The organism is Photobacterium japonica (assembly GCF_050337005.1).
GTDB classification, from domain to species: domain Bacteria; phylum Pseudomonadota; class Gammaproteobacteria; order Enterobacterales; family Vibrionaceae; genus Photobacterium; species Photobacterium japonica.
Genome location: NZ_JAKJSN010000008.1, coordinates 1 through 115,343 on the forward strand (window position 1 = coordinate 1; position 115,343 = coordinate 115,343).

81 protein-coding genes and 6 tRNA genes (1 of these 87 running past the window's edge) are annotated in these 115,343 nt (G+C 47.5%); 35 read left to right on the forward strand and 52 right to left on the reverse strand.

Features of this window, described 5'->3' with window-relative positions; translation table 11 throughout:
* From L4C36_RS01605 to L4C36_RS01635, 7 genes are all read right to left on the reverse strand, one after another.
* Positions 1-2,854: retention module-containing protein (locus L4C36_RS01605; RefSeq protein ID WP_428476040.1), on the reverse strand; the 2,854-nt coding region annotated here is incomplete at its 3' end.
* Positions 2,855-2,869: 15 nt separating this feature from the next.
* Positions 2,870-4,789 carry a bifunctional diguanylate cyclase/phosphodiesterase gene (locus tag L4C36_RS01610; RefSeq protein WP_428476041.1) on the reverse strand — a complete coding sequence of 640 codons (1,920 nt, stop codon included), beginning with the start codon at positions 4,787-4,789 and terminating at the stop codon, positions 2,870-2,872.
* Position 4,790: 1 nt separating this feature from the next.
* A complete protein-coding gene (locus L4C36_RS01615) occupies positions 4,791-5,423 on the reverse strand; it encodes a transglutaminase-like cysteine peptidase (protein WP_428476042.1) in 633 nt (210 codons plus the stop codon).
* 43 nt (positions 5,424-5,466) lie between these two features.
* Positions 5,467-6,078, reverse strand: a complete 612-nt coding sequence (locus L4C36_RS01620) for an OmpA family protein (RefSeq protein ID WP_428476043.1) — start codon at positions 6,076-6,078, stop codon at positions 5,467-5,469.
* 3 nt (positions 6,079-6,081) lie between these two features.
* Positions 6,082-7,386 carry a TolC family outer membrane protein gene (locus tag L4C36_RS01625; protein WP_428476044.1) on the reverse strand — a complete coding sequence of 435 codons (1,305 nt, stop codon included), beginning with the start codon at positions 7,384-7,386 and terminating at the stop codon, positions 6,082-6,084.
* Positions 7,387-7,428: 42 nt separating this feature from the next.
* Complete coding sequence (locus tag L4C36_RS01630) at positions 7,429-8,796, reverse strand: HlyD family type I secretion periplasmic adaptor subunit (RefSeq protein ID WP_428476045.1); 1,368 nt, start codon at positions 8,794-8,796, stop codon at positions 7,429-7,431.
* Entirely contained in the window at positions 8,786-10,918 is a 2,133-nt protein-coding gene (locus tag L4C36_RS01635) for a type I secretion system permease/ATPase (protein WP_428476046.1), read from the reverse strand. The genes L4C36_RS01630 and L4C36_RS01635 overlap by 11 nt, the downstream gene beginning before the upstream one ends.
* A gap of 639 nt (positions 10,919-11,557) precedes the next feature.
* On the opposite strand from L4C36_RS01635, the gene L4C36_RS01640 reads away from it, so the two are divergent.
* The 7 genes from L4C36_RS01640 to L4C36_RS01670 all read left to right on the forward strand — a co-directional run bounded on the left by L4C36_RS01640 (position 11,558) and on the right by L4C36_RS01670 (position 13,704).
* Positions 11,558-11,634, forward strand: a tRNA-Val gene (locus tag L4C36_RS01640).
* A 34-nt stretch (positions 11,635-11,668) separates the two neighbouring features.
* Positions 11,669-11,745, forward strand: a tRNA-Val gene (locus L4C36_RS01645).
* A 50-nt stretch (positions 11,746-11,795) separates the two neighbouring features.
* Positions 11,796-11,871: transfer RNA gene (locus L4C36_RS01650), tRNA-Val, on the forward strand.
* A gap of 9 nt (positions 11,872-11,880) precedes the next feature.
* A tRNA-Val gene (locus L4C36_RS01655) sits at positions 11,881-11,957 on the forward strand.
* A gap of 34 nt (positions 11,958-11,991) precedes the next feature.
* Positions 11,992-12,068, forward strand: a tRNA-Val gene (locus L4C36_RS01660).
* Between the two features lie 51 nt (positions 12,069-12,119).
* Positions 12,120-12,195 (forward strand) — tRNA-Val (locus L4C36_RS01665).
* A gap of 360 nt (positions 12,196-12,555) precedes the next feature.
* The gene (locus L4C36_RS01670; RefSeq protein WP_428476047.1) at positions 12,556-13,704 is read left to right on the forward strand and encodes an S-(hydroxymethyl)glutathione dehydrogenase/class III alcohol dehydrogenase; all 1,149 of its coding nucleotides are present in this window, start codon (positions 12,556-12,558) and stop codon (positions 13,702-13,704) included.
* Positions 13,705-13,761: 57 nt separating this feature from the next.
* Here the strand turns inward: L4C36_RS01670 and L4C36_RS01675 are convergent, their stop codons facing one another.
* The 6 genes from L4C36_RS01675 to L4C36_RS01700 form a co-directional block, all read right to left on the reverse strand.
* Entirely contained in the window at positions 13,762-14,259 is a 498-nt protein-coding gene (locus L4C36_RS01675) for a DUF3299 domain-containing protein (protein WP_428476048.1), read from the reverse strand.
* A gap of 20 nt (positions 14,260-14,279) precedes the next feature.
* Positions 14,280-15,539 carry an ABC transporter permease gene (locus L4C36_RS01680; protein WP_428476049.1) on the reverse strand — a complete coding sequence of 420 codons (1,260 nt, stop codon included), beginning with the start codon at positions 15,537-15,539 and terminating at the stop codon, positions 14,280-14,282.
* A complete protein-coding gene (locus tag L4C36_RS01685) occupies positions 15,536-16,252 on the reverse strand; it encodes an ABC transporter ATP-binding protein (protein ID WP_428476050.1) in 717 nt (238 codons plus the stop codon). The genes L4C36_RS01680 and L4C36_RS01685 overlap by 4 nt, the downstream gene beginning before the upstream one ends.
* A 152-nt stretch (positions 16,253-16,404) precedes the next feature.
* Positions 16,405-17,088: a zinc uptake protein ZrgA gene (gene zrgA, locus L4C36_RS01690; RefSeq protein ID WP_428476051.1), complete on the reverse strand. Its 684-nt coding sequence runs from the start codon at positions 17,086-17,088 to the stop codon at positions 16,405-16,407.
* 42 nt (positions 17,089-17,130) lie between these two features.
* On the reverse strand, positions 17,131-17,430 hold the full coding sequence (locus tag L4C36_RS01695; RefSeq protein ID WP_428476052.1) for a DUF2607 family protein: 300 nt from the start codon (positions 17,428-17,430) through the stop codon (positions 17,131-17,133).
* Between the two features lie 139 nt (positions 17,431-17,569).
* A complete protein-coding gene (locus L4C36_RS01700; protein ID WP_428476053.1) occupies positions 17,570-20,119 on the reverse strand; it encodes an Ig-like domain-containing protein in 2,550 nt (849 codons plus the stop codon).
* A 468-nt stretch (positions 20,120-20,587) separates the two neighbouring features.
* Between L4C36_RS01700 and L4C36_RS01705 the strand changes: the two genes are divergently transcribed.
* The gene (locus L4C36_RS01705; protein WP_428476054.1) at positions 20,588-21,670 is read left to right on the forward strand and encodes a TonB-dependent receptor; all 1,083 of its coding nucleotides are present in this window, start codon (positions 20,588-20,590) and stop codon (positions 21,668-21,670) included.
* A 40-nt stretch (positions 21,671-21,710) separates the two neighbouring features.
* The gene (locus tag L4C36_RS01710; RefSeq protein ID WP_428476055.1) at positions 21,711-24,863 is read left to right on the forward strand and encodes an ExeM/NucH family extracellular endonuclease; all 3,153 of its coding nucleotides are present in this window, start codon (positions 21,711-21,713) and stop codon (positions 24,861-24,863) included.
* 94 nt (positions 24,864-24,957) lie between these two features.
* On the opposite strand, the gene deoR is transcribed toward L4C36_RS01710, so the two are convergent.
* Entirely contained in the window at positions 24,958-25,734 is a 777-nt protein-coding gene (gene deoR / locus L4C36_RS01715; protein WP_428476056.1) for a DNA-binding transcriptional repressor DeoR, read from the reverse strand.
* Between the two features lie 294 nt (positions 25,735-26,028).
* On the opposite strand from deoR, the gene L4C36_RS01720 reads away from it, so the two are divergent.
* The 3 genes from L4C36_RS01720 (at position 26,029) to L4C36_RS01730 (ending at position 31,950) form a co-directional block, all read left to right on the forward strand.
* On the forward strand, positions 26,029-27,159 hold the full coding sequence (locus L4C36_RS01720; RefSeq protein ID WP_428476057.1) for an efflux RND transporter periplasmic adaptor subunit: 1,131 nt from the start codon (positions 26,029-26,031) through the stop codon (positions 27,157-27,159).
* Positions 27,159-30,476 (forward strand): efflux RND transporter permease subunit, encoded by a 3,318-nt coding sequence (locus tag L4C36_RS01725; protein WP_428476058.1) that lies wholly within the window; start codon positions 27,159-27,161, stop codon positions 30,474-30,476. The genes L4C36_RS01720 and L4C36_RS01725 overlap by 1 nt, the downstream gene beginning before the upstream one ends.
* 226 nt (positions 30,477-30,702) lie before the next feature.
* The gene (locus L4C36_RS01730; RefSeq protein ID WP_428476059.1) at positions 30,703-31,950 is read left to right on the forward strand and encodes an NADH:ubiquinone reductase (Na(+)-transporting) subunit B; all 1,248 of its coding nucleotides are present in this window, start codon (positions 30,703-30,705) and stop codon (positions 31,948-31,950) included.
* 80 nt (positions 31,951-32,030) lie between these two features.
* Here L4C36_RS01730 and L4C36_RS01735 read toward each other — a convergent pair whose 3' ends face one another.
* The 3 genes from L4C36_RS01735 to L4C36_RS01745 all read right to left on the reverse strand — a co-directional run bounded on the left by L4C36_RS01735 (position 32,031) and on the right by L4C36_RS01745 (position 37,546).
* Positions 32,031-32,900: a GNAT family N-acetyltransferase gene (locus L4C36_RS01735; protein WP_428476060.1), complete on the reverse strand. Its 870-nt coding sequence runs from the start codon at positions 32,898-32,900 to the stop codon at positions 32,031-32,033.
* A gap of 173 nt (positions 32,901-33,073) precedes the next feature.
* Positions 33,074-35,062 carry a diguanylate cyclase domain-containing protein gene (locus L4C36_RS01740; protein WP_428476061.1) on the reverse strand — a complete coding sequence of 663 codons (1,989 nt, stop codon included), beginning with the start codon at positions 35,060-35,062 and terminating at the stop codon, positions 33,074-33,076.
* Positions 35,063-35,209: 147 nt separating this feature from the next.
* Complete coding sequence (locus L4C36_RS01745) at positions 35,210-37,546, reverse strand: ATP-dependent helicase (protein WP_428476062.1); 2,337 nt, start codon at positions 37,544-37,546, stop codon at positions 35,210-35,212.
* Between the two features lie 312 nt (positions 37,547-37,858).
* Between L4C36_RS01745 and L4C36_RS01750 the strand changes: the two genes are divergently transcribed.
* Positions 37,859-38,962 (forward strand): phosphoribosylaminoimidazolesuccinocarboxamide synthase, encoded by a 1,104-nt coding sequence (locus L4C36_RS01750; protein WP_428476063.1) that lies wholly within the window; start codon positions 37,859-37,861, stop codon positions 38,960-38,962.
* A gap of 372 nt (positions 38,963-39,334) precedes the next feature.
* Entirely contained in the window at positions 39,335-39,595 is a 261-nt protein-coding gene (locus L4C36_RS01755; protein WP_428476064.1) for a DNA polymerase III subunit epsilon, read from the forward strand.
* A gap of 158 nt (positions 39,596-39,753) precedes the next feature.
* Here L4C36_RS01755 and L4C36_RS01760 read toward each other — a convergent pair whose 3' ends face one another.
* The 3 genes from L4C36_RS01760 to L4C36_RS01770 form a co-directional block, all read right to left on the reverse strand.
* Complete coding sequence (locus L4C36_RS01760) at positions 39,754-40,026, reverse strand: hypothetical protein (protein ID WP_428476065.1); 273 nt, start codon at positions 40,024-40,026, stop codon at positions 39,754-39,756.
* A gap of 115 nt (positions 40,027-40,141) precedes the next feature.
* The gene (locus L4C36_RS01765) at positions 40,142-41,215 is read right to left on the reverse strand and encodes an efflux RND transporter periplasmic adaptor subunit (RefSeq protein ID WP_428476066.1); all 1,074 of its coding nucleotides are present in this window, start codon (positions 41,213-41,215) and stop codon (positions 40,142-40,144) included.
* Between the two features lie 95 nt (positions 41,216-41,310).
* Positions 41,311-44,430 carry an efflux RND transporter permease subunit gene (locus tag L4C36_RS01770; RefSeq protein ID WP_428476067.1) on the reverse strand — a complete coding sequence of 1,040 codons (3,120 nt, stop codon included), beginning with the start codon at positions 44,428-44,430 and terminating at the stop codon, positions 41,311-41,313.
* 401 nt (positions 44,431-44,831) lie between these two features.
* On the opposite strand from L4C36_RS01770, the gene L4C36_RS01775 reads away from it, so the two are divergent.
* The 3 genes from L4C36_RS01775 (at position 44,832) to L4C36_RS01785 (ending at position 52,003) form a co-directional block, all read left to right on the forward strand.
* Complete coding sequence (locus L4C36_RS01775) at positions 44,832-48,122, forward strand: hypothetical protein (protein WP_428476068.1); 3,291 nt, start codon at positions 44,832-44,834, stop codon at positions 48,120-48,122.
* Between the two features lie 2 nt (positions 48,123-48,124).
* Positions 48,125-49,768 (forward strand): hypothetical protein, encoded by a 1,644-nt coding sequence (locus L4C36_RS01780; RefSeq protein ID WP_428476069.1) that lies wholly within the window; start codon positions 48,125-48,127, stop codon positions 49,766-49,768.
* 387 nt (positions 49,769-50,155) lie between these two features.
* The gene (locus L4C36_RS01785; RefSeq protein ID WP_428476070.1) at positions 50,156-52,003 is read left to right on the forward strand and encodes a reverse transcriptase family protein; all 1,848 of its coding nucleotides are present in this window, start codon (positions 50,156-50,158) and stop codon (positions 52,001-52,003) included.
* A 275-nt stretch (positions 52,004-52,278) separates the two neighbouring features.
* Here the strand turns inward: L4C36_RS01785 and L4C36_RS01790 are convergent, their stop codons facing one another.
* Together L4C36_RS01790 and L4C36_RS01795 are read right to left on the reverse strand one after the other, a co-directional pair.
* Complete coding sequence (locus tag L4C36_RS01790) at positions 52,279-53,256, reverse strand: hypothetical protein (RefSeq protein WP_428476071.1); 978 nt, start codon at positions 53,254-53,256, stop codon at positions 52,279-52,281.
* Between the two features lie 72 nt (positions 53,257-53,328).
* Positions 53,329-54,048, reverse strand: coding sequence for a hypothetical protein (locus L4C36_RS01795; RefSeq protein ID WP_428476072.1), 720 nt, complete (start codon positions 54,046-54,048; stop codon positions 53,329-53,331).
* A 570-nt stretch (positions 54,049-54,618) separates the two neighbouring features.
* Between L4C36_RS01795 and L4C36_RS01800 the strand changes: the two genes are divergently transcribed.
* The gene (locus L4C36_RS01800; protein ID WP_428476073.1) at positions 54,619-57,012 is read left to right on the forward strand and encodes a hybrid sensor histidine kinase/response regulator; all 2,394 of its coding nucleotides are present in this window, start codon (positions 54,619-54,621) and stop codon (positions 57,010-57,012) included.
* A gap of 94 nt (positions 57,013-57,106) precedes the next feature.
* On the opposite strand, the gene gnd is transcribed toward L4C36_RS01800, so the two are convergent.
* From gnd to L4C36_RS01835, 7 genes are all read right to left on the reverse strand, one after another.
* Complete coding sequence (gene gnd / locus L4C36_RS01805) at positions 57,107-58,555, reverse strand: decarboxylating NADP(+)-dependent phosphogluconate dehydrogenase (RefSeq protein ID WP_428476074.1); 1,449 nt, start codon at positions 58,553-58,555, stop codon at positions 57,107-57,109.
* Positions 58,556-58,564: 9 nt separating this feature from the next.
* The gene (pgl, locus tag L4C36_RS01810) at positions 58,565-59,287 is read right to left on the reverse strand and encodes a 6-phosphogluconolactonase (RefSeq protein ID WP_428476075.1); all 723 of its coding nucleotides are present in this window, start codon (positions 59,285-59,287) and stop codon (positions 58,565-58,567) included.
* Positions 59,284-60,783 (reverse strand): glucose-6-phosphate dehydrogenase, encoded by a 1,500-nt coding sequence (zwf, locus tag L4C36_RS01815; protein ID WP_428476076.1) that lies wholly within the window; start codon positions 60,781-60,783, stop codon positions 59,284-59,286. Before zwf ends, pgl begins: the two co-directional genes overlap by 4 nt.
* Before the next feature lie 214 nt (positions 60,784-60,997).
* On the reverse strand, positions 60,998-62,590 hold the full coding sequence (locus L4C36_RS01820) for an ABC transporter ATP-binding protein (RefSeq protein ID WP_428476077.1): 1,593 nt from the start codon (positions 62,588-62,590) through the stop codon (positions 60,998-61,000).
* 14 nt (positions 62,591-62,604) lie between these two features.
* The gene (locus tag L4C36_RS01825; RefSeq protein ID WP_428476078.1) at positions 62,605-63,621 is read right to left on the reverse strand and encodes an ABC transporter permease; all 1,017 of its coding nucleotides are present in this window, start codon (positions 63,619-63,621) and stop codon (positions 62,605-62,607) included.
* Between the two features lie 5 nt (positions 63,622-63,626).
* Positions 63,627-64,715, reverse strand: coding sequence for a microcin C ABC transporter permease YejB (locus L4C36_RS01830; RefSeq protein WP_428476079.1), 1,089 nt, complete (start codon positions 64,713-64,715; stop codon positions 63,627-63,629).
* A 6-nt stretch (positions 64,716-64,721) separates the two neighbouring features.
* Entirely contained in the window at positions 64,722-66,572 is a 1,851-nt protein-coding gene (locus L4C36_RS01835; protein WP_428476080.1) for an extracellular solute-binding protein, read from the reverse strand.
* A 273-nt stretch (positions 66,573-66,845) separates the two neighbouring features.
* On the opposite strand from L4C36_RS01835, the gene L4C36_RS01840 reads away from it, so the two are divergent.
* From L4C36_RS01840 to fusA, 5 genes are all read left to right on the forward strand, one after another.
* The gene (locus L4C36_RS01840; protein ID WP_428476081.1) at positions 66,846-67,178 is read left to right on the forward strand and encodes a PBPRA1643 family SWIM/SEC-C metal-binding motif protein; all 333 of its coding nucleotides are present in this window, start codon (positions 66,846-66,848) and stop codon (positions 67,176-67,178) included.
* A 126-nt stretch (positions 67,179-67,304) separates the two neighbouring features.
* Entirely contained in the window at positions 67,305-67,766 is a 462-nt protein-coding gene (locus tag L4C36_RS01845; protein ID WP_428476082.1) for an RNA methyltransferase, read from the forward strand.
* Between the two features lie 123 nt (positions 67,767-67,889).
* Entirely contained in the window at positions 67,890-68,207 is a 318-nt protein-coding gene (locus L4C36_RS01850) for a c-type cytochrome (RefSeq protein ID WP_428476171.1), read from the forward strand.
* A gap of 37 nt (positions 68,208-68,244) precedes the next feature.
* Positions 68,245-69,432 carry a PcfJ domain-containing protein gene (locus tag L4C36_RS01855; protein ID WP_428476083.1) on the forward strand — a complete coding sequence of 396 codons (1,188 nt, stop codon included), beginning with the start codon at positions 68,245-68,247 and terminating at the stop codon, positions 69,430-69,432.
* A gap of 425 nt (positions 69,433-69,857) precedes the next feature.
* Positions 69,858-71,945 (forward strand): elongation factor G, encoded by a 2,088-nt coding sequence (gene fusA / locus L4C36_RS01860; RefSeq protein WP_428476084.1) that lies wholly within the window; start codon positions 69,858-69,860, stop codon positions 71,943-71,945.
* A 687-nt stretch (positions 71,946-72,632) separates the two neighbouring features.
* Here the strand turns inward: fusA and L4C36_RS01865 are convergent.
* From L4C36_RS01865 to L4C36_RS01880, 4 genes are all read right to left on the reverse strand, one after another.
* Positions 72,633-73,811, reverse strand: a complete 1,179-nt coding sequence (locus L4C36_RS01865) for an aromatic amino acid transport family protein (RefSeq protein WP_428476085.1) — start codon at positions 73,809-73,811, stop codon at positions 72,633-72,635.
* Between the two features lie 457 nt (positions 73,812-74,268).
* A complete protein-coding gene (locus tag L4C36_RS01870) occupies positions 74,269-74,520 on the reverse strand; it encodes a hypothetical protein (protein WP_428476086.1) in 252 nt (83 codons plus the stop codon).
* Between the two features lie 181 nt (positions 74,521-74,701).
* Entirely contained in the window at positions 74,702-75,136 is a 435-nt protein-coding gene (locus L4C36_RS01875) for a DUF6691 family protein (protein ID WP_428476087.1), read from the reverse strand.
* 57 nt (positions 75,137-75,193) lie between these two features.
* On the reverse strand, positions 75,194-75,616 hold the full coding sequence (locus L4C36_RS01880) for a YeeE/YedE family protein (RefSeq protein WP_428476088.1): 423 nt from the start codon (positions 75,614-75,616) through the stop codon (positions 75,194-75,196).
* Positions 75,617-75,791: 175 nt separating this feature from the next.
* Here L4C36_RS01880 and L4C36_RS01885 point away from each other — a divergent pair, with 175 nt between their 5' ends.
* The gene (locus L4C36_RS01885) at positions 75,792-77,447 is read left to right on the forward strand and encodes an FAD-dependent oxidoreductase (protein WP_428476089.1); all 1,656 of its coding nucleotides are present in this window, start codon (positions 75,792-75,794) and stop codon (positions 77,445-77,447) included.
* A gap of 102 nt (positions 77,448-77,549) precedes the next feature.
* Here the strand turns inward: L4C36_RS01885 and L4C36_RS01890 are convergent, their stop codons facing one another.
* Both L4C36_RS01890 and L4C36_RS01895 read right to left on the reverse strand, forming a co-directional pair.
* The gene (locus L4C36_RS01890; RefSeq protein WP_428476090.1) at positions 77,550-78,443 is read right to left on the reverse strand and encodes a hypothetical protein; all 894 of its coding nucleotides are present in this window, start codon (positions 78,441-78,443) and stop codon (positions 77,550-77,552) included.
* Between the two features lie 148 nt (positions 78,444-78,591).
* The gene (locus L4C36_RS01895; RefSeq protein WP_428476091.1) at positions 78,592-78,915 is read right to left on the reverse strand and encodes a DUF805 domain-containing protein; all 324 of its coding nucleotides are present in this window, start codon (positions 78,913-78,915) and stop codon (positions 78,592-78,594) included.
* 53 nt (positions 78,916-78,968) lie between these two features.
* Between L4C36_RS01895 and L4C36_RS01900 the strand changes: the two genes are divergently transcribed.
* On the forward strand, positions 78,969-79,913 hold the full coding sequence (locus L4C36_RS01900) for an IS1595 family transposase (protein WP_428476092.1): 945 nt from the start codon (positions 78,969-78,971) through the stop codon (positions 79,911-79,913).
* A gap of 259 nt (positions 79,914-80,172) precedes the next feature.
* Entirely contained in the window at positions 80,173-80,538 is a 366-nt protein-coding gene (locus L4C36_RS01905; RefSeq protein WP_428476093.1) for a YcgJ family protein, read from the forward strand.
* A 13-nt stretch (positions 80,539-80,551) separates the two neighbouring features.
* On the opposite strand, the gene L4C36_RS01910 is transcribed toward L4C36_RS01905, so the two are convergent.
* The 9 genes from L4C36_RS01910 to L4C36_RS01950 form a co-directional block, all read right to left on the reverse strand.
* The gene (locus tag L4C36_RS01910) at positions 80,552-81,832 is read right to left on the reverse strand and encodes a hypothetical protein (protein ID WP_428476094.1); all 1,281 of its coding nucleotides are present in this window, start codon (positions 81,830-81,832) and stop codon (positions 80,552-80,554) included.
* A complete protein-coding gene (locus L4C36_RS01915) occupies positions 81,829-83,211 on the reverse strand; it encodes a DUF3131 domain-containing protein (protein ID WP_428476095.1) in 1,383 nt (460 codons plus the stop codon). The genes L4C36_RS01910 and L4C36_RS01915 overlap by 4 nt, the downstream gene beginning before the upstream one ends.
* 22 nt (positions 83,212-83,233) lie before the next feature.
* On the reverse strand, positions 83,234-84,628 hold the full coding sequence (locus tag L4C36_RS01920; RefSeq protein ID WP_428476096.1) for a DUF3131 domain-containing protein: 1,395 nt from the start codon (positions 84,626-84,628) through the stop codon (positions 83,234-83,236).
* A 24-nt stretch (positions 84,629-84,652) separates the two neighbouring features.
* Positions 84,653-85,972 carry a DUF3131 domain-containing protein gene (locus L4C36_RS01925; RefSeq protein WP_428476097.1) on the reverse strand — a complete coding sequence of 440 codons (1,320 nt, stop codon included), beginning with the start codon at positions 85,970-85,972 and terminating at the stop codon, positions 84,653-84,655.
* A complete protein-coding gene (locus L4C36_RS01930) occupies positions 85,962-87,668 on the reverse strand; it encodes a glycosyltransferase family 2 protein (protein WP_428476098.1) in 1,707 nt (568 codons plus the stop codon). The genes L4C36_RS01925 and L4C36_RS01930 overlap by 11 nt, the downstream gene beginning before the upstream one ends.
* Positions 87,669-87,942: 274 nt before the next feature.
* On the reverse strand, positions 87,943-88,395 hold the full coding sequence (locus tag L4C36_RS01935) for an ATP-binding protein (RefSeq protein ID WP_428476099.1): 453 nt from the start codon (positions 88,393-88,395) through the stop codon (positions 87,943-87,945).
* An 11-nt stretch (positions 88,396-88,406) separates the two neighbouring features.
* Positions 88,407-89,594 carry a nucleotidyltransferase family protein gene (locus L4C36_RS01940; RefSeq protein ID WP_428476100.1) on the reverse strand — a complete coding sequence of 396 codons (1,188 nt, stop codon included), beginning with the start codon at positions 89,592-89,594 and terminating at the stop codon, positions 88,407-88,409.
* A 13-nt stretch (positions 89,595-89,607) separates the two neighbouring features.
* Positions 89,608-89,940, reverse strand: a complete 333-nt coding sequence (locus tag L4C36_RS01945; RefSeq protein WP_428476101.1) for an STAS domain-containing protein — start codon at positions 89,938-89,940, stop codon at positions 89,608-89,610.
* Positions 89,892-91,151 carry a PP2C family protein-serine/threonine phosphatase gene (locus tag L4C36_RS01950; protein WP_428476102.1) on the reverse strand — a complete coding sequence of 420 codons (1,260 nt, stop codon included), beginning with the start codon at positions 91,149-91,151 and terminating at the stop codon, positions 89,892-89,894. The genes L4C36_RS01945 and L4C36_RS01950 overlap by 49 nt, the downstream gene beginning before the upstream one ends.
* Positions 91,152-91,377: 226 nt before the next feature.
* Here L4C36_RS01950 and L4C36_RS01955 point away from each other — a divergent pair, with 226 nt between their 5' ends.
* Both L4C36_RS01955 and L4C36_RS01960 read left to right on the forward strand, forming a co-directional pair.
* On the forward strand, positions 91,378-92,367 hold the full coding sequence (locus L4C36_RS01955) for a hypothetical protein (protein ID WP_428476172.1): 990 nt from the start codon (positions 91,378-91,380) through the stop codon (positions 92,365-92,367).
* A gap of 230 nt (positions 92,368-92,597) precedes the next feature.
* The gene (locus L4C36_RS01960) at positions 92,598-97,454 is read left to right on the forward strand and encodes a beta strand repeat-containing protein (RefSeq protein WP_428476103.1); all 4,857 of its coding nucleotides are present in this window, start codon (positions 92,598-92,600) and stop codon (positions 97,452-97,454) included.
* Positions 97,455-97,686: 232 nt separating this feature from the next.
* On the opposite strand, the gene L4C36_RS01965 is transcribed toward L4C36_RS01960, so the two are convergent.
* The 4 genes from L4C36_RS01965 to L4C36_RS01980 form a co-directional block, all read right to left on the reverse strand.
* Positions 97,687-97,953 carry a hypothetical protein gene (locus tag L4C36_RS01965; RefSeq protein WP_428476104.1) on the reverse strand — a complete coding sequence of 89 codons (267 nt, stop codon included), beginning with the start codon at positions 97,951-97,953 and terminating at the stop codon, positions 97,687-97,689.
* A 13-nt stretch (positions 97,954-97,966) separates the two neighbouring features.
* Complete coding sequence (locus L4C36_RS01970) at positions 97,967-99,274, reverse strand: HlyD family type I secretion periplasmic adaptor subunit (RefSeq protein WP_428476105.1); 1,308 nt, start codon at positions 99,272-99,274, stop codon at positions 97,967-97,969.
* Positions 99,267-101,027, reverse strand: a complete 1,761-nt coding sequence (locus L4C36_RS01975; RefSeq protein WP_428476106.1) for a type I secretion system permease/ATPase — start codon at positions 101,025-101,027, stop codon at positions 99,267-99,269. Before L4C36_RS01975 ends, L4C36_RS01970 begins: the two co-directional genes overlap by 8 nt.
* A 130-nt stretch (positions 101,028-101,157) precedes the next feature.
* On the reverse strand, positions 101,158-103,287 hold the full coding sequence (locus tag L4C36_RS01980) for a diguanylate cyclase (RefSeq protein WP_428476107.1): 2,130 nt from the start codon (positions 103,285-103,287) through the stop codon (positions 101,158-101,160).
* Positions 103,288-103,871: 584 nt separating this feature from the next.
* On the opposite strand from L4C36_RS01980, the gene L4C36_RS01985 reads away from it, so the two are divergent.
* Positions 103,872-105,329, forward strand: coding sequence for a DUF3131 domain-containing protein (locus L4C36_RS01985; RefSeq protein ID WP_428476108.1), 1,458 nt, complete (start codon positions 103,872-103,874; stop codon positions 105,327-105,329).
* Positions 105,330-105,665: 336 nt separating this feature from the next.
* Positions 105,666-106,397: a family 16 glycosylhydrolase gene (locus L4C36_RS01990; RefSeq protein WP_428476109.1), complete on the forward strand. Its 732-nt coding sequence runs from the start codon at positions 105,666-105,668 to the stop codon at positions 106,395-106,397.
* Here the strand turns inward: L4C36_RS01990 and L4C36_RS01995 are convergent.
* From L4C36_RS01995 to L4C36_RS02010, 4 genes are all read right to left on the reverse strand, one after another.
* Positions 106,391-106,654: a hypothetical protein gene (locus L4C36_RS01995; protein ID WP_428476110.1), complete on the reverse strand. Its 264-nt coding sequence runs from the start codon at positions 106,652-106,654 to the stop codon at positions 106,391-106,393. The two genes, L4C36_RS01990 and L4C36_RS01995, sit on opposite strands and share 7 nt — an antisense overlap.
* Positions 106,655-106,857: 203 nt before the next feature.
* A complete protein-coding gene (locus L4C36_RS02000) occupies positions 106,858-108,075 on the reverse strand; it encodes a NupC/NupG family nucleoside CNT transporter (RefSeq protein WP_428476111.1) in 1,218 nt (405 codons plus the stop codon).
* 287 nt (positions 108,076-108,362) lie between these two features.
* Positions 108,363-109,283 carry a LysR family transcriptional regulator gene (locus tag L4C36_RS02005; RefSeq protein WP_428476173.1) on the reverse strand — a complete coding sequence of 307 codons (921 nt, stop codon included), beginning with the start codon at positions 109,281-109,283 and terminating at the stop codon, positions 108,363-108,365.
* Positions 109,284-109,413: 130 nt separating this feature from the next.
* Entirely contained in the window at positions 109,414-111,042 is a 1,629-nt protein-coding gene (locus L4C36_RS02010; protein ID WP_428476112.1) for a methyl-accepting chemotaxis protein, read from the reverse strand.
* A 372-nt stretch (positions 111,043-111,414) separates the two neighbouring features.
* Here L4C36_RS02010 and L4C36_RS02015 point away from each other — a divergent pair, with 372 nt between their 5' ends.
* The 5 genes from L4C36_RS02015 to L4C36_RS02035 all read left to right on the forward strand — a co-directional run.
* Positions 111,415-112,233: a phosphate ABC transporter substrate-binding protein gene (locus L4C36_RS02015; RefSeq protein ID WP_428476113.1), complete on the forward strand. Its 819-nt coding sequence runs from the start codon at positions 111,415-111,417 to the stop codon at positions 112,231-112,233.
* A 100-nt stretch (positions 112,234-112,333) separates the two neighbouring features.
* Entirely contained in the window at positions 112,334-113,245 is a 912-nt protein-coding gene (pstC, locus tag L4C36_RS02020; protein ID WP_428476114.1) for a phosphate ABC transporter permease subunit PstC, read from the forward strand.
* 5 nt (positions 113,246-113,250) lie between these two features.
* A complete protein-coding gene (pstA, locus tag L4C36_RS02025; RefSeq protein ID WP_428476115.1) occupies positions 113,251-114,117 on the forward strand; it encodes a phosphate ABC transporter permease PstA in 867 nt (288 codons plus the stop codon).
* 19 nt (positions 114,118-114,136) lie between these two features.
* Positions 114,137-114,886 carry a phosphate ABC transporter ATP-binding protein PstB gene (pstB, locus tag L4C36_RS02030; RefSeq protein WP_428476116.1) on the forward strand — a complete coding sequence of 250 codons (750 nt, stop codon included), beginning with the start codon at positions 114,137-114,139 and terminating at the stop codon, positions 114,884-114,886.
* A 240-nt stretch (positions 114,887-115,126) separates the two neighbouring features.
* Positions 115,127-115,343 carry the 5' portion of a mechanosensitive ion channel family protein gene (locus L4C36_RS02035; RefSeq protein WP_428476117.1) on the forward strand. It continues 1,445 nt past the right edge of the window, so only the first 217 of its 1,662 coding nucleotides appear in the window; the start codon lies at positions 115,127-115,129; its stop codon lies off the right edge, out of view.

Sequence of the window (115,343 nt, forward strand, 5' to 3'; positions counted from 1 at the left end):
CCGTCACTTCACGGTCAACCAAGATTGAACCGTCTGTATCTTTAATGATCACACGGTCGCCGACTTCGGTGCCTGCGGCCAGAGTGACTTCTGCGGTCACGGTACCGTCAGCGCCCAGCTCGTCGCTGTTGTAGACGCCATCACCGTTAGTGTCGCCTAGCAGCTCTACCGATGGTGCCGGTGCAGCCTCTGAATCAACCAGCGCATTGTCGCTCACTTCTGGCGATGGGTTGCCTGCGGCATCCACCACTTGTGCGGTCACTTCAACGTTGTTACCTGTACCAACCGATACTTCAACTTGGATACCGTTATCAAGATCTGCCTGAGTGATTTCACGGTCAACGAGAATAGAACCGTCGGTGTCTTTAATGATGACACGGTCACCGACTTCGGTGCCCGCAGCCAGAGTGACTTCTGCGGTGACTGTGCCGTCAGCGCCCAGCTCGTCGCTGTTGTAGACGCCATCACCATTGGTATCACCCAGTAGCTCTACCGATGGGGCTGGTGCTGCCACATCATCCACAAGTGCATTGTCGCTCACTTCTGGCGATGGGTTGCCTGCGGCATCCACCACTTGTGCGGTCACTTCCACGTTGTTAGCCGCCCCAACCGAGACTTCAACCTGAATACCGTTATCGAGATCGGCTTGGGTAATTTCACGGTCAACCAAGATTGAGCCATCGGTGTCTTTGATGATCACGCGGTCGCCGACTTCGGTGCCTGCGGCCAATGTCACTTCTGCGGTCACGGTGCCGTCAGCGCCCAGTTCGTCGCTGTTGTAGACGCCGTCGCCGTTAGTGTCGCCTAGCAGCTCAACCGATGGTGCCGGTGCAGCCTCTGAATCAACCAGCGCATTGTCGCTCACTTCTGGCGATGGGTTACCAGCAGCATCCACGACCTGTGCGGTCACTTCCACGTTGTTACCGGTACCAACCGATACTTCAACCTGGATGCCGTTTGCTAAATCTTCAGCCGTCACTTCACGGTCAACCAAGATTGAACCGTCTGTATCTTTAATGATCACACGGTCGCCGACTTCGGTGCCTGCGGCCAGAGTGACTTCTGCGGTCACGGTACCGTCAGCGCCCAGCTCGTCGCTGTTGTAGACGCCATCACCGTTAGTGTCGCCTAGCAGCTCTACCGATGGTGCCGGTGCAGCCTCTGAATCAACCAGCGCATTGTCGCTGGCTTCTGGAGAGATATTGCCAGCGGCATCTTCCACTTGCGCCGTGACACCCACATTATTGCCGGCACCAACCGGCACCTCGACCTGAATACCATTATTCAAATCATCTTGGGTAATCACGCGATCGACAAGAATCGAGCCATTTGTGTCTTTAATAATGATACGGTCGCCGACTTCTGTGCCATCAGTAAGTGTGACTTCTGCGGTAATGGTGCCATCAACGCCAATTTCATCAAGATTGAAAATACCATCGCCGTTCGTATCGCCGACGAATTCAACGCTTGGTGCCGGGCAAACAATATCGGCATCCGGTGCAGTTTCAGACGCCAAATCAGACGTATTACCCGCCGCATCGGTAATCTGTCCTGTCACCGTCTCATTCGGGTTAACTTGAATGTCAACTTTACCCGCTGCAATTTCATCGTCCGTCAAAGGGTGTTCAACACCATTAATAACGAGCTTGTCTTTACTTGGGTCAAAGTCATCCGGCAACGTTACCGTTGCGGTTACCGTACCATCCGGACCGAGTTCGGCTTGGTTATAGATACCATCTGCACCAGGGTCTTCAAACGTAATGCTTGGCGGAGTGGCAACGGTATCGATAGTCAGTGGATCGTCTAGTTCACTGGTGGCCGTATTTCCGGCCTCATCAGTCACTGTAATGGTGACATCATAATCGCCATCTTCTAGAGGTTCAGAAGGGATAAACACCCATCCATCATCGGTTTCAACCGCTTCACCCGTGATCGTACCAGAAGGGCCAGTGAGCGTGACTTCTACATGGGTAATGTCATCGTCGATGTTGCCAAGATCTAACGTTGGCTGTGTCACATTGGTGATCTGATCGTCTTTATCACCACTGTTTGAATCTGGATTCAAAGAAACGGTAGGCACCGAGATCTCCGTGTCCACCTCATATTCGATCTCATCATTGACATCGCTATCAGCCGCCAGTTCGGCTGAGACTTCCGTATTTTCTGCTAACTGCGAGCCCGGCACCGACACCGAGAAATTCCCCTCGTCATCCACAATCGCAACATAGGTCTCATCACCTACCGTTACAATCACTTCAGTACCCGGCTTCACGCCGCCCGACACAGAACCGCTAATCGTAATATTCTCTGACGCTTCAGCCTCATTGATAATGTTGTCATCGGTAATCGGTCCGTGCAGTGTGATGGCAAAATCTGGGCCATCGTCATCGGAGTCCGTGCTTTTCAACTCAACGTCATAGCCATCGAGGAAAATATTCCCCGTGTCGTAACCCGCTTCCGCGATGGTTTGACTATTCAAACGCGTAATTTCAACAAACCCGGCATTGGTCGACGAAACCGCCATCCCCGCCGCAGGGGCTTCAAAATCTTCTGTTGGATCGGCACCCGCTAGAATGGCGTTCTGCAATTTCGCGATTTCATCATCCGATGCCAACGCTTTAGAAACAAAACCACGATCATCATCGTCACAAGTTGCACACTGCCCTGCGACACGGAACTGACCACTGGATGAATGAATTTCATATTCAGCACCGGAAAGACTCACCACCACCGACCCGGCAGGGATCAGATCACCCGACTTTACAAAAATCTGCACACCATTCGCATCAACATAAAAGACGCGACCTTCTACGTTCTCAATGACAGCTGTTTTAGAAAAAGTTTGTAATTCCATAAAAATCCATCCACCTTACTCAGTCACAGTCGTGTGTGACTTTGTGATATATCCCTGATAACCATCCACACCAAGCTCAATAAATTTCGCTTTTTGAACGTTATTTTCAATTCTTGTCGCATAAACATCGATATCGATGTTATGCGCTGATTTAATGATTGCTTCTATAAGTTCTGCACATGACTGCTGACGAGACAGCATTGACACATACAAATAATCTAATTTCACATAATGCGGCTTATACTGAACGACGACATCCAGTGATTTATAATGACGGCCAAAATTGTCCACGCCCCATTTAATACCGTGCTTATTCAGTATCGCGATAAATTCTTTTATATTGCTATCGAAATGAATAAATGCTTGTTCCGGTATTTCAAAGGTACAATTATTGAATGCATGCTTCTTTTTTTGTAATGCACTCTCAACCCAGTCTACAAACGATGCGTTTGTAAAAGTATTGACCATTAAGTTAATTGCGATATTTCTCTTATCAGTCACCGTCGCGATAATATACTCCACCACGGAACGGTCAAAGATAGCACATAATTGATGTTGCTCGATGATGTGAATAAACTCGCCAGCGTTGTGTACCGTGTCTTCGTCGCAAATTGAAATGAAAACCTCATCATGGACGATCTTTTTATCCGTCAATGACAACGTCGGAATACTGCGTAACTGATAATTTTTGTGTTCAATAGCAAACTGGATTTTTTTCAACCACGCCGATTTAGTCAAGGCAGATTGATCATCCTGAAAAATACTGTACCCCCACACCAAGCCTTTTGACGATTGAAGTGCATTATCCGCCATAGAGAGCAATTGTGTAGGAGAGGTGGCTGAATCCGTAACAGCGCCACCAATATGCACCTTAATATCGGTGAGTTCGGTATACGGTGCAAAGGTCTTCTTTACGGCAATATGTATTTGCTTCGCCAGCTTTTCAGCTTCCATCACAGACATACGCGATAAACACACCGTGAATTCTGCAGCCGAAATCCGTGATAACGCTACGACATTGGCATCACTCATCAGCGACTCTAGAGAGCAACCAATCTGCTTCACCACTTTGTCACGGGCTTCAAAGCCATACACCTGATAGATGTCATCTAAACTGTCACAAGCAATCAAGAATGCCGTACAGGTCTTGGTCTCATTCAAATACGACGAAACGTGATCAGTGAAATGACCACGATTACCTAGACCAGACACGCCATCTTGTTGCACTTGCATACGCAGGCTTTTCACCACATGCTGCTGACGCTCATACTCCGATTTCAACTTCGACGCCATCTTCTGCATGGCCTGATTCAATGTCTTTAATTCAGACACGGTGGTTTGAGAGACATGCGCTTCGAATTCATTGTTTCCAAGCTGTTCAGCATAATGCGTCAGCGCGGAAAGCGGCCGTAAAATATAGGTAATAATACGATTGATAATTAACGCGGTTGCTAAAAAGGCAGCGAAAAACCACATCGATAAATCTAATGTGCTTTTCCATAATTGGTCTTCCGCCATACTGGTATTGCTGACGACTACCAGCTCTCCCACTTGCGCCCAGCCAGACGTAATCACCACACTTTCTCTGACTTCATTGAAGCCATAAGAATCCGCAAACCATGCGGGAACATGATTTTTATCATTACTGGCTAAACGGGTAATGTAGTCATCCTCTTTATAAAGAAGGAAACTGATTTCTTTGTAATAGCCACTGTCAAACGCAGCAAAGATAGCGGCTTCCACCCCTGAATTACCATTTTCTTCATGCTGGTGAGGAATAATCAGAGACAGTGAACTGACGGTATTATTTACCGTGTTCACTTGCTGCTCGTGCAGATAGTTTTTAACCGATGTGTACTGAATATAAAATACAATGCCGTACAACACCGCAAAAACGCTTAATACGGAAATCAGAATTCTTTTGTACAAACTCATATTATTCACTCAAATTAATCAGAGGCTTTTGAAGCTCACCACGGCTATACCTATCTCGCATTTTTGTCCATTTACTCAATCTGGATGCCGTGCCTGCAAGTTGTCCTCTTCCTCGTTCTTTCATGAGCCAAAGATGATCGGCATTAAAGCTGTATATGGGCACTAAATCTTCACGCTGCGTGGCTAATTGCACCTCACCGTCTAAATTATCAAGAATCAACGGTACCGCATGTTTTTCTGGGTAGTAGGCCAGTACCATGTGAAATTGATTTATCGACGTCGCTTTAACATAAATTAGCCGCATTTTTTCATCAGAAATACCCAATTCACGTAGCGTGAAATATTTAGCTAGGCTGAAATCTTCGCAATCGCCGCCTTTTGCACCTAGAAATTCAATGGGTGTCGCCCAATAATCTTCTCGCCCCCATAATTTTTCATCATCAATAAACACTAACTGATTAAAAAACGCATTAACGGTATTAAGTTGTTGTATTTCAGGAATGGGAGCGCGTAGCAAATCATGCACGATGTTTTTCCATGCAAGAATGCGCGCCTCCGCCGTGTGCCCATAGACAGACACGGCATTGGCTAAGTCGATGCTGTCTAGCTCTCTGATCGCGCTGGCACGGTTCATTAATATGCCAGCGCAAAGAGCAACGATGATCAAGCGCCTCAATTTACACCCCGCTTCGAGGAGGCTCCATCGAATAAATATGCCACTTGAGATCAGTCGCTTCATCCATCAGCTTAAACTGCGCCGTTACGCGGCGGTTTAGTGATTCAGCCTGTAAAGTTTCATCCTTCAGCAACAGCTTTGACTCACCCAATGGCTTAATATTGATCCGGTTACTCTCCACTCCTTGTGCAATCAATGATTTGCGTACGGCTGATGCACGAGATTTCGACAAACGCTCATTGTAATCAGACGCACCAGAGGCACTGGCATGCCCTTCAAGTACAATCATAAGCTGTGGGTTTTGCAGCATTTTTTGCACAGCTCGGTTAATCTCTACCTTCTGTACCGCATCAATCAATGAAGAGTCATGCTCAAATAACACGATCAAATCATTTTTCTTGGCGTTCGACACCAATGCAGGGCAACCTTCATTATTGATTGTCGCGCCCAGTAAGGTATCCGGACACTTATCGCGTTCATTAATCACGCCATCGAAGTCATTATCTAACTGATCCGCCACTTGCTCTGCAGACGTACCTACTGGCTCGCTGGCACAGCCGGTTAATAACAAACTGCCGGTGAGCAATGAAAGTACGAGTCCCTTATTTGTCATCGCTTATTCTCCTTTTTCCCATTCTTCTGGCGTGTTGACATATAAAGCATCCAGCAACTGGCCCGTTGCATTCAACAAACGATACTGTGAATCGATGTGTTGATAATCCGCCGTCACAAACGACTTTCTTGCTTCAAACAATTCGTTTTCCGTGTTTAACACATCCAAAAGTGAACGTGAGCCAAGTTTAAACTGACGCTGATACGCTTTAAGCGTTTGATAACTTTGCTCAACATGCTGGCGGTAGAACACTTTTTGTTGATTAAGAATATCCACCGCACTCCAGGCGAGGCGCGTGCCTTCTTCTACCTGACGCACGGTGTTTTCACTGACGTTTTTCGCCTGATCTAAACGCGCAACAGACTCCGCTACTTTCGCAGTATCACGCCCACCACCAAACAGGTTGTAATTCAAACGCACCATGGCGCTGAAATCATCATCACTGCCACGCGTGCCGTCATAGTCTTCACTCAAGCGCTGTTCAACATAGACATCAATCTCTGGGTAGTAGCCCGATTTAGACGCTTTATACGCAGATTTGGCTGCATCGATATCTTTAGAAGAGGAAGACACGGTAGGATTATTTTCTTTCGCAAACGTCAATGCTTCTTCTAGGCTGGCTGGCAAAAAACGATCATCCACATCAGGCTGCACGAGATCTTTTGGCCATGCATTCACGAGGCGTAGAAATTGGTCATTCACGTCAATCAGGTTATTTCGTGCTGACAACACATTGGCTTGTGCACGGGCCACACGGCCGTTGATTTGCGAAACATCTGCCGTAGAACTCAACCCCGACTTCACTTTTTTCGTGATGTCACGTTGGTACTTTAAATGCGTTTTGAGGTTTGACTCGGCCAACACCAGCAATTTTTCTTCACGCAACACATTAAGATACGCATTCGACACACTCAATGCATAATTCTCGGCGGAATATAAAATACGGTAACGCTCCGCCTCAGCTTCTGCTTCTGTGCGGTCGATATTCGAACTCACACCGAAGCCATCAAAGATAAGCTGACGTAAACGTAAAGACACTTGGCTAGCAGTGAGGTCTTCCGTCGAACTGTACGTATCACGATCTTTCTCTCGGCGCTGATAACCCACTTCGCCAGATAAATCTAATGAAGGCAGGTAATCTGCGACAGCTTGATCAGTAAGTGCAAGACGTGAATTGTAGCTTGCAACCACTTCTTTAACTTCTGGGCTTGTTGCCAAACCTTGTGACACGGCCTCTTCTAAAGACATTGCCCATGAGGTAGGAACACATAATGCCCCTATCACTAATGATAACACCTGCTTTTTCATAATCTCTCCATGAAACTCAATCACCTAAAAAACAAAACGTGGTTAGCGCTCTCTCAATGCACTTTGTTTTGCTTTCAGCAATGGTTTTAGTAAGTAATCCATTACTGTTTTTTTACCGGTCATAATGTCTGCTTGAATTAGCATTCCCGGAATAATTTTGTATTGCTTATCCCTTGACGATAACTCGTTGGTATATGTTCTTACGTGAACAATATAGAATTCGTTGCCTTCTTCATCCTGAATGGTGTCAGCTGAAACATGCTCAACCACACCGTTCAAGCCACCGTATATTGTAAAATCATATGCGGTGAATTTAACGATGGTTTCTAAACCATGGCGAATAAATGCGATATCTTTCGGATTTATATTGGCCTCAATCAATAAAGAATCCTGACTTGGCACAATTTCAAGTAATTCCATGCCGGGTTGAATGACCCCGCCAACCGTATTGATGTTTAACGTTTTAACAATGCCGTCAACCGGTGATACCACCATGGTTCGTTTGACTCTGTCTTGAAGCCCTACAGAGGTTGCGGTGACGGCACTGAGTTTTTCGTTTAAGTCATTTAATTCAGCTTGTGCTTCATTACGAAAGACAAATGCCGCTTCTCGGTAGCGAGTAATCGCCCCCATTTGTTCCGCTTCCAATTTCGGCACAGATAACGTTAACTGACTCACTTGGCCGCGAAGATCATTTAATTGGCGTTCTAACTTTAGAATATCCACCCGAGAGACAATGCCCTCTGCCGCTAAAGGCTTACTCATCGCCAATTCTTGACGCACCAGATCAACACTACGCTTTAAGGTTGCAATTTTTGACTCAGTTTCTTTAATCGACTGCTGCTTTTCATTGACCTGAAGAGAAATCGTCTGCAATTGATTATTCAATTTTGCTAAACGGGTTTTCTTCTCACTTTCTTGACCTTGTACTATCGCCGTGTGTTCTTGAGTGAATAACGGGGAATAGGCAATCGGTGCTAACGAAACCGACACCGTTTTTTCCCACTGCTTATGTTGATTCACGGGGCTGATCTGAACACTCTCAACTTCGTGCTGCAATCGGATCACCGCCGCATTCAGGCTGGCGATTTCCCCTTCTCCCGCCACCAAATCGGAACGAAATAACGTGTCATCAATTTCTAGCAGAGGCTGCCCTTTTTCGACTGACTGCCCTTCTTTCACCAGAATGTGTTTAACGATGCCACCTTCAAGGTTCTGAATCACTTGTACTTGATCGGCCGGTATCACTTTACCGACACCGACGGTAACTTCATCCAATTGTGCAACGCTCGCCCAGATAATCGCGACGAAGACAAACGCAAATGAGCCCCAAACCAGTGCACGAGCCTGCTGAGGGACATCCAAGATAACAGCCGCAGCTGTTTGACTGTAAAAGGCATTATGCTGCATGCACCCTCCCTGGTTGGCGAACTCGTCCTTCAGACAAAGCCTCTAACACCTGTTGACGCGGCCCATCCAAGACAACACGGCCTTGGTCTAGCACAATCACACGATTGACCACGTCCAACATAGAGGTCTTATGGGTCACTAAAAGGAGAGTTTGATCATCCGCTAAGCCCAATAATTGCTGCTTCACATGATTTTCCGTGCGCGAATCCATCTGTGATGTCGGCTCATCCAACACATACAGTGACGACGTACGCAAAAATGCACGGGCTAACGCAATAGATTGTCTCTGACCACCCGACAAATAACGGCCCCCTTCGCCAACCTGACGATCAAGACCTTCTGCATCGTTACGCGTAAATTCTGTCACGCCTGCCATTTCAGCGGCGCGCTGAACGGCTGAAGCCGATATGGCGGGTTCGCCCAGCATGATATTTTCACGAATGGAGCCGTAGAATAGATTGATATCCTGTGGCACTACCCCGATTTGCTTACGAACAAAGCTGGGGTTGTACTGTGCGATATTAATGTCATCAAGCAGGATCATCCCTTTCGACGGCTGGTAGAGATTAAGCAGTAACTTTTCAACGGTCGTTTTTCCAGCACCAATGCGGCCAATAATGGCGACCTTTTCCCCTTTTGCGATGGAGAAAGAAACATTAGACAGGATATTTGGTGCATCATCGTCATAACGGAAGCTGACATTACGAAAAGCCACGTTGCCATTCAGTTGCTCAGCATGGAGATAACGACGTTGCGGCTCTTGTTCTTGCGGTGTCGCCATGATGTCGTTCAATTGCTGGTATGACGTGATCACCTGCGAATAGCGTGTCGCTAGCCCCGCCAGTTGTAACATCGGCTGTAAACAACGGCCCGAAAGCATCACAGATGCGATGATCGCCCCCATTGAAATCGCATTGTCTGCCAACAAATACACACCAAAGACAATCAATCCAACGCTGACCAACTGCTGTGCAAACCCGGCAAACGTTAGTACCGCACTGGATAGCCAGCGGGTTTTATTGCCCCATGTCGCCATGTGGCCGACAGATTGTTCCCACTTAAATTGATATTGCCCTTCGCCCCCATGCAACTTCACGGTTTCGATACCGTGTAAGCTTTCATACAAGTTGGCATTTTTCTGTGCCGACAGCTGGTTTGACTCATCTATCGTGCGATTAAGCGGGGCTTGGACTAAAAAACTGGCCAGTGCGACGATCAGCATCGCAACGATCGGTACTATCACTAAAGGGCCTGCAATCATTGTCAATACAATCAACATGAATACCGCAAAAGGCAAATCAATCAACGCCGTGATCGTACTGGACGCTAAAAAGCTACGTACCGATTCAAATTCATTCAAATGTCGACTATAAACACCCACTGACTCTGGGCGGTGCTTCAACTTCATGCCCAGAGTGCGCGCATAAATATCAGCAGACATCAATATGTCCGTTTTTTTTCCCGCCAAATCAACAAACCAGTTACGCATTAATTTGAGTATTAGGTCAAAAACAAATACGATCACCGCCCCAATCGCCAACACCCATAATGAATCGAAGGCTAAATTCGGCACCACACGATCATAAACATTCATGGTAAACAGCGGCGTCGCCAGGGCAAACAGATTAATCAATATAGAGGCGACAAAGACATCAATATAAATGCGCTTTGCACTCAATATTGGCCCCCAGAACCAATGTTCTGTCAGTGCTGGCTTGTCACTGACACGTGCTCTTTCTTCTATTACCGGTAATGCTTTTAATACGACAACATCTTGCTGAGTCATTTGGCTTAATGCCGCCACAGACATCGTTATTTGTCCGTGTGACGTTAAGCATGTCGCTTCTGTTTTATTGATCTGCGTAATGACCATGCCTTTATTGTCATTAATAACAATAAAGGGTGATGCCAATTGGATCAGAGCATCCACATTAAAAGGCACCAATTTGGCTTCCAATCCAAGATTTTTTACTGCCGGTGGAAGCTGAGAATAATGAAAGACACCATCAGGCATCGGAATACCAGATACTAATAATTCGTGTGAATATGCCAAATTAAAATACGCTGTCACTAATCGAACAGCATCCGTCAATGTTTCTGATACATGATTATCGTTTTTCATATTCACCCTCCTTATCAATAAGCGTCACTATCTTGACGCTTATATTACCTGTTTTTTTCCTTCTGTCTTGCTCCTGAACGATGTTGTTAGCGCTATTACTTACTAGCCCATGCATTTATTATACGGTCACCCAAACCATAAAATGCAACAAAGCAACACATAGGGAATATTGAATCCCTTAATGGCATTTATTAATTAGCATTAAAGTCGCTTAGCGCTATAAAACAGGTAAAAAATAGATAATGAGTATATTGACTTTAATTGTATATTTTTTTGTTAATTCACTTCGACAACTTGGTTATGAGTCAAATTTGTAGCATATTCACTTGGTTTCAATAGTCAAATAATTAACCACACACTCAATAAAAGCAAACGGGCGATATAATATGCTTCACCTATCGCCATATGTAAGACTATCCGTTCGTCTATGACTTTATGGCTGTCTTCAACAGCCATAAAAACCTCACCCTCCCCCTATGTGATTCAAATCACGTAAATTTACCCGCACATCGTTCATAAAAAAGCCTTGCCGCTCAAAGCATAAGCAAACGATGTGCAATGGGTAAAAAAAGCCTGTTCAAAGGCTTGCGCCGACGATCATCACTCGCTAATATGCTCAACGTTCCTTGAGAACACTGTACGACCGTAGCTCAGTTGGTTAGAGCACCACCTTGACATGGTGGGGGTCGGTGGTTCGAATCCACTCGGTCGTACCAAGCATCTTTCCTAACCAGTAAGATGAAAAAATTTGGGTCTATAGCTCAGTTGGTTAGAGTACTACCTTGACATGGTAGGGGTCGGCGATTCGAGTTCGCCTAGACCCACCAAATTCCAATAATTGCACGTTTCTTTGGAAACACCCCAATGCAATTATTGAGGGCGATTAGCTCAGTTGGGAGAGCACCTGCCTTACAAGCAGGGGGTCACTGGTTCGAGCCCGGTATCGCCCACCATTTTATTGTACGACCGTAGCTCAGTTGGTTAGAGCACCACCTTGACATGGTGGGGGTCGGTGGTTCGAATCCACTCGGTCGTACCAAACATCTTTCCTAACCAGTAAGATGCGCAAATTTGGGTCTATAGCTCAGTTGGTTAGAGTACTACCTTGACATGGTAGGGGTCGGCGATTCGAGTTCGCCTAGACCCACCAAATTTGATAGTCGCACCGTTTCATTAGAAACATCCCAAACGCGATTATTAAGGGCGATTAGCTCAGTTGGGAGAGCACCTGCCTTACAAGCAGGGGGTCACTGGTTCGAGCCCGGTATCGCCCACCATTTTCGTAAGAAGTAGAAAAGCCTGCTCATTGAGCAGGCTTTTTTGCGTTTGGACTATTAGCTTACTTTTACCCTTGTACACCTTTCTACCATTACCATCATCCCCTCCCCCGCTTTTTCTGTTCATCCCACGTATGACGATCAACAGTCATTTGCTTCCTTCGAAGTCAGTGTATTATTACATATAGGTAATATTCATTTTCATTTTCATGGGATTATCAAATGTCCACAATCCCCTATACTGCCCACCAACAAGGCAAGAGCGCGAGTGAGTGAACTCAACGACGCTTGTATATGCTTATGCTACCCTATTTTTTCTGCTTATTTGTCTGTCAAGACATAAGCAATAAGGACTCTCCAATGGCACTTGAAATCAAACCCGGTCAGACACACATTAAATCGAAAGCAATGGTCGCTTGGGCAGCTGGCGAACCGCTAAAAATGGAAGAAGTGGATGTACAGCTTCCTAAAGCGGGCGAAGTGCTTGTTCGCATCGTTGCGACAGGTGTTTGTCACACTGATGCTTTCACTCTATCTGGTGACGATCCTGAAGGTATCTTCCCTTCTATTCTTGGCCACGAAGGCGGCGGCATCGTTGAGATGATCGGCGAAGGCGTGACAAGCGTTGAAGTTGGCGACCACGTTATCCCGCTGTACACCGCAGAATGTGGCGAATGTAAATTCTGTAAGTCTGGCAAAACAAACCTTTGCCAAGCGGTTCGTGTAACGCAAGGCCAAGGCCTAATGCCTGACGGCACTAGCCGTTTCTCTATTAATGGCGAAACCATTTTCCATTACATGGGTTGTTCTACGTTCTCTGAGTACACGGTTCTGCCTGAAATCTCACTGGCGAAAGTCAACAAAGAAGCACCGCTTGAAGAAGTGTGTCTACTTGGCTGTGGCGTAACCACGGGTATGGGCGCAGTACTAAACACAGCGAAAGTTGAAAAAGGCGACAACGTGGCTGTATTCGGCCTCGGCGGTATCGGCCTTTCTGCCATCATTGGTGCGCGCATGGCGGGTGCAAATCGCATCATCGGTATTGATATCAACGAAAGCAAATTCGAACTTGCGAAACAATTGGGTGCGACTGACTGTATCAACCCAATGAAATTCGACAAGCCAATCCAAGATGTGATTGTTGAAATGACGGACGGTGGCGTTGAGTACTCATTTGAGTGCATCGGTAACGTTAACGTGATGCGTCAAGCACTTGAATGCTGCCACAAAGGTTGGGGCGAATCTGTTATCATCGGTGTTGCTGGTGCAGGCCAAGAGATCTCAACCCGTCCATTCCAGCTAGTAACCGGTCGTGTATGGCGTGGTTCTGCTTTCGGTGGTGTTAAAGGCCGCTCTGAACTACCAGAAATCGTTAACCGTTACATGGCGGGTGAGTTCGGTCTGCAAGAATTCATCACACACACCATGGGTCTACAAGACGTTAACGAAGCATTTGAGCTAATGCACAAAGGTGAATCTATCCGTACTGTTCTACATATGGATAAGTAAGCTTGTCGATGAGCCTTCTTCGGAAGGCTCATCACGCTAGCTATACCAACCCATCAATTACATATCATCATATTCCGCGATGCCTGTCCCTTCGATGACGTAACCCACTTCTGCCAATTCATGGCTAACGTGAACGGTTTTCAGTCTACCAATCACATAAATCACATCCCATAACGCTTGTACTGGCGCCCCTTTGGGAAATTTCACATAAATAATCTGGTTTGCTGGCGGCGGGGGCACATGGATACATGCCCCAAAGTAAGGCACCAATAAAAACTCTGTCACGACTTTATCATCACCTTCTAAAGGAATAACAAAGCCAGGAATTTTCACAGTACTCCCGTTTAACTCCGGCCTCACCTTTCCGACCGTCGATTGCTGAACCTGCTCCCCTGAGTGATCAATCATTGGCATGCCGTTCAATTCAAATTGGTTGCGCTCATTTTCTGGCACTAAATCAATCCAATCTAAAACAAGTAGATCGTCAGAGGCGTAACTGATCGTCGGAACAAGCGTGGCCATGACACACAGCAGTGATAACAGTATTTTTTTCATGTTTGTATTCATACCCATCTCTAAATTCGAATTGTCATACCATCGCTAAGCGATTGCTTGTAAGCACTCAGTGCTGGAATAAAGCCCATTGCCATACCGGCAAGTTGTACGATACCCAATAACATCCATTCGTATGATGTCATCCCTGTCAGTGCGATGTTAATACCATACTGTTGCTGGATAATGAGATGCGCAACACCCAGCACGAGGTACAATCCTGCCACGCCGACAATAATACCGGCGAAGGTTAACGCACTGGCTTCACTGATCAGCAAGGCAAAAACGTGCTTTGGCCTTGCCCCCATCGCTCTCAGGATAGCCATTTCACGCCGTCTTTCCTGTAAGCTGGTCAACAAGCTGCTGAGCATGCCAAGTAATCCGGCTATCACAACAAAAGCAGACACCACCATCAGCGCTTGTTCAGCGACAGACATCATGCCCCACAATTCATGCAATGCGACACCCGGTAAAATGGCGCTCAACGGCTCTTGTCTATAAGTGTTGATTTGTCGCTGTAAAGCAAAGGTTTGAATTTTCGATTTCAATCCCAGTAACATCGCGGTGATTTGCTTCGGCTGAAACTGATGCTGAGTCAATTGTTCCGCTGTCGGCGTGCTACCGAGATGGGCCCCTGACTCCCACCCCACATGAATGGCTTCTATGGCTTCTAACGACACATGCACCGTTTTATCGACAGGAGTACCCGTTGGCGCAAGAATGCCCACAACCTTAAAAGGCAACTGATCATGGCGGCTAAAGCCGACATCACTGATGCCGTGCGCAATAATGATCTCACTGCCAATGTGATATCCCAGCGTTTTTGCAACATCCGATCCAATCACGGTATCAAACAACCCTGCAAACGCTTCTCCTTTTGAGAACGCCAGTGGCTGTTTACGACCATATTTAAAATACGCAAAATACTGATCGTTTGTTCCCATCACCCGAAACCCTTTATGTGAGTCCCCCAGCGAAATGGGGATCGCCCACTCCACGGCGCGATGTTGACTAAACGCCTGATAGCTTTTCCAGTCGATATTATTGGTGGCGTTACCAATGCGAAAAACGGAATAAAGCAGCAAATTGACCTGCCCTGAACGGCCACCAACAATAAGATCAGTGCCTGACAGGGTATTAGCAAAGCTGGTCTTAGCTTGCGTACGAATTCGTTCCACCCCCATCAAGAGAATCACAGAAATGGCAACCGTGAGTATCGTCAACATGGCTGTGGCTTTACGGTTCATCACGCTTTTCCAAGCAAGCATCGAAATCGCTTTCATGACACCCTCTCCACGTGATTCAATCGCTGTAAATCAATAACACGATCAAACAACGGTTCTAAGGTGGGATCATGACTCACAAAAATCAGCGTTGATTGGGCAGCGTTCGCTTGTTCCATCAGCAACTGAATAAAAGCATGACGATTTTCGTGATCCAGCGCTGAAGTCGGCTCATCAGCAATGATTAAAGCTGGCGCTCCGATGAGTGCTCTCGCGGCAGCCACGCGTTGTTGCTGACCAATACTGAGTGCGACAACCGCCTTATTAAATTGCCCGTCTGGCAAGTGCAACCGTCGCAACAACTGTCTCGCCGTTTCGTCGGCGGACATAGTAAGCCGCTGTTTTCTTTGTTTTGAAAAATGGCAGGGCAAGATAACGTTCTCAACCACATTCAAATAAGGCAGTAAATTAAATTGCTGGAAAATATAGCCAATATGGTCAGCACGATATGTATCTCTTTGGCTGGCGGTCAATTGACTGATATCCGTCCCCAAAATCTCAACGACTCCGTGCTGGGCTTGATGGATACCGGTTAATAAACCGAGCAAGGTTGATTTACCGCAACCACTCGGGCCTTTAATGAACACATGCTCCCCTTGGCCAATCGTCAGTTCCGGTATGTGCAATACGGGGGAAGACGTTTGTGGCCATGAGAAAACCACCTCACGTAATGTCACCACCGTCGGCGTTATATTCACTTTTACATCACTCATTGTTCTGTCCACATTCCTGCTTGTTGAGCAGGACTACCCTGCCCAACAAACCTGTCACCTTGAAATATACCAACTTGAAACAAAGCGCCTTAAAACCAATAACTTAAAAGTCGTTCACCTTAGTAATAAGCACCTTGTAATCAAGCGCTTTACTATAACGAAATCACTGTCTTGCCTGCAGACAGCTCAGTGGCTGTTTGAGCGTTATCCGTCAGAAGGTTAACGTGAATCATTTGGGTGTCAGTAAAGTGAGTGAACCACTGGGTTTCAATGCGCTTTAGCTCGGCAATATCATCACAGTGGTAGTGATACTCAACAGTAAACGCACCATGCCCGTCATTGTGATTATCATGATACGCTTCTGTTTCATGTTCATGATGGTCGTGACTCTCGAGGTGGTCATGATCATCATGAGAGTCATGTTCTTCGTGAGACGCATGGTCTTTATGATCATCATGATCATGGTGATCATCGTGTTTAGCGTGATCATCCATCTCACCGAGTGTGTGATGCACAGCCGCCTGTTCAAGTTTGCATTGGGCGCCACGATTAAGTGTAAACAGCGTATTTGCCTGACCAAGTTGCTTCGTCGCTTGGTTGACGCGCTGTTGCTGCTTGTCAGTTTGTGGCTGATGTTCAAAACCTACAACATCGGCTCCCGGCGCGGTGATTTCAATCAGTAAATCATGGCCATCTTGAGCGATATTAAACTCAACCTGCCCGTGCACATGGGCATCATGCTGGCGAAAATGATCCTCTGCAAACGCAGAAGCAGTGAACATAGTGGCACTTAAAACAAGCCCCACAGAAAGAGCAACGTGAGATTTGGCCGTCATGAATCCAATCCTTAATAATCAATAGTCAAAATAGTAAGCGTTTTATTGATCAATAAGGAACGGTGGTGAGCGGGCAAGGTAGGCAAAATGCTGGGTTCTGGCTTTTCCCGTGAAAAAAGTAACACTGAACCCTTCAAACGAGGGGATAAGAGGTATTGCAGGCATGGCTTGAGACAGGCCATGTTGTGCTGCGGAGAATAATTCACAATGGTGGTACAGGTGATGGCTCGGGTTACTGTCGACTTGGTGACTCACCAGTGCAACATTGAACCATATCGCCAATACAATCGCACAAACCGCAATACAACGCGTCTTAATAGTGTGAGATCCACGACTTACCACAACTGAGCACTCATTCATCCTTGATATTGTTATAATATAACAATACAACACAACCGTGTCAGTGCTTTGTGAAAAATAAAACCGCCAGCACGTGGCTAGCGGTTTTATCATTTATTGAGAAATAACGGGAAGATGACCGTTATTGACCCGCATTCATGGCTTTCAACTTATCACCCACTGGGCCAGAGAAGTTGTAACCGTCGTGCTTATCCCAGTTAATAGACCATGTCATTACCCCACCGTAGTTCGGGTAATTAAACGCAGGTTTCACTGTGCCACACTTGGTGCCTTTCGTCAGACAGTCCAGTGCATCCAAAATGTTCTGCGTTGGCGCTTGACCTGAGTTTGCAGAACTTGGGCCTGATGGTAAACCAATCGCCACCTGATCATCACGGAGCGGTGCAAAACGCTGACCATTGGCCAATTCAAAGCCCTCAATCAACATCTTAGACTGTGCGACCATCATATCGACAGACCCTTCAGGTGCAGCACCCGGTAGGTATGGATTAGGCATACCACCATTGTTATACAGCTGTACGTGCAGTAGATCCAAAGTATCACGCAGCTCATCAATCAATGGAATGTAAGCCCCCCAAATGCCACTGTACGCAATCATGCCGCCTTGTACGTAGGGGTGCTCTGGCGCCATCGTCAGGTACATATCCCCGCCCATGTTCGCTTCAATTTGCTTCAGTGCTTTCGGTAAACGCGCCTGAATTTGCGTACCATGAAGCAAGTTAGAGCCGCTTTCTAGGTCGATATCTAAGCCATCAAAGCCCCACTCTTTTACAACGTCCGTCAAGCTGCTCACAAAGTTAGCTTCATCGGTGTCTGTGTTTAGCGTAATCGTGCCTTCTGCCCCGCCTAACGACAAGACAAACACTTTGCCTTCGGCTTGAAGTGCAGCCATGTCTTGCTTAAATCGCTGAGGATCAAGTGCCGGACAAGTACTATGGATATCACCGCTGTAAAGATTAAAATGCACGGTACCATCACTGCCACGATCATTTTCTGCAAACGCAATATCAATGATGTCCCATGCTTTCGACATTTCGCTCAAGTTCATCGGGCAACCGGCACCGTTAACAAAGTTGTGCCAGTAACCAATCAACTTATGCTTCACGGCAGATTGCTCAAACACTTTCACTGTCGCGCCCGCTGTCGCTGCCGTCAAACCGGTGTTGTCTGTCGCAAGGGCTGAAATACTGTAGCTACCGACGGCACCTGGCATCCATGACGCGGTGTAAGGCGCAGACGTATCTGTCGCAACCACACGGCCATTCACCAAGAATTCGACTTTCGTCACGATACCGCTCATCGATGTCGCGTCTGCGGCCATCGTAACCGCTTTACCTAAACCGACCGTCGTGCCGCTGGTTGGCGATGTCAAAGACGCAACAAGTGGCTGGTCGCTGACTTTCACCAATACACCCGCCTGCCCTTCATTGCCTTCGTTGTCGGTCGCAACCGCGCTCAGGCTCACTTCACTGTTACCGCTGGCTAGCCAGTTTGCGCTGTACGGTGCTTGTGAATCCACCCCTAGGCTCTGTCCAGCAGCAAAGAATTCCACGCCGCTGATTGAACCGTCTGCATCCGTGGCTTCTACCGCCAGCGTCACGGTTTCACCCGCTAATACCGTTGCGTTGTCCGCTGGTGTGGTGAATGTCACGACAGGACCGATGGCACAAATGCCCAGATCTGTCCATGCTTCTTGCCAGTAAGCACCGGTGTTAGGTTCATACGCCCATGCCGCATCCGATGAACACCAACCGGCGATATCACACGCGTATTTATAATTGGCATTTTGAACGATATCGCCCGCTGCGTATTTTGTGCCCGCTTTGTATTGAGGCACACCCGCACAACCGCCGCTGCCGGTTGAGCCTTCAACAGCAACCGTCACTTCTTGTGACCATACAGCCAAATTATCCGAATCAATGGCCTTCACTTTAAAGCTGTGCGAGCCTTGCGTCGCAGCCCATACCGTTTCAAACGGCGCGGTGTCATCACTGCCCACCAGCTGGTTATCGACGTAGAACTCAACGCGTGTCACGGTGCCATCAGCATCGGAAGCATTGGCCTTCAGGACAACTTGTTCACCGTCTTTAATTTGTGCGTTCGCGGTTGGGTAAGCCAAATCCACCACCGGTGGTACACCACCGTCCGCTGGGTTGACGGTGATCTTCACGTTATCTTGTGTCACCGCACCTTCGTTGTCGGTCACCACCACGGTGATGGTGTGCTGACCGGTCATCGCTTTCCATGCCAGAGTATAAGGCGCCGTATCCACAACCCCTACACTTGAACCGTTCAACAAGAACTCAACATCACGTACGCTACCGTCGCTGTCAGCAGCGGTTGCAGAAAGAGTAATACTATCGCCGTCAGTAAATTGGGCATTGTTCAAAGGAGAAGTTACGTCGATAGTCGGTGGCTGGTTTGTGTTCCCGCCGTTGTCACATTGGCCAAGTGATGACCACTCTTGCCATTGTCCGGCGTGTTGGTCAGGACGGTTGCCTGACGACCACCAGTTAGATTTATACGCTTCGCCGCCTTGCTGGACTTCTGCCCCGCCATTATAAGCGACGTTACTTTGCCATTCTGGCAATGCCGTACAATCAAACGCTAACGCAGGGTAAGCGGATGCCAAACCCAACGCTATCGCTGATGGTATAAAAATCTTACGCATAGTGAATGTCCTTACTCATAGTTACTTAAAAGGCATAGTAATGATTTCGACGTGCTTCCATCGAGAATTCACATTTCCTTCATTCATCATGCGCAATAAATCATTCAGTGCCGACAATTCACACTTAATTTTCTAAACTATTAATAGAATATCCCATTTTAATTTCACCTTGTTACGTGCTCTCTCATTACAACATGCATAACCATCACCTTTTCTCTTTACCCACCATGACAAACCATACAAAAACGTGTCATTAAATTTTCTATAAATCAGTCACTTTACACTCAAAACCATGCGTCAAAATTAACACCTGATGATTATCTTAAATCACAATTTCATCTTATTTCTCGCAAAACAATTGATAGGGATCTCATTAGCCTTGTCAGCCATTTGATCGTGACAACCATTGAATGTGAATATTTCAACAATAACAACGTAAATTGTTTTAATCATCACAAAGGTTGCATAATGGACATTGCCACACCTAAAAAAACAGCCATAGCTACACTGCTATCTGCGCTATTCATTGCACCATCGCTACACGCTGCAACGGTTTATCAAAATGACAATGGTGACCATTTAGACGTCTATGGTGAAGTCGGCATTGGTGGCCACTTCGGTGCGGACTATTCTTCTGGCGAATTTTACAAGGATAAGAGTTTCATCGATGATTCTTTTGCCACACTGGGCGCAAAAGGGAAAAACGGTGACATTCATTACCGCCTAGAACTCGACTATGAACGCGAGAACTGGAAATACGGTACAGGTGATATGAAACTGAGCATTGATAAAATGTTCTTGGGTTATGCCTTTAATCCAAACCATTACATTGAAGCCGGTATCACAGACACAGCCTTTGATGATTATGACAAATACGGTGATTTCACGCTGGATACCACAGTAGAAACCGGTGAAGCAGGCGACCAGGCGGCAACAGTAAAATATGAAGGCCGCTTTAGCGACATCAAAGTCGGCGCTTCTTACAGCTACGATGCTGAATCAAGCTCAGGCTCATCACTGGGTGATGTGATCAACGGTTACGCGGGTTACTTTGGTAAAACATTCTCTGTGGTACTAGGGCTAGAAACCCGTAATGGTGCGGCAGGGGAATCCAAATACGGTGAACAACGCCTTGTCGGCCTTGGTGCGCGCCTTGCCGTGACTCACGACCTTTCCCTTGGTTTCAATGCCTTCTATGAGCAAGAAGACATTGCTCAAGAAAAAAATGCGGTTGATGTAACCGATCCAAACAATGAAATTCACACTTACAACGATTACCAAACCTTAGATCACGAAGGGGCATTGGTGTCGGCGAAATACGTTATCTCACCGAAATGGGAAGTAACGGGTTCTGCAAACTATGAAGCCTATGAGCACTGGGATGAAAACAGTGAGTATTGGGATGGCAAAGACAATGACTGGGGCAGCAGCCGCACATGGGGCACCTTAGGCGTGAACTATAAACCTACACGTTCGTCCTTGCTGGCCATTGAAGGCAGCATCGGTGAAGCCGCGCAAGATGTGTATGCGTACGCCCGTGTTTACTTCTAACACTCACTCTCTTTTAGCATCTTAGTGATATAGGTTTTCTATGAACAATAAACTTACCTTATTATCTGCGGCAGTTGCGACTGCCCTTTCCGCCCCTGCGATGGCGGGTATCAACGATATTATTATTTCTGAATACGTTGAAGGGTCTTCTTATAATAAGGCCATCGAAATCACCAATACAGGTGATACTAATTATACCTTCGGTAGCGATATTGGCCTTTATTATTACACCGGGTCATACCTTAATCAGATTCAGCAGTCAGATAAGTCTTCCGTACTAGAAGGTATCACGGTTCCTGCACAACAAACCGTTGTTGTTATTCACCCTGATTCTAAACAACCGTTAATTGATGCCATTGAAGCCAATGGCGCCACTTTCGTCAAAGCCGGTACCTATGATGAAGTTCGCCATAATGGTATGAACTTCACGGGTGACGACTCTGTGATGCTTGCGGCAACGAGCAATACCCTAGATAACATCCACGATATCGTGGGTGTTGGCGGTTCTGACTGGGGTAAAGACCAAACTTTCCGCCGTAATATTAATGCCCAAACACCGTCTGCTGGATACGTTTCTCGCAACTGGACTGCTCTGGATAAAGACACCTTCAGCGGTCTTGGCAGCACCGAGTTTGCACCTGAACCACCACCGCCAGTGATCGGTAAACCAACCACTGTTGGAGAAATCCAAGGTGAAGGTTCACGTTCACCACTGCTTGAAGACGGTCAATACACGTCAAAAGACTATTATGAAGTGACGGGGGTGGTTAGCGCCGTCGCCACCAGTTTCGCGAAAGGTTTCTACCTTTACGCCAACGACAACAATGAACGCACCTCTGATGGCCTGTTCATTAAAACAACAGACTCCCTACCTGAAAATTTGATCGGTCAAAACGTCACTGTTACCGGTAAAGTCAAAGAAGATTACGGCCTAACCCTAGTTGATGCTGACAACTGGCACGTCACCAGTGAAGGCTCTGCACCTACTGCGGTTGATCTAGTGAAAATCGCCAGCGACGGTGATGACTTTGCGAAAACTCTAGAACGCTATGAAGGCATGCTGGTTAATCTGCCGGCCGATATGGATCCATCAACACCTGATATCAACGAAGATATGCGTGTTTCACGTAGCTTCAGCTTCGATTTTGATAGCTTCCGTAACAACATGGTATTGGCGTACAAACGCCCTAACATGCAGCCTAACCAAGAGCATGTGGCGGGTAGCCAAGCGTCATTGGATCATTCTGCGGAAAACAACAATTTCCGTTTATATGTAGAAACCGATCAGAAAGCCCCTAACGGTGAGATCCCCTACTACCCGAATTTCAAAACAGATCCACAGAACAACTACATTCGCATTAACGACAGTGTGGTGGGTCTAGAAGGTGTTGTTCACTACTCTTTCGGCAACTTCCGCCTAATTGCGACGAACATCGTTGATGGCTCGAACTTCAAGCACAACACAGATCGTACGGATGCACCTACACTGAACGACAGCACTGACGACAATGCCTTTGCCGTTCGTTTGGCGACTCAAAACGTACTGAACTACTTCAACTCCCCTTACGGCGGTGCGGATAACCAATTTGGTGATAACCGTGGTGCAGAAAGCCAGCTTGAATTTGAACAACAGCAAGCGAAACTGGTTGAAGCCATTTATGCACTGGATGCCGACGTCATCGGTTTGATGGAAATCGAAAACAATGGCTTTAACGACATCGGTGCTATCAGCCAATTCGTGAAAGCGATTAACGCCAAATACTACGAAGAAGACTACTCAGATAAAGACGAGCCGGAGTCAAACCATAACCGCTATGCATTCATTGGCTTTGATTCAAACGGTGATACCATTCTGGATGAGCTAGATTCGGTCGGTGGCGATGCCATCACATCCGGTTTGATCTACCGTCCAAGCAAATTGTCACTGGAGTCTTCTCGTATCATCGAAATGCCACGTCAGGTTGCACCTATCATCACCGATGAAAACGGCACAGCGCTGGTGGATAACAAAGGGGAAGTACGTGAAAACGGTAAGAACTATCAACGTAATTCCGTTGCGGCGACCTTTAAACTTCACAACACAGGTAAAACGCTGACCGTTGCGGTTAACCACTTCAAGTCAAAAGGTTCGACGTGTTGGGAAGATTGGCAGGGTTGGCAGAACTGGGACGACTTTGACACCGTAAAAGACGATGTGAAAGATGCTGACTTCCAGGGTTCTTGTGAAGCGTTCCGCGTTGCAGCCGCTGTCGAACTTGGTCAGCAAATGACCAAAATCGGTGGCGATCAGGTTGTGATGGGGGACTTCAACTCTTATGGCCAAGAAGATGCCATGCTTGTGCTAACGAAGATCCCATCAGATCTGCCTGAAGGTAAAACGATCCGCGCGGCACGTGATACCTTCATCGGTCACAAGCCACAGTTTGGTGCATCTGGCGCTGAGATCACCCAGTCATTCGGCTTCTTGAATGCCGTGGCCATGAAAGATGCAGAGAAGAAGCAGTCAAGCTGGAGCTACTCGTACAACGATGAAATTGGTTCATTGGACCACGTACTGGTAACGCCATCACTGAAAACGAAACTGATTGATGCCGCTGACTGGCATATCAATGCCGCGGAGTCATCACTGTTTGACTATGAAAATAGCTACAAAGATACCGTTTGGGGGAATAACCCGTTCTACGCAGAAACACCGTTCCGTTCTTCGGATCATGACTCTGCAATCATTGCACTAAGCTATGAGTACGGTGAAACTGACGGTAAACCGGTTGTACTGGCAGCGAAGAGCGGCCGTATGGAGGTGGCTTACCCTATCAACCTAGAAAACGCGAAAGCCGGTGACATTGCAACAATCCAGTTCTCTCCAACACCGGAAGACATGGACAGCGTAGCCTTACCACAAATCACGCTAGAAAAAGACGGCAAACAAACTGTCTTCTTTGATGTGAACGGTGTTGATACCGGTCGCTACAACGTGACGATGGCGCTAACTCGTCCTGCAGAAACAAAAGCCGCAAGTACTGATCTTGCAGATGCGAAAGTCGTCATGACCGTCGATGTGGTAAAACGTGATTCACTAGAGCCTGAAATCACTATTCCACCGTATGACGGCACAGGCGGTGGCGGTTCAACGGGTCTTCTTGGTTTGATCTCTCTGCTTGGCTTGGGCTTTATGCGTCGCTTGCGTAAATAACCTTCAACCAACGTCATAAACAAAAAGAGGCTGAAATCAGCCTCTTTTTTTATTCCTACTTAATAGTCATATCAAGATGCAAGGCTTCGCGTGATTATTGCGACACGCTCATTGATTCACTTTCAGGCTGTCCCACCAAAGATGCCCACTCTTCGGATAAGGGTTGATCACAAATAATCGCATCAATGGCACTGAGGCGACATACCGCCGCTTTTCTTACCACACCGATTTTGCTGCTATCGACCACTAAGATAACAGTTTGCGATTGCTTCATGGCTTGTCGCTTATAAGGAATTTCCGTAAGCGCATGACACGTGACCCCTTGCCGGCGATCGATACCCGCTGCCGACGCAAACATAATATCAATACGCAGATCATCCAGTTCATTATTCTCTGAAATTGGATAAAAGTGATTACATTGCGAATCAAACCCTCCCCCACATAATATAGGGTGGCAATTAGGCTTGTTTTTTAAGGCTAAAAATACATTTAAAGAAAAACACACACCCGTGAATGAAATATGCTCATCGATCGCATGAATTATATGCACAATCGTCGTGCCATTATCAAAAAAGACTGTATCATTATTTCTTATATAGGCCGCCGCACACTTCCCAATTTCACTTTTCTCTCGCACATGGCTTTCATGTTGCTCGTATAAGCAGTAGGTATAATCATCTTCATGCCTTTGATTATTAATGATATACCCACCAATCACACTTAATCCTGCGAGAGGTTCAATCAAATCTCGCCGTAATGTCATTTCAGAGACAGAGAGTGCTTCGGCGGCCTGTTTTAAATGGATTTTTTCTTTGCGATGTAACAACTCCACCAGTTGCCGGATCCGTTTCTCCTGCTTAGTTTCCATCATGACGCTTCCTGTTCAATTATTATTATCTTTTATTAATCTGCAAATTATACCAAGTCGGAAATGAATATTAATCAACGATATTCAGCAGTGTGACTTAGGCCATCATCTCCTTTTACTGGGTATTCTCTATCCGACGGAATGAACGAGTCAAAACAGGCTCAATCATACTCAGCACTTTTCTTTGCCAGTAATAAAAGCCCGTTATGTTTACTAATCGTTAACAATGCGCATCCGAACTGATAGAGTCTACGTTAATGATATGTAACCGATCCGTCAGCTAGGATGAGACGAACCATGAGCATAAAAAAGACCTTTTCTCGAAAACCTTGGATACTGTCAGTCTTAATACTGATTGTCATTGCACTCTGGCTGTTGAGCGGATTGGGCACCTCTTCTTCAACGGACGATAAAGAAGGGACATCCACAGAGAACGCAACCACTAATAGCAATAGCAATACCACAAGCCAAAAAGCCATTCCCTTGGCGACCGTGAAAGTGGGGCAGTTTCATACACAGCCTGTCACCCGTACCCTCTCCTTGTATGGCCGTACCGCGCCTAACCGGCAGGCCACGCTGGCAGCAGAAGTCTCTGGTACTATCGATACATTACTGGTCCAAAAAGGCCATGCTGTCAAAGCCGGACAAGCCTTGGTGAAACTGGATAAAGCTGACCGTGAGTTGCAGCTAAAACGCGCCCAAGCCTTACTAAAAGTCCGTAACCAAGAATACAAAGCAGCCCAATCATTGCGTAAACGGGGCCTGCAAGGTGAGGTGGCATTAAGTAAAACAGAAGCGGCATTGGTAGAAGCCAAAGCCGCTTTGCGTAGTGCACAAATAGCCCTTGATAACACTGTGATCTACGCACCGTTTGACGGGATTTTAGAATCGTTATATACCGAGAAAGGTGCCTATGTCGGTATTGGCGATCCGGTTATCAATATCGTGGATTTGGATCCCTTAGTCATTAGCGCTGATATTAGCGAACGCCATGTCGACAGTGTATTCAAAGGCCAAGACGCCACCGTGGAATTGGTCTCTGGTCATCAAACACAAGGGAAAGTGCGTTACCGCGCCTCGGTCGCCTCCGTGAATACCAACACCTACCCCATTGAGGTCGAGATCAGCAACCCCGACATGCGCTTCACTGCCGGTACCAGCACCAATCTGGAACTCGTTCTTGAAACCCAAGATGCGATTAAAATGACCCCTTCTATGCTCGCGCTGGATGAAGCTGGCAACCTAGGGATCAAAACCGTCGTCGATACCGACAAAGTCAAATTCATTCCGATTGCGGTGGTGAAAGTCGAACCTGACGGTGTATGGCTGGGCGGTACCCCGAATCCTGTTGATGTCATTACTGTCGGTCAAGGCTTTGTCCGCGATGGTGATAGCGTGATCCCAACACACGAAGACGGGAGCCAATAATGCATAGCTTGATCGATGCGGTCCTGAGCCGCTCTCGCACCATGCTGACGCTGTTAGTGTTAATCCTCATTGCAGGGGTGATCACCTACAAAATCATCCCCAAAGAATCTAACCCTGATATCACCATCCCAATCATTTATGTCTCCGTGTCACACCAAGGGATCAGCCCGGATGATGCCGAAAGGTTGCTGGTGCGCCCATTAGAGAGTGAGCTGCAGTCAATCGAAGGGATCAAGAAGATGACAGCCACAGCGTCAGAAGGCCACGCTTCGGTTGTCTTGGAGTTCAATGCTGGCAGCGACATTGATCTCGCCCTCACTGACGTGCGTGAAGCGGTGGATGTCGCAAAAAATAAATTACCCGAAGACAGCGATGAACCCACAGTCAATGAAATTACGTTGGCCAACGAAGTTCCCGTGCTGTCGATGGTGCTTTATGGCACCGTACCAGAGCGCACCACCATCCAAATAGCGCGTAAACTGCAAGACAAACTGGAAAGCTTTCGCCAAATATTAGAAGTTGATATCGCCGGTGATCGCCAAGATGTGGTGGAAGTCATTGTTGATCCCCTCCTGATGGAAAGCTACGGCTTAGACCAGCAAGATGTCTTCAACTTAGTGTCGCGCAATAACCGCGTGGTCGCAGCAGGCTTCGTCGATACAGGATACGGCCGCTTCTCTGTCAAAGTCCCGTCGGTGTTTGAATCACTCAAAGACATTCTTGATCTACCGATCAAAGTCGATGGTAACACCGTTGTCAGCTTTGGTGATGTGGCCACCATTCGCCGAGCGTTCCGTGATCCGAACAGCTTTGCTCGCCTCAACGGGGAAAGCGCAGTCGTATTAGAAATTAAAAAACGCGCGGGCGAAAACATCATTGAAACGGTGGAGATCGTCAAAGCCGTGATGGCCGAAGCGCAAAAGCGCGACGAATGGCCAGATAACCTGTTAGTGGAATACACCCTTGATAAATCGAAAGAGGTCAACAGTAACCTGACCGACCTGCAAAATAACATCCTGTCAGCCATCATTTTGGTGGTGGTTGTTATCCTCGCTATTTTAGGCGCACGCACCGCTTTTCTGGTAGGTATATCTATTCCCGGATCGTTCTTAACCGGACTATTGATCCTCGCCATGAGCGGGATCACCATCAACATGGTCGTCTTATTTGGCCTGATCATGGCCGTCGGCATGCTGGTGGACGGCGCCATTGTTGTCACCGAATACGCCGATCGCCGTATGCAAGAAAATATCCCGCCAGCACAAGCGTACCGTGAAGCCGCCAAGCGAATGGCCTGGCCAATCACAGCCTCAACCGCGACGACACTCGCCGCGTTTGCTCCCCTACTCTTCTGGCCAGATACCACCGGCGAATTCATGCGCTATTTGCCACTCACACTCATTGCTACATTGTCAGCGTCCCTCATTATGGCGCTCTTGTTTGTACCCGTGCTCGGCCAAGTATTAGGTAAACCCCAATACGTTAGCCCCAAAGAACAAGCACGCAAACAAGCGATAGAACAAGGCCAATTCGACCAAACGACCGGTATCACTAAGTTGTACCTCAACAGTCTGGCTATCGCGATTCGCCACCCTCTGAAAGTATTGGCCGGTGCGATTGTGTTTGCTATTGGGGTCGGTTTTGCCTATGGCAAAGCCGGTTTGGGGATGGAATTCTTCCCTGATGTCGATCCCTCTCGATTCACCGTGAATGTCCGTTCTCATGGGGATTTATCTATCTATGAAAAAGACGCCTTAATCAAACAAGTAGAACAACGCTTACTCGGCCATAAAGGGATCAAAAGTGTCTACACCCGCACAGGGGGCAGCGGCAGGATCGGCACCCTGCAATTCAGTGCTGCTGACTGGCAAGACCGTGAACCGGTCAACGCCATCATTGAAGATATGCGTGAACAGGTACGTGATCTGCCCGGCATTGAGATCGAATTTAAAACCGAAAATGCAGGCCCATCGGGGGGGAATGATCTCGAAATCGAAGTCGCAGGCACCCATCATGCCGCCATGCAAGATGCCATCTTTCAGGTGAAACAATGGCTATCAAGCCAGCCCGCCTATACGAACCTGTCAGATTCTGGGGATAAACAAGGCATCGACTGGCAAATTAATATTGATCGTGATGATGCCGCACGCTTTGGCAGCGATGCCACCTTGGTCGGCAACACCGTTCAATTTGTCACGAATGGCCTAAAAATTGGTGACTTCCTCCCGGATGACACCGATGATGACGTCGATATTTTAGTGCGCTACCCACAAGACAAACGGGACATTGGGCGCTTTGATGAACTACGGGTGAAAACTGTGTACGGCATGGTCCCCATCACTAACTTCTCCGACATTACCCCGGCACCAAAACAAAACACCATTAACCGCACCGATGGCAAACGGGTGTTAGAAATTTTTGCGGATATGTCTGAAGGCTACAACTTAAGTCTTGAACTGCCAACAGTAACAGCCGCCATTGAAGGCATGACGTTCGCCGATGGCATCGAGGTCAAGATAAAAGGCCAGAATGAGGATCAGAACAAGTCGATGGCCTTTCTGCAATATGCCTTCTTGGTCGCATTAGCCGTAATGGGCCTGATTTTAGTGACCCAGTTCAATAGCTTTTACCAAGCGTTACTGATCCTAAGTGCGGTCTTATTTTCTACCGTCGGGGTGTTCTTAGGCTTACTGATCTTCCAACGACCGTTTGGCATTGTCATGTCCGGCATTGGTGTCATTGCGCTGGCGGGGATAGTGGTGAACAACAACATCGTGTTGATCGACACCTACAACCAGTTGAGAAAGGACGGCTTAGACAAAATCAACGCCATCATGCACACAGGAGCTCAGCGCCTTCGCCCTGTCATGTTAACCACCGTGACCACGATTTTGGGATTGCTGCCCATGGTATTGAAAATGAATATCGACCTAATCAACCGCAACGTGGAATTTGGGGCACCGAGTACCCAATGGTGGTCGCAACTCGCTACCGCTATCTCTGGGGGGCTCGCCTTTGCCACCGTACTCACGTTGGTCCTCACACCGTGTTTACTGATGCTAGGCCGCGATAAATCGCCCGAGGAAAACGCAGAATCGACACCACAGCGTGCACAACCACACAGCGCTGATACACACGTCGCACACCCGTCAGCGAAAACGGTCTCGCGATCAGAAACCAGCATCGCGCAACCTGCATTGCAAACGGCATCCACACACGGTGACCCCGCTGAAATTGTTCAGCAAGAGCTCCGCAAGGCGTTCACCGCCTCATCGCCACATACCTCATTGGAGAGAGGCGAAGAGTCAGCCCATTAACGCACCAAAGTGGGACGCGAGTCGTCCCACCTTCCTCCCTCACATAAATGATCTTCTTTCTCGCTTCAATGCACCTCTCACTTCATGTGGCTATCAGCGCGGCACGAAGCGGGCTTATCGCCTATGATTAAAAAGATCTCATCGTTATTACCACTCAGCCCGTAACAATAGTGATGTATTGGCGAATTGACTCGCCGATTGATTTTGCTACCGTGAGGGCTAACCCATGAGTCTGAAGTCTGCGTTAGAAAAACTCGAACCCGCTTTTGAACCTGGCGGAAAATACCAGAAATGGCACGCGTTGTATGAAGCGGTTGCCACCTTGCTATATACCCCCGGTCAAGTGACCCAAAGCCATACCCATGTGCGCGACAGTATCGATCTTAAACGGATCATGATCATGGTGTGGCTCGCAGTATTCCCCGCGATGTTTTGGGGTATGTATAACGTTGGTCAGCAAGCCATGATGGCTCTGCATTCTATTTACTCCCCAGAACAACTGGAAGCGATTGTTGCAGAAAACTGGCGCTACAGTGCCACGCTCGCGTTAGGCGGCAGCCTGGCAGAATCCGCTGGCTGGGGCAGTAAAATGCTACTCGGTGCCATGCACTTCTTACCTATTTACCTCGTCGTATTTCTGGTAGGGGGATTCTGGGAAGTATTGTTCGCCATGGTACGAAAACATGAAATCAATGAAGGCTTTTTTGTCTCTTCAATTCTGTTTGCGCTTATCGTGCCGCCGACATTACCATTATGGCAAGCCGCTCTCGGTATCACCTTTGGTATTGTTGTCGCGAAAGAGATCTTCGGCGGAACAGGACGTAACTTCCTTAACCCCGCACTCGCAGGCCGTGCTTTTCTCTATTTTGCCTATCCGGCACAAATTTCCGGAGGTTTAGTCTGGACTGCCGCCGACGGCTACACGAGTGCAACGCCCTTAAGCCAATGGGCAGATAACGGGCAATCGGCATTAGTGCACAACACCACCGGAGAAACTCTGACTTGGATGGATGCCTTTGTGGGTAATATTCCCGGTTCGATAGGTGAAGTGTCTACCCTGTTCTTGCTCATTGGGGGTCTTATGATCATCTTCATGAAAATCGCTTCTTGGCGCATTGTCGCAGGGGTCTTGTTGGGGATGGTGTTCACAGCCAGCCTGCTCAACGCGCTGGGTTCAGACACGAACCCCATGTTCTCGATGCCTTTCTGGTGGCACTTAGTGTTGGGAGGCTTTGCATTCGGGATGCTGTTTATGGCGACCGATCCGGTCTCTGCCGCCTTTACCAACAAAGGGAAATGGGCATATGGGATATTGATTGGGGTGATGACGGTGTTTATTCGCGTGGTGAACCCCGCCTATCCGGAAGGGATCATGCTAGCGATTCTGTTTGCTAACTTGTTTGCCCCGCTGTTCGATAACCTCGTGACACGGGCCAATATTCAGCGTCGACTAAAACGCCGACCGATCAAATAACCCAAAGGTGCAACGGGCATTTTTTCATGTAATCACACCGCTTAACGCGTCGCTGTACTCTGACACGTTAGGCGGTTTCATTAGAACAGACTATCGATAAAAATCATCGGCTCTTGATAGCGGACTGCATACCCCTCATCAAGCAACTCATCAATCAGATCATCGGCCATTTCAACAAAGGCTTCGCTCAGTATGTCGCAAACGGCTTCCCCCCCTTCGGTAATGGCTAACGCAGAAAACCACAATTTTACATTCATCCCCAAGCCTGACACCTGACGATAAATGTGTTCACTGTCTTTACGCGCAATATTCACGATCAACGTCGATAATGCCGTTGCAATCCCTAAACCGCGAAAATCCGCTTTCACATACAGAGTATGCAACGCAATTTCGTAATACAGCTCGGAGGATTTGGTCGGGAAACGGTGGTCTTCTAAATATCGACTAAACGTCGCAAGGGCGATCAGTTCACCTTGGTGATACACCGTCAGTGCAATGTCATTTTCTTGCTCTGACTGACGGTGCAACGGAGAATACATAACCGTCTCTTGGGAGGCTGCTTGCGAAAGTGCAGAAAACGCCGCGTAGTCGCCATCTAACCCGTTGATATCAGGCAATGCACTCTGCAAAGGGTTGATCAGGATAGACGCATTATCTATCGACAACGTCGGCGTCAACGCAGAAAATGACAAATTAACCAGTGACGTTAACGCTAAGCTATTGAGCACAGGCGAGGCGCAATGGCCTGTCGGTGTCATCACGCCGAGCGCGTCGACACTGAACACATCGTGTCCCCCTTCAGCCGTATGCGCGTCGTACAGCCAACACGTTTGTTCATCGGCACTGCGTTGCTGAATCACGGCGAGTGCATCAGGCAGAGCGTCATACTGCCCCGTCAGTGCGAACTCACTGTCATTTTTGATAAAGATTTGATATCTAAACGCTTTCATCCGCTTCGCCGCCCCATCTTTCGTGACTTCAGTTTATCAAAATTTAACGATAACAAACGGCATATCGCGATAAGTTGTGATGTCACAGACACTCCGGGTATATAAGCCGAATGGAATTCGGCCATAATGACGAGAACATCATCAAATGCCTTTCCCGATCATGATCTCGCGATTTAACACTGCGCTCTTACAGGCATAGAGGGAATAAAGTGATAGCCATTTCGGCCTGATGATTTCACTTGATAGAGCGCTTTATCCGCCTGAATCAAGATATCATCCCAGTGATCAATCAATGCACCGGCATTGGGCACGAACATTGCCCCCATCGACACCGTCACCTGCTGCTCACCACAACTGAGCGCAAAGGGCTCGTCCGCGATCTGTTCACAAATACGTTGCAAGCACCGCTCGCTGTTTTGTTCGTTACAGACCAGCATCAGAATGAACTCTTCTCCCCCCCAGCGCACAATAAGATCATGATGTCTCACTAACGTTTTCAAGCGATCCGCAATACTGACCAACACCTCATCACCAATATGGTGACCCAGTCTGTCATTGATGCGTTTGAAGTGATCGATATCCACTACCACCACAGCCAAGCCTTGTGGATAATCATCCCGCTTCAAAGCCGCTTTCCACTGTGACAAATAACGACGGTTACTTAAACCAGTTAATGGATCGGCCACCAGCTCAATTTCCAATTTTTCGTTAGATTGCACCAACACAGACTTATCTTTATTCACCGCAGAATAACGACGATACAATAAATAAAGCAGCAAAAGGATAAAGCCCGATGTCATTCGCAGTATATTGGTACCCGCTTTTTTTTCCGCTAAAGTAGCAGTCGCCAGTGCATTTTCTGACTTTAACAATGCGATTTCATTTTCATGCACTTCTTCATCAAAGCGGCCTTGCAAATAAAATAGCTCATTATGACGAATATCGAATAAATACGCTTTCCCAGCATCGGAATACGCCTTATAAAAAGCCAATGCCTGTTGATAATTTTCAGAGCGCTCATAAATCTCAGCCAGTAACTTGTAAGTTTCAAGCAAACGGATCTCCTCATGATACGCCCTATAACCGACCATCGCTTTTCTGGCGAACTGCAGCGCCTGTGCATATTGCCCTTTGGCCAGAGAGACGTTGGCCAAACTTTCATTACAATTCGCCGTATTAACGGGATGCTGGCCATTCTCACTGTTGGCCACGGCAACACACTGCTGTGCGACATCAAACGCGCGACCATACTCACCTTCATCGACATAATAAGACGATAAATTCATGCGAGAGATCACTTTCGCACGCACTAACGGTGTACGATCAGCCAACATAACGGCACGCTCAACGTACCTTTTTCGATCAGAGCTATCCACCGCATGCGCGGAAATTTCACCTAAATTGATGTGCAATAACGATTCAATGAAGGGGTTATTCAAACCATGCTCTTGATACAATGCCAAAGCCCGTTCTGCATACGTTTTTGCTTCGCCCCATTCTTCCATATGGATGTATACCGTGGTTATATTTGAAAGAATGAGGACTAACTGCGGATAATTGCCACACTGTTGGAAGATGCGATAAGCACGCTGATATTTATTCAGTCCCTGCTTATATTTCAACGCTTCAATATCAATATTTGCTAACCATTTTAAGCTACGCGCTAACAAATGCTGATTATTTGAAGCCTCTGCCCGTATTTTCGTCATCTTTAGCTGCGCTTGAGCAAGGGCGTAATCCTTATTGTCGTAATGATTACGTGCCACTAAAAAGGCCACTTCGTCAGTGAGCCAACGCTGTTTTGTCTGCACAGCAAGATCGGATAATTGCTGTAAAATCTGCGACCGCTTACGCGCACCTTCTTTTTTATCTTGCACAATTTCATATTGTGCCAGCAGATACAGCGCCGCCTCTGTAGGATGTGTGTGTTTTTTGCTATCAGTATCCAATTGATCAGACAACGCATCCGCCAAAACAGGACTATTGATGGCCAATTGATAATATTTCAGATAGGCATTGGATGCGGTGACATAATGCTCAGATAAAGCCGGATGGCACACAGCCGTGACGCTCGGGTCTGCCCACGCTAAAGAGGCATTGATACATAACCCCAATAAAAGCAGGCAAAAACGCGTTGAAAGAGACGAAATATAACTAAACATTAGACACTTGTGTTGATGTAAATAGACACAATCCGTTGTCTTGTTATTTCCAGTCGCATTTTTAACAGACTATAAGGAATAAATACAGTCCTTGTGGGAATATTCCCACATTATTCTGCTCGGTTTTGTCTGACTTTTCAGCAACACCTATCGTCGCACACGGCTTCTCGCATTTACGGCCACAATCAAGCGGTTGACCAACACGTATTTTTTAGTTTGGCTCGCGGCACCCAGTTCACGCAAAATGCGACTGATTTCCGAATCCAGGTATTTGGCTGTTTTAGTGCGCACCATCGCCGTGATCACTTTTTCTGCCTTGTCAGGCAATGGCTGCGCCAGTGCCCATGCAAAGCTATAGACCTCATCGTCACTTTGAGCCCGCTGACGCTTCACGCTTTTTTCTGGGATCACCACATCCTGCTCACGTCCTAAACGACGGCAATATTCTTCCGCAACGGGGCTAGAGAAATATGGCAACGCCCCTTCTGTATATAATTTGGGGCCCAAGTCATTTGCTAACGCCGCCTTGGCTTCTAACACGAAGCGGCTCGCATTGGTCACCCGCCCCAGCGATTTCTCCGGCACCGTGTAATACACACTGGCTTTCTGTTTAGCACGCGTCATGGCCACGTAAGCCAGTCGGCGTTCTTCTTCAATATCCGCCCCCATCGAGCCAGACGCCTTGTTCATATAGGGGAACGCGTCTTTATCCCAGAACGGCAGGTGAACATAGTCATACTCACACCCTTTGGCACGGAAAATGGTCGTCAGCTGGACACTCTCTTGCGCGGCATTATTCTGAGCATGAGAACCACCCTGCTGATGTGCCACAGGGTTAGACTGGTGGACAGATTGGTACGTATAATATTCAAAATACTGCAACGCCTTCGCACAGTCTTGATCCATCGAATCCAATACCGTCGCAACACTGTCGAGTCGCTCTATCGCTTCTTCAATCTCACTGGCCGTTGCTTCGGTTTTCCAAATCCAACTGTCCAGCCCGCTCTCGCTGCGGTATTGCTTATAAACCAGCGCCGCTTTGAAACTGCCCTTGCGCATCAGCTGCACCAGCAAGGCTAGCCGATCAATCAATGTCTCCAGCTTCAAGCTCGCATTCGCTTTTTCAAAACGCCCGATAAACGTCAACCATGTCGCCGGATCCATGCCCGCCAACTGGTCACACAATGGCTTGAGCGTTTTATTGGGCACATAACAATGGGGAAAACACAGTAAGCTAAACAGTAAAGCCGACTTTGCAGGCGTCTCTTGCTCGTGATAGCGGCCCGTCGCTAATGTCATCACTTCAATCAGCAATTTCACTTCACGGCTATTGCCCAATACCGATGGCACCGGCATATGGTACGGCACTTTCTTACTGAGAAACGCCAATTCAAACAAGAGTGTCTGTGACCAACGACGTACCAATATCGCCACTTCCGACGCTTTACCGCCCTGATCTAAATGCGTTTGAATCGATTGAGCGATTTCACCCACTTGGCGCGCTGAACCACACTCCACAAAATCCGTGTCCGTGATCCCCTCACCCGAGGTGGTCAAGAAATCACTGAAACGTTGTTTGTTATTGGCAATCAAGTGACTCGCCGCTAACGCCAGGCTGTGACCAAAACGAAACGTTTGTGACAAGGTGTAGGTTGTCGCTGGTGCAAAGTCTTGATCGAAGTTGAGCATAAATTGTGGCGCACTGCCTCGCCACTTATAGATACATTGATCCACATCTCCCACCGCCAACAACTGGGTCTCAGGGCCTAACAATTGCTTTAATAAGCGGTACTGTGCCGTATTAATGTCTTGAAACTCATCCACCACAATCAACTTGCCGTGCTGCTGATAATGCTGACGAATCGCATCATTGCCTTCCAGCAGTTTGACCGACTCCACCAGCCAATCATCAAAAAATAGCAATTTCTGTGCTTTACGACGGGTTTCAAACGCGTCATACGCATCCAAAATAAACAGGTAATCGCGATTGATGTCGGCCAACTTGAACACTTCGTGCGGCGACAGCATGTAAGCTTTCACCAAACCAATGAAACTCAGCAGCAATTCGATGGTTTTCGGATCTTTGATCATCTGCTGGCGTTGGTAAGTTTTTTCCAACCCTGACAAGTCACGCAATACGGCTTTCACCAAAGACTTATCACTCTCACCGCTTTGATAATCGACGCGGTAGCCGGTTTCACGAATAAACCCGGTTTGATTAAGAAACTTCAGACAGAAACTGTGAAAGGTATGCACAGGCACGGCAGCGTTGACGCCAGATGCTTGCAGTTTGGCTTGAAAGTCGAGGCGAATGTCGCGGTTAAACATCAAAACCAACATGTGCTGCGCCGGGATCGTGGCCAACTTTTGCTCTATCACGCCCACGAGTGTGGTGGTTTTCCCCGTGCCCGCACCGGCAATACACAAGGCATTGCCTTGTTGATGCTGAATGAATGCCAATTGTTCCGAGGTAAAACGCGTCATAGTGAACCTGATCATCAAAGTGGAACCCGTGATTTTGCCACACTTGCTTCTCATGCGAGGAATAAAATCTCGCCACTTAACCGTAACCTGCGCCTTGTCGCTGTATTCCCGACCGCGTTTCACCGTCTATTACATGAAATTCCCACTGTGTGATGAAAAATAAAATTGCGCAAACGTTTGCTTTTCTAGCTGAAAGCCACCTTGAGTTCTGTTATTATCGCCGCAACAACGGTCCTAACACCGTACTAAGGCAGACTTTTCGCCTTAACTGACAGGGTTACCTTCGTTTAACTTTTGAAATAGGAATTCGCCATGAGCCTTGCTGATCAAGTTCTCGCTGTAAATGATGACCTGCCGATTCGTACTGACAAGCCGGTTCACAGTGGTAAAGTACGCTCCGTATACTGGTTAACCGAAGCAGACAGCCGCCGTCTGATCAAAGAAAAAGGCTATAATGTTCAGCCTGATGCCCCACTGGCTATCATGGTGATCAGCGATCGCATCTCAGCGTTTGACTGTATTTGGCGCGCCGAAGGCGGTCTGAAAGGCGTTCCAGGAAAAGGGGCAGCGTTAAATGCTATCTCTAACCATTGGTTCCAGTTGTTCCGTGACAACGGCCTTGCCGACAGCCATATCCTTGATATTCCCCATCCTTTCGTGTGGATCGTACAAAAAGCCAGACCTGTCATGGTGGAAGCCATTTGTCGCCAGTACATCACCGGTTCGATGTGGCGTGCTTACAGCCAAGGCGAGCGCGACTTCTGTGGTATCGCCCTTCCAGAAGGCTTGGAAAAAGATCAGAAACTGCCGCACCTACTGATGACGCCTTCCACCAAAGGTATCCTGAAAGGCATTCCAGGGGTGCAGGAAGTAGACGACGTGAACGTGACCCGCAGCGATCTGGAAAACAACTTTGCGGCCTTTAATTTCAGCCGTCCGGAAGACATTACCCATTACGAAACCTTGCTGCGTGAAGGCTTCAATGTGATCAGTCAAGCGCTGGGTGAATTGGATCAGATTTTTGTCGATACCAAGTTTGAGTTTGGTTATGTGACCGATGCCAATGGCAAAGAAAAGCTGATCTACATGGATGAAGTCGGCACACCGGATTCTTCCCGCATTTGGGATGGCGCGGCTTACCGTGATGGCGAAATCATCGAGAACTCAAAAGAAGGCTTCCGCCAAATGCTGCTCAATCACTTCCCCGATCCCGACATTCTGTTGAATAAAGATCGCATGGAAGAGCGCTTTGCGCTGGCGCGTGAGAACGAGCTACCGGTTGACGCCTTGATGGACATCTCTCGTGTCTATACAGGCATTGCAGAAAAAGTCACAGGACGCCCCATTCAACTGAGTGATAACCCGAAAGCAGAAATTATTGATATTTTACGCACACACTATGATTTGATCGATTAAGTGTAATCTCTTAACGAAACCTGATAAATCATTTTGATTTATCAGGTTTTTTATTCCATCACATACAACAATAAGAGCTTGTATCCCCATCCACCGCTCGCCTTCCTTCCAGATATAGACACCGCTATACATTGATATACACCTACACCGCTATACACCGACGTTCTGAATCCAACGTCAATCCATTCTCACGGGAACGAACATCGTGAAATGCTACTGATAAGATATATATAGCGCCATCATCTTGGTTTTAGACGTATCATTATAATATTGTGCTAATATGCCGCATCAGCGATATGAATGTGCCAACAAACTCATTTGTTTGACTGAGCGTAGTGAACCCTACCATGATTAACTAATGAGGATAAAAATATGAGTAAATTAACGGCCGAACAACGAAAAGCACGAGACGATGAACGTTTTTCACAGCGTGTCACTGAGCGCCGAGAAAAAGGGGAAGACGTTGTCGCTTATGCGCTAGCAACCAAAAAAGCGGTGAAGTTTTTAACGAAATCAGAACGACGTGAACTTAACGAAAGAAAAATTGCGCGTCAGGAAGAAATTAAGATTAAAGAAGAAGCCGAACTAGAAAAAATTGAAGCCTCGTTTATTGAACAAGACGACGCTGAATAACCTCATTCCTCCATCCTGCGCGTAGACAAAGGCATGGATAAATGATGCTTCTATCCTAACAATAACCCTGCTAACGCATTTTCAATATGATGTGTTATCAGGGTTATTTGTATCGGTCAGTGTGCCTTATTACGCCACCGCATCTCGAACTTCAATGATCACTCTCGATCCCATCGTGAAGCCACCAACCGATAAACCGTCCGACCCACCGCGTACCCCGCACAGGCAAACGCGCAAAAGATCAGGCTAGCAAACACATAAGCCAGCCAAACCGGTACCCCTAACCCCCATGCGAACGCAAAGGCGATCCCGTTTAGTGCCTCAACTGGCCATAAGTACACCACGCTCGGCGCCCCCATGGCGATGGTTGCAATCACTATCGCTAACACGATCAGCGCACCCACAATACCGGCGATATGTTTGTTATTCATTATTGTCCGTTTTAAAAGAAGTAAGCCATAGAAAAACGGCCAGATTCTATCTCTCAACGTACAATCACACCACTGATATCAACGCGTTAAAACGCTTTTTGCATGACTTTCTGCATTAACTGCCTTCTAATAGTTGTACCTGTTGACCGTCTATCAGTCCACTGGCACCACGCACCACCACTTCCCGGCCAATCGTAATATCGCCTTTCACAGCCACTTTCCCGCCACTGCTGTACAGCACATCAACAGGAATAGACTTCACTTTGATTTCCTCACTATCAGCATCACTCCCTTTCGCACGGTTGATCTCACTGATCACAAACAAAGCACTGCCCTGCTTGCCTGTCACAATGGCATCACGCGGAACGAGTACCCCCCCTGATTTAAAACGCGTCGGGATCGCCACTTTCACGGGCTGTCCAATCGTCATGACTTTGCCTTGCGGCAATAAACGCAATTCCATTAACCGTGAGCGTGCGTCCGCGCTGGCACTGCGGGTATCCAGTGTGGCTGTCAGTGTATCGGTACCCACCGTGACATCTAACGTCGCGGCGGCCGGTAATAACGCCGTCACTGAAATCGGTGCTTGCAAACGAATTTCCTGCTGCGCCGTATTCACCAAATGCAGCACACTCTCCCCTTGATTGATGTATTCACCTTGTGATTTGAAGACACTGTTCACCGTGCCATCAAAGGGTGCGATCAATTGGGTGCGGGCTAATTGTTCTTGAATCACATTCACTTGCAGCCGCGCATTGTCTAATTCAATACGGCGAATCGCCAAATCATGTCGCGCTTTGGCTTGATCGGTTTCAGACACATTGCGCTTTTTCGCCAACTTGTTTAATCGCGCCAACTCCACCACCAAATGATCCACATACGCTTTGGCTTTACGGGCTTCCATTTGTTCGATTTTTAACTGTAACGTCAACGCGTCCGCTTTCACTTCTGCCAGCACATCGCCTTTTTTTACTGTCTGACCAAACGTTGCCACAGCGGTTAAACGGCCGGTGGCTTCCATGCTCAAACGCGCCTCTTGCTGACTCTGTACCGTGCCACTGTACCAGCTCACTGGTGCGGCGTGTTCTGCTTCCGCGACGGCCAATACCACCGGCTTAGCGGCCAAAAGAGGGAGCGCGACCATCATCACAACACTGCCGATCGCCACGTGTACACAACGTTTTATCATCGCTGATGCGTGCTTATTTTGTATTGTTGATGTGTATACTTTTGGATCGCGTCTTCGCTTGCCTAGTTCCATGGCTCATTAATTCCTTTTTGTTCTTATACTTTCGTTGCCAACAACGTTGTGTCTTGTTGTATTTCAGGTGTACTGTTCGTTGACTTGCCGATGCGCAATAACGCGGGCAGCAAAATCAGCGTAAACAGCGTGCTGACCAACATCCCCCCCACAATGACCGCTGCAAGGCCACGATAAATCTCACTGCCTGTCGCAGGGCTCAACAAAAGCGGTAGCATGCCAAACACGCTGGTCAGGGTTGTCATAAAGATCGGACGGATCCTTCGGGTTAATGCATCTTCCACCGCAAGGGATCGTTCCATTCCTTCACGCTCATTCGTGCGAGTTTGGTGCACCAACAAAATGGCGTTGTTCACCACCAAGCCCAGTAAGATCACAAAGCCAATCATGGTGAGTAGATCCACCGGTTGATCCACCAACACATGCATAATTTGAATCGCCATTACCCCGCCAACAGTCGCCAATGGCAGCGTCAATATCACTAGCAGGGCATCGCGCAACGTGCCGAACAAGCCCCACAACAGCAGCAATAAAATACACAGCGCAAACCCAAAAATAGACAGCATATTATTGATCGCTTGTTTAAGGCTATCGGCATTGCCCGACAACTGCACCGTACCGCCATCCGGCAAAACACCTTCTATCTTTTCAATGGCTTGGTCTTGTAACTGCTCCATAGCCACTTCCAATGTCATGTCATCACTGGGCTGCACGGCCAAAACAAACGCGCGCTTCCCATCAATCCGATCAATCGACTTGGGTCCCATCACGGTTTCAACCCGTAACAGTTCTCCGAGCGGGACAATCGCCCCAGACGGCGTGGCCAGAGGAATTGCGCCTAATTCTTCCGGTGACCCTGCACCTTGCGTCATCAGCATCATGTCGAGTTGCTGATTACCGTCAAAAAAGTTACCTAAATAACGCCCCGAACCGAGTGAGCGGATCACCGATGGCAAATCCCCCCGACTCCAGCCGACTTCAGCCAGACGACGATCATCGGGGATCAACCGCAACTCAGGCGCGGTAAATTCTAATGACCCGTGTGGCCAAACCTGGGCATCCGGCATCGCTTCTTCTAAGATGACCTTCGCTTCCTTTGCGACACGAAATAACTGTGGCATATCGTTCGCTTTTAGCACCACGAGGATCTCTTTGCCTGATCCTAAATTACCGAACAAGGATCCTTGCCGCGCAAACGCCCGTACATCTGGCAAACCAACGGTAATTTCGTCCCTTACAATCGCTTCAAGTTCTTTGATACGGTTCTGATCAATGGCCCTTACTCCCATTGTGGCGCCCCCTGGCCACATGATGAAATAGTAGTTTTTCAATGCAGGCTCTTTCTCACCGTCCATATACGGCTGTAAGCGCGTGACCATGGTATTCATCACTTCTTCGCCGACGGCATTGATGCCAATCCCCGGTGCAATGGAGAACCACACATCCACCGCATCTCGCTTAACATCCGGCAAATAATCCATCTTAGGTAAACCGATACGGGTGAGTCCCAACGGCAATGCCAGTAAGGTCACAATGACGATAGCGCGTCGGACTGGTGTGGCCGTTAAGCGCATACTCCACCCAGCCAAACGCTGCCACACCGAGGCATAATGATCACGCAGCCGGGTATCCGCTAACCACCGTGAAGCGGCAACGGGTAACACCGTAACGGCGACAATAAGTGACATTGTCACGGCAACAGCAATGGTGATGGCAAGGTCTGCAAACAACTGCCCTTCTACATCATTGAGCATCAATATCGGCAGGAAAATCGCCACCGTGGTCAGGGTTGAGGCCAATAGCGCACTCCACACTTGCTGTGTGCCCTGCTCGGCAAGGCTAACCGCCTGATCACTTGCTGTATCTCGCTGGTTTGTTCCTTGCGAATTGGCTTGTTTCTCACGTAAACGGATGATGTTTTCCAGCACCACAATCGCCGCATCGAGCACCATGCCCACCGCAAAAGCCAAGCCCGCCAGTGAGATCACATTGAGTGTTCGACCCGTCAGTTTCAGCACGCAAATGGTCAACAAAATACTGATTGGGATCGACATGGCGATGATCAAGGTCGCACGAGCTTTCCGAATAAAGCACCACAGCACTGCCACGGCGAGCAATACCCCGAATAATAAGTTACCCGTCACCATATTAAGCGCCCGCACAATGAAAACGGACGCGTCGTAAGACATTTCTAAATGCACACCATTGCGCACCAAGACAGAATCATTAAGTTGCTTAATGGCTTCTTTCACCGACAACAGGGATTCCAGCGCATTGGCACTGTTTTCCTTCATCACACTGATATTAATGGCGGGGTTACCATTTTGAACTCGCAAGGTACGCGGTACGGCACGCTGCACGTTCACATCGGCTAAATCACGCAAATACACGGGCAAGCCACCCCGCCATGCGACAACCATGTCACCGAAATCATCCAACTCATAACGGCCGGCAAACCGTAACTTGTACTCTTTACGGCCGATATCTAATCGTCCAGCGGATGCATCACGCCCAGCAGAAATGCGTCCGACCAACTCGGGAATAGTGATCCCTAATTCCGCCAAACGGTACGGATCAAACCGAATTTCCACTTGGCGATCGCTTTCGCCTCGTACTTGAATGCGAGAGACACCATCGACGGCAGTCAACGCCGGTTCAATTTGGCTTTCCACAAGATCCTGATAAGCCTGAATGGGGGTGTCATTGCCGGGCAGTTGCTGTAAAAACAAGGAGGTTAATTGATCATTGTTTGAGCCACTGTGGATAAATGGCCCATCAATGTCAGACGGTAAATTGGTGGCTTGGTTAACGCGGCTGATCACCTCCAACATGGCTTTTTCCATGTCGGTGCCAATTTCAAACTCAAGGTTGATTTCAGCCCGTCCGTTTCCCGCTTCCGTGTTGATATATTTGGTGCCCGATATGCCCTGCAACACCTGTTCAAGCGGTTCGGCGACTTCCGACTCCATCTCTTCGGCTGCCGCCGCACGCCAATGCACAGTGAGCGACAAACTCGGCCGAGTGATATCCGGGAATAATTGAATTGGCAGGGTTTTGATACTGAGCAAGCCAAACAAGGCTGTCAGTGCAACGGCCACCGCAATGACGGCGGGGCGAGAAATGGCATAGCGTGTGAGAAACATAACGTCCTGTCTTGTCTTTACTCTTGTTGTACGGTTCATACAAACCGCCTCATTCACAATATACAGCCCATCCATGGCCTTCTGATTGCGGTAACAATTTCGCAACAGCTACGATAGCAAAATTCACTGCCTTTTACAGAGTCTTGTTATGTTTTGGTTACATTTTTATAACGCACACAGTGAATATACCCAAACCGGATAGTTTTTGAGTCATAAACGGCAAAATGGACCCGAGACTGCACACGCACGCCGTATTTTCACACGTCGAGATCCCCTTTTAAGGAGGGGTTTTTTCTGTGAAGTGACTGCTAATTTCGCTTTCTCACCGCCTAAAGCCATCCACTGGGTGTGGTAATCTGGTGAATGATATTTGGGTATATACGTCTAACGGGAAAGGATGAATGAAGCGGATAAGGACATCGCGATTGCGCTTTCAAGAAGGCAATTCTGATAAAGTGTATGAGGTTGATCTGGTCGAAACATCAGTAATGACGGAGGCAAAATACCTCGTCAACTTTCGTTATGGTCGATACGGCAGTCCGTTGCGGGAGGGCACGAAAACAACCGCCCCCATCCCTTTTAATCAGGCCGAAAAGATCTTTGATTCCGTCGTGATCGCGAAAGAAAATAAAGGCTACCACTCAGAAGAAAGCCTGGTACTGAGCACCTCTTCTTCTACGGCCGCTGCTGACCCTGCCGTTGGATCGGTTTCCCATTACACCGAAGCCCTGCTAGTGCGGATCAAAAATGAAAAGCATGATCCTACGCGATCCCGACAGATCTGGCGATTACCTCCCGAACCGCACCCTGAAGCCGCCACGACCATCACTGGTTTTCTACAATCTCATGGCAAACGTAACGACTGGCGTGATGACTACAGCATATTATGGGCATTAGGCCGTATCGGTTCATCGCTGGATATCAACACCGTCACCCCGTATCTCAACGATCACAACCCTGTCATGGCCAGACTTGCGCTAGAGGTGATTCTTGCCTTAACCGCGCCGGAGCAACGTCACATCACGTATCAGACACTGTGCCCGTCGCCGATGCCCTTAACGCCTGACATACTCCACCAGCGTATTACCGAATTTTGTCACACCGCCGCTCAAGAAAAGTACATAGGTGCACCTGTAGAACACCCAATCAATACCGTATTAAAACACGCCTATTTACAATCTTGGTTTAACCCTGAACTCAAGCGGACTTTAGTGACATTATTGCCAAGCATTCCGTTTTCACCCGGCGCCTTCAAAGGGTTACGTTACCTGTTAAAAATGAGTGAGTTCCGCTTAGACAGCGAGATTCAGCCACTCATCAATATCCATTTAGAAGCCTGTGCGCCCCATTTTAGTCGACAATGGACGTATCACTACAGCGCACACGGCAGGCTCGATGTCGCCAAAGAATTAGCGTCGGATAATGCCCGGTTAGCTCATTCACAACATACGCACCGCTATTTTACCGCGCGTTTCTCTCGCACATTGAAACAATTGGGGATCGCCAACAGCCCACTGTTTACTGTGATGGCCGAAAAAACGTTGCTGCACTATACCGACGAGCATGCCAAAGCCCCGCGTACGATTAACGACTACCACTATGATCGCAACTGGCAACGTCACATAACCCAAACCCGTCATTATGATGGTTATGCGCACTGTTCAGCCCTGAATACCCTGCTGCATACCCATGCGACCAACTACCGTAAAAACGCACGTGGCATTTGGCTGCATAACCCAGAGGATACGTTCACTGGGCGAGGAGAAGCCTTCCCTCACCTGTGGGATAACGCCCCTGAATCGCTGTTGCGCATTGCATGCCATACCCGCTGTCAGCCCGTTGCAAATTTCAGTGTACGAGCATTACGTGATAATACCGTGTTCTGCGAGGGCATATCGTCAGAATCACTGATCACGCTTTTACTCAAACCTTATGCCTCATTACAGCAGTTTGCCTTGCAGCAATTACGCACGCGGCAATCTGACACGCCACTGCCGGATCACATTATCAGCCAGCTGTTTTTAAGTACCTCTGACGATGTAATTGCCTTTGCCTTTGCCTTCACTGAACTGGATAAAATCCGTGATTTCAGCCGTTCGGTGCCATTACTAAGCACACTGCTGTGTATCGACCATGCGGCACTCCGTGCATGGCTTGATGACCCAACACATCGTAATACCTTCACGCTCGTGAACCCCACGGCGCTGTTAGCAACGACAATAAATTCCGTCACGGGCGTCAACGTCAACGCCAACGCCAACGCCAACGCTGACTTGAATATGGATACCGACACAGAAAGTCAACTGTCTTTGCCCCCCCTTACCGACGCCCACGGCGAATGGCTGTTTCAATGGATCATGGAACACTGTCGCGAGGCCATTCAGCGACTCGCGATTGCCCCTGTTGAGACACTGATCCACAGCCCTTCACGCGCCGTTCGCTTGTTGGGATGTCGATTATTGGATGCAATGCCGATCCGCTACAGTCAAATATCCGAATCGACGTTGCATGTCATTGACCGTTCATCGTCTAAAGCCATACAAGCCTTCAGCTTTGCCCTGTTGAAGAAACTCGCCCCTGAAGAACTCAGCGAAAAAGTCGATTACCTTATTACACTACTTCCCCAATGTGGTTCTGATAAGCAAGCCGCTATCTTGGGCGTAATAGCCACGGCTATTCATGCACATAAGCCTTCTCGCGCCCTCATTTTCCAGCACATTGTCCACCAGTTGCACACCCGTGATCATGAACAGTCATTGCAGCAACAACTCATCCCGTTTTTATCTCAGCATTTTGATACGGCGTTGGCTTCAAACAAAGCCGATGGACTCTGGCAATTAGCCACCGCCCGCTCCGCCATGGCGCAATCACTGGCGGCTGAGTATTTGGCTGCTCATGTCCAACGCACAGAGTTACAAGCTACTGACGATCCCAACCCGCAGGCCAATGATCGTCTGGTTGATCATCAAACAAAACACGCGTTTTTATCCGCGGACTTTTTATGCGCAAATCAGTGGTTTTCTCTGCTTTCCAGCCCCACGCTGTCACTGCGCAAGCTGGCAAGAACTTACTTTAGCCACCAGCCAGACACCTTTGTCGCGCAAATGGACAACATTTTGCAGGTACTCGAGAGCCCGTGGGCAGACACCCAAAGTTATGGGTTTACCTTTTGCCGTGAGCACATGACAAAAGAAGATTGGCAACCCGATCAAATCATCGCGGTGTGCGACAGCGTGGTAGACGCCGTTCAACAATACGGACGTGAACTCATTCAGACCTATTTTGACGAAGCCGATGGCCCACAGTATGTGCTGCAACTCAGTCAGCATCCTGCTGCGAACGTGGAATTATTTGTCAGCCAGTTACTGCCCCAATATGCCGCGGGCGATAGCGACATGATTGTCGCACTTCAGCCTTATTTCGTGTCGGTGTTATCACGGGTGAATTGTGGCCGCGTCGCAAAAGATAGGGTGATGGCCTTTCTTCAGGATCACGCTGACACCTCGCCGCAAACGCGAGAGATGACCTGTGCGTTACTCACACGGTTGTCTTTAACGTCCGTGCAGAAAGACAAAAGTGCATATCTGAAAATGATGCTGCATCTGGCCTCTCACCATGATGCACTCACGGCCGATTTGCCGATACACATCAGCCCGATCCCCACGTCATCACCGCGCCGGATAGAGGAATAAACATGGAAGTCGCTTACCGCTATGCAGCGTCATCACACGTCGGTTCAAACAGCAAACAGACGGACATGTCATTTGCCCCTGATCTTTCTCGTGCGCCCACATTTTTTGTCGGGGAGGTAAAAGATAAACGGCGCTTCAGAGAAGCCATTTCCTGCCTGCATGATGTGGTGATCTCTGATATGCGCTTTCAGCCGAAGAACCGCGAAGAGTATGAACGATGGCTCGCGGGCGAAGAGCCCCGCTTGCTGGCTGAATTTGCCAGCCAATCCAAACAAGTCAACGCCGAACTCGCCTCGGTCAACGCCGAGCTAAACGCGATGAATAAAGAAGCCCATACTGTAATGGCGCCTTACTATCACGCTCAGCAACAGTATTTCAAATACCTGTATAAACACGATCTTGATGCATGGTATGTGCTCGATCCCGTGATCACCATTCATCCTGATCAGGTGTTCTTTGAATGCTTCTCAGAAGACGAATCCAGTTATGGCAAACTCACCTGTCACTATGATGTGTTCGAGCATGTCAGTGATAAAGCGTATGGCACCACCAACATTGATTATTCCACCGGCTTGTATCATGAATTTCAAAAAATTCGCGACTACCGCACTACGCGACTAAAAATCGACCCTGATGGTTTCAACATCCAAACCTCAGGGGCAGCGGCGTATGACGAGAAGAAAATTGACCTGCCAGACAGTTGGGTTCGGGGATTCTTGCAAGTCAGTTCAGCCATGACCTTACCCATGGTCACGCTGCGATTACAGCCAATGGACATACATAACCTGTGCGCACAATTGAAACGCAGGAAAGAACGTGTCGGCCCCCGCGCCATGCGCTTTGAATTGGTACCCGGTCGCCCTGTTCGTGTGGTGATGGAGCCCTGGAATGAGGTGTTGCAGTTTGACCGCTCTATTTACCAAGGCGATACCCCACGCACCATTCGCGTGTGGGGACGCCGCCGTTTACTGATTCTTGAACGCTTGCTGCCAGTCGCCAATCATTTTGATGTGCATTTAATGGGCGATGGTTTGCCCTCATTTTATATTGCCAATATGGATAACCTGTCTTTCACGCTCGGGCTGTCTGGCTGGAGTGCCAACGACTGGTCAAAAGCCGGTAACTTTGACCTGCTCGCGCCGCGCGAACCGGTGGATCAATCCACCGCCCAAACCGTTTACAACGCCCTGTCAGCGCAGCACGTCGAAAGTGCACAGCGGCTGGCGACCCGTTTACAACTCGACATCAGCACCGTGAAATCGGCCTTGGCACAATACAGCCAGTTGGGGTTAGTGCTCTATGACATGGAGGGGGATGTGTATCGCCTGCGCCAACTCTACAACACCCCGATTGAGCTTAATGACATTCGTTTTAATAACGAGCGAGAGAAAAAAGCGGCCAATTTTGTGCAAGCCAACCTCGTCACTGTCGATAAGGTTGAAGCCAATACTCAGGGCACCGCCCTGTCTGGCAGTGTGCTGGATAACGCACGGGCGCATCAGGTTTTCCTCACCATCGATAAAGACCAACGTTTAACGCATGGTCAGTGTGAGTGCCATTTCTGGCATCAGAATAAATTACGGCTTGGCCCCTGTGAGCACATGCTGAGTTTACGATTACACGTCGCAGGAGCCGCGCTGAAATGAACCTAATTACGGGAGTCACTTCACTGTTCGCACACCCTCGTCTTGTATTGAATTTTGTAGCCAATAGAATTTGGATTAACGGTAGCGCGGCTAACGAACCTTGCATCGCGAATGGTGGATCACCATTCTGGTTTACAGGCTACCCACGCGTCACTGGTGAAATCTTAACTGGGCCGCACAGTCACCCATATCGCTATTGCGGTATGACTTCAAAGAAGTCAATGAGCGATATGGGTAACGTGCGGCATCGAGTTGATTACCCCAGTACTGAGAACTCTTCGAAGGAAGATGCCGCGCTACCGTTCCTCCCTCACCATACCGACAGTACGCATCCTTCTCCTGCGTTTTTATTCTGTTCTTTCTTCCTGCCACAGGAGGTACGTTGCCATGCGTAATTCAGACCCAAGCCAAAACAACAGCAGCAACAACAACAGTGTATTGCCGCCCGAACCGTCACCCAAACTGACACGCCAGCAGATCTATGATCGCATTCGTCAATCGGGCAAAGAGGAATACATCCTCAGTGAAATGATCCGTTTAGGCTTCTGGCAGAAAGATCGCGCCAAACCCAGCATTGCAGAAAAATTCATTGAAAAACGCAGCGCATTACTCAGCAAATTGCGTGAATTGGCACGCCTTGAACGCCGTTATCAGGATCCTGAAAAAGCCCTGCTTGAACTGCATAAAGAACGCAAAAAAGCGGCGCTAGATAAACGCGAACAGACCCGGATTAACCACAACCTCGCCCGCTATGAAAAAGCCTTGCACTGGCACCAGAAACAGCAAACCCACTTCACCTACTTGGGCGATGCTGGCTATGGGGATAAAGCCTTAACGGCCGGACTGAAACAGACAACCAGCGATACCGCACGACTGGCTGAACACGGCTTGCCCAAGTTCAGTCATGTGGGTGATCTCGCCGAGGCGATGGGGATTTCCACCGCAGAATTGCGTTTTCTGTGTTATCAAAAAGACGTGTCTACCGTCAGCCATTACCAACACTTTGCGCTCAGTAAAAAATCCGGTGGCACACGGCTGATTTCCGCACCAATGCCAAGAATGAAGCGCGCACAATACTGGTTACTGGATAATGTATTAACGATGCTGCCCATCCATGATGCCGCACACGGCTTCATCCAAGGCCGCAGCATTGTGAGCAACGCGAAACCGCATACCAACAAACAGGTTGTGACCAATTTTGACCTGAAAGATTTCTTCCCGAGCATCACGTATCCCCGAGTAAAAGGCGTATTTAAGCAGTCGGGATACAGCGAAGCACTCGCCACCACCTTTGCTTTACTGGCAACGAAACCGGACTCACAAGCCGTCGAAATGGACGGACGGGTTTGGCATATTACGAACGGTCAGCGCGTGTTACCGCAAGGGTCGCCTTGCAGCCCAGCCATCACGAATGTGTTGTGCCGCCGTCTTGATGCCCGCTTGCAGGGCATGGCACACAAACTGGGGTTTACCTACACCCGCTATGCCGATGACTTGACCTTTTCCAGTCACGAGACCGATAAGATCCAGTCTTTATTGTGGCGTTGTGAACGCATTGTCACTGATGAAGGTTTCACCCTGCACCCCGACAAAACCCGCGTCATGCGTAAACATCAAAAACAGGAAGTCACTGGTATCGTGGTCAATGATGGACTGTCGGTCGATCGCCCTACCCTGAAACGTTTTCGGGCAGCGCTGCGTCAAATAGAATTGGATGGCCCTGACGGGAAACACTGGGGTGCAGGCGAACTGTTCCAGAGCCTGACCGGATACGCCAACTTCGTGGCCATGGTCGCGCCAGAAAAAGGCATTCCGCTGCAAAAGCAAGTTGCTCACCTCAAACGCCAATACAATATTCCGGTCGCCAAAGGAAAGATCACCGCGCTGAATAAGCGCTTGTTCCGCCTGAAAGCTGCCAAAGGCGAAGCCCCTCGCGAGGCATGGTGGCAACCAGCAGAAAAACCAGCCCCGGTATTAGCGTTGACGCAGCAACAAATGGAAGCGCAAAAACAGCAAGCGCGTAAAGCGGCGGCGGCAAGCCAAAACAATACGCACTCAGAGCAACGCGATGCAACACCTGACCATACCAATCCTATGTTCATTTCAGGTACCGGTTTTGGTGCCAGCGCTGAAGGCCACAGTGAAAGAAACCCTGCGAGTTGGAATATCATCGGCAGCCCTATTGTGTGGCTGGTGGTTATAGTGTTGTTGCTGTTGAAAATATTCGTGTATTAAACGGAGAGGTTCAGCGGCTATACTGTCGCCGCGGATATGTGGCCTTCTTACCGCTCAGCAGGCCAATCACAACAAGGGGGTCATTGGCCTGCTGGTGTCGTAACTCATTTCTGGACAAAACCGAGTTAGAATTAATGTTCTAATGCGTCTATTTCGGATAATTGCAGGTTGGGCGAAACGAAGTTGACGACTTTGCTGTTCGAGAGCATTGGCTGCTGGCGCAGCCAAAAGAATGCTATCGCCTAGTGACCAGAGAAGGGTTCATATGTGTTATATTATTTAATACGCACAAACTTTTCTGATTCCGCTATTTCATCTTCTGTTGCATCACGTGATGGAATATCATCAGGCAGCATGATTTGTGTAAGATCTGAACACCAATTAGCAACACCACTATCTTTATAGTTGTTGGCAAACCTTGAAACATTTATATAGTTGTTAAGCTCAGTTGCTGCATAAAACAAAGCTTTATCTGGAGCTTGAAACAACGAATAACAGATATATGGTGTCGGTCTACCAAAAAAATCTAACGCTTCAATCCTTTCCTCAAGCACACGCTCAAGATGTAGAAGTGAGTCATAAAATACATGGAACTCTTGAATACCATTGACCTGAAGTAACTTATTAACCAAGCCTTGATCAACCAAACTAATGTGGTTTAAAACCAATCCTAGTTTTTTATCACCTTGAAAACGATTTTGAATATAAAAATCAGCAACAGTACTAAACGTTGAAACCAACTGAATATTTGAAATAGAGAACTGCTCCCTGTAGAGAGAGAAACCATTTGGCAGGTTTAGATACTCAGCCCCTCTGAACTCATTGATATATCTCTGAACTGTTTCACATCGCTCCTCAGAGAGTAGATCTGGAGAATCAAACATACTGAAATCTTCAGATTTCATTACCTCAGATAACAGCCATTTTCTGTTGCTGTGAAGCTTTGTTAGTAGTTCAAAACATTGCCTAGCAGCTCGCTGTTTTACCAACTGCACGGGATATACGTTAAAGATTACGTAAAAAACACCAGCAGCAACAATTGAGAGATAAATACTGGATAGCGGTCCTGTTCCTGCGAAAATGACAGCGACTACCATTGATAGCATAACTAAAATGGTAACCTTTGAGGACAATGTATGTTTTAGGGCGTTAAACTTTATCGATTCAGAAGTGTTTTTTGATGGTTCGACTCTATCTTTAAACTCTTCATACAGTCGTTTTGCTTTGTTTGCCACAATATCTAGTTTCAGCATGTTTAAATTTCAACCATAAATAATATAACAAATAAGAATAAGTATCGGCTGCGCGACACTTATTCTTATTTGTTAGCTAACCGCTTTAAGATAACTCAAAACGATCTTCCCAAACACAGACACCCTATACCCTGCATTTTTGGCAAACATTGACTGATGCCTAATTAATAAACCAGAAGAGGTTAGTAACTCTAATTCAATATCTACATTAAAACCCTCACGCCAAAATATAAAATTAGGGTTCATGGCCAGTTGATTTCTAAGGTTATTGACTACAGTGTCATTCCAAATGGCTGTTTCCTTAGACTGTAAAGCACCAGATGAAAATTCACGTTGTTCTGGAGACATTGACGCTAATACTTTAAAGAGTTTGCGTTGTTCATTACTTAACTCGCTTACTTTTCTCATTACCCATGACTTTTCATTGTCATTGGTAAATTTATACATTGAGCTAGCTGCATACAAATTGGAAATTGCCACCAGTTTTTCTTGCGAGTCTTCGTACTCTATTAAAGAAATTAGTTCTTTGAAGAGGTTTACAGCCTCACCCGTAGAAAACCAATCTAAGTTTATCGAACTTTGCTCAAGTTGGCTGTATTTCTGTTCCAACGATTTGATTGTTGCTTCTATATTTCTTGTGCGGATTTCATCAGACTTATCAAAAATTAGGTGATCAAGGGCACCACCTACAACTGGGATTGCCGACACACCAGCTCGAAAAAATGAACCTGCATTTGGTACATATTTCGAATTACTCGCTTTTTCTGCGATTTCGGTTATTTTTTCTTTCATACTGTCCCTCACCTAGGTTTGCTAACAACTTATTAGCGGGCAACTTGCCCGTTTAGTACAAAACTAGGCCGCCCGATCAGTCCGCTTACAGTTGTCAAATTTTACCATATATCTTCATAAAAACAGTGGATTAACCTTTATGGTTGCGACCTAAATGGGAGAAGTCGGGCGTCCGGTACAAAAAACGCGCACATTTTTACAATGTGCATGTCTCTGTGATTTTATTCAGTGTTAATACATAAGAAAAATTTGGCCTTAGAGAGATAATCCAAGTGCTCAGACGCTCGAAGTATCAACTCACTTTGGGGCAAAACCGAACCCACCTAAATCCCACCATTTACCAACAGTGTGGGTTTCATCTTTACGTTGTCATCTGCTCATTGATTCACAAAAGATGCCAATCTCACATATTTACAAAAATACCCTATCAAAATAGGCACTAAGCATCACCAAATGGAAATTGTTTAGTAAGTTAAAAGAGACGATATTTTATGTTCAAGGACGATCGCAATGATCACGAAGAAAACACATTCAATACAAACACTGCTCTATTGGGGAACAGGCATTATCATGTCTTTTCTTCTCATATTCTTTTATGCCGACAACCAGGTCGATAAAAAAGAAAACGCGCTTCATCTGTTGCAACTCGACATCGCCCTCTCCTCTCAGCAAATGCTCATGATGCGCCGACATGAAAAAGACTTCCTTGCCCGCCAAGATGATAAATACATTGCAAAAATGACGGATGAAGCCAACGCCATCAAAGCGCGTCTGAAGACAATCAATGACAACATGACATTGTATGGACTCGCCACCGATTTCGATTACAAAGAGACAGTATCCGCCATTGATGCGTACTTGGCGCAATTCAACCGCCTGACCGAGACCGTTTATCTTATTCATGGCGACGGCCAGAGCAAAGGCGCGATTGATGACCTAAAACAATCAACATTGGGGTTTGAGCGCGTCGCTTTTACCGCAAATGATACGTTGTTAACAAACCAGTTAATCGACTTGCAGTCTTTATTGATTTCTTTTTTCAAAGATTTTGACACCGCGCTTATCCCAAAGATAAATGCGGCTTTAGATACACTTCAACAACAAGTTAACACCCATTCTTCGAATACGCTGCTCGCCACACAGTTCACACGTTTCTCCGACCATTATTCTGCCCTCAAAAATGACTTTGAAAAACTGGGCTATAGCCATAATGAAGGGCAACTGGGGCTGTTACGTTCCACCATCCACCGTGTTGAAACGAACTTAAAAACACTCTACGACGATATGCCTACATTGATAGAAAATAAGCTGTCTACGTATATGTTCTATCACAACCTATTGGCGGGCTTGCTCGGATTGTCTATTCTTGCGGTGCTCTATTTTGTGATTCGTTCCGTCTCGAATTTGGAATCTGCACTGCTTGCTTCCAAAGAAAAAGCCACCCGCGCTAACCGTGCAAAGAGCTCTTTCTTGGCCAATATGTCGCATGAAATCCGTACCCCGCTGAATGGCATCATTGGGATGACGGAAATACTGGCGGACTCTAAGTTAACGGCTATTCAGAAAGACTATCTCACCACCATCAATTCATCATCACAGACATTGCTGATGTTAATTAACGATGTCCTTGACCTGTCTAAGATTGAATCCGGTCACTTGGAAGTAAACGCCCATACCTGCGATATTCGTGAAATCATATTCGACACCGCCGCGCTCATCGCCCCGAAAGCACAGCAAAAGAACGTTGATTTACGGATTAACATGGACGCGAATATTCCTGATTATGTACGTGCTGATGAACAGAAAATCCGCCAAGTCATGATGAATCTGGCCTCCAATGCCATCAAATTTACGCAAACCGGTTCTGTCACTTTCACACTCAATCTCGTTCAGCAAAACGATCACGGTTTTGATTTCTACTTTGCGGTCAAAGATACCGGGATCGGTATTGATAGCAGCAAGCACGACCAAGTGTTTGAAGAGTTTAAGCAAGAAAGTAATAGCACCTCAACAACGTATGGCGGCACCGGCCTTGGATTGGCGATTTCATCTAAAATGATAAAAATGATGGGGGGTGAAATTCAAATTACGTCAGAGAAAGGCCAAGGCTGTGAGTTCTATTTCACAATTCATCTTGCAGAAGATCCTGAGAGAAAAGTGCGTAAAGGTGAACCTAAGTCCGTTATCTATTGCACACCCAAACCGGATAGTTTGTTGATTCAAAATTTAAAGACGATGAACTACCCCGTCACGCTGATATCCTCATCAGAGGAAATCCGCCAACACCTAAATAGTGATAAAGCGACTAACCCGCACGCTGTGCTTATTCTTGATGTTCCCTATTTTGATGGCCAAGTTAAGACGGTCCACCAGCAATACCCTCACCTGCCGCTTCTACTATCACGCCCTAACAATGCTGAAAAAGTGGATTATGGTGACATCATTGCTGGTTACATCACGCTGCCGCTGCTGGGCAGCCGATTAGACGCGCTCATTAAATCCGCCAAAGTTCACAATGCGGACACAAAAGAGAATGATGAAGCAGCCGTAGCAAATGTACGCGAAGATTCCGCCGCGAACGGCATGGTATTGGTGGTTGAAGACAACACAGTGAATCAGAAAGTGGTTTCCATTAACCTGAAGAAACTCGGCTTCCAGTATGAAATTGCCAATAACGGTGCTGAAGCGCTGGAACTCTTCAAACAACACCATGATAAAACACGGTTAATACTCATGGATTGTATGATGCCGATTATGGATGGCTTTGAAGCGACGACTGAAATTCGTAAATTTGAGCATGAAGAAAAACTCAATGAGACGCACATTATTGCGCTCACGGCATCCATTCTCGATGACGATATTCAGCGTTGTTTTGATTCCGGTATGAATGATTACCTACCCAAGCCGTTCCGCCGGGAAGTGTTAATCGAGAAGCTGGAAAAACATGCGGTGTGTGAAAGCTAGCGTACTGTTTATATAGAGTACGCCTCTATCACAAGCATAAAAAAACGCGGGTTATAAACCCGCGTTTTTATCTGTTCAGTAAAGTAAAACGTGATTACACGTCGTACGTGGTCGATGAAATATCGCCACCTTTACCGGTCCAGTTGGTGTGGAAGAACTCACCGCGTGGCTTGTCAGTACGCTCGTACGTGTGCGCACCGAAGTAGTCACGCTGTGCTTGTAGCATGTTTGCTGGCAGGCGAGCTGTGGTGTAACCGTTCAGGAACGTCAACGCAGAAGACATACATGGCATTGGTAGACCTGTCTCGAACGACTTCGCCACCACTTTACGCCATGCTGGTAGGCATGATTGTAGAATGTCTTTGAAGTACGTATCCAGACCAAGGAAAGCAAGCTCTGGGTTGGCTTCAAATGCATCACGGATGTTGCCAAGGAACGCACTGCGGATGATACAACCGCCACGCCACATTAGCGCCACGTTGCCGTAGTTCAATGACCAATCGTTCTCTTCAGACGCTTCGCGGATCAACATGAAGCCCTGTGCGTAAGAGATGATTTTTGATGCCAACAGTGCCTGACGCAGTGCATCAACCCACTCCGCCTTGTCGCCTTCAACCGCAAGAATTGGGTTGTTGAACGCCGCTTCTGCTTCTTCACGCTGATCTTTCAGTGAAGACAGGCAACGTGCGAATACAGAGTCAGTGATCAGCGTTAGTGGGATACCGTGCTCAAGGGCGTTGATACCCGTCCACTTACCCGTGCCTTTCTGGCCCGCGGTATCAAGAATTTTCTCAACCAGAGCTTCACCGTCTTCATCTTTGTAGCCAAGGATGTCAGCGGTAATTTCAACTAGGTAGCTGTCTAGTTCCGTCTTGTTCCACTCAGCAAAGATGGCTTGCATCTCGTCAGCAGACAAACCTAGGCCTTCTTTCATGAAGTGGTACGCTTCGCTGATCAGCTGCATATCACCGTATTCGATGCCGTTGTGTACCATCTTAACGAAGTGGCCCGCACCTTCTTTACCGACCCAATCACAACACGCTTCACCTTGCTCGGTTTTCGCGGCAATGCCTTGGAAAATTGGCTTCACGTATGGCCATGCTTCAGGATCGCCACCCGGCATGATAGAAGGCCCGAAACGTGCACCTTCTTCACCACCAGACACGCCAGCACCGATAAAGCGAATACCTTTTTCGCGCAGTGATGCGAAACGACGGTTGGTATCTGGGTAATTTGTGTTACCGCCATCAATGATGATGTCGCCTTCGTCTAGCAAAGGTACAAGGTTGTCAATGAACTGATCCACGACATCGCCCGCACGTACCATTAGCATCACTTTACGTGGGCTTTCTAGCTTGCTGACAAGATCTTCCAGTGATGTTGCACCAACAATGTTCGTCCCTTTTGCCGGACCATTAAGGAACTCATCAACTTTAGCAACGGTGCGGTTATACGCGACCACTTTGAATCCATTATCGTTCATGTTCAGGATCAGGTTCTGACCCATTACCGCTAAACCGATAACACCAATATCTGCTTTCATTTTCGCTCCTTATGCCAGCTCTTTGGCTGCTTCTGAATCGAGATACCACTCCGTCACGCCTTCTTTGGCAATAACTTTTGCGGCAGGATAATTATCTGCTTCGGGTGCCTGTTCGGCGATCTGCTTCAATACAGTCGCTTTGCTTTCACCCAGCACTAAATACGTAATGCGTTTGGCGTGTGCCAATAGATGCGCCGTTTTGGAGACGCGGATCTGACGCGTTTCAGGATGCGCGGCAATCGTGGCTAATTCTGTCGAATCATACTTGGTTTGCCCTGGGAACAATGACGCCGTGTGGCCATCAGTGCCCATGCCGAGCAATACCCAATCAAACGCCGGTACACCGTGTTCAAGTGGGATCTCGGTCAACATTTCTTCCGCGAAACGCCCCACTTCCATTGCCGCAAACGCTTCACCTTGAATACGATGAATGTTTTCGGCAGGAATGTCGATATGCTTGAACAATAAGGCGTTGGCCTGACCGTAATTACTTTGGTCGTGATCCGGTGCCACACAACGTTCGTCGCCCCACCAGAAGTGCAGGTTTGACCATGTAATCGAGGTCGCATACGCTGAGTTAGCCAAGAAAGAGAACAGCTGTGAAGGCGTAGTACCGCCCGACAGCGAAATATGCACCGGACGCCCTAACTGGCTATACGTGTCTAATTCCTGAGCCAGCGCTTCAACCACCTGTTGGGCGCTGTCAAAAACGTGGTAATTCATGTGACTCATAGCTCGCAGTAATCCGTGTTCGCCAAGTTTTTACAAGGGAAGCGCCACTCGCGGTTATCGCGAGACAACAAATCGTCGGCCTCTTTCGGCCCCCATGTGCCTGCCGCGTAACCGTACAGGTGCTCAGGGTTCTCTTTGTAATCCAAGATTGGCTGAACAAATTCCCAACACGCTTTCACCGCATCAGAGCGGGCAAACAAGGTCGCATCGCCTTTCATCGAATCCAACAGCAAACGCTCATACGCGGTCAGCATGTGGGTTTCTTCCAAACTTTCGTAGTGGAAGTCCATCGACACTTCTTTGGCTTCAAAGCCAGCACCCGGCTTTTTCAAGCCAAAGCTCATCAGAATGCCTTCATCTGGCTGAATACGGATGATCAATTTGTTTTCTGGCGCATTGGCACCAAACACTGGGTGTGGGGTTTTCTTGAAGTGAATAACCACTTCGGTCACACGCGTTGGCAAACGCTTACCGGTACGCACATAGAACGGCACACCGTTCCAACGCCAGTTGTCGATAAACATTTTCAAGCCAACATACGTTTCGGTACGGGAATCTTCAGCAACACCGGGTTCTTCACGGTAACCGAGCAAGTGATTGCCGCGCACATCCGATTCGGTGTACTGGCCCAATACCAGGTTATTCTTCAGATCATTTTCAGATAACGGCTGCAAGCTTTGGAACACTTTCATGACTTCATTACGCATGGTGTTCGCGTTAATCGCCGCTGGCGGCTCCATCGCAACCATCGCCAGCACTTGCAGTAAATGGTTTTGGAACATATCCCGCATCGCGCCAGAGCCATCGTAATAACCGCCGCGTTCTTCTACACCTAAGAATTCTGCTGCCGTGATTTCAACGTAATCAATAAAGTTACGGTTCCACAGCGGTTCAAACATGCCATTGGCAAAACGGAAAACAAGCAGGTTCTGTACCGTTTCTTTGCCCAAGTAATGGTCAATACGGTAGATTTGGTGTTCTAAGAAGTGATTGTGCAGCTCGGCATCAAGCTGTTCAGCGGTCGCCAGATCGTAACCAAAGGGCTTTTCAACAATCAAACGTTTCCAGCCACGGGCTTCACTGTTTAAGCCGTAAGCGGACAAACAGGCAGGGATCACACTGTACAGGCTCGGTGGGGTGGCTAAGTAAAACGTGGTATTGCCGTTGGTTTGATAAGCCTGATCGATATCATCAAGACGCGCTTTCAATTTGGCGTAATCTTCAACATCTTTGGTATCAATCGCTTGATAGTGAAGACGCTGACAGAATTCCTCAAGGGTTTGCGGGTCAACTTTTTCGTTGGCCATCAAAGAGGCTTTGAGTTTCTGCTGGAATTCCTCATCAGAGTATTCTGTACGGCTTACCCCCAAGATAGCGAACTGCTCAGAAAGGAGTCCGTTAGCAAAAAGATGGTAAAAGGCAGGGATCAATTTGCGATGGGTCAAATCACCCGACGCGCCGAAGATGACGATACAATTATTTTCAGGCTTAACCATAATACTTACCCACTCGTCTGACTCCGTCAGCACAAGTCATTCATATATTGAGGATCGCGATGTTATCACCAAGTAGCAAAAGTAACAGTAGGTTTTATCTATAAAATTAATAGGTAAAACCTTTCTTGGTGATATTTTAGTCAATTGCAGAATTTACGTCGGCAAAATACGCCTGAAATGCTGATTTAACGCGCTTTCCATGTGGTATTACCAGCTAAACCGATGATAATGAAACTAATTGTTTAGTGTATTCCTCTTGAGGTTGTGAAAATAGCTTTTCGGTATTTCCTTGTTCCACGACACAGCCATTTTTTAGCACAACAGTATAATGACACAGTGATTTAACCACACTTAAATCATGGCTAATAAATAAGTAACTCAGTTGGTATTTGGCTTGTAAGGTTTTTAATAACGTAAGCACTTGGCATTGCACGGTACGATCCAACGATGAGGTGGGCTCATCCAGCAAGATAAACGCGGGCTTTAAGACTAACGCCCGTGCAATGGCGATACGCTGACGCTGCCCGCCGGAAAATTCATTGGGGTAACGGTGACGGGTAGCCGGATCCAACTCGACCTCGCGCATGGCTTCACAGATGCGTTGGTCGGTTTCTTCGTCTGTCAGCGTATGGTGCACCGTTAACCCTTCACCGATGATTTGTGCCACTGACATGCGGGGGTTCAACGCGGAAAACGGGTCCTGAAACACCACTTGTAACTGGCTGCGATAGGGCAACATCCCTTTGCGGTTTAACGTTGAAATATCGATGCCGTTATAGGTAATCCCCCCCTCACTCTCCAACAAGCGCAATATCGCCATGCCTGTGGTGGATTTCCCAGACCCACTTTCCCCCACCAAGCCCACACTCTGGCCTTTTTGCAGTTTGAAACTGACATCGGTGACGGCTTTGATGTGATCTTTTACCCGTTTAAGCAGCCCCCCTTTAATGGGAAACCAGACTTTTAACTGTGACACATCAAACATGGTTGGGGTATTCGCTGTCACGGGAACCGGTTCGCCGGACGGATCGGACTGAATCAGTTGTTGAGTGTAAGGGTCTTGAGGATGGTTAAAAATAGCGTCACGGGTATCCGTTTCGACCACGCGCCCCAACTGCATGACCGCGACCCGATCCGCAAGCTGCTTAACGATGCTTAAATCATGGGTGATAAATAGCATCGCCATGCCCATTTCTTGCTGAAGCTGTTTTAATAGATCCAATATCTGCGCTTGTACCGACACATCCAATGCGGTGGTGGGTTCATCGGCAATCAACAACTCAGGCTCGTTAATCAGCGCCATGGCGATCATGACCCGTTGGCGTTCTCCGCCGGAGAGCTCATGGGGATAGGCCATCATGCGTTTTTCTGCATCACGCAAGCCGACCTTTTTCAGCCATTCAACAGCCCGTTTCTCAGCGGTAGCCTGACGCATCCCGCGGTGCAGTGCTAACACTTCACACAGTTGACGCCCGACTCGGTGCAAGGGATTGAGCGACATCATCGGCTCTTGGAAAATCATGCCGATACGATTACCCCGCACTTGGCGCATGTCACGCTCACTGCAACGCATCATATCAATGGCGTCGTAATGCACACTGCCAGAAAGATAACGGGCAGAACGTTGGGGTAACAAACGCAAAATGGCATTGGCGGTGACGGATTTTCCCGAACCACTTTCCCCCACCAGTGCAAGTGTCTCGCCACGGTAGACCTGCAAGCTCACATCGTGCGTGACTTGATCGACGCTCTGACCACGCTGAAAACCCATGGATAAGTGTTCGATAGTCAGTATCGGTTTTGTCATTCGCCTTCCCTCTGCTACCGCTGATGATGCGGATCAAACGCATCACGCACGGCTTCACCCACAAAAACCAATAAACTCAGCATGATCGATAACACGACAAACGCCGATAGTCCTAACCACGGCGCCTGTAAATTGGTTTTCCCTTGTGCCAACAACTCCCCCAGCGATGGTGAACCGGCTGGCAGGCCAAAGCCGAGAAAATCTAACGAGGTTAAGGTAGTCACCGAACCACTGAGAATAAACGGCATCATCGTCAGAGAGGCGACCATGGCATTGGGGAGCATATGGCGCAGCATGATCCGTCTATCTGTGACACCCAGCGCTTGCGCCGCACGCACATAATCCAAGTTGCGGCAGCGGAGAAACTCGGCACGCACCACACCCACCAGCCCCATCCAACTGAACAACACCATGATCCCCAACAACCACCAGAAATTCGGCTCAACAAAACTCGACAAGATAATCAGCAAGAACAGCGTGGGCATACCGGACCACACTTCCATGAAACGTTGACCGAATAAATCTACCCACCCGCCGTAATAACCTTGGCACGCCCCCACCACCACACCAATAACCGTGGAGATCACGGTTAACGCAAAGCCAAACAACACGGAGATGCGAAAACCGTAGATGATTCTAGCGAGCACATCCCGCCCTTTGTCATCGGTGCCGAGCCAGTTCACGCTATCTGGCGGTGAGGGTGCGGGGCCAGGTAAGTCATAATTAATGGTGTCATAGCTAAACCGGATGATCGGCCAGATCATAAAGCCGTGCGCATTGATCAAGTCGGCGACGTAAGGATCGGTATAATCGGCTTCTGCCTCAAACTCCCCGCCAAATTCCGTTTCCGAGTACGCGTGAAGAATAGGAAAATACCACTGTGATTGATATTCAACCAAAAGCGGCTTGTCGTTGGCGATGATCTCCGCAAACAAGGCGATCACAAACAGCAGGGCAAAGATCCATAACGACCAATACCCTCTTTTATGGGCCTGAAACCGCGCCCAACGTTCCTGTGTTAATGGGCTCATTTTCACTAGCGCGCCTCAAAATCGATCCGCGGATCCACCAAGGTATAAGTAATATCCGAGATAATGTTCAACAACAGCCCCAGCAGGGTCATGATATACAGCGAACTGAACACGACGGGATAATCCCGCTGAATCGTGGATTCAAACCCCAGCAGACCAATCCCTTCTAATGAGAACATCACTTCAATCAGCATGGCACCGGTAAAGAAGATGCTGATGAAGGCCGCTGGAAAGCCAGCAATAATGATCAGCATGGCATTACGGAATACGTGGCGATATAAGATCCCGCGTTCATCCAACCCTTTCGCCCTAGCCGTCACCACGTACTGTTTGTTGATTTCATCCAAAAACGAGTTCTTGGTCAGCATAGTTAAGGTGGCAAAACCGCCCACCACCATGGCGATAATCGGTAAAGTAAGGTGCCAAAAATAATCGGCGATTTGTTGATACCACGTCAGTTGGTCGAAGTTACTCGACACCAAGCCGCGCAATGGGAACCAACTGAAATAGTTACCGCTGGCAAAAAAGATGATCAGCAAGATGGCAAACAAGAAGCCGGGAATGGCATAACCAACAATCACCAACGCACTGCTCCATACGTCAAAACGGGAGCCGTGCTTGATGGCCTTGGCGATCCCCAACGGAATGGACACCAAGTAGATGATCAGCGTACTCCATAGCCCGAGAGAAATAGACACCGGTAAACGCTCAATGATCAGGTCAATCACATTGCCGCCTTTAAACAGGCTTTCACCAAAATTAAAGGTGGCGTAATTCACCAGCATATCGACATAACGTTCGAGCAGGGGCTTATCGAAGCCGAACTGCTTTTGGATGGCCAAGACCACTTCTGGATCTAACCCGCGCGAACCACGATAACCGGTATTGCCTTCCCCACCCGTATCGGCGGCCACCACCTCTTGGCCACCGCCAGTGAAGCGCTCCATGATGCCCGAGCTATGACCTTCAAGCTGGGCAACAGCTTGCTCGACGGGGCCACCCGGCGCTATTTGAATGACGAAAAAGTTAATGGTGATGATCGCCCACAACGTGGGGATCACCAGCAACAGGCGTCGTAGAATATAGGCTGACATAGGCGGTTACCGACGCTTTTCGGGTAAGCGCGCGGCTTTTTCTGGATCCACCCACCACGTGTCTTTCCCTAAGGTGTATTTCGGACGGATCGCAGGGCGGGCAAATTTATCCCAGGTGGCGACACGAAACTTACTGATGTGCCATTGCGGTACGACGTAAAAATGCCATTGCAGCACACGGTCTAATGCGCGCCCCAGAGGCAATAATTGTTCCGGATGTTCCTGCTGCTGGGCGATTTGTTCTGTCAAATAGTCGATAGCCGGATCGCTGACCCCTGCGGTGTTATAGGTGCTATCAATGAACTGACTATTCCACGCAATCAGCAGGTTGGGGCTGGGGTAAGGGTTAGCACTGTAACCTGCTGACACCATATCAAAGTCGCGATCGCGCAGGCGTTTAATATATTGGGTGGTATCGACCGTGCGCAGCTTCATGTCAATGCCCATCAACTTTAGATTTTTCTGGAATGGGATCGCTAAGCGTTCAGTCGTCGGGCTGTACATGAGTATCTCAAACACAAACGGTTCGCCCGTTTCCACGTTCGTCATGACTTTGTTTTTTACTTCCCACCCTGCCGCTTTCATCAACCCCAGCGCTTGGCGTAACTGCGAACGAATACGGCCGGAACCGTCCGTAACTGGCGGCTGATACTCATCGCTGAACACCCGTGCAGGCACTTTGTCTTTGATGGGAGCTAATACTGCTAATTCTTGTGCAGACGGCAACCCCTTGGCTTCGTATTCCGTGTTCTGAAAATAACTGCGGCTGCGGCTGTATTGGTTGTAGAACAGGCTTTTGTTCATCCATTCAAAATCCATCGCGTAAGAAAACGCTTCACGCACTTTTGAATCGGAAAACATGTCTTTTTGTGTATTAAACACAAACGCCTGTAAGGTTTGGGGGATTTGATGGGCGATCTCTTCTTTGACAATGTAGCCATTATCGAAGTTTTTACCTTGATACAAGGTGGCCCAGAATTTGGCGACGTTCTCTTCGCGGATATCGTACTCACCCGCTTTAAACGCTTCTAACGTGACCGTTTCATCGCGGTAATAATCGTATCGGATCTGCTGAAAGTTATGGCGGCCAACGTTCACGGGCAAGTCTTTCGCCCAATAGGTCGGCATACGCTCATACGTCACACTCTGTCCGGGCTTGTAATCACTGATCTTGTAGGCGCTGCTGCCAATGGGGGGCGTATTTAACGGCTCACTGAGGTTTTTATCTTGCCAATAATGCATCGGTAGCACTGTCATGCCTTGCACTAAGGCCAGCAGCACCTCGCGGTTGGGTGTTTTCATGGTGATGCGCGCGGTCAAAGGCTTCACGGCCGTCACTGCATCCACATCCTTAAAGTACACCTTGTACTGCGCGACTCCTTCTTTCATGAACTTATCAAAGGTGAAGGCCACATCTGCAGCGGTAATCGGCTGCCCATCATGAAAGCGGGCATTGGGGTTAATATCGACTTCCATCCACGCATAATCTTGTGGGTACCGCACTTTCTCCGCAATCAATGGGTAGTAGCTATCGATCTCGTCGCTGGAAGAAACAAATAAGGTGTCGTACACGGTATCACTGCCTGCAGCAGACACTCCGCGGGAGGCATAGCGATTGAAACTGTCGAACGTACCGACTTGCGCATACACCACCTTGCCCCCTTTGGGCGCGTTGGGGTTCACGTAGTCAAAATGCAGGAAATCATCGACGTATTTCGCACTACCAAACCCGACAAGGGTACGCGATTCGACAACCGTTTCGGTGCCTTGGGGTGCCTTATCTTCGGTATTGCTTTGCGCATGGATCGACCATGCCACGATCCCGAGCAGTACGACCCCAACGTGCCATTTCCCCATTTGTGCCTCCTTGCTGATGCGTTATGACAGCGATTTTCATGCCATTCTCGCGACCATTCACGCCATTTTATGCGTGATATCTTCTTCATTGAATTGAGGAATTGTCTTTCTTCCCTTTAGTTACGATAGGCCATGAATAACAAATCACCAAACCTGTGTGCATAGAATGGATTGTGGCGGAGGGCTTGCGAGAATGCGGCTAAGCCGCTAATATCGCGCCCTTTCGCGTATGCGAACTCTTTTAATCACTACTTCGCAAGACAGGTACATAAGATGTCTAAGTTCTTTTACAAAGGCCGCAAAGAAAAATCACAAAAGCATGAAAGCTTTGGCTATAACACGAAGCGTTCACAAAAACTTGGCACCGAGTCAAACCCGCTGCTATTGGTCGTCAACAGCGAAGAGAAGAAAGCAGAAGTAGAAGCCCTCGCGGCAGCACAGCAGCTTTTCGTTACCATCACGGTTGATGAGCAAGCGATTGAGAACCTAGTGGAATTCGACACGCTGCTGAATAAGCCGCAAACCACGGTATTTGACAAAACCCCTAGCCGTAATGACCCATGTTCATGCGGTAGCGGTAAAAAATTCAAGAAGTGCTGTGCTTAACCGTACGTTTCACATCACACAATAAGCGCTGGCCGATCATCGTCGATTCAGTGCTTATTGCGTCTTACCGACACCCACTGTGTGTGCGTCGGCAGTTTTCTCAATCTAACAGGCAGTAGAAACATTATGAGCAAGAGCAAAGGGTATTCTTGTGTCGGGTTGTTTAACCCCAAAACCCCTGAGAATGTCGGATCGGTCATGCGCGCTGCAGGGTGCTATGGCGTCAATAGTGTGTTCTATACCGGTACACGCTACGATCTTGCCATGAAGTTTTGTACTGACACCAAAAACATCGTGGGTGATATTCCACTGATTGGGGTGGAAGACCTGAAACAAATCATTCCGTATGACTGCGTACCCGTCGCGGTAGATTTAATTGAAGGAGCGAAACCGCTCCCTGAATATAAGCACCCGAAACGCGCTTTTTATATTTTCGGCCCTGAAGACGGGACATTGAAAAAAGAAATTACCGATTTTTGCCGTGAAACCATTTATGTACCGACTAAAGGTTGCATGAACTTGGCGGCAGCCGTGAATGTGATTTTGTATGATCGCTTGGCCAAAGGTAATAACTTTTCCAATCATTAAATCGCGGTTCTGCGGTTGATACTTTCTTCTCTATCGCTTTGATTGTATAAAGAGAGAACATAGCTCAACGCCTAGATGATCATGGGCTATGCTTCTCTGACTTTACTGGACAATCAATTTCCGATGAAAAATGCGCTTTTCCTTTCTCTTTTTGCCCTTTTGAGTTTCCCTGCCTTTTCAGCCATGCCTGAAGGTAATGCCGATATCGGTAAAAATAAGGCTTTTTCTTGTCAATTTTGTCACGGCACTAACGGTGTTGCGATGAAAGAGGGCTACCCTCATATAAATGGCCAGAACGCGTTATACCTCTATAAAGCAATGAAAGCCTACCAAGACGGTGAACGTTTGGGCACTTACGGCAAAATGATGCAACAACAATTATCAGCACTTAACGATCAAGATCTGGCTGACGTTGCGGCTTTCTATACCCAGCAACCTTAATGTTCTCCCCCTTTTTCTTTTCACTGACGAGGCTGCCATGCAACTTGCCCCTCAATATACGCACCATGACGATGAACGGTTCCAGATTGATCTGAGCCCCTTCGGTTTTCATTTTTCCCTTGTCATTCATCCATGGCAAGATGGCCTCACACTTGAGCGCCACTATCATGATGGTACGATTGAAGCGCTCGAAGGCAGCATCGATTTTTCATTGAGCCAAATCGCCCATTCACCGGGTGGCGTACATTGGGTCAATACCATTCCTGATCACCTGATTGATTTGGTCGAGCCCTACCCTGACTTAGGCGTGTACATGCTAAGCCTTGCGGCCACCAATCGCCGAGCAAAAGATTTGCTGATCACCCGCCCCATCATGCTGTACTTCATTTGTCAGGCTTACCCGCTAGACAGAGAGCAAGCCATCGCGCTGTGCCAATTTGGTCAACGCGAAATTTTGCATATGCTGGGGTTTGCGTCGAGCAAAGGCGCATTGCGCTTTTTAGATAAAATCGATGTGACCTTCAATAGTCGCTCGACCCATACACAAGTCACTCGCTTGTTGCACCCGATTGCGGAGCGATACCGTTATTTCAACCATTACCCGACGATTAACGAGCACGCATTACAGTTAGATATGTTGTTGCCTTATCTGACAGGGTCGAAATTGGCCCATGGCCTGACACAAACCAGCTTAAAGAATCGTGTCCGTTTGCCCACGCTACTGAACGAGACGGTGCAGCTGGGACTGCGCCTTGGCTATGAGGCTCCCATGGATATTCTGGGCCAGCTTGATAGCGTTGAAGCGGTTATCCAACTCCATGATAACTGGGTACAACGTCGCCGTGCTAACGAATACGTGCCGTGTCCAACCCATAATAGTCCTTACCCTGTTGTCTTTACCGGTAACGAGCATATTGAACCTATTACACACTACTTTGCCCTACGCGAAGAAGGCGAAACATTGCAGCATTGTGTGGAGGTTTACCACTCGCGGATTTTGAAAGGTGAATACTTGGCCTTTAAAATGACCGCGCCTGAACGCATGACGATCGGGATCCGTATCATCCTGCGTGACGATGCGCCACCCTTTTATGATATCGAGCAGATCAAAGGGCTGAAAAACAAAGCCCCCAAAGACGCAACCATCAAAGCGGTCTACCAATGGCTTGATGCTGAGAAAAAGCACATGAATGGCACCCACCAAGCGGTAGAACACTTGCACTGATCGCATCTCCAGCCATTCTTGCTTCATCAGAAAACATCAGAGACGAGAAAAAGGCGGCCACCACTGGTAGCCTTTTCTGATAACGACTAGAATTAACCCGATTTGATGGCTTCGGGTTACCCCTTTAACATTTGGGTTTATCAGGTACTTGTCTGACAAACCCAATGATATTGGCAATTAAATCACCGATTTCGAGTGAAGTAACCGGGCTCATGGCAGCATGATCCTGCTATTTTACGGAACAGATTATGTTATCACGTCAGCCTCTTGTGGGTTTATTGAGCGTTTGAGCCATAAATCTCTAAAAGGCGGAGCAAAAACAAGCAAATGTTCATTTTATCTCAAATGAACTATGTAATATYTGTCTAAATCAGTGATATACTCCCCCCCCGAATAGTGACAGTAATTGTTTATAGAGAAAAACAATGACAGATTTATCTAAATACAGAAACATTGGTATTTTCKCGCACGTTGATGCGGGTAAAACCACTACTACCGAGCGTATCCTTAAGCTTACAGGCCAAATCCACAAGATTGGTGATACGCACGACGGCTCAACGACTACTGACTTCATGGAGCAGGAAGCTGAGCGTGGTATCACAATCCAGTCTGCAGCTGTTAGCTGTTTCTGGAACGATCACCGTCTAAACGTTATCGATACTCCTGGACACGTAGACTTCACAGTTGAAGTATACCGTTCACTTAAAGTACTTGACGGCGGTATCGGTGTATTCTGTGGTTCGGGCGGTGTTGAACCTCAGTCAGAAACTAACTGGCGTTACGCGAACGAATCAGAAGTATCTCGTCTGATCTTCGTTAACAAACTAGACCGTATGGGTGCTGACTTCTTCAACGTTGTTGATCAAGTTAAAAAAGTACTTGGTGCTACTCCACTAGTTATGACTCTACCAATCGGCCGCGAAGAAGACTTCGTGGGTGTTGTAGACATCCTAACTCGTAAAGCATACGTATGGGATGACTCTGGTCTTCCAGAAAACTACGAAGTACTAGACGTTCCAGCTGACATGGTTGACGACGTTGAAGCTTACCGTGAAGAGATGATCGAAACTGCTGTTGAGCAAGACGATGATCTAATGGAAGCGTACATGGAAGGTGAAGAGCCTTCTATCGAAGAGATTCAGCGTTGTATCCGTAAGGGTACTCGTGACCTAGCATTCTTCCCAACGTTCTGTGGTTCTGCTTACAAGAACAAGGGTATTCAGCTAGTTCTTAACGCAGTTGTAGATTACCTACCTGCACCGACTGAAGTTGATCCTCAGCCGCTAACTAACCCAGAAACGGGTGAGCCAACTGGTGAAGTAGCAACTGTATCTGCAGATGAGCCACTACGTGCTCTTGCGTTCAAAATCATGGATGACCGTTTCGGCGCCCTGACTTTCGTACGTATCTACTCTGGTAAGATCAATAAGGGTGACACCATCCTTAACGCTGCTACTGGTAAGACTGAGCGTATCGGCCGTATGGTTGAAATGCAAGCGAACGACCGTAACGAACTTACTTCTGCTCAAGCGGGCGACATCATCGCTATCGTTGGTATGAAGAACGTTCAAACTGGTCACACGCTATGTGATCCTAAGCACGAGTGTACGCTTGAGCCAATGATCTTCCCAGTTCCAGTAATCTCTATCGCTGTTGCTCCTAAGGACAAAGGCGGTTCTGAGAAGATGGGTATCGCTATCGGTAAGATGGTTGCAGAAGATCCATCATTCCAGGTTGAGACTGACGAAGAAACAGGCGAAACTATCCTTAAAGGTATGGGTGAACTTCACCTAGACATTAAGGTAGATATCCTTAAGCGTACTTACGGCGTAGACCTAGTTGTTGGTCAGCCACAGGTTGCTTACCGTGAAACTATCACGAAGCCTGTTGAAGACAGCTACACGCACAAGAAGCAGTCTGGTGGTTCAGGTCAGTTCGGTAAGATCGATTACCGTATCAAGCCTGGCGAACAAGGTTCTGGCTTCAAGTTCACATCAGTAGTTGTTGGTGGTAACGTTCCTAAAGAATTCTGGCCTGCAATCGACAAAGGTTTCGCATCTATGATGCAAACTGGTCCTCTAGCTGGCTTCCCAGTTCTTGACGTTGAAGTTGAGCTATACGACGGTGGCTTCCACGCAGTCGATTCATCTGCAATCGCATTTGAAATCGCAGCGAAAGGCGCATTCCGCCAGTCTATGCCTAAAGCAGGTCCTCAGCTTCTTGAGCCAATCATGCACGTTGACGTGTTCACTCCAGAAGACCACGTTGGTGATGTAATCGGTGACCTTAACCGTCGTCGCGGCATGATCAAAGACCAGCAAGCTGGTGTTACTGGCGTACGTATCAAGGGTGATGTACCTCTTTCAGAAATGTTTGGTTACATCGGTACTCTACGTACTATGACATCTGGTCGTGGTCAGTTCTCTATGGAGTTCGCACACTACGCACCATGTCCTGCAAACGTTGCTGAAAAAGTAATCGCTGAGCAGAAAGAAAAGAACGCTAAGAAGTAATTTTTAATTACAACTAACGTTTAAAAACCCGGTTGCTTCGGCAGCCGGGTTTTATTTTATCTGTTGTTTATCATTCATACTCTTCTCTCGCTCCCCTCTCCTCCAGCTCTCCTTTTGCTTATCCTGCGTCAACACACTGAATGCATGTCATTGATGCTTGAGAGTATGCGTTCCATATCTTCCAAACGACACGTAGCTCTTTATCTCGCAATCTCGCAATCTCGCAATCTCGCAATCTCGCAATCTCGCAATCTCGCAATCTCGCAATCTCGCAATCAGAATGAACATCCTTATCTGCTATATATCAACCACTTAAGTGTACTTTTTTCTTTACAGTCTACGCTTATTTACGACAACCCGTCTTCCGCCATTATCTGGTTCATTCACGCGAAACTTTGTATTATGAATGCCATTGGAAACACAACTTTCGTTACGTATCACGTACTCCATAAAGTCTGTGTGAGGTTTTTGTTTGGTCACTAAAACTTCAAAACGGCATTTTTGTTTGGTCGCATCTTGCCATGATTCCACCTCGCTTTACCTCTGCTAAAGCAGAGACGTATCTGTTTAATAAAACACGGATACAAAAAAGGGCGTTTACGATATCGTAAGCGCCCTTTTCTCGTTGCTTTCTTCCTACCTTGACGGTACTAACATCGCTGCCGTACCACCTTGGTCGTTATCAGATTAGATCCATTCAGCCATCAACAAGAAGCATCCGAACAAGAAGCTTAGGCCCATTGCTAAATGGCCGCCTGCGACTTGATATACAACTCCAGTTGCATCCACCTCATAGCTCGCTTCATCGTTATCACGGCGCAATTTGATCGTCATGGCCATCGGTACGAATACCGCAAGGAACACCAAAATAATGCCTGCGTAGCCCAGTACCGACAAGAACTGGTCAGCGGCAAATAGCGCACCGATCAATGGGAAAATGAACGTTAGCACGTAAGTCACTGCGCGATTTTGACGGAAGGTATCTGCATTTTGGTCAAACAGTGCCATCGCTACGCCCAAGAATGACGTTAACAGTGCAAGGCCTGTGAAGACTGACAGTACGGCATTGATCATGCTGTGCTGAGCGCCTAACGCGGCAATCAATTCAGACACACCGCCCAAATTCACCATTTGTTCTGCTGTCAAATTACCCATGGCCGCGTATAGCCATAGCAAGTAGCTGAATAATGGGATAATCGAGCCCAATACCACCATGTTACGCAGTTGCTTGTGCGTCGCTTCTTTGTTGTACGTGACCAGTGATGGAATAACCACCATGAAGCCAAAGCTGGTGAACAAGACAGAGCTGGTTTTGATCAGAGCCACCTTGTTATCGCTGGTCGCAGACATCAAATTGTCAAACGAGATAGACGGCACAAGCGACATCAGGGTCATCCCCAGCGTCACAACCATAATGACAAACAGTACGCGGTTAATCTTATCAATCACCGCCGTCCCCGCAGCAACCACCAGGCCGGCTAGCAAGGTAAAGGCGATCTGACTTTGCATCATCGTCAGTTCAATGCCCATGCCTGACAGCAATTGCAGCAAGAGGTCTCCGGCACCAATGATGTATGCCATCAACAAACAGACCAATAAGGCGTACAGCAAGCCGTTCGTCACTAACTGCCCACCTTTACCCAAGGTTTTACGCGCGATGGTATTCATACCTAAGCCGCCACCGGCTTTAATGCTGGCTTCAAGCAACAGCAGGGCTGCATAGGTTGTTCCCATCCAGATCACCAGCATCAGGGCAGTGCCCCAAAATAAACCGAACTGGGCCAATACCATTGGGATAGCCAACATACCGGCACCCAGTGCCGTACCAGCAATGATTAACGAACTTCCAAGTAATTTAGTATTCACAATTTTGTCTCTAATATTTATCGAGCATGCCTTGTATTGAAACAAGCCGTGCTTCAAATTTGAAAAAAGGAGGGTGTTAAACGCCAGCTTTGCGTGAAGCAAAGCGCTATTAACTAGTGACTAAATCGGAATGCTGAATAATAGCCAAATAGCATGTCGCTACCGGACGGAAGTGCGGATGGGTGATAAGAGGATAATGTATGCGGCTGCAAATGTGCACCGACAAAGTGAGCACAGGCTCGCCCATCAGATCGTGTGTTCATGTATCGTACTCCAAAAAACGATATGTCTTTGTTACTCAGTAATCATCCTGTGATTACCTGCTTTTGTTTGGTCATTTAGCAACTTATATGGCGAACCAAGTCACATCAACCGTCGTTTTTGGGATCTTATATTTCATTTTTATCAATAAGCATGTCTACCTCTTTTCGCAGCCATGCTTTGTCTTTTTTGCGCGTTATTGCGCCTTCCTTGTCGAAGCCGCGCAAGATGCCACAAGGGTCAATTTATTGAACGACGTCGGGTACACACTGATACTGCTACCATCGTCAAACTGAATACCATCGTAATACTGACCCGCCCATTTTAAACGGGTAAAACGTGCATAACGCGCTTTGCTGTACAGCGCTTCCAAGGTATTGATTGCCCCTTGCTTATTAATTTGCGCCATGATCGTTGTCGTAAGCAGTGTTTCCGCGACTGTTTTCAAAACGGTTCTCTTTTCCCTAATTGCTTGCCATAACCCTGTTGTACCAAATCCCCCCACCATTGCAAACCAAGACCCGACTAAACGTGTAAATAAAGGGATACCATTACAGTGAGCGGGCTTCATTCAAACTCTTCGATGAAAAACCACCCTACTTTTCAGTCTGATTGTGCCGAATGCGCCATTATCTGGCCGCAGCGGTACGATCAAGCACCGTGACAGCTTTCATTCCAACCAACATCGCAATAAAAAAGACCCACATCGTGCTATTCAAACTCGGCAATGCCGTCACAACGGGGCCCGGACAAATACCAGCGACGCCCCACCCAATACCAAACAACCCTGCCCCTATCAATAGGCGCTTATCCATTTGCGTTTTTGTGCTCACCGAAAAAGCAGATGCGCACACAGGCTTCTGCCGTGGACGGATCACGAAGAAATACATCGGCATAAACACCAGTAGCGCACCGCCCATCACAAAAGCAAGGCTAGGATCCCACGCGCCGGCGACATCCAAAAAGCCGATCACTTTATTCGGGTCAACCATGCCCGATAGCATCATTCCCATACCAAACAAAAGACCAGAAGCTAAAGCGGTTATATGTGTTAATCGTGACATCGTGTTTACCTCTTCTCTATCCATGCGACTTTCCCATGCAGCTTTCGCCCACCCTGTTTACCCAAAAACATGAAGACGGATAAACACCGTTAACATCGCCACCGCCATGAACACCAGCGTGGCCACTACCGAACGGGGTGAGAGCCGCCCCATGCCACAAATACCGTGACCACTGGTACAGCCGTTACCAAGCTTTGTCCCTATCCCCACTAACAGTCCAGCCATCACAACCACACCGATAGAAGTAACGGGGAGTGTCGTAGCAAAGGTCAGACCCAATAACGGCGCTGTAGCGCCACTGACCAGCATCCCGCACAAAAATAACAACCGCCAATGCCACTCTCCTTTCTCAGGCTTAAGCACCCCAGACACAATGCCACTGATACCTGCGATACGACCATTCATCAGTAATAGCAAAGCTGCTGATAAACCCAACAGCATGCCTCCCAATAGTGCATGCCACGGTATTTCAAAACCCATTCCTTCTCTCCTTTATCAACGCGATGTCAATCGCTCTGTGCTTCTCTATAATAGTGGCTTTTTTAACCACAATTAGTCAAGACTAAATTAGCATTTACTAAATTAATATCTGTGGTACTCTTTCTCCACCACAATGGCATAAGTCAGCCGTTGAAGACCAATAAGGGAGGCCGCAATGGCAAAGACGAAAATAGTAATTGTAGGGGGTGTCGCTGGAGGCGCATCTGCTGCCGCACGAGCACGACGCTTAAGTGAAGATGCTCACATCATCATGTTTGAACGTGGGGAATTTGTCTCATTTGCCAATTGCGGCTTGCCATACCATATCGGCGGGGATATCACGGATCGCAGTAAGTTGCTGTTGCAAACACCGGGTAGCTTCCTTGCACGCTTCAATGTTGATGTACGAGTCATGAACGACGTCACGCACATCAACCGCGACGCTAAAACGGTCACAGTCAGCAACCTACTGGATGGCACAAGTTACACAGAAAGCTATGATGTGTTGCTGCTCAGCCCGGGGGCAGCCCCTGTCGTGCCACCTATCGCCGGTATCGATAACCCATTAACGCATTCACTGCGTAATATCCCAGATATGGATAACATCCTCGCGACCCTAGACACCCACAAACCGACCCATGCAACGGTGGTCGGGGGCGGGTTCATCGGATTGGAAATGATGGAAGCCTTCCACCAGCGTGGCATCAACACCACACTGATTGAAATGGCAGATCAAGTGATGACGCCTGTCGATCGCGAAATGGCAGGCGTTGTTCATGATGCCATTCGTACACAAAGTATCGACTTGCGCTTAGGCGTTGCTCTTGACGCCGTGCAGCACGACGCCGCCTCTGAGCACTTAACCTTGACCCTTAATAATGGCGACACACTGGACACGGGCATTCTAATCATGGCTGTCGGGGTACGCCCAGAGACTCAACTGGCAAAAGCCGCTGGGCTGAAGATCGGTGAACTCGGCGGGATCTGGGTCAATGCACAGATGCAAACCAGCGATCCGTTCATTTATGCGGTGGGTGATGCGGTTGAAGACATGGATTTTGTCACTGGCCGATCAACCTTTGTTCCGCTAGCGGGCCCGGCCAACCGTCAAGGCCGTATGGCGGCAGACAACATGCTGGGGCGTCAGGTGGCCTACCAAGGCACACAAGGCACGGCGATCTGCAAAGTCTTTGATCTCGCCGTTGCCGCTACCGGCCAAAATGAAAAACAACTGAAGCGCGATGGCGTTCATTACGAAAAGGTCTTCGTTCATACGGCTAGCCATGCCAGTTACTACCCGGGGGCTGAAGTGGTGTCATTCAAACTGCTGTTCGACCCACAAACGGGGAAAATTTACGGCGCACAAGCCGTAGGCAAAGACGGCATCGATAAACGTATTGATATCATGGCGGTGGCACAACGTGCCGGCATGACCGTTGAGCAATTGCAGCATCTTGAGCTGACCTATGCACCGCCGTTCGGCAGTGCTAAAGATGTCATCAACCAAGCCGCATTTGTGGCGACCAACATCATGCAAGGCGATGCCACTCCGATCCATTTTGATGAGATTGATCATCTGACAGACACGCAGTTACTGCTTGATGTGCGTAATCCGGGCGAGCTGAAACAAGGCTACCTTGCCGGCGCGATCAATATTCCCGTCGACCAGCTACGCCAGCGAATGGATGAATTGCCGAAAGACAAAGAAATCATCATTTACTGCCAAGTGGGCTTACGCGGAAACGTCGCTTATCGGCAGTTAGTGAATAACGGTTACAAAGCGCGTAATCTGATTGGTGGTTACAAAACTTACTTAGCAGCCAAACAGTAACGCACATTGATATCACCTAGACGTTTGCGTAAGACGTTCACACAAGGTACCTAGGCCACCATCGCATAAAAGCCAGAAGCCTGTCGCTTCTGGCTTTTTGCGTTAGTACGTTTTTTGCTGAGTGTAGTGTGATGATTCACGCCACGTATGATTCGACTCCGACGATGACTCTTTTCTGTATTGGCGATAACCGTTGTTATCATAGCGGTCATCTTGATAGTGATGATGACGATACCAATTGTATCTGTGTGGCCAACGGTATTTCACTTCTTTGAGTTGCAAGGTGAACAAACAATCAAAATGAATAGGATCACCGACAGATTGGGTAAATTGACTTAAATCCACCATTCCTGACAACCTGACCGGTCCTTGATGCCATGCATAGTCACCGTATGCTTTAAGCACACCGCTTTCATCACTGGAAGCTCCCGTGATATGTGTAATCATATTACCGTTCGGCGTGACCGTTTCCTGCAGTACGGGCTGTACCGTGGTAAGTCCTCGGGTCACAATGAGGCCATTCGGTAAATAAAAATACGTGGTGCCTATTAATTTGACTCCGCCACTTTCCTCGGTGATTTCAGACAAACAGTCTGTCGCATACCCGATAGATGCATTCGTTGCGGGGTCTTTCAAATCCACATCGAAGCACATGGCCATATCTGGTGTTTTATCACCGTCAATATCAGGCACCTCCCCCTCGTACATGTAACCCGTCCCCACAAGGTTGAGCACTAACCGTTTACTGTCATTCTGTTCACCGCCAGTCTCATCAGCATAATGATTGTCATAGCCATTGTCGCGATGTTTTCCCTCCTGTTTCTCTTCATGATAGTAAGCGGATGGCGAGCGTTGATACGAGGCATTATCCGTCGATGATGTGCGGTGTTGATAAGAGGGATAATGATTTTTTTCAGACATGACGGGCGCTTCGGCCGCACTGTGTCCGGACACACTCACACCCAATGCAATGAGTGCAACTTGATGAATTTTCATTGTATTACTCCACGAACTTCGATGGCATCACTGGAGTTTTTTTGCCAACTGGTCAAATATCATGAGCCTTTTATCGGCACATGCGTGAAGTAAGTGTAGATGAAATAAGACGCCAGTATGGTTAATGAGAACGCCGTAACATTCACCATCAAGACGATGTGGGCTGCGACGGTGGCGCATCCCCGTATTCATTCGGGTCAGGTTGCGTGGGTTGAACGAAGAAATAAATCAACACAAAAAAGCCAATGATAGGGATCAAACCGATAAGTAACCACCAGCCCGTTCGTCCGGTATCATGCAAACGGCGAGTCGCAACCGCCAAGCTGGGCAGCAAGACCAACAGAGAATAAATAAAACCAAACACACCGCCGCCTTCACCGTCCCCCGGATTACCGAGCAAGTTATTCACTAAGGCCAAAATGATGCTAATAATGATATTGAACAACACAAAGTACCACCTGATTACCATCATCAATCAGCCAGCTGAGCTATACTTTGAGTTAAAGAAAACTTGAGGATTAGATCATGCCTAAGAATATGGTTCAATTTCAGAAAAGTATTTCTATTCATCGCTTTATCGAGCTGTATGGTAATGAAGAACAGTGCCAACAGCACTTGTTTGATATGCGATGGCCTACTGGGTTCAAGTGCCCTAATTGCCATCACGATAAGTATTGCCAGTTAAAATCACGTGACTTGTATCAGTGCAATCGCTGCCGACATCAAGCATCACTAACGTCTGGAACTCTCTTTGCCAACTCTAAACTTCCCTTAACGACTTGGTTTTTAGCCATTTATCTAATCACACAAGAGAAAAATGGGATTTCCGCGTTGGAGTTATCTCGTAATTTGGGTGTTTCTTATAATGCTGCCTGGCGATTGAAACATAAGTTAATGCAAGCAATGAAAGAGCGTGACGACGAATCTCAACTCACAGGATTTATTCAGATTGATGACGTTTATTGGGGCGGTGTTCGTCGAGGTTCTCGTGGCCGAGAAGCGAAAGGTAAGCGTCCATTTGTGGCAGCCGTGTCTTTAAACGATGAAGGTCATCCCATTCATATGCGCTTTTCTGTTGTTAAGGGGTTCCAGAAACACGAGTTAACACAATGGGCGAAAACGCATTTACGGCCAAAATCGCTTGTTATATCAGATGGTTTAGCTTGCTTCAGAGGCATTGAAGATGCAAATGAGTTCCATCTGGCCATTGTCACTGGCGGTGGTGCTGATTGTGTTGAATTACCGTACTTCAAGTGGGTTAACACGATGATAAGTAATGTGAAAAATTCAATGCACGGAACTTACCATGCTATAAACAACAAGCATTTACCGAGATATCTCGCTGAATTCTGCTTTAAGTTCAATCGCAGATTTGATTTGGAAAAAATGATAGATAACCTGATTCACTCAAGTATTCAAACAGCACCGATGCCTGAGCGCTTACTCAAATTGGCTGAGGCTCGGTGGTAATCAGGAAGTACCAATACTCAGGCCGACTGGCGCGCCCTTTAAATACGGCATATTGCTTTAAGACATAGAGATACCATTGCATAACGACGACTCCTACATAATCAAACGCTCATGGAACATTTTATATAGGTCTCGGTTGTCTCTTTTCTTAAACAGCAGACAGGTCGGGGTAGGCATAGACTTTTTAGTGGCAACACTGCGCAGACAACGCATAAAAAGCAGACATGAAAAAGCAAGCGTGGAAAACAAGAGGTAACGTATGAAACCGCTTTTATTATTACAAATTGCCCTGTTTATTGGCTTTGGTCTGGTCCAAGCGAAAACCGATTTCAATGAAACCGTTTACTCCCCCGACAAGGGCGTCATTTGCGATAAAAAAGCCGGATTTTGTGTCGATAGTTATGGTATTTCAATGGCTTTTACCCAGATGTTCCTCGGGCAAGCCGCACAAGATAACTTCATGGCTCTTATTGATGAGGTCGGCAGTAAAAATTTCGATACCCAACGCTTTTCATTCAGTAACAACGTCTACTGTGATACAGAAAAAAAACGGTGCGTCACAGACCGGTTCAATAACACCCCGGAGCCGGACTACAACGCCATTCTGTTCACGATGAGTGAGTGATAAAATGTTGAGATCACAGCTTACTGTCTGTTTCACTCACGACGGGGACAAAACTGCGACGGCGAAGGGCTTCTACGCCCGTGTCTTCAACGGCTTCCAAATTACCACGTGACACCACCCCTCTTGCTGCTTCGCCCTGTTCAATGGATGATGCAGACAAAGACGCATCAGGCTGTCCTGCCGCTTTATCTCCTTTTTCCGCTTTTACAGTTGATCCTGATGTCGTGAATTGCTCATCGGAAAGAGACGGATTATTCACGATTTCACCCGAGATTAAATTCGCTTCTTTCTTGAACATGATGGGCTTGACGGGTGAAACAATCACCTTCGGATCGACGTTTGGTGCGGGTATTGGCGTTAGAGCGGGTTTCTGAGGTGGCTCGGAGGGTGTGCTAACACTTACCTTGCTGTTACTTAAGCGCCTGCCTAGCAGTGGGGCAACGTCCTGATTCACCGTTGTGTTCACCTCTTTATTCACGCTCGATGGCACAGTAAGAACATCACGGGGAACAGGTAATACAGAGGCATCATCCCTATCCGTCACAGCCACAGGCTCCGGCGAGGACATATCTTCATCCGGTCCGGTGATCGGCACAGTCGTTGAACGTACTTTTTTTTCATGGCTAAAATCGGTATTAATGCCACTGAGCTTTTTCCCCGTTGCTGACGGTGCGGGACGAATATAGCGGGCGGGAGGCGGATCAGTAACCTCGTTTGTCGCGCGCAAGGATGAGCCATTGCGGTTATCACTCAAGCCTAACTGAGGAGAAGAAAAACTGAATAAGGCCAACTTTTCATCCCACACTTGTAGCAAGGTCAGTTCTTGCTGCCAGGCATGATCCACGCTGCTGACCAAATCAGCCACCTGTAACTGCGTTGACAGTAATGTATTGGCTTGCTCATACCGGCGATGCATTTTCTTTCGCATCTGCTGCCAATCCGTCCCGCCGGTCATCAAATACCGAGTACTGTCCGCCCAATACTGATACGCTACAGCACTGTTTGCTTTGTCCGCCGCCATCGCGGCCAATGCCTCTGACATACCGGCATATTGCCACATTTTTTTTCGACCGAGTTTCGCCTCAGCGCTTAAAAACGCCAACGACAAGCGATGCCATTGTTCGGCGGCTTGATCATAACGACCGAGGGTGATCAAGTGTGTCCCTTTCGCAAACGGCGCAAGATCCAGCTCCACCGCCGAGGCCATCACGCGTCCACTGCTGACTCCTACACCCAATACCAACGCACACAGTACGAACACATACACCCTGCCGAGCAACATCGTTATTTTCATCGGAACGTCTCCACCAAGCATTTTCCAGGATGGTAAAACCGAGAATCAAACTGTACGTCCCTAAACTCACGTTCGGTTGAACGTTGATACAGCTTGCCATTCGCTTTATATAACAATGCCTCTAGTACACCTGCATTGGTTTGCAATGAGATGGTTTTTTCATACGCACTGGTTAACTCATATCGCCCTTCATACCACCCTCGTGTTGGATCATACAATTCTTGCACCAAGGTCAACAAACGGTCGGTATAATCGGTTCGCCATAACGTCCACATTTGAAAGGCCACGCGGGTAGATACCAACGCTTTTTCATCATGATCGCTGCCATCTTCCGCCACTGAAATCCACGGCGTGCCTAAGGCATAAATGCTGTCGTACACAAAATACGGCTCCCCCGTGACCACATGCTCCCCGCGGGCTGTATAAATGCGTTCTCGATCCCAGCGTGAGGCTTGAAGCTGATACACCGCATCTGCCATCGCAGACAGCGTATGGTTAGAATGGATGGCATCATTTGAACGGCTGTCATTGATCTCATCCCAATTAAACTCCATCCCCAACAGCAAGTAAGGCGTGCTGTAGACCGGACGTAACACATCGTAATGACGAGGATCGCGACCATCAAACAACAAGTCTATACCATTGATCGTGACCACTTCATACGGTTCAAGTAACATGGCTTTTTCAGGCACAATTTGCCAATCGAGATACCCATAAGCCGTGTATTCCTCAATGCCTAATCGACCTTCTTTGTAGCGATGTACCTGTCCATTATTGATGGTTCCCCCAAACAGTTCACCATCTGTACTCACTAATTCACAAAAATTCCATCGCAATACGGCTTTATCAATGTATTCAGAAAAAGTCGGATTACGCTGTTTGGTAATCGCCAAGACAATCAACAACCGTCCAATATCGATGGATGACCACCCCAACTCCCCCGGCTGATTAGCGTAGTCGACCATTTGCCCCGATGTGGTGCTGTACACTTTATTGGGAACGCCTAATAAACCCAATGGCATCTTATTCAAAAAGCTAATGACCAAGGTTAAGCGCTCATCGTGCTCTTTACTGGTAATAAAACCGAACTCATCGGCTGCCATTAATGCGACTAAATAGTCAGCGATATGAGATAAATTCGTGGTAGGATAATTATCAATAGAGTTGACCAACCCTGTGGTGGGGTTGGTGTTATTTTCCACGTAAGTCCACGCCGTTTTTGCCCACGCCAGTTCATCTTCTGTGAGTTCACCGTATCGCCCCTGACGGATCAACTGTGACTCATTCACAGAAGTGATGCCGTCTTGTACACCTCGATATACCACACCACATGCGGCCAATTGGCACGCCACCAGCACAACTATCACTTTTTTCAACATGGGCAATCCTTACCAAGCCCTCTTACAGCTGGGGCTTCTTCCGAGGCAGGCACTGTCCTTCATAACCAAACGGAGATTCAAGGGCTTTCTCCCACAGGCTAGGGGCAACATTGTCTTTATACGTCAGCAACTTACCCTGCTCTTTATAAAGCAAAATCTCGAGCGTAATACCATTGTTATTCGACGTGAACGTATTGATTAACCCAGTACCATTTTCAAAAATCCCTTCATAAAAGCCTTTTTCACGATCATAACTGTGGGAAATATGGTCAAACAACAAGTCAGTGTATGCGGTATCCCACAGTACCCACATCCCCATCGCCCCTTTAATAGCGACGGCAGCATACTGGGGTAAAAACTCGCCCACTTCAGAAATGGTGTTCCACGCAAATCCATCAGTATAAATGGTGTCGTAAACGAAATATGGCGGCCCCGCTAACTGATGCTCAGTACGGGCGGTAATGATACCGGTTTGCTTATAACGCTCTTCCTGTACACGGTAAATTTGCAGTGCAAACTCAGCCATCCATTCATTAGAATAACGGTAATCGTGCGGTGATCGGTCACTTACTAGATCCCACCCCATTTCAATCCCATCCAGTACATAACTTTCTGTTACCACATAACTGTGTGCTTTCAGTTTACGCGGATCACGGGTGTCATAGGGCACATCGTAACTGTAGAGATTGATGGTGCTATAAGGCTCTGGCATCGATGCCTGCGTTGTGTCAAACCCCCACAATTCAAACCCTTTCGCGGCATATTCTTCATACCCCAAACGCCCTTCCTGTAAGTATTGAACGGGCTTGTCTTTTTCAAGCAAGGCACCAAACATCGTGCCATTTTCGTCCACCACGTTACAGAAATTCCAACGCAGCACGGCCGTGTCGATCCCTGTCGCATATTCCGGGTAACGGTGTTTGATAATGTGAAGCCAAATCATCAATCGCCCCAGATCCAAGGCTGAATAGCCGATTTCCCCAGGTTGGTTACCGTAGTCCACCTTCGCTGCCGTTTGGGTGTTATAGGCTTTATTCGGTAACTCATTACGGAATAAATCGAGCTTATTAAGCGTGGTGATCATCTTACGCAAACGACGATCAAATTCCTCTTTGTCGATGATCCCCAGCTCATACGCACTGACCATGCCGGCCATATAAGATGCCGCATCCCACCACGTGACCGAGGGATAATTGTTTACCGCGTTGACCAGCCCGGTTGACTCCTGATAGTTATTCTCAAAATACTTCCAGGCAATTCTGGCCATATCCATTTCTTTTTCAGTCAACTTTCCTTGTCTGGCTTTAGGTGTAGACCAGTGGTTTTTCCGTTCAACCACATCATCAGAGAAGCGGTTATATTTATTACCACAACCGACAACCAACATTCCAATCAGACCCACGATGATATAACGCATCTTACACTCCTGACGCTACTGCTTTTACTGGACACCGACGCTCAACAGTGAACCATTTTCTATATATGCTAACGATTCCAACACAATCCCATTGGTATTGGCCGTTATCGCTTTATTGACTCGTCCATCGACTTCATAACGCCCCGAGAACCAGCCGTCTTTATTTGAATAAAGGGTTTTTGCATCCTCAATCAACAAGTCCGTATATTGACTGTCATACAAGGCATACCAACCAAAAGCCGCCTTGGTGGACAACGATTTCAAGTGTGAGGCATCATCACCTTTATCCGTGATGGCATTCCATTCTTTCCCATCGGAAAAGACCGTGTTGTAAACGAAATACGGAGCTTCATCGGTATTATCTTCACTGACAGCGGTCAAAATACCCGTGCGCTTATAACGGTTTTCCTGCGCTTTATACACGCGATGGGCAAATATCTTCGACACACTGTCAGCCCCAAACTCCAAGCTATCCAAGATGTATGATTCGCTCACCACATAGTTGTGTGCATGGAACTTGGCGGGGTCACGCAAATCGGTCGGAATATCAATACCATCAATCTCACGCATTTCGAGATAATCGATATATTTCATTGCGTTAAAGACATCGCGCCCCATCAGCGACATGGCTTTTGATGCATATTCTTCATACCCGATTCGGCCTTCTTGTACCCGCTCCATCACATCGCCGGTTTTCGCCGGACGCGAGCCATAAAGATACCCGTCTTTGATCATTGCCCCGACATCCCAATGCATCAGTACGTCATTCACTTGCTTGTTAAATTGAGGGTACTGCCACACCATGATATTCAGCGGTACAAGAATGCGGCCGATATCAATCGCTGACCAACCGATACCCGCTTTTACCGGCTTATTGGTGTAATCCACCATTTCCAGTGTCTGTGTGTTATAGGCTTTGTTCGGCAGTTTGCCTTCGACAAGCGGTAGACGAGCTAACGTGTGTAGCGCTTTTTCCATTCGAAGTTCAAACGTAGACTGGCTGATCACATTCAACTTTTCGGCCGATATGAGTCCCATTAAATATGAGGCGGTATCCCACATGGTGGTGGATGGATAACCATTCACAGAGTTAACCAGTCCCGTATTTGGCTGATAGTTATTTTCAAAGTACTTCCACGCGGTATTCGCCCAAAGCACTTCTTCTTGTGTCAGCACTCGATTATCACGTAATGGAATGGTTTCTGTCGCCTCGAACGTAATATTGCCCAAGACCCGACCGTAATCACGATCTTCAACGGTGAACGCAATCGCCAGTGCTGAAAATAATCCCAATAAAAACACGATATGATGCCGCGCATTCAAAGCTGCTTGTTTAAATTCCATATTTTAATTCCTCAGATCCTGCTTCTTCTTGGGTAGTTTCAGACGGTGGTGGTGACCAATACGCAGCAGCAATCATGCCCCACATCGCCATCATGTTATTCATGGTCCAGAAACTGTTAAAAACGAGCCCGCCAAGGGAATAGTTACCGTAACCACCGAGGAAATAACTGCCCCACGCATAGAGCATGCTCAGTAAACTCAATCCAAACACCGCCATTTGCGGGATCACCAATTGACCAAACGTGCCACTTTGCCGCTCTTTCGGGGTGGTCGGGAAACTGATTTTCTTGCCGCGTAACACCGTCCATAGCGCCCTGAGATTAACCGGGAAGAAAGACAGGAAGTTGGTTTTTCCTTTATAGCCAGCGACACCCCATGTGCCGACCATCATGGCCATTTCGGCAGTGAGAACAAACGGGATAAAGTGCAAATAAAAGGTCACATCATACGCACTGACCGGTGCAATACTGGTTAAGAAGTAAATGATCGGACACGCTAAGAAAATAATGTTCCAGATTGCCGATAAGTTCGACCAGAAACTCGCGCCATACATCAGCTTTTGTTTCAGGGTCATGCCTTTGCGGAAAATCGGGTTGTCATTCATGAAAATATCAATCGACCCTCCGGAATATTTAAATCGCTGCACCGTCCACGTTTGCAAATCTTGCGGTGAAAGCATCTTACTTTCCACATTGGGGTGCATGACTGAACGCCAATTACGCGCACTGTCAGAATGCAGCACAATTGAGGTATAAATATCTTCAGATACGTGAAATTTATACGGTGTAAACTCCGTATCAAAAATTAATTCCTGGCGTAGATTGTCTGATACTGATTGATCAACATTCTTTTCTTTAGTGATTTTTCGGATTTGTTTCTCAACCTCAGACTGTTCCTTACTGATTTGTTCGCTGTAACTGCGCAATGCCGCTTCCATGACCGCTTCACGACGGTGAATTGATCCGGCGCCGCAACAAAATGACGCATTCACCCAGTTACGACGACGTTGAATGACGTCATAAAACATCTGGGGGTCGTTCACATAAGGGTCTTCGCCAAGGGTAACGGGGCCGTACACTTTTTCAACGGCACGCCCCATCCATTTGCCGACACGTCCTACTTTGCGATTTAGCCATTGCGGCAAACGTTCACCTTCGGGCAAATCAAAGAACCACTGCGGGGTTTGTACCCACGCCACGTCAGGGTCGCGAAAATACCCCATGGTATGTTCCAAAATCGTCGGGAACGGACGCGTATCGGCATCACAAATCACAATGAAGTCGCCGTAGGTTTGCTCCAGTGCATTACGTAGGTTACCCGCTTTGAACCCCACGTTATTTTCACGGGTGATATATTCCACCCCCATTTCTTTTGCAAGTGCGCCCATCGCGGGACGTTTACCGTCATCAAGAATGAAAATGTTCATTTCTATGTTGTGCGGGTAACGCACTTTTTGCGCATCAATAATGCTCAAACGAACCAGCTCAGGTTCTTCATCATAGGTAGGAAAGAAAATGTCGATACTGATTGGGCGGCCTGATCCCGCTTCTGGACTATCATCAGCGACACATTCATCGATCAGATGCGGCGCTGGTTTGCGGGGTTCATCCTGCGTTTTCCATAAATTAAAGGTAAACAACACCGAGCCAATAAATGCACAGGACTCAGCAAAAACCAACGGAAAAGAAAACCACATGGCGTCATAATTAAGCGCATATGACCATCGCCACCATAAATACCATATCCCCAGCGTTAAATTACACGTTGCAAGATATTGGTACAATAATTCCCGCGATATACTGTGGGGGACAGGCTCAGGCGGTTTTCGGTGCTCAAACTCTTTAAAATAAAAATCCATTTAGCGCCTTCCAAAAATACATAAATCTGTGCATGACCGTGTTGAATCATACCGAGGACAACGTAGGCATTATCCTCAGTATGTTTAGCAACAGTAGAATGAAGTCGAATGGTTATATATCGGCTCTTTTTAAGATCTTAAATGTGTTTTTATCACCCACACTTTTATATTCAAGACCATCAGTAAGTTGTACAACAATAATGAAACCACGCCCTGATGTCGTCCATGTCTCCGGGTCATCCGGATCCGGTTCAACGAATTCCCCTTGTATTGCACGGCTAAATTCGTCTTGTGACATGGCTTTGCCATAATCAGACACTTCAATCACTAATTCTTCATCTGAATTAAAGAAGCAGGAGAAATCAATGGGCAGTTGGTCTGACGATTCATAAGCATGTTCATAAGCATTATTCACGACTTCAACCAAACACAGTTCTACCTGTTCAATCATTTCATTAGAAATAGACTGGCTATTTAAAAATTGTTGCATGTCATCTGCAATAAAGCGTGACACATCTGATGAGCTTCGATACTGCTTGCTAAAGCTCCCACTAACCCTTTCCATTAGGCAAGCTCCTATTGATTTAAAATATCTTCCTCTGTACTAGCCGGATTAGATGGAACATAAGTTGGTATGCTACCGATGCTGCCAACCATCGCTTGAGTTTGTCGTCTGTCTTTCAACATATGCACGGCATCCAGTTCGGATAAAGACTGGATATACCCATCATGGCTAATGAAGTAGTCACCAAATACGGTTTTATTATCCACGTAAGCCGCACCGGCAACATGAATATAGTCACTGACGAGACTCTGTTTTATTTCAGCACCACTTTCTATTTTACAATTAGCACCGATAACCACTGGGCCTTCTAGCACAACATTCGGCTGTATTTCACAACCGCTGCCAATGATCACTGGCGGAATGACTTGGCAATTATTTTCATTAAAGACGGTATTGATACCGACCCAAATACCGGGCTTCACTTGCGTGCCAGGAATAGGGTAACCCGGTACTTTTCCATGTAATATTTCACTGGTGACACCCCAAATGTCACTAATATTACCGACATCTAGCCATTGAAAATCCATACTTGTGGCATAAAAATCGACGTTATTCGCCACTAAAGCAGGAAACAGTTCACTGCCAATATCGTATTCTTGCTCGCTCGGGATATAATTGAAAATCTCTGGCTCGAAGATATAGATACCTGTGTTGATCTCTGTCGATAGCGCATCTTCAATAGCGGGTTTTTCTTGGAAACTGGTGACTTTTCCTGTGTCATCGGTCACGACGACACCGTATTTGCAGACTTCTTCCAAAGGCACTTCACGGGTAACGATTGTGGCCATGCCCCCTTTGGCTTTATGGCGTTTTACCGCTTCCGTCAAATCAAGATCAATCCATGCATCACCACACACCACCACAAAGGTTTCGTCGAAGAAGCCTGAAAAATCCTGAATTTTTCGCATGCCGCCCGCAGAGCCTAACGCTTTGCTGACAAATTTACCGTCAACCATTTCCCCTTCATAGGAGTAGGACAACTGCACATTAAAGTGGTGGCCATCACTGAAATAATTCTCAATCACTTCGGCTAAGTGGCTGGTATTGACTACGATCTTATCAATGCCGTGGGCAGCAAATAATTGAATCATGGATTCCATCACCGGCTTACCCAAAATAGGGATCATGGGTTTTGGAATGGTATGCGTGATCGGTTTAACGCGTGTACCTTTACCTGCTGCGAGGATCATCCCTTTCATTGCAAGCTCCTTGTTATGCCAATGCATCCAATGCGATATCGACACTGTCGTAATGTGTGATCAATTTATCCATGCGTGTGAGTTTCAGTAATTCGCGAACCGGACGTTGTGGGTTCACCACACTGATTTTCTTACCACGTAGCATTTTATACACGGCCATCACCGCCCCTAGGCCACTACTGTCCATGAAACGCACATCTGTCAACTCCAGTACAAGGTGATGACCAATAGCTTCAGAGTGTTCTTCAACCACGCTGCGAAATGCAGGTGCCAGTTTGGCATCAAATCGCGCTTCTTTTACTTGTAGAATTGTGCACTGACCTTTGTGGATAATTTCATATTGCATGCTTGCTCTCCTTCTGGGTATCCTGTCCATTCAACAGCCATCACGCTGATATCATCATCAAAATTATCAGCCTGTTGCCAATCACGAACACTGTTGACCAAGAGCTCTGTCTGCACAGAGGTTGGGTGATCTTTTAATGACACAACTAAATCTTTAAACCGCGGCTCAGAAAACTGCATCGCCCCATTTTCAGCTTCGGTAATGCCGTCAGAGTAAATCCATACTTTATCGCCAGGCTCGAGCTGAATATATGCCGTTTCAAATTCAGCAAAATCGAACGCCCCCACCACGAAACTGTCTTGTCCTATAAATTCAGCTTGTCCCGTATTGGCATGCAACCACACCAAGGGTGGATGACCCGCTACCGCAAACGCCAATTTGCCACTTTTCACATTTAACGTGGCGTACACCATGGTGAAATAGAGCATGTTCTCAGCCCCGCTCAAATACAGTTCATTTAAGCGACTCAATACTTCATGGGGGGCATTTAACCGATAATAGGGCGGCTCAGATGACGCGGTTTTAACGACCGACCCTTTATCTGAATTCACGGAAATACTTTGCTGTACCGAAAAAGACATTAATGCCGATGACACGCCGTGACCAGCGACATCCAACAAGTAAAACGCGACATTATCTTCGTCGAGTTGCATGTAACCCAACATGTCACCGCCAATTTGCGCACTGGGGATCGAGACGTAACTTAACTCGACACCTGCCAGCTTTTTCTCTTGGGGTAACAAGCGTTGCAGCAGTTCACCTGCCGATTCCAAATCTTTCTTAATGGTGGCGTAGGCTTTATCTAACTGGTGTTTCTTACTGGTTATCTCATTATGAAGCGCTAATGTTCGAAATCCGGCCTGAATACGTGCAGTTAACTCATCGATGTGCGTGTTTTTCACCACAAAATCATCAGCCCCAGCATTGATCCCATTAATGATGGAGGCTTGGTCGTCTTTACCGGAAAGCAACACAAAAAACAGGTATCGCGCATAATCGGCGGATTTCACCCGCCGACACAGTTCAATACCGTCAATTTCCGGCATCATCCAATCACTCAGTACGAATTGAATATCTTCCCTTTCTGCCAAAATGGCTAATGCTTGCGCACCATCACTGGCCGTCGTGATCTCATACCCCCGCTTTGTTAACTGCGTTTTCAGCATCAGCAAAATAGTTCGGTTGTCATCTACGAGTAGGATCTTGGGCATACCACTCACCATCGATTAAAGATAATTCAATACTAAAACAATATAATCAACATGTTGCTTATCTATTTATATTCTGTCAACACATATATCAAACCATTCACATATACCATGAAGTCTAGTAACCTTTACAAGCAGCAACAAAGAATTAGGCAGTTTTTGTTTACATGATCAAAAAAAAAGATGATAGAACTGTTCATCACACTCACGTTAAGGAATAACTGTGTACATTACGCGTTGGCCACTTCTTCTCTTTCTGTCATTTTCGATCCCCTGTCATGCGGATAACTACCTGACAGAAACGCGTAAACACGCCCCTTCACCACAGTCGCCCTCCCTCACACAAGGCTCAACCGTTGATCATGATGAGGTCATCTCCTCCTCTGAAACAGCATTAATCTGGAAAGGCGTTTCTAGCTCCTTTACGCTGCCTTTTGAGGAATGGGAAGACACGGCAGATAAAACATTTCTACACGGCCTAAGTGGCAATATCGGGGCCGGTTACCCACTTTTGTCGACACCGGCGGCCAATATCCCCGCCAATGCCACCACTGGCCCCACCAACAACAATGCCACCGCAACGCTGTCGCTCAAATACACCCTATTGGGTAACTGGTTTATTTCTGGCACCTTCTATTACTATTTCGATGGCGATCAGCAGCAACCTTGGAACCCTGATTTCACGTATGTTTTTGGTTACAGTGACTGGCGCCCCTATACTCTCAGCCTGGTATATGCCAACTATGGCGGTAACCGTTTCAAAGCAACCGATGAACAACCCATCACGGAATTTCGCCAAGGCACATGGTCATTAGGTTGGAAATTTCCCATTACGGCACCTTTCATTGATTGGCTGTCTGCGACAGACGACGGCGCCATTGGCTGCCAACTCGACTTCAACTACACGCCAGAATTTTTTGATCTGGCCTCGACCACTTACAAGACCGGCCATAAAACCCTTAGCTTGGGCTGTAAATATGCCATCGTCGGCAACTGGTACGTCAACGGCACGGCGTTCTATTACTTCGACAGCAATCAAAAACAACCTTGGAACCCTGATTTCACCTACGGTTTCGGCTACTTTGACTGGCGACCGGGCAGCATTACATTGCAATACAACAACTATTCCGGTAACCGCTGGCACCCTTCTGATCGTGGGGAAGAAACCGGTCGCTTCAAAGACGGTGCAATCACCCTTTCCTACTCTTTCGCCTTTTAAATTTGAGCGTAGTGTCATATTGCTCCTGTAAGTAAATAAAAATAGGCATTGCCGTCTATTTATCCGTCTATCCTTCATTTATGACCAATAATGGTTTTGTTGCATATGACATTCTTTTTACGAATTTTGTGTGCGCCACCCTACCAGCAACCATGCCAACGAAGATGACGAGGGCACATAACGTGCACATTTTCAGAACTTAACCGGCATACCAGCAAGCGAGGCACTATATGGAAGGAACGAAATTCAACGATGCTGTTACTGGAACCGATAAGGATGACAACATCAATGTGCGCGCAGGCAGTGATGATGTCACCGCCAAAGCCGGTGATGATTATGTCGTTGGCGGCGAAGGGAGTGACACCCTCGCGGGAAATGAAGGGAATGACACCCTGTTCGGCGATCTTGAATACACAGATGATGCGCCCGCAGACCCCGCACCAACCGATAATTGGGGTACCGCGCAGCAGGTCTATCAATACAAAGCTTCAGAAGATAGCAATGAATCGATCACCCATAGCGCCCGCCTTGGTAATTATCTGGTCGATAACAGCGGCCTCATCAATACCACGTTCACCACGACCGCGACCTATTCTGCCGTCACCGTTGAACTGGTGGATGAAAATGGTCAAGTGGTTGATAGCGTGCCCGCCACGGTCAATCCGGATGGCTCTATTTCGCTAGATTACATCTATACCCATGACCAATTTGGCACCGATGACCTGATTGGCTTCCAACTTAGCGACGGCAATGGCGATCCCATTACGGATATTGACACCGTCAGCATTGTCGCGAACAACATCTACGACGACACCATTACTGGCGGCGAAGGCGACGATACGATCTTCGGTCAACAAGGGGCGGATACCCTTTTCGGTGGCGAAGGCAATGATTTCCTTGATGGCGACATTAACAGCGACACCCTTCACGGCGGCAGCGGCGATGACGTGCTGATTGGGGGGAACGCCGATGACACCCTGTATGGTGACGAAGGGGCCGACACGCTACTCGGCAGTGATGGCAATGACACCCTGTTCGGTGGAGAAGGCGATGACACACTGCTTGGTGAGCTGGGCGACGATACGATCTCTGGTGGTACGGGCGCCGATATTTTACTTGGCGATGACGGCGACGATGTACTGAGTGGTGATGCGGGGGCCGATAAACTGTTCGGCGGCCTGGGTGATGACACGGCATCAGGCGGTGAGGGTAACGATGAAATTCATGGTGATGCTGGTATAGATACGCTCAGCGGTAATGATGGCGATGACTTCATTATGGGGGGCACTGGCAATGATGACATTAGCGGTGGCAGTGGCGATGACCTCTTGCTCGGGGGTGATGATGACGACCACGTGACGGGTGGTGAAGGCAATGACCAAGTGTATGGCGAGTTAGGTAACGATATTGTCGATGGCGGAACAGGTGACGATTTGGTCTTTGGTGGCCTCGGCGATGACACACTGACCGGGGGCGAAGGCCACGACTTCTTGTATGGCGGTGAAGGCAACGACCAATTAGACGGCGGCGAAGGGAATGATCACCTTCATGCGAATGAAGGCGATGACACCATTATTGCCGGTGCTGGGGATGATTTTGTCTTTGCCGGTGACGGAGATGATGTCATTGATGGCGGCATAGGTAACGACACCCTTTACGGGGAAAGCGGCAATAACACCATTACGGCTGGCGATGGCAATGACATTGTCTACACCGATGCCGGAAACGATAACATTGATACTGGCGATGGTGCAGACGTCGTATTCGCCGGTGCGGGGGACAATACCATCGATACCGGTGCCGACAGTGATACTGTCTATGCCGAAGGTGGTGATGACAATATAGATGCCGGGGACGGCGACAACACCGTGTATGCCGGTGACGGCCAAAATACGATTTTGTCTGGCTCAGGACACGATAGCCTGTACACCGGCAATGGCGACGACACCATTACCGCGGGTGCGGGGAATGACCAAGTATTCACAGGTGACGGCGCCGATAACATTGCCGCAGGTGCCGGTGATGACGCTATTTATGCGGGTGCAGGCGATGACGTGATTGAAGGCCAATCCGGCAACAATCAGCTCTTTGGTGAAGGCGGCGACGATACCCTTAATGCCGGCGCCAACGCCTCTACACTCTACGGCGGTGAAGGTGATGATGTTCTGACGGGCTCCGTCGAAAATGATTACCTCCACGGCGGTGCCGATAACGATACGCTCATCGGTAACATGGGCGATGACACCCTTGAAGGTGCCGCTGGCAATGATGTGCTCACTGGCAGCGAAGGCAATGATGTTTTACTCGGCGGAACCGGTGATGATCAACTCGATGGTGGCATTGGCAACGATACCCTCGTCGGCGGTACGGGTAATGACCAATTAACGGGTGGCCTGGGTGATGACGTGCTTACAGGGGGGGCCGGTAATGACACCCTAGATGGCGGCGAAGGAGTTTCACAACTGTATGGTGAAAGTGGCGATGACACCCTCGTCAGTGCTGATCTGAATGACATTCTCAGTGGTGGTGCAGGTAACGATACCCTCACCGCCAATGCTGGTGACGATATTCTTTTTGCTGGCAGCGGTGATGACCGTATCGATGCCGGTGACGGTGACGATACGGTATATGGCGAATCAGGCAGCAACACCATCGATACCGGCAAAGGCGATGACATCGTCTATGCCGGAGTGGATAACGATACGATCTCGACCGGTGAAGGCAATGACACGGTATACGGTGAAGCCGGTGCCAATACCATTGACACCGGCCTAGGTGATGACTTGGTGTATGGCGGGATCAATGCCGATACCATCTCAACCGGTGAGGGCATCGACCAAATCTTTTCCGGCGATGGCGATGACAACATTGATGCCGGTACCGGTGATGACCATATTGATGCTGGTGCTGGTGACGACACCATTATGGGGGGCGATGGCAATGATGCCCTCTTTGGTGGTGCGGGGGCGGATACCTTGATCGGTGGCGCTGGTGCCGACTACCTCGCAGGGGGTGACGGTAATGACCAAATCACCGATGACGGCACCGATACGGTACTCGGTGAAGGCGGTGACGATACCTTGATCGCTGCAGTTGGCGGCAGTCACCAAATCTTTGGCGGCGAAGGCGACGATACCTTAATCGGGAGTGACGCCAGCGATACACTCTACGGCGGGGCCGATGACGATACCATTACGGGCGGTGGCGGCAATGACACCCTGTTTGCGGGAAGCGGCAATGACACCATCACGGCCGGCGATGGTGATGATACGGTGTATGGGGAAAGCGGCGCGAACACCATTGATTTAGGATCGGGCGATAACACCTTATTTGGCGGTGAAGGCAACGACACCGTGGTAGCGGGTGACGGCACAGACACCTTCTATGGTGCAGCCGGTAATGATGCGCTGGATGGCGGCGCCGGTGACGACATGCTTGACGGCGGCGAAGGCAATGATGTACTCGACGGTAACGACGGTGTCGATTTACTCATCGGTGGTGCCGGTAACGATACCCTGCGCGGCGGAACCGGTGATGACAAACTCTTTGCGGGTGAAGGCAACGACACCCTCTCCGGCGGCGATGGCGATGATGAACTGCATGGCACATCGGGCACCAATACCCTGTCAGGCGATGCCGGTGACGATACGATTTATGGTGGGATAGACCGCGATATCGTCGATGGCGGGATCGGCGACGACAAAATTGAAACCTTTGCCGGTAACGACGATCTCCAAGGGAATGACGGTAACGATACATTAGATGCTGGCGACGGTGACAACACCTTAGATGGCGGCAGCGGTGACGATATTCTGATTGCAGGCGACGGCAACAATACCGTCAATGAGCTCAGCGGCGGGGATGACACTATTACGCTGGGTGATGGGAATAATACCGTCTTTGCGGGCGAAGGGGTCGATAGTATCATCACCGGCGACGGCAATGATGTGATTGATGCCGGTGATGATAATGATACCGTCAATGCCGGTAACGGCGACAACACCGTTCTTGGTGGATTGGGTAACGACACTATCATCACAGGCAGCGGTACCGATCGCCTTGAGGGCGGAGAAGGCAACGATACACTCAAGGCTGGTGATGGTGATGACCACGTCGTGGGTGGGCTCGGCAATGACAAACTGTACAGTGAAGCCGGCAATGACACCATCACCGGTGGCGAAGGTAACGATAGCCTCTATGGCGGCAGCGGTAATGACCTTCTGTACGGGGAAGCCGGGAACGACCTTCTCAAAGGCGATAGCGGTGACGACACCCTGTATGGCGGAGACGGCAACGATACCTTACGTGGTGGTAACAATGACGACACGCTGTTTGGTGCCACCGGCGACGACAAGTTATTTGGCGACAGCGGCACTGACACCTTATACGGGGATCTGGGGGATGACCGTCTTAGCGGGGGTTCCGGTAACGACACCCTTTCTGGTGGTGAAGGCGATGATACCCTCGCGGGGGGGAATAACGATGACACCCTTGATGGCGGGATCGGTGATGACACGCTCAGCGGTGATGCAGGGAGTGATTTACTGTTCGGTCAAGACGGCAATGACACCCTAGATGGAGGCAGCGGTATTGACCAACTGTTTGCCGGCAGCGGCAATGACACCCTCATCTTTGATAGGGATGACATTGCAGGTTCAGACGGTTCCACGGTTCACTTCAGTGGTGGATCCGGCTTCGATATATTAAGTGTAGGCAGTGATGGCGACAGTCAGATCATCGACATGACAGCGACGGCTTACCAAGAAATCGAAGGGGCGGTGATCACCGCAACCGATGCAGAACTGAAGCTGGGACTGGATAAAATCTTGGCCAACAACACCGCCGAAGACAGTAACGCCCAATTTATTACCACGGGTGCTACCAAGCTGGATCTCGAAGGATTTGGTTGGGAACTCACAGCCAATACCACTGATATGCCAGAAGGACTACAAGGGGTCTACGAAGCCAGCAACATTGATACGCAGTCTCTACAAGGCTATACCTTCACGAATAGCGATGGGAAAGAAGTCACCATCTGGAGTGATAACGACAGTGAAGACATTAGCTTTAACGGCGGTGATATCTAGTCCACCCGCATGAACCGATTCAAGCCCGGCCAGTCCGGGCTTTTTCTCACCCAGACTGCCGCTGAAAATCAACAATTGCCATTTTTATGACATTCGATTCAAACAAGATTCAAAAAATGGTTCTAAAAAGCATGAGTACTTTTAGGGAGGTCATCCAAGCGGTCAATGATGTCCAACCTGGATGAGAGATAATATGAGATGAGACTTCATCCTGCAGCGTATACCTGGAGAGTCATTTTACAAGGTGTTTTACCTGCCCCCTGACTTTCGCATTACATTTCGGGCAATAGTAAGATTTATGATGGATTTCCGCCTGACAAGCCCCACAGACAATGTGCTTTTTATCTTTACTGAAATACATCAGCAGTGCCCCTATAGGTCCCAGCACATACCCCAATAACACACCGGCAATGAAGTGCCCTTTTTGATAGCCAATCGCTGATGAAATGAAAAAAAATATCAGATAAAAGCCAAACCAAAACCACGTGGTCAATTCCATTTCCCCCTCCAGCTTATGATTCTCGAAATGCGCGATAATACGAATTAAACAGCGGTGCAGTAAAATACTCCCACAGTGTTTGTTGCTCGAGTAAAATAAACACTTCCGTTGGCATTCCCGGGTATAACTTAATGGACTCTAATTTCGCAATTTCCGCGTTGTTTAAGCGCACTTTCACCCAGTACCCCGTCGGCTGCTTGTCATTTGATAGATTTACCCTGTCTGCAGCCACATGGATCACTTCGCCAGTTACGGGGGGTGTTCGACGTACGTTGTAAGCACTTAGCCGCACTTTCGCCTGTAAACCGTCATATACCACATCAATGTCTTGCGGGCTGACCAGCGCTTCCACAATCAACTCATCACTGTCTGGTACAATTTCCAGAATCACATCTCCGGCATTGATCACGCCACCAACGGTATGCACATTTAAGCCAACAATGGTACCTGTATGCTCGCTACGGATTGTAACGCGCTCCCTCACATCTTTGGCAGCCTTCAACGATTGCTTTACATCACGCCACTGGGCATCCAATGCCGCCAACTCTGTTGCCAATTGCTTATCCGTTTCAAATTGATCCGCTTCGTACTCTTGATCTAACGATCGCAACTGCCCACCTAACACTTCTTGTTCGGCTTTTAATTCTGCGGCTTGTGCCTCAATACCCGCTTGGTGACGCTGTAATTCCAGCATCCGTGTTTTTGACACAAACCCTTTTTCCAACAGTTTTGCCGTCATACGGATCTCTTGATTGACCAAGCTCAGCTGACGCGTGATGGCCTTCAACTGAAAACGCACACCGCGCAATTGCTCATCAAGCACTAACTTACGCTGTTGATATTGGCTTTCTTGCAATGACAACCGCATCACCGACTGCTGAAACTGTAACTGCTGCGCATTCAGGATGTTATTACGTGCAATCTCCACATCGGGTGACGCATTCTCGGTCTGAAATCCGCGCCAATCAACATGAGAGGCATCATCCAACTCGGCTTGCAAACGAAGACGCTGCGCTTGTAACGCCATCGCTTTTAAACGCAAACGATGAAAATCTGCCTCCGCTTTACTGTTTGCCAACTCCAACAACACATCCCCTGTCTTCACATGCTGGCCTTCCCGCACATGAATGGCTTTTACCCAGCCGCCTTGCAAGTGCTGCACTTTTTTCCGTTGAGACTCCACCACTAAGGTACCGGGGGCGATGGTGGCCGCACTCAGTTTGGCCGTCATCGCCCAAAACAAAAAGCCCCCGACGGTGATAGCAATAAACACACAGCCAAACACGATGAGTTTACGAGTGCTAAAGGTGGCATTATCCATGTTGGGCTTCCTTCTTTGTCGTTGCAGTCCGCGCGCTTGATGATGCCGATTTTCCACCTTTTCCTGCCGCTTTTAACGCAGAGGTATCCCCCACCACTTCACTCACATTGCCGAGGAATTGATCGCACGTACCGGCTTTCTCTATCTTGCCGTCTTTCAGCACAATGACCCAATCCATCTGACGCAGGAACCCTGGACGATGGCTAATCATGATCACGGTGATACTGTGTTCTTTGCAGTACTGCAACACAATGGCTAATGCCACTTCACCTTCCGGATCCAAATTGGAATTAGGCTCATCCAACACCAACACACTGGGATTCGAAAAAATGGCTCGCGCTAACCCTATCCGCTGCTTCTGACCACCAGATAACTGCACACCACCTTCGCCCAAATAGGTGTCATACCCCTGTGGCAGTGAAATAATCAACTCATGGATACAAGCCAACCGCGCCGCATGGATAATATCGTTTGATTCAGCCCCCGAGAAACGGCAAATATTCTCCCCGACCGTCCCGGCCAGCAGCCCGACTTCCTGGGGTAAATACCCAATCGATTGTCCAAATTGCGCTTCTGGCCAAAGTGCAATCGCTGCGCCATCAATTTTAATGCTACCCATTGTAGGCTGGTGGATCCCCATGATCAGCGCAGCCAAGGTTGATTTACCCGACCCGCTGTTACCCATAATGGCCAGCGCATTACCCGCCCCGAGTTTAAAACTAATATTTTGCAGCACCGGTTCATTCATATGACGAAAACGCAGACCGACGTTATGCAGTAACAACTCACCTTTCGGTGCTGGTAATGCCGTTTTATTGACTGCTCTCTGATGCGTTGGGTACGCCTTAAGACGCTGATAAGCACGGTAAGCACTCAGCCACGTTTTCCAGCCAGTTACCGCTTGTTCAAACGGTGATAAGACACGCGCCATAATAATGGAACTGGCAATAATGGCCCCTGCCCCCAGTGCATTTTGCAGCACTAACACAACCCCAACAGTAAGAATAATCGCTTGCAACAGCGACCGAAAATACCGACTGAGTGCTAACAATTGACCCGTTTTTGCGTTAAGCCCCCATTGCATCATTAACAACTGTGCATTGCGCTGACTCCACAGGCGCCCAATGCTCTCCGCCATCCCCATTGCGCGCAACATAGGGGCATTACGCAAAAAGTCGTTTAACTCCATGCTGGTTTTATTACCCTGAGCTTTCACCGCATCCGTGGAATCTTTTGCGGTGTAAAGCATGATCACTGCCAGTACGCAAAAAATCGCACTGCCGATACACGCAACCAACCCGATATAAGGATGTAAGAGGAACAAAATGAGAAGAAACAACGGCACCCACGGAATATCAAAAATGGCCGATGTAGATGGCGTCACCAATAACTGACGCAACTCGGCCAAATCTTGTAACCCCTTTTTTTCAATACGGTTTTTCTGAGAGGAATCACGAATACTATCAGCGAGTAAATCAGCGTTCAAAGCCGCATCCAACTTCAATCCAGATCGCTGTAATAATAAGGTTCTAACATGCTCTATCACCGCTTGCGCGGTCAGCAACCCCACCACTATCACAAAAAGCGCGAGCAATGTGTCGAGACTGCCACTGCCCAGCACCCGATCAAACAACTGTAAACTGTAAATGGGTAAACTGAGCACTAAGAAATTAATGGCCAAACTAAACAAGGCAACAAACAGAATATCCCTTTTACAGGCGCTTATCGCCTGGCTGTACTTGTCCTTGTCCACGTTGCTGCTCCACGTCTTTGTTCGCAATACATAAAGTATAGACATGAATGCACATAAAAATAGGCAGCCTAGGCGTTGAAACTACCCACTTTCATTGCCTTACTCAAATTCAGTTCATCGCTCGATGTGGCTACCCTCGATCATCCTCCGTCGGTGAGAAATCAAGATGCACAAAGCCATTTCGTCCCTGTTCTTTTGCTAGATATAAACCTTTATCCGCCCAATGGATCAACGTCTCATGTGCGCCTATTGGGAGATTTTTCCCCGTTGCAATACCTACACTTAAAGTGAGATATTCATTCACCTCTGACGTTTCATGGCGAATTTTTAACGCGGCTACTGCCTGCTGGATACGATCCCTAACGATGGATATCGCTGTCTCTTTATCAGTATCTGGCAACACAAAAATGAACTCCTCCCCACCGTAGCGACCAAAAAAGTCCTCTTTACGGCAACACCCTTGCAATGCTTGCGCGACCGCTTTCAGCGTTTGATCGCCTTCATGATGGCCATAGTGGTCATTGTATTTTTTGAAATAATCTATATCTATCATAATGATAGAGCAAGTTTCACCTTGACTACTGGCGGATGTTTCCCATGTTTGCCATAACTGCTCTAGCGCATGTCGATTTGAAACAGCAGTCAGGCCATCGGTAAAGCTCATCATCGCGAGTGATTTATTTAGCTCAACAATTTTTTTATTTTTATATTTCAACATAAAGGCAAAAAACATTACGCCACATAGTATGAAAAATAAAAATAACAATGAAAGTTTCGATATTTCAGATTGTTGTTCCAATTTGTCTATTTCATTTTCCTTTCGTTTTGTTTCAAACTCGCCAAATATGTACTGAGAATATTGTTCATTATGATCGTCACGCTGTTTCTTGATTATTGCATTACTTTTTTCAAGATAATAAATGGTTAGTGACGTATTACCAATTGCTTTATAACTCAGATAAAGCATATGGTTAATATCATCTTTGAGGTAAAAAACATCACGCTGATTAATCAACATCTCTGCGCGTTTATAATACTTAATTGATTTATTATAATCCTGATTTCTACGATAGATATCACCGAAAGCAATATTTAACTTAATATCAAAATGATATATTTTAGACGCTAATCCACTATGGTACCGTTCATCGGCTATAATGATTTGTTCCAATGCATTGTCATGCTTATTCAGACGTGAATAAAAATCTGCCGTGATGAGATGAAGATAGGTTGTATGGTTATCTTTCACATATTTACGTTCAATTTTTTCCACCTTAACTTTAGCTAAGTTCAGGTATTTTTCCGCATTGACTAAATCACCTTGTAAGGAATAGGCAGTATAAAGCTGATTAGCAATATAGTATGCTGACTCTCCACCGGGTCCTTCACCTACCAATTTATAGTCCAATGCGCGGGTTAAATAGTGTATCGCATTTTTAATATCACCGATGAGCAGATAATCAATTCCAATATCCGTTAGAATAAAAACAACATCAGTATGCTTGTTCTTATTCATATAGAGCTCTATGGCTTTGATTTTATAGTTAATCCCTTTAACTATTTGATTTCCATTCCAATAGTTTAGCCCTAGCGTATAATACACATGCTCAATTTTTTCATAGTTAGTTGATTTGGCTAAAGCTAATGTCTTTTCTGTTTGTAAGATAGCTAATTCAATTCCATCATCCGTATGGGACAAATCGTAAGCTCGTGAAACCAGAATAGGGATCAATAGGTTAATATTACTATTACCATGATAGAGTGGTTCCACTTTATTAAAGCTATCGTTAGACATTTTCATTAACTTCAAATGAAGTTGTACATAGCTCAACTCATAGTAGAAGCGTACTTTGATATCATTATCTATAGCTTTATCTATATTTTCTTTCGCGGTATTTAAATAGGATAATGCCGTATGATATTTTGCTTTATTTAATTCACTGTATCCAATCAAAAAATTGCTATAAAACTTTACTGTCTTATTTTTTTTATTCAGCCAGTTTTCTTCTTTGATTCTCTGAATGACTTTTGTGTAATCACCATTTCTGACTGTCGGATTTGTTTTGACCACATCATTAACGCTATCTACCAATATTTTTGGTACGCTACTCGTCATATCACGTTCTGTTGCGCTCTGGTAATCCCTATTTAGCATAAACCAAAAGGAAATCACTCCTATAACAAGCGACAGAATGATGACAATAACTGATAATGCTCTCTTCTTGCTTTTCATTTTATAAAATATATTGGTATTTTTCACGTTAAYGGCTTTCATCACGATCTTCAGCAAGAAATGCTTCTTTATTGAGATAAAAAGACATTACCTTGCAACATCGCTTATATTTATATGATTATTAATAATAATTTAAACAGTTTATGAACTAAAGCGAATACTGACATTTAAACCAATTAACCACAAGCATTTACAAGTTATTAACCACACCCGTCATATAATGACGATTTTTACCGTAAGTAATAATGATTACATTTATAAAATGAGTTGCCATCAACACATCACAATTTAAAAAATCTGAAATGTCATTGAGTAAACGATTAAAATAATGAAGGCCGGTAAGACAACACACTGTGTAGGTAGATAGCGGAAACAAAACACTGATGCACTCGATAAACATTCCCTCAGCACATATTGCACTTCACACCTTGATACTAATAACAGTCCACATGTCATGCAATTTGATGCGTTCGTTCACAATTTTACCGACTACTGCACATAGAACAGAGAGGGAACCAAAGAAGCCCCCCATTAAATCAAATACGCCGTACCCTTTTTTAACTATAATCTGTTAAGTTATCACACTGTTTTACAACGACATTGGAGCGTCAATGGCTGATGGATTGTGCCATTTATCATTATTCCGCAAAGGACTTGGCCTGCTATTAGGCATCATGAGCCTTGCGGTCATTGCCGATCCAGTCAATCAAGAACCAGCCTCCCCTAGCTTTTACGGTCACCGTGCAATTACCCAAGATGCCGTAGAAGATGCACCGCCTAAAATTGAGTTTCAACGCCGTGCCATTGCCCCACCGATCGCCCCCATAGAATCACACGTCGAAAGCCTGACTCCGGCATTATCAAACACACAACCACATACGACAGATCACGTTCCTTCCCATCCACTGTCGAACCACGTACTCACTCTGATAGATGAGACAATCCCTTTAAGCCGTGATGAACTTCTACTGGCAAAAAAAGCCCAATATTACATTGATAGAAATTGGCAAGAAGAAACCGGATTCATTAATTCGGTACAAGGCTACCCACACAGCACCATGTGGGACATTGCGAGCGGCCTGTCGGCAATATTGTCATTGGAAGGACTCGGCTTGTATTCCACTGAAGAAACCGAGCTTAAAATACAGCGTACGCTAGATACCTTATCATCACTGGTATTGTACGATAATCGACTACCTAATCGGGAATATAGCACTCACACCGCACAACCTTCTGGCAGCATGAGCCAAACCGCTCAAAAAGGTAATGGCTGGTCGGCGCTAGACATTGGGCGCTTGCTCATTTGGCTGGAAATCACCGCACGACACAAACCCCAATTAAAATCGGATATTACAACGATTTTGACCCGCTGGCAGCTTGATGACGCCGTGCACCAACAAACACTCTATGGTGAGAAAAACACGTCATACAAACGCTTTTATCGACAAGAAGGGCGCCTTGGCTACTTGCAATACACTGCACATGGATTTGATATGGCGGGCTTTGATGTCCGCAAAGCGTTTGCCGATGAACCGACCACCACAGCACAACTTAACGGTCATACACTCTACATTGATACGCGTAATCTGCCCTACTTTACCTCCGACCCGTATGTCTTACATGCTATCGAACTAGGGCGTACTGATGCATGGTGGGATCAACTCGATACACTCTTTACCCTACACAAGAAACAATCCCAATCAGAAAAAGCCTTGTGGATTTTTGCTGAAGACGCGCTCAATCAGGCGCCATGGTTTTCCTATAACAATATTTTCATTTACGGGCGAGCGTGGGTGAGCACGGCTCCCGGAGGTAAGCCAATTGAAAATCCACAAATTTTTAGCAATAAAATGGCGCTGGGTTTCAGCGTCCTGTTTCCTGAGGATCCCTTTGGGCAACAGTTACATCAACAAGTTATAGATAACAGTCTGCCTTACCGCGCGATACCGACCGGTGTGCTCCGCGATGCGGCACCCAATCTCGCCTTCAACATCAATACCAACGCCTTTATTCTGTCGGCGCTGTGGTACAAACATAGGGCCTATCAACCGCTGATCCTCGCACCATAGTCCTTTCACGCACCCGACTTTTCAAGCTGTCATTCTGTTACATGCCTTTTCATAGAAATTAATACCCACTCGCATTATAGGGTTTATCGTTCCCAACGCATCTCTTGTGCATTTGCATTTTGCTAAGATCAATTAGGCAAGCCTGTCTGCTTTATTTGCAAAATACAAATATGTCTCAGTATTGAAACACAATACCCGTTATATCGCGGTGTATCGGCTGCTAATTTAGTAGTCACATATTTGCATATTGCTCACAGGGAACATTTTACTATGATGAAAAACCCGCTTATCTCCACACTGATTATTTCCGCCTTCAGCGTATACACGGGAGCGGCCATGAGTAACTCAGGCGTGTTTGATGATCCATTAACAGAACTGAATACCGCTATTTGGTGGAAAGCTGATGGGTGGAGTAATGGATTTCCTTTCTTGAGTCGATGGGAAGGTGAATCGGTCACTTTTGATGAAGCGGGCATGACATTGCACTTAATGCATGATCCCATTGCAGAGAGTGAATTGGCTTACCGTGGGGGAGAGCTGCGCAGTCATCATTACTATGATTACGGCTGCTTTGAAGCGGAGATTAAGGCGGTTAATGCCCCTGGGGTGATCACGGCATTCTTTTTGTTTGCGGGGCCTTACGATACCCCACCGGGCGGAAATGGCCGCCACAATGAAATCGACATTGAATTTCTCGGTCACAACACAAACCTACTGCAAGTCAATTACTGGACCAACGACGACAATTACGCCTATTCCAATGAGCGGATCATTTTTCTTGATTTCGATGCGTCGGAAGATTTCCACCACTACAGCATAAAATGGTCATCGGAGGCAATACGGTGGTACGTCGATGGTGAATTGGTGTATCTGGTGCATCAAAACACGACAACCCCCATCCCGAGCTCGGCGGATAGTCAATTGCGGATCATGGCAAACCTGTGGGCAACCGACCCAGCCATTGCGAATTGGGCGGGCACCTTTGATGAGGCCAGCCAAGCGAGTCATCAAGCCCATTATCGCAATTTTCGCTTCACGCCAGGCGATGATTGCGAGATAACTCAGTAACGTTTTATCCGTACCACTTTCATGTATTCGATGGTGAAACCCGCAATCACTTCACTGGCGGGGTAATAGGTCATATTCACCTTTGCCCCTTTTAAACTTTGGTATTTTTTCTGTCGTTTGAATTTAAACGGCACATCCACATTCTTGATCATCAAGGTGTGAAGGATCCAATCTTCGTCTTCACGCTGAGTGTGTGACACGACTTGTAGCCCTTCAGAATGCACGAGTTTTTCATGCGCACTCAGTAGCTTATCCATCTCTCTATTTTTCAAATGGCTAACCTGCGTATTAAAAATAAGACAACTTAGGGCATCTTATCTCACTACATTTAACTTGTCCTTAGGTCTTACCTCGTAACACTGGGTGCTATATGTTGCTTAACGCCACAATAATGCACCATAAACAAAAACAGAGTGCATAAGCACTCTGTTTTTTTCTATTCGCGATGGCAACTATCCAATCAAAACGAAAGGAATACGCCCGCGATCGTTGCACTCATCAAGTTTGCCAAGGTCGCCGCGAAAATCGCTTTAAAACCAAGACGCGCAATGTCTGGACGACGGCTTGGTACTACGCCCCCTAGACCACCCATCAACATCGCAATCGATGTCAGGTTCGCAAAACCACACAGGGCAAAGGTCACGATAGCCTGAGAATGCGCGCTCAGCTGATCTTTCACTGCCATAAGGTCAGCAAAGGCGACGAATTCGTTCACCGCAATTTTCTTACCGATCAAGCTTGCTGCAACCGTGGCTTCAGACCATGGCACACCAATCAACCAAGCAACTGGCGCAAACAGGTAGCCGAAAATCAGTTCAAGACTCAGGTTATCAAAACCGAACCACTCACCCACATGACCCAAGCCACCATTGATCAAAGCAATCAAGCTGATCACAGCCAACAAGCTCGCACCCACAGCCATCACAATTTGTAGACCGTTAAGCGCACCTTGTGTCGCCGCATCAATGATATTTACAGGATCATCATCGTGACTTTCTTCTTCGTCGTTAGTTTCATTGATGATTTCAGTTTGTGGCACCAAGATTTTTGCCATCATCAAACCCGCAGGGGCAGACATAAAGCTCGCCGCAATCAAGTAGCTGATGTCAACGCCAAGACCGGCGTAACCCACTAGCGTGCCGCCCGCAACAGAAGCCAAACCACCGACCATGACAGCAAACAATTCAGAACGGCTCATTTTCGCCAAATAAGGACGGACAACCAATGGCGCTTCTACTGAACCGACAAAAATATTCGCGGTTGCTGACATGGATTCGGTACGGGTTGTGCCCAGTACGCGCTGTAACAGGCCGCCGATAGTGCGGATCACAAAACCCATTACACCCAGGTAGTACAACACAGAAATCAAAGCTGAGAAGAAAACGATGGTTGGCAGTACATTGACTGCAAAAATGAAGCCCAGCTTAAATTGTGCAAGTTGACCGAACAGGAACTCAGTACCAACACGACCGTAGTCAATGATACCTGACACCCCTGATGACACGCTGTTTAGGATCTCACGACCGACAGGGACATAAAGGATAAACCCCGCAAAGATCAACTGAATAGCAAACGCACCACCGACGGTACGCCAATTGATTTCACGACGATTTTCAGAAAAAAGAACTGCAACCGCAAAAAGCGTAATAACGCCTAGCGCACTGACCAGATAATTCACGGTCAAACTCCACAAATTTATTAGTAAACGATTGCGGAGGCATTCTATTCAGATTAAAAACTGTGACAAGGATCAACTTGTTACACCTGTTTACAGTTTTTCTACATCAAGGCAGGATATGGCGCATTCTTCGTCGAATACGGCGAAATATGTGAGATTGGTTCAAATGCGGGATACTATTGTCACACTGGGTGACAATAGTGCCGTTACTACGAGGAAAAAAACCAGGTAAACGTTCTCGTTATGATTAATTTGAATACAGCGGACACCAAGTATTCTTAAAAGGCCTATTTCAGCACTTTATCCCAATAAACAGGCTCACCGATGTGATGGCGAATGAAATCAACAAATGCCTGCACTTTTTGGGGTAAATACTTATGTCGAGGGTAAACCGCATACAACGGCATGTATTGGGACAAATGCCAATCCGGCATTAAGCGAACCAAACGCCCTTCTTGAAATTCTTTATCCAATAAATAAGTGGCGAGATACCCAATACCATGTCCAGAAACCGCCGCGTCAAGAATGGCATCCGCCGAGTCGACCCGAAAATTCCCCGTGACTTTCACGCTCAGTGACGCTTCACCTTGCTGGAAACTCCACAGATTGTCTTTACGTTCACGGCTGTAATACGTAATACAGTTATGCTGCTTAAGATCATCCGGATGATACGGTACGCCATGTTTAGCCAAGTAATCTGGGCTAGCAGCCAACACAAAGTGGCAATCAGCCAGATGACGCGCGACAAACCCTTCAGGCGGCGAGTCGGTCATGCCAATCCATAAATCCAATTGTTCTGCAATCAGATCAACACGGTGATCAAACAAGCTCATTTCCACATCGAGTTGTGGGTATTGCAAATGAAAATCGGCGATATACGGGGAGAGATGGTGGCGGGCAAAAGATTGTGCACTGCCTACCCGCAGTACGCCTTGCAAACTGTCTGTGCTTTGCAGCAATGCGCTTTCTGCTTCATTTATTTCACCCACAAGGTTCGCGCAATGTACCGCAAACCGTTCACCGGCTTCGGTTAAGGCAAACGAGCGCGTGGTACGTTGCACCAATTGCACCCCTAGCCGTTCTTCAAGCTGTTGGATTTGCTTGCTCACTTGGGTACGGGAAATATCGAGCAGTTGTGCAGCTTTGGTAAAGCTACGTTGATGGATCAGTGCGTTATACACCACCATTTGTTGGGCTTTTTTTATCATCATCGGCTGTTTTGTTGCGGATGGGGTATCCCCTGTCTGTGGTTATCATAACCCATTTCCACAGGGAGCGACCAAAAGAAAAAGGGCCTTAAAAAAGGCCCTTTCGATCAGTCAATTGAAAGTGTCGTGCTTACAACTTAAAGAATGACAACTGTTGCTTCTGCTGTTCAGCAAGGCGTGACAATTCATTACTCGCCATCGCGCTCTGGCTAATACCAGCGACATTCTGATTGATGATCTCAGACATGTTGCTCACATTACGGTTAATGTCTTGTGTTACCTGAGACTGCTGCTCAGCAGCGGTAGCCACTTGCGTGTTCATATCACTGATCTGCAATACCGATTCGGTAATGCCCACCAGCGCATCATTGGCTTGGCTAGCTAAAAGTTGGTTACGATCAAGCATTTCAAGGCTGACTTGCATACTATCGTTCGCATTATTAGATTGTGATTGCAGCTCTTCAATGATGGATTGAATTTCTTGTGTTGACGATTGGGTACGCGCCGCCAGCATACGCACTTCATCGGCGACCACGGCAAAACCACGGCCAGATTCACCGGCACGGGCCGCTTCAATGGCGGCATTCAGTGCCAACAAGTTTGTTTGCTCTGAAATACCGCGGATCACTTCGATCACTTTGCTGATCTGCTCAGACTGGTCGCGCAAGCGCGTCACCACACCCGCCGCTTCAGACAGCGTTTGTGACATCTGTACACTGGCACCGCTGCTTTCTTCAAAGATGCTCAAACCTTGGCGTGCCAGTGCATCGGTTTGCTTTGCCGTTTCATCGGCAGCCGTCGCGTTATCACTCACATTGTCAGCCGTGCTTGACAACTCGTTCACTGCAGACGCAACCTGATCGATCTCATTTTGTTCTGACTGTGCGTTCGCTTCCGACTGTGTCATCACCGCCGCCAATTCGGTGGCTGCTGACGCCACATCTTCACTGATGCGGATCATCGAATCTACCGTGGTGCTTAATTGCTTCACCGTATTATTCACATGACCACTTAACTGTGCCATTTCATTGGTACCGTCTTGCTCAGCACGCACGGTTAAGTCACCGGCCGCGACGGCTTGCATCACCTGCTGTAGTTTCAAGATCGGATTCACAATTAAGCCCGACAACCACCATGCCATCAGCAGTACAACCACAAATACCGAGCTAATCACCACGGTTGCTGTCGACATCACTGCATCATTGTCCGCATTACTTTGCGCCAATTCACGCGTTGATACATCGTTCACATGTTGTGACAACTGGTTAATCGCTGTCACCATCTCATTACCTACATTACGGTATTGATTAGTGAAATTGGTAAACTCACTGCTGGTCGCTTCACCACGCTGGTAGCGGTCAAAGAAAGCCACGGCACGTTTTGAGTAATCAATATACGCGTCAATCGCTTTACCCACTTGCTGGGCTTGAACACGAAACGCAGGTTCTTGGGCAATCACTTGAATATCATTGCGTAAGGCACTGCTTGCTGCACTTAATTCATTCATAAAGCCGCTGCGACGATTCGCATCGTAAATAGCATAGACCGCACTAATACGTAGTGGGTAAACACGATCACCGATTTGCGCTAACGTGTCTTTATACGTGATTAATTGCTGGGTGGTTGAAGAAACTTCATGTTGTTCTTCGACGAGTTTCGCTTTTGTCGTTAGTAGCGCAACAAATAGCACAACAACCATCAACATAACAGGCAGAAGTACCTGATAGCGAATGGAAATGTTTTTTAATGAAAATTGCATGATAGCCCCAAGGGAAGTAATTTGTGCCGCTTCCATGCGTCTATTTTTCGTGTATTTCCAGCTCGAGAATATAGATCTTGATCGCAAAAATGTCTATCGATAAACACTGATTAATCAATAAGATAGATGGCACATTTCCGTCACTTTCCAGATAAGATATAGCCATTATTTTGACCGTTAAAAAATTAACCATTATTTTTCAATAAGATAAACCAGGGCTGCTCTATTTATTGCTTTAAAAATAACCTATTAGCATGACCGTCATAGAGTGTTCAAACTTCTGAAACATGAATGTCATATTTCTTCCCTAATCTTGGCCTCGTTCATTCAAAACCTATTGGCAATGTAGCCAAACGAATAAGGATTAGGAAAATGAAAACACAGGTTATTGGTGCACTAGCCCTAGCAGGTTCAATGGTATTCAACCCCGCTGTCGCTAATGAGACGGTATCCGTTGTAGGTTCTAGCTCCGTATCCCCAATCATGGAAGTATTGGGTGAAACCTACGCACAATCACACGATGTAACGGTTGAGGTACAAGGCCCTGGCTCTTCAGCGGGTGTACGTGCTGCACACGACGGTTCATCAGACCTCGGCATGAGTTCTCGCGACCTTAAGAGCTCTGAAAAAGCCGATAACATTAAAGAAGTGGTCATTGCTCGTGACGGTATCGCCGTCGTTGTTCACAACAACAACACAGTGACTGACCTCTCTAAAGAAGACGTAGCAAAAATCTACAAAGGCGAAATCACTAACTGGAAACAAGTGGGCGGTGAAGACAAGCCTATCGTTGTTGCAACCCGAGATACCGCATCAGGCACACGTGGCGCATTTGAAGACATCATGAAGCTGAAAAAGAAAATTAATGGCATCAAAGTGTCAGCGATTTCACAGCGTGCACAAGTGGCAAGCGGTAACGGCCAGCTAAAAACCATCGTTGCGAACAACCCTTTTGCTATCGGCTATATCTCTCTTGGCTCGGTTGACGCTTCAGTGAAACCACTGGCTATCGACAACCACAAGCCTTCGATTGCAGCCATCAAAGCGGGTGACTACAGCGTACAGCGTCCATTCCTTGTCGTATACAAAGAAGGCCGCCCTTCTCAAGCTGCATTGAGCTTCTTAACATGGGTACAAAGCCCTGAAGGTCAAAAAATCGTTGCAGATAAAGGCTTCATCTCTATTAAGTAAACCCTTTTATCGGTCATCGTCAGGTGACGATGACCGATTTTTTTATTGATTCCTCGGTATTGGACTAAACCTTGTTTAACCGATATCTGGAGTAAGAACTATGACCATCGCGAATAATATAGCTACTTCAAGCAAAAACACGTCGCTAAAGGCCAAAGACAAAATTGATTGGCGCGAACTGTTTTTCAAATACCTTTTTCTTTCAAGTGCAGTACTTGGCACGCTTTCACTCATTTTAATTGGGTATTTCATTTTCCGTGAAGGCTATGCAGCTTTTGCCCATGCCGGTGTCGGTAACATCGTATTAGGCAATGATTGGCTTCCGCCTGCTTTATACGGTATTGCACCCATGATCGTTGCGTCTGTGGTATCCACCGCCGGTGCTGTGGTTATCGGTGTGCCGGTCGGTGTTTTGACCGCCATCTTTATTGCTGAAGTGGCACCTAAGCGCCTTGCCAACATCATCCGTCCGATGATTGAGTTACTCGCAGGTATCCCTTCGGTCGTATACGGTTTCTTTGGCCTTGTGATTATCGTGCCATTGATTCAAGACGTATTTAATGTACCTGCAGGTAACACCGTACTGGCGGGTATCGTTGTACTGGCAGTGATGATCCTACCGACCGTGATCACCGTGTCTGAAACCTCTATCCGTGCCGTACCACGCACCTACAAAGAAGGCTCATATGCCCTTGGCGCGTCACAGATGTTTACGATTTTTAAACTGCTTGTTCCCGCTGCACGCTCGGGCATCATGACCGGGGTTATCCTCGGTGTAGCACGCGCACTGGGTGAAACAATGGCTATCATCATGGTGATGGGTAACTCCCCAGCCATGCCAGAAGGTTTATTAGAATCGGCTCGTACGCTAACAGCCAACATTGCGATTGAAATGTCTTACGCAACCGGCCTACATGCAAGTGCACTGTATGCCACCGGTATTGTGTTACTCGTTTTCATCATGATGCTAAATGCTGTACTTCTTTATCTAAACCGTGAGCGTGCGAGGTAATTACTATGTCTTTACAAGGTACAAATACCGCAAAGCAGCGGATGAAAGATAACATTTCATTAGGCCTAATTTGGGCGGCTGCATCAATTACTGTGGGTTTTCTTTTATGGGTAGTCTGGTACATCCTGAGCAACGGTTTGTCTCATGTGAACTGGTCATTCATTACTAGCGAATACACCACTATCGGCCAAGAGTCCGGTATCTGGTCAATGATTGTTTCCACCCTGTACATGGTCGCCGCCTCTATCGGTGTTGCTGCACCGTTGGGGATCATGACTGCAATTTACCTAACGGAATACGCCAAAGTCGGCAGCCGTTTGGTGAAAGTGATCCGCTTCTGTACGGAATCACTGGCGGGTATTCCGTCCATTATTTACGGTTTGTTCGGTATGACGTTCTTCGTGGTCGTCATGGGCTTTGGTTACTCGATTCTGTCAGGCGCCCTGACGTTGAGCATCCTGATCCTGCCGGTCATTATCCGTACAACTGAAGAAGCATTAATGGCTGTACCACAAACCTACCGTGAAGGGTCATACGGTTTGGGGGCATCTAAGATTTACACCATCTGGAGACTCATTCTACCAAGCGCAATGCCGGGTATTGTGACCTCTATTATCCTCAGCGTAGGTCGTGTTATCGGTGAATCTGCACCGGTGTTCATGACAGCAGGCATGGTTGCACGTATCCCAGAGAGTGTTTTTGACTCTGGCCGTACCTTGACTGTGCACTTGTATAAGTTAACGCAAGAGCTTTACACCATTCACGAATGGAACCAGGCATATGCAACTGCCACCATTCTTATTGTGATTGTTCTGCTGATTAACTTAATGACCAAACTGATTGCTAGCCGTTTCAACACTGCGACTTACTGATTTTTGAGGAAGAGAAATTATGAAYAAATTTAATATTGAAAACCTGAACCTTTTTTACGGCAGCAACCAAGCACTGAAAGAAATTTGCCTGCCTATTCCGAACCGCCAAGTAACGGCACTGATTGGTCCGTCAGGTTGTGGTAAGTCAACGCTGTTGCGCTGTCTGAACCGTATGAACGACCTGATTGAAGGGGTGAAAATCAATGGTCGCCTGACTATGGACGACCAAGATGTGTACGGCAACATTGATGTCGCGCAGCTACGCATTAAAGTCGGCATGGTGTTCCAGAAGCCGAACCCGTTCCCAATGAGCATTTATGAAAACGTGGCTTACGGTCTGCGTGCACAAGGTGTGACGGACAAAAAGCACCTTGATGAAGTGGTTGAGCAATCACTGCGTGGCGCCGCACTGTGGGATGAAGTGAAAGATCGTTTGAAATCACACGCCTTCGGTTTGTCCGGTGGCCAGCAGCAGCGTCTGTGTATTGCCCGTACGATTGCGATGCAGCCAGAAGTGATTTTGATGGATGAACCGACCTCAGCGCTTGACCCGATTGCGACCAAAAAGATTGAAGATTTGATGGAGTCACTGAAGAAAGACTTCACCATCGTTATCGTGACCCACTCCATGCAGCAGGCCCGTCGAATTTCCGACCGCACCGCCTTCTTCCTGATGGGTGAACTGGTTGAGCACGATGACACCCACGCATTGTTCACGAACCCACGCGATGATCGTACCCGTGGTTACGTCAACGGTGACTTTGGCTAATCCTGACTCACAAACACTATTCCACACCATAAGACTTCCTCAATGTCTTATATCGCGTGACTCGAATAATAACAGCGATGGTAAAACTTGCCCCCTCATGCAGGGGGCCTTTTTTTATCCCGCGTTCACGTTGCGATGATAATCTTCTCATTTTGCTCGTGTTATCACCAAAATAGCCCCTCCGATAAAACCTGAATTCACTACAATAAAGACTTATTCTGTCGGTCGTTGAGGTGTTGCATGCGCTGGTCGTTGTTATTTTTCCTTCTCTTTAGTTTTCATACTCTTGCTGAATCGTCTTCTCCCGAGGTCACCGAAACACCTGCCCCGCTGTCTGCCTCTGAGCAAATCATCGATAACATTGATAAGCTGGATAATGACCTGCAAGAATTGGTCAAACAGGCAAAAGGCAAAACGGGGACAGCAAAAAATGTCTTAGACATGCAGATGCTGAAAA

What these genes read in the sequence shown, in the direction of transcription:
- L4C36_RS01610 (WP_428476041.1), bottom strand. Translation starts at nt 4,789, where the DNA reads ATGAGTTTGTACAAAAGAATTCTGATTTCCGTATTAAGCGTTTTTGCG.
- L4C36_RS01615 (WP_428476042.1), bottom strand. Translation starts at nt 5,423, where the DNA reads ATGAACCGTGCCAGCGCGATCAGAGAGCTAGACAGCATCGACTTAGCC.
- L4C36_RS01620 (WP_428476043.1), bottom strand. Translation starts at nt 6,078, where the DNA reads ATGACAAATAAGGGACTCGTACTTTCATTGCTCACCGGCAGTTTGTTA.
- L4C36_RS01625 (WP_428476044.1), bottom strand. Translation starts at nt 7,386, where the DNA reads ATGAAAAAGCAGGTGTTATCATTAGTGATAGGGGCATTATGTGTTCCT.
- L4C36_RS01630 (WP_428476045.1), bottom strand. Translation starts at nt 8,796, where the DNA reads ATGCAGCATAATGCCTTTTACAGTCAAACAGCTGCGGCTGTTATCTTG.
- L4C36_RS01635 (WP_428476046.1), bottom strand. Translation starts at nt 10,918, where the DNA reads ATGAAAAACGATAATCATGTATCAGAAACATTGACGGATGCTGTTCGA.
- L4C36_RS01670 (WP_428476047.1), top strand. Translation starts at nt 12,556, where the DNA reads ATGGCACTTGAAATCAAACCCGGTCAGACACACATTAAATCGAAAGCA.
- L4C36_RS01675 (WP_428476048.1), bottom strand. Translation starts at nt 14,259, where the DNA reads ATGAAAAAAATACTGTTATCACTGCTGTGTGTCATGGCCACGCTTGTT.
- L4C36_RS01680 (WP_428476049.1), bottom strand. Translation starts at nt 15,539, where the DNA reads ATGAAAGCGATTTCGATGCTTGCTTGGAAAAGCGTGATGAACCGTAAA.
- L4C36_RS01685 (WP_428476050.1), bottom strand. Translation starts at nt 16,252, where the DNA reads ATGAGTGATGTAAAAGTGAATATAACGCCGACGGTGGTGACATTACGT.
- zrgA (WP_428476051.1), bottom strand. Translation starts at nt 17,088, where the DNA reads ATGACGGCCAAATCTCACGTTGCTCTTTCTGTGGGGCTTGTTTTAAGT.
- L4C36_RS01700 (WP_428476053.1), bottom strand. Translation starts at nt 20,119, where the DNA reads ATGCGTAAGATTTTTATACCATCAGCGATAGCGTTGGGTTTGGCATCC.
- L4C36_RS01705 (WP_428476054.1), top strand. Translation starts at nt 20,588, where the DNA reads ATGGACATTGCCACACCTAAAAAAACAGCCATAGCTACACTGCTATCT.
- L4C36_RS01710 (WP_428476055.1), top strand. Translation starts at nt 21,711, where the DNA reads ATGAACAATAAACTTACCTTATTATCTGCGGCAGTTGCGACTGCCCTT.
- deoR (WP_428476056.1), bottom strand. Translation starts at nt 25,734, where the DNA reads ATGATGGAAACTAAGCAGGAGAAACGGATCCGGCAACTGGTGGAGTTG.
- L4C36_RS01720 (WP_428476057.1), top strand. Translation starts at nt 26,029, where the DNA reads ATGAGCATAAAAAAGACCTTTTCTCGAAAACCTTGGATACTGTCAGTC.
- L4C36_RS01725 (WP_428476058.1), top strand. Translation starts at nt 27,159, where the DNA reads ATGCATAGCTTGATCGATGCGGTCCTGAGCCGCTCTCGCACCATGCTG.
- L4C36_RS01730 (WP_428476059.1), top strand. Translation starts at nt 30,703, where the DNA reads ATGAGTCTGAAGTCTGCGTTAGAAAAACTCGAACCCGCTTTTGAACCT.
- L4C36_RS01735 (WP_428476060.1), bottom strand. Translation starts at nt 32,900, where the DNA reads ATGAAAGCGTTTAGATATCAAATCTTTATCAAAAATGACAGTGAGTTC.
- L4C36_RS01740 (WP_428476061.1), bottom strand. Translation starts at nt 35,062, where the DNA reads ATGTTTAGTTATATTTCGTCTCTTTCAACGCGTTTTTGCCTGCTTTTA.
- L4C36_RS01745 (WP_428476062.1), bottom strand. Translation starts at nt 37,546, where the DNA reads ATGACGCGTTTTACCTCGGAACAATTGGCATTCATTCAGCATCAACAA.
- L4C36_RS01750 (WP_428476063.1), top strand. Translation starts at nt 37,859, where the DNA reads ATGAGCCTTGCTGATCAAGTTCTCGCTGTAAATGATGACCTGCCGATT.
- L4C36_RS01755 (WP_428476064.1), top strand. Translation starts at nt 39,335, where the DNA reads ATGAGTAAATTAACGGCCGAACAACGAAAAGCACGAGACGATGAACGT.
- L4C36_RS01760 (WP_428476065.1), bottom strand. Translation starts at nt 40,026, where the DNA reads ATGAATAACAAACATATCGCCGGTATTGTGGGTGCGCTGATCGTGTTA.
- L4C36_RS01765 (WP_428476066.1), bottom strand. Translation starts at nt 41,215, where the DNA reads ATGATAAAACGTTGTGTACACGTGGCGATCGGCAGTGTTGTGATGATG.
- L4C36_RS01770 (WP_428476067.1), bottom strand. Translation starts at nt 44,430, where the DNA reads ATGTTTCTCACACGCTATGCCATTTCTCGCCCCGCCGTCATTGCGGTG.
- L4C36_RS01775 (WP_428476068.1), top strand. Translation starts at nt 44,832, where the DNA reads ATGAAGCGGATAAGGACATCGCGATTGCGCTTTCAAGAAGGCAATTCT.
- L4C36_RS01780 (WP_428476069.1), top strand. Translation starts at nt 48,125, where the DNA reads ATGGAAGTCGCTTACCGCTATGCAGCGTCATCACACGTCGGTTCAAAC.
- L4C36_RS01785 (WP_428476070.1), top strand. Translation starts at nt 50,156, where the DNA reads ATGCGTAATTCAGACCCAAGCCAAAACAACAGCAGCAACAACAACAGT.
- L4C36_RS01790 (WP_428476071.1), bottom strand. Translation starts at nt 53,256, where the DNA reads ATGCTGAAACTAGATATTGTGGCAAACAAAGCAAAACGACTGTATGAA.
- L4C36_RS01795 (WP_428476072.1), bottom strand. Translation starts at nt 54,048, where the DNA reads ATGAAAGAAAAAATAACCGAAATCGCAGAAAAAGCGAGTAATTCGAAA.
- L4C36_RS01800 (WP_428476073.1), top strand. Translation starts at nt 54,619, where the DNA reads ATGTCTTTTCTTCTCATATTCTTTTATGCCGACAACCAGGTCGATAAA.
- gnd (WP_428476074.1), bottom strand. Translation starts at nt 58,555, where the DNA reads ATGAAAGCAGATATTGGTGTTATCGGTTTAGCGGTAATGGGTCAGAAC.
- pgl (WP_428476075.1), bottom strand. Translation starts at nt 59,287, where the DNA reads ATGAGTCACATGAATTACCACGTTTTTGACAGCGCCCAACAGGTGGTT.
- zwf (WP_428476076.1), bottom strand. Translation starts at nt 60,783, where the DNA reads ATGGTTAAGCCTGAAAATAATTGTATCGTCATCTTCGGCGCGTCGGGT.
- L4C36_RS01820 (WP_428476077.1), bottom strand. Translation starts at nt 62,590, where the DNA reads ATGACAAAACCGATACTGACTATCGAACACTTATCCATGGGTTTTCAG.
- L4C36_RS01825 (WP_428476078.1), bottom strand. Translation starts at nt 63,621, where the DNA reads ATGAGCCCATTAACACAGGAACGTTGGGCGCGGTTTCAGGCCCATAAA.
- L4C36_RS01830 (WP_428476079.1), bottom strand. Translation starts at nt 64,715, where the DNA reads ATGTCAGCCTATATTCTACGACGCCTGTTGCTGGTGATCCCCACGTTG.
- L4C36_RS01835 (WP_428476080.1), bottom strand. Translation starts at nt 66,572, where the DNA reads ATGGGGAAATGGCACGTTGGGGTCGTACTGCTCGGGATCGTGGCATGG.
- L4C36_RS01840 (WP_428476081.1), top strand. Translation starts at nt 66,846, where the DNA reads ATGTCTAAGTTCTTTTACAAAGGCCGCAAAGAAAAATCACAAAAGCAT.
- L4C36_RS01845 (WP_428476082.1), top strand. Translation starts at nt 67,305, where the DNA reads ATGAGCAAGAGCAAAGGGTATTCTTGTGTCGGGTTGTTTAACCCCAAA.
- L4C36_RS01850 (WP_428476171.1), top strand. Translation starts at nt 67,890, where the DNA reads ATGAAAAATGCGCTTTTCCTTTCTCTTTTTGCCCTTTTGAGTTTCCCT.
- L4C36_RS01855 (WP_428476083.1), top strand. Translation starts at nt 68,245, where the DNA reads ATGCAACTTGCCCCTCAATATACGCACCATGACGATGAACGGTTCCAG.
- L4C36_RS01875 (WP_428476087.1), bottom strand. Translation starts at nt 75,136, where the DNA reads ATGTCACGATTAACACATATAACCGCTTTAGCTTCTGGTCTTTTGTTT.
- L4C36_RS01880 (WP_428476088.1), bottom strand. Translation starts at nt 75,616, where the DNA reads ATGGGTTTTGAAATACCGTGGCATGCACTATTGGGAGGCATGCTGTTG.
- L4C36_RS01885 (WP_428476089.1), top strand. Translation starts at nt 75,792, where the DNA reads ATGGCAAAGACGAAAATAGTAATTGTAGGGGGTGTCGCTGGAGGCGCA.
- L4C36_RS01890 (WP_428476090.1), bottom strand. Translation starts at nt 78,443, where the DNA reads ATGAAAATTCATCAAGTTGCACTCATTGCATTGGGTGTGAGTGTGTCC.
- L4C36_RS01895 (WP_428476091.1), bottom strand. Translation starts at nt 78,915, where the DNA reads ATGATGGTAATCAGGTGGTACTTTGTGTTGTTCAATATCATTATTAGC.
- L4C36_RS01900 (WP_428476092.1), top strand. Translation starts at nt 78,969, where the DNA reads ATGCCTAAGAATATGGTTCAATTTCAGAAAAGTATTTCTATTCATCGC.
- L4C36_RS01905 (WP_428476093.1), top strand. Translation starts at nt 80,173, where the DNA reads ATGAAACCGCTTTTATTATTACAAATTGCCCTGTTTATTGGCTTTGGT.
- L4C36_RS01910 (WP_428476094.1), bottom strand. Translation starts at nt 81,832, where the DNA reads ATGAAAATAACGATGTTGCTCGGCAGGGTGTATGTGTTCGTACTGTGT.
- L4C36_RS01915 (WP_428476095.1), bottom strand. Translation starts at nt 83,211, where the DNA reads ATGTTGAAAAAAGTGATAGTTGTGCTGGTGGCGTGCCAATTGGCCGCA.
- L4C36_RS01920 (WP_428476096.1), bottom strand. Translation starts at nt 84,628, where the DNA reads ATGCGTTATATCATCGTGGGTCTGATTGGAATGTTGGTTGTCGGTTGT.
- L4C36_RS01925 (WP_428476097.1), bottom strand. Translation starts at nt 85,972, where the DNA reads ATGGAATTTAAACAAGCAGCTTTGAATGCGCGGCATCATATCGTGTTT.
- L4C36_RS01930 (WP_428476098.1), bottom strand. Translation starts at nt 87,668, where the DNA reads ATGTGGTTTTCTTTTCCGTTGGTTTTTGCTGAGTCCTGTGCATTTATT.
- L4C36_RS01935 (WP_428476099.1), bottom strand. Translation starts at nt 88,395, where the DNA reads ATGGAAAGGGTTAGTGGGAGCTTTAGCAAGCAGTATCGAAGCTCATCA.
- L4C36_RS01940 (WP_428476100.1), bottom strand. Translation starts at nt 89,594, where the DNA reads ATGAAAGGGATGATCCTCGCAGCAGGTAAAGGTACACGCGTTAAACCG.
- L4C36_RS01945 (WP_428476101.1), bottom strand. Translation starts at nt 89,940, where the DNA reads ATGCAATATGAAATTATCCACAAAGGTCAGTGCACAATTCTACAAGTA.
- L4C36_RS01950 (WP_428476102.1), bottom strand. Translation starts at nt 91,151, where the DNA reads ATGCCCAAGATCCTACTCGTAGATGACAACCGAACTATTTTGCTGATG.
- L4C36_RS01960 (WP_428476103.1), top strand. Translation starts at nt 92,598, where the DNA reads ATGGAAGGAACGAAATTCAACGATGCTGTTACTGGAACCGATAAGGAT.
- L4C36_RS01965 (WP_428476104.1), bottom strand. Translation starts at nt 97,953, where the DNA reads ATGGAATTGACCACGTGGTTTTGGTTTGGCTTTTATCTGATATTTTTT.
- L4C36_RS01970 (WP_428476105.1), bottom strand. Translation starts at nt 99,274, where the DNA reads ATGGATAATGCCACCTTTAGCACTCGTAAACTCATCGTGTTTGGCTGT.
- L4C36_RS01985 (WP_428476108.1), top strand. Translation starts at nt 103,872, where the DNA reads ATGGCTGATGGATTGTGCCATTTATCATTATTCCGCAAAGGACTTGGC.
- L4C36_RS01990 (WP_428476109.1), top strand. Translation starts at nt 105,666, where the DNA reads ATGAGTAACTCAGGCGTGTTTGATGATCCATTAACAGAACTGAATACC.
- L4C36_RS01995 (WP_428476110.1), bottom strand. Translation starts at nt 106,654, where the DNA reads ATGGATAAGCTACTGAGTGCGCATGAAAAACTCGTGCATTCTGAAGGG.
- L4C36_RS02005 (WP_428476173.1), bottom strand. Translation starts at nt 109,283, where the DNA reads ATGATAAAAAAAGCCCAACAAATGGTGGTGTATAACGCACTGATCCAT.
- L4C36_RS02010 (WP_428476112.1), bottom strand. Translation starts at nt 111,042, where the DNA reads ATGCAATTTTCATTAAAAAACATTTCCATTCGCTATCAGGTACTTCTG.
- L4C36_RS02015 (WP_428476113.1), top strand. Translation starts at nt 111,415, where the DNA reads ATGAAAACACAGGTTATTGGTGCACTAGCCCTAGCAGGTTCAATGGTA.
- pstC (WP_428476114.1), top strand. Translation starts at nt 112,334, where the DNA reads ATGACCATCGCGAATAATATAGCTACTTCAAGCAAAAACACGTCGCTA.
- pstA (WP_428476115.1), top strand. Translation starts at nt 113,251, where the DNA reads ATGTCTTTACAAGGTACAAATACCGCAAAGCAGCGGATGAAAGATAAC.